The 113582-nt window shown below is 70.3% G+C and carries 97 protein-coding genes, 3 tRNA genes, 1 other RNA gene and 15 pseudogenes (1 of these 116 cut by a window edge); 68 read left to right on the forward strand and 48 right to left on the reverse strand.

Going from position 1 to position 113582, the window contains the following annotated elements; translation table 11 throughout:
- Positions 1 to 155 precede the first annotated feature (155 nt).
- On the reverse strand, positions 156 to 671 hold the full coding sequence (locus ACRRRO_RS09925; RefSeq protein ID WP_424795242.1) for a DUF6328 family protein: 516 nt from the start codon (positions 669 to 671) through the stop codon (positions 156 to 158).
- 146 nt (positions 672 to 817) lie between these two features.
- On the opposite strand from ACRRRO_RS09925, the gene ACRRRO_RS09930 reads away from it, so the two are divergent.
- Positions 818 to 2188 carry a uracil-xanthine permease family protein gene (locus ACRRRO_RS09930; RefSeq protein WP_424795241.1) on the forward strand — a complete coding sequence of 457 codons (1371 nt, stop codon included), beginning with the start codon at positions 818 to 820 and terminating at the stop codon, positions 2186 to 2188.
- A 456-nt stretch (positions 2189 to 2644) separates the two neighbouring features.
- On the opposite strand, the gene ACRRRO_RS09935 is transcribed toward ACRRRO_RS09930, so the two are convergent.
- Positions 2645 to 2732: transfer RNA gene (locus ACRRRO_RS09935), tRNA-Ser, on the reverse strand.
- Positions 2733 to 2890: 158 nt separating this feature from the next.
- On the opposite strand from ACRRRO_RS09935, the gene ffs reads away from it, so the two are divergent.
- The 6 genes and pseudogenes from ffs (at position 2891) to ACRRRO_RS09965 (ending at position 7653) form a co-directional block, all read left to right on the forward strand.
- Positions 2891 to 2987: signal recognition particle sRNA small type (gene ffs / locus ACRRRO_RS09940), an RNA gene on the forward strand.
- A 61-nt stretch (positions 2988 to 3048) separates the two neighbouring features.
- Positions 3049 to 5745 carry a DNA polymerase III subunit gamma and tau gene (locus ACRRRO_RS09945; protein ID WP_434081464.1) on the forward strand — a complete coding sequence of 899 codons (2697 nt, stop codon included), beginning with the start codon at positions 3049 to 3051 and terminating at the stop codon, positions 5743 to 5745.
- A pseudogene (gene recR / locus ACRRRO_RS09950) lies at positions 5745 to 6349 on the forward strand (recombination mediator RecR). The gene ACRRRO_RS09945 and the pseudogene recR overlap by 1 nt, the downstream one beginning before the upstream one ends.
- The gene (locus tag ACRRRO_RS09955; protein WP_434081465.1) at positions 6346 to 6684 is read left to right on the forward strand and encodes a phosphotransferase-like protein; all 339 of its coding nucleotides are present in this window, start codon (positions 6346 to 6348) and stop codon (positions 6682 to 6684) included. The pseudogene recR and the gene ACRRRO_RS09955 overlap by 4 nt, the downstream one beginning before the upstream one ends.
- Positions 6675 to 6908 (forward strand): hypothetical protein, encoded by a 234-nt coding sequence (locus ACRRRO_RS09960; RefSeq protein WP_434081466.1) that lies wholly within the window; start codon positions 6675 to 6677, stop codon positions 6906 to 6908. The genes ACRRRO_RS09955 and ACRRRO_RS09960 overlap by 10 nt, the downstream gene beginning before the upstream one ends.
- Before the next feature lie 118 nt (positions 6909 to 7026).
- Positions 7027 to 7653 (forward strand): DUF5063 domain-containing protein, encoded by a 627-nt coding sequence (locus tag ACRRRO_RS09965; RefSeq protein WP_424795238.1) that lies wholly within the window; start codon positions 7027 to 7029, stop codon positions 7651 to 7653.
- A 99-nt stretch (positions 7654 to 7752) separates the two neighbouring features.
- On the opposite strand, the gene ACRRRO_RS09970 is transcribed toward ACRRRO_RS09965, so the two are convergent.
- From ACRRRO_RS09970 to ectB, 5 genes are all read right to left on the reverse strand, one after another.
- Positions 7753 to 8895: an ABC transporter permease gene (locus ACRRRO_RS09970; protein ID WP_424786778.1), complete on the reverse strand. Its 1143-nt coding sequence runs from the start codon at positions 8893 to 8895 to the stop codon at positions 7753 to 7755.
- Positions 8892 to 9029, reverse strand: coding sequence for a hypothetical protein (locus ACRRRO_RS09975; RefSeq protein ID WP_434081467.1), 138 nt, complete (start codon positions 9027 to 9029; stop codon positions 8892 to 8894). Before ACRRRO_RS09975 ends, ACRRRO_RS09970 begins: the two co-directional genes overlap by 4 nt.
- Before the next feature lie 41 nt (positions 9030 to 9070).
- Positions 9071 to 9865, reverse strand: a complete 795-nt coding sequence (locus ACRRRO_RS09980) for an ABC transporter ATP-binding protein (RefSeq protein ID WP_434081468.1) — start codon at positions 9863 to 9865, stop codon at positions 9071 to 9073.
- A gap of 134 nt (positions 9866 to 9999) precedes the next feature.
- On the reverse strand, positions 10000 to 10404 hold the full coding sequence (locus ACRRRO_RS09985) for an ectoine synthase (protein WP_424786776.1): 405 nt from the start codon (positions 10402 to 10404) through the stop codon (positions 10000 to 10002).
- Positions 10401 to 12212: a diaminobutyrate--2-oxoglutarate transaminase gene (gene ectB / locus ACRRRO_RS09990; protein WP_434081469.1), complete on the reverse strand. Its 1812-nt coding sequence runs from the start codon at positions 12210 to 12212 to the stop codon at positions 10401 to 10403. Before ectB ends, ACRRRO_RS09985 begins: the two co-directional genes overlap by 4 nt.
- A gap of 617 nt (positions 12213 to 12829) precedes the next feature.
- Here ectB and ACRRRO_RS09995 point away from each other — a divergent pair.
- The gene (locus tag ACRRRO_RS09995; RefSeq protein WP_424786775.1) at positions 12830 to 14104 is read left to right on the forward strand and encodes an aspartate kinase; all 1275 of its coding nucleotides are present in this window, start codon (positions 12830 to 12832) and stop codon (positions 14102 to 14104) included.
- Positions 14104 to 15138 (forward strand): aspartate-semialdehyde dehydrogenase, encoded by a 1035-nt coding sequence (locus tag ACRRRO_RS10000; protein WP_424795237.1) that lies wholly within the window; start codon positions 14104 to 14106, stop codon positions 15136 to 15138. Before ACRRRO_RS09995 ends, ACRRRO_RS10000 begins: the two co-directional genes overlap by 1 nt.
- Before the next feature lie 36 nt (positions 15139 to 15174).
- Here the strand turns inward: ACRRRO_RS10000 and ACRRRO_RS10005 are convergent, their stop codons facing one another.
- The 5 genes from ACRRRO_RS10005 to ACRRRO_RS10025 all read right to left on the reverse strand — a co-directional run bounded on the left by ACRRRO_RS10005 (position 15175) and on the right by ACRRRO_RS10025 (position 19711).
- Positions 15175 to 17094, reverse strand: coding sequence for a prolyl oligopeptidase family serine peptidase (locus ACRRRO_RS10005; protein WP_434081470.1), 1920 nt, complete (start codon positions 17092 to 17094; stop codon positions 15175 to 15177).
- Complete coding sequence (locus ACRRRO_RS10010; RefSeq protein ID WP_424795235.1) at positions 17015 to 17788, reverse strand: copper resistance CopC family protein; 774 nt, start codon at positions 17786 to 17788, stop codon at positions 17015 to 17017. Before ACRRRO_RS10010 ends, ACRRRO_RS10005 begins: the two co-directional genes overlap by 80 nt.
- Positions 17789 to 17907: 119 nt before the next feature.
- A complete protein-coding gene (locus ACRRRO_RS10015) occupies positions 17908 to 18702 on the reverse strand; it encodes an ABC transporter permease (RefSeq protein WP_424795234.1) in 795 nt (264 codons plus the stop codon).
- On the reverse strand, positions 18699 to 19097 hold the full coding sequence (locus ACRRRO_RS10020; protein WP_434081471.1) for a hypothetical protein: 399 nt from the start codon (positions 19095 to 19097) through the stop codon (positions 18699 to 18701). The genes ACRRRO_RS10015 and ACRRRO_RS10020 overlap by 4 nt, the downstream gene beginning before the upstream one ends.
- A complete protein-coding gene (locus tag ACRRRO_RS10025) occupies positions 19028 to 19711 on the reverse strand; it encodes an ABC transporter ATP-binding protein (RefSeq protein ID WP_434081472.1) in 684 nt (227 codons plus the stop codon). The genes ACRRRO_RS10020 and ACRRRO_RS10025 overlap by 70 nt, the downstream gene beginning before the upstream one ends.
- A 128-nt stretch (positions 19712 to 19839) precedes the next feature.
- On the opposite strand from ACRRRO_RS10025, the gene ACRRRO_RS10030 reads away from it, so the two are divergent.
- The gene (locus ACRRRO_RS10030; protein WP_424795232.1) at positions 19840 to 20598 is read left to right on the forward strand and encodes a TetR/AcrR family transcriptional regulator; all 759 of its coding nucleotides are present in this window, start codon (positions 19840 to 19842) and stop codon (positions 20596 to 20598) included.
- Between the two features lie 259 nt (positions 20599 to 20857).
- Positions 20858 to 21914, forward strand: a pseudogene (locus tag ACRRRO_RS10035) (3-deoxy-7-phosphoheptulonate synthase).
- A 45-nt stretch (positions 21915 to 21959) separates the two neighbouring features.
- Here ACRRRO_RS10035 and ACRRRO_RS10040 read toward each other — a convergent pair.
- Complete coding sequence (locus ACRRRO_RS10040) at positions 21960 to 22445, reverse strand: NUDIX hydrolase (RefSeq protein WP_424795230.1); 486 nt, start codon at positions 22443 to 22445, stop codon at positions 21960 to 21962.
- A gap of 276 nt (positions 22446 to 22721) precedes the next feature.
- A pseudogene (locus tag ACRRRO_RS10045) lies at positions 22722 to 23811 on the reverse strand (ROK family protein).
- Here ACRRRO_RS10045 and ACRRRO_RS10050 point away from each other — a divergent pair.
- On the forward strand, positions 23693 to 23938 hold the full coding sequence (locus ACRRRO_RS10050; RefSeq protein WP_434081635.1) for a hypothetical protein: 246 nt from the start codon (positions 23693 to 23695) through the stop codon (positions 23936 to 23938). The pseudogene ACRRRO_RS10045 and the gene ACRRRO_RS10050 overlap by 119 nt on opposite strands.
- Before the next feature lie 33 nt (positions 23939 to 23971).
- Here ACRRRO_RS10050 and ACRRRO_RS10055 read toward each other — a convergent pair.
- From ACRRRO_RS10055 to ACRRRO_RS10070, 4 genes are all read right to left on the reverse strand, one after another.
- Positions 23972 to 24045, reverse strand: a tRNA-Pro gene (locus ACRRRO_RS10055).
- Positions 24046 to 24052: 7 nt separating this feature from the next.
- Positions 24053 to 25120, reverse strand: a complete 1068-nt coding sequence (locus ACRRRO_RS10060) for a metallophosphoesterase (protein WP_434081473.1) — start codon at positions 25118 to 25120, stop codon at positions 24053 to 24055.
- 17 nt (positions 25121 to 25137) lie between these two features.
- Positions 25138 to 26688 carry a penicillin-binding transpeptidase domain-containing protein gene (locus tag ACRRRO_RS10065; protein WP_434081474.1) on the reverse strand — a complete coding sequence of 517 codons (1551 nt, stop codon included), beginning with the start codon at positions 26686 to 26688 and terminating at the stop codon, positions 25138 to 25140.
- Positions 26613 to 27680 (reverse strand): transglycosylase domain-containing protein, encoded by a 1068-nt coding sequence (locus ACRRRO_RS10070; RefSeq protein WP_434081475.1) that lies wholly within the window; start codon positions 27678 to 27680, stop codon positions 26613 to 26615. The genes ACRRRO_RS10065 and ACRRRO_RS10070 overlap by 76 nt, the downstream gene beginning before the upstream one ends.
- A 329-nt stretch (positions 27681 to 28009) precedes the next feature.
- Between ACRRRO_RS10070 and ACRRRO_RS10075 the strand changes: the two genes are divergently transcribed.
- The 3 genes from ACRRRO_RS10075 (at position 28010) to ACRRRO_RS10085 (ending at position 29051) form a co-directional block, all read left to right on the forward strand.
- Positions 28010 to 28360, forward strand: coding sequence for a WhiB family transcriptional regulator (locus ACRRRO_RS10075; RefSeq protein ID WP_424786762.1), 351 nt, complete (start codon positions 28010 to 28012; stop codon positions 28358 to 28360).
- A 74-nt stretch (positions 28361 to 28434) separates the two neighbouring features.
- Positions 28435 to 28596, forward strand: coding sequence for a DUF4177 domain-containing protein (locus tag ACRRRO_RS10080; protein ID WP_424786761.1), 162 nt, complete (start codon positions 28435 to 28437; stop codon positions 28594 to 28596).
- Positions 28593 to 29051 carry a RidA family protein gene (locus ACRRRO_RS10085; protein ID WP_424786760.1) on the forward strand — a complete coding sequence of 153 codons (459 nt, stop codon included), beginning with the start codon at positions 28593 to 28595 and terminating at the stop codon, positions 29049 to 29051. The genes ACRRRO_RS10080 and ACRRRO_RS10085 overlap by 4 nt, the downstream gene beginning before the upstream one ends.
- 30 nt (positions 29052 to 29081) lie before the next feature.
- On the opposite strand, the pseudogene ACRRRO_RS10090 reads toward ACRRRO_RS10085, so the two are convergent.
- From ACRRRO_RS10090 to ACRRRO_RS10105, 4 genes and pseudogenes are all read right to left on the reverse strand, one after another.
- A pseudogene (locus ACRRRO_RS10090) lies at positions 29082 to 29761 on the reverse strand (Crp/Fnr family transcriptional regulator).
- Between the two features lie 95 nt (positions 29762 to 29856).
- A complete protein-coding gene (locus tag ACRRRO_RS10095; protein ID WP_424795226.1) occupies positions 29857 to 30771 on the reverse strand; it encodes an alpha/beta fold hydrolase in 915 nt (304 codons plus the stop codon).
- 70 nt (positions 30772 to 30841) lie between these two features.
- The gene (gene acs / locus ACRRRO_RS10100) at positions 30842 to 32839 is read right to left on the reverse strand and encodes an acetate--CoA ligase (protein WP_424795225.1); all 1998 of its coding nucleotides are present in this window, start codon (positions 32837 to 32839) and stop codon (positions 30842 to 30844) included.
- A 111-nt stretch (positions 32840 to 32950) separates the two neighbouring features.
- Positions 32951 to 34039, reverse strand: coding sequence for a hypothetical protein (locus ACRRRO_RS10105; protein WP_434081476.1), 1089 nt, complete (start codon positions 34037 to 34039; stop codon positions 32951 to 32953).
- Between the two features lie 909 nt (positions 34040 to 34948).
- Between ACRRRO_RS10105 and ACRRRO_RS10110 the strand changes: the two genes are divergently transcribed.
- The 12 genes and pseudogenes from ACRRRO_RS10110 (at position 34949) to ACRRRO_RS10165 (ending at position 42735) form a co-directional block, all read left to right on the forward strand.
- Positions 34949 to 35635, forward strand: coding sequence for a P-loop NTPase (locus ACRRRO_RS10110; RefSeq protein ID WP_434081477.1), 687 nt, complete (start codon positions 34949 to 34951; stop codon positions 35633 to 35635).
- 210 nt (positions 35636 to 35845) lie between these two features.
- Positions 35846 to 36100, forward strand: a pseudogene (locus ACRRRO_RS10115) (TadA family conjugal transfer-associated ATPase); the annotation flags it as partial.
- Positions 36101 to 36204: 104 nt separating this feature from the next.
- Complete coding sequence (locus ACRRRO_RS10120; RefSeq protein WP_434081577.1) at positions 36205 to 36702, forward strand: ATPase, T2SS/T4P/T4SS family; 498 nt, start codon at positions 36205 to 36207, stop codon at positions 36700 to 36702.
- Positions 36703 to 36823: 121 nt separating this feature from the next.
- Positions 36824 to 37687, forward strand: coding sequence for a hypothetical protein (locus ACRRRO_RS10125; RefSeq protein WP_424786753.1), 864 nt, complete (start codon positions 36824 to 36826; stop codon positions 37685 to 37687).
- Positions 37687 to 38241: a type II secretion system F family protein gene (locus tag ACRRRO_RS10130; protein ID WP_424786752.1), complete on the forward strand. Its 555-nt coding sequence runs from the start codon at positions 37687 to 37689 to the stop codon at positions 38239 to 38241. Before ACRRRO_RS10125 ends, ACRRRO_RS10130 begins: the two co-directional genes overlap by 1 nt.
- A 164-nt stretch (positions 38242 to 38405) precedes the next feature.
- A complete protein-coding gene (locus ACRRRO_RS10135) occupies positions 38406 to 38615 on the forward strand; it encodes a DUF4244 domain-containing protein (RefSeq protein ID WP_424786751.1) in 210 nt (69 codons plus the stop codon).
- A gap of 39 nt (positions 38616 to 38654) precedes the next feature.
- The gene (locus ACRRRO_RS10140) at positions 38655 to 38978 is read left to right on the forward strand and encodes a TadE family type IV pilus minor pilin (RefSeq protein WP_424786750.1); all 324 of its coding nucleotides are present in this window, start codon (positions 38655 to 38657) and stop codon (positions 38976 to 38978) included.
- Positions 38975 to 39298, forward strand: a complete 324-nt coding sequence (locus ACRRRO_RS10145) for a hypothetical protein (RefSeq protein WP_434081636.1) — start codon at positions 38975 to 38977, stop codon at positions 39296 to 39298. The genes ACRRRO_RS10140 and ACRRRO_RS10145 overlap by 4 nt, the downstream gene beginning before the upstream one ends.
- Positions 39211 to 39510: a flp pilus-assembly TadE/G-like family protein gene (locus ACRRRO_RS10150; RefSeq protein WP_434081578.1), complete on the forward strand. Its 300-nt coding sequence runs from the start codon at positions 39211 to 39213 to the stop codon at positions 39508 to 39510. The genes ACRRRO_RS10145 and ACRRRO_RS10150 overlap by 88 nt, the downstream gene beginning before the upstream one ends.
- A 24-nt stretch (positions 39511 to 39534) precedes the next feature.
- Positions 39535 to 40380: a phosphatase PAP2 family protein gene (locus ACRRRO_RS10155; RefSeq protein WP_434081478.1), complete on the forward strand. Its 846-nt coding sequence runs from the start codon at positions 39535 to 39537 to the stop codon at positions 40378 to 40380.
- Positions 40377 to 42242, forward strand: coding sequence for a DEAD/DEAH box helicase (locus ACRRRO_RS10160; protein ID WP_434081479.1), 1866 nt, complete (start codon positions 40377 to 40379; stop codon positions 42240 to 42242). The genes ACRRRO_RS10155 and ACRRRO_RS10160 overlap by 4 nt, the downstream gene beginning before the upstream one ends.
- Complete coding sequence (locus tag ACRRRO_RS10165; protein WP_434081480.1) at positions 42157 to 42735, forward strand: Zn-binding domain-containing protein; 579 nt, start codon at positions 42157 to 42159, stop codon at positions 42733 to 42735. The genes ACRRRO_RS10160 and ACRRRO_RS10165 overlap by 86 nt, the downstream gene beginning before the upstream one ends.
- 30 nt (positions 42736 to 42765) lie before the next feature.
- Here the strand turns inward: ACRRRO_RS10165 and ACRRRO_RS10170 are convergent, their stop codons facing one another.
- Positions 42766 to 43353 (reverse strand): hypothetical protein, encoded by a 588-nt coding sequence (locus ACRRRO_RS10170; protein ID WP_424786746.1) that lies wholly within the window; start codon positions 43351 to 43353, stop codon positions 42766 to 42768.
- 196 nt (positions 43354 to 43549) lie between these two features.
- Here ACRRRO_RS10170 and ACRRRO_RS10175 point away from each other — a divergent pair, with 196 nt between their 5' ends.
- Positions 43550 to 45856 (forward strand): sodium-translocating pyrophosphatase, encoded by a 2307-nt coding sequence (locus ACRRRO_RS10175; protein ID WP_424795219.1) that lies wholly within the window; start codon positions 43550 to 43552, stop codon positions 45854 to 45856.
- Between the two features lie 97 nt (positions 45857 to 45953).
- On the opposite strand, the gene ACRRRO_RS10180 is transcribed toward ACRRRO_RS10175, so the two are convergent.
- From ACRRRO_RS10180 to ACRRRO_RS10190, 3 genes are read right to left on the reverse strand one after another with little or no spacing between them, the layout of a single operon-like run.
- On the reverse strand, positions 45954 to 46607 hold the full coding sequence (locus tag ACRRRO_RS10180; protein WP_434081481.1) for an MFS transporter: 654 nt from the start codon (positions 46605 to 46607) through the stop codon (positions 45954 to 45956).
- Positions 46499 to 47149, reverse strand: coding sequence for an MFS transporter (locus ACRRRO_RS10185; RefSeq protein ID WP_434081482.1), 651 nt, complete (start codon positions 47147 to 47149; stop codon positions 46499 to 46501). Before ACRRRO_RS10185 ends, ACRRRO_RS10180 begins: the two co-directional genes overlap by 109 nt.
- Complete coding sequence (locus ACRRRO_RS10190) at positions 47083 to 47457, reverse strand: hypothetical protein (RefSeq protein WP_434081483.1); 375 nt, start codon at positions 47455 to 47457, stop codon at positions 47083 to 47085. The genes ACRRRO_RS10185 and ACRRRO_RS10190 overlap by 67 nt, the downstream gene beginning before the upstream one ends.
- Before the next feature lie 55 nt (positions 47458 to 47512).
- On the opposite strand from ACRRRO_RS10190, the gene ACRRRO_RS10195 reads away from it, so the two are divergent.
- Complete coding sequence (locus ACRRRO_RS10195; protein ID WP_434081484.1) at positions 47513 to 48250, forward strand: DUF7059 domain-containing protein; 738 nt, start codon at positions 47513 to 47515, stop codon at positions 48248 to 48250.
- Positions 48187 to 49149, forward strand: a complete 963-nt coding sequence (locus tag ACRRRO_RS10200) for a hypothetical protein (RefSeq protein ID WP_434081485.1) — start codon at positions 48187 to 48189, stop codon at positions 49147 to 49149. Before ACRRRO_RS10195 ends, ACRRRO_RS10200 begins: the two co-directional genes overlap by 64 nt.
- Before the next feature lie 73 nt (positions 49150 to 49222).
- On the opposite strand, the gene ACRRRO_RS10205 is transcribed toward ACRRRO_RS10200, so the two are convergent.
- Positions 49223 to 49954, reverse strand: coding sequence for a TetR/AcrR family transcriptional regulator (locus ACRRRO_RS10205; RefSeq protein ID WP_424786742.1), 732 nt, complete (start codon positions 49952 to 49954; stop codon positions 49223 to 49225).
- Between the two features lie 149 nt (positions 49955 to 50103).
- Between ACRRRO_RS10205 and ACRRRO_RS10210 the strand changes: the two genes are divergently transcribed.
- The 12 genes and pseudogenes from ACRRRO_RS10210 (at position 50104) to ACRRRO_RS10265 (ending at position 61539) form a co-directional block, all read left to right on the forward strand.
- The gene (locus ACRRRO_RS10210; protein ID WP_424795217.1) at positions 50104 to 51075 is read left to right on the forward strand and encodes an ATP-binding cassette domain-containing protein; all 972 of its coding nucleotides are present in this window, start codon (positions 50104 to 50106) and stop codon (positions 51073 to 51075) included.
- 94 nt (positions 51076 to 51169) lie between these two features.
- Complete coding sequence (locus tag ACRRRO_RS10215) at positions 51170 to 51937, forward strand: ABC transporter permease (RefSeq protein WP_434081486.1); 768 nt, start codon at positions 51170 to 51172, stop codon at positions 51935 to 51937.
- A gap of 428 nt (positions 51938 to 52365) precedes the next feature.
- Positions 52366 to 52638: pseudogene (locus tag ACRRRO_RS10220) on the forward strand (phosphatase PAP2 family protein); the annotation flags it as partial.
- 40 nt (positions 52639 to 52678) lie between these two features.
- A complete protein-coding gene (locus ACRRRO_RS10225; protein ID WP_434081637.1) occupies positions 52679 to 52939 on the forward strand; it encodes a hypothetical protein in 261 nt (86 codons plus the stop codon).
- 23 nt (positions 52940 to 52962) lie between these two features.
- Positions 52963 to 53718 carry a glycerophosphodiester phosphodiesterase gene (locus ACRRRO_RS10230; RefSeq protein ID WP_424786738.1) on the forward strand — a complete coding sequence of 252 codons (756 nt, stop codon included), beginning with the start codon at positions 52963 to 52965 and terminating at the stop codon, positions 53716 to 53718.
- Positions 53719 to 53965: 247 nt separating this feature from the next.
- Positions 53966 to 56773, forward strand: a pseudogene (gene topA / locus ACRRRO_RS10235) (type I DNA topoisomerase).
- 15 nt (positions 56774 to 56788) lie between these two features.
- The gene (locus ACRRRO_RS10240; protein WP_424795213.1) at positions 56789 to 57805 is read left to right on the forward strand and encodes a Gfo/Idh/MocA family protein; all 1017 of its coding nucleotides are present in this window, start codon (positions 56789 to 56791) and stop codon (positions 57803 to 57805) included.
- A gap of 102 nt (positions 57806 to 57907) precedes the next feature.
- Positions 57908 to 58569 (forward strand): annotated as a pseudogene (tmk, locus tag ACRRRO_RS10245) (dTMP kinase).
- The gene (locus tag ACRRRO_RS10250) at positions 58566 to 59717 is read left to right on the forward strand and encodes a DNA polymerase III subunit delta' (protein ID WP_424786735.1); all 1152 of its coding nucleotides are present in this window, start codon (positions 58566 to 58568) and stop codon (positions 59715 to 59717) included. Before tmk ends, ACRRRO_RS10250 begins: the two are co-directional and overlap by 4 nt.
- 81 nt (positions 59718 to 59798) lie before the next feature.
- Complete coding sequence (locus tag ACRRRO_RS10255) at positions 59799 to 60773, forward strand: alpha/beta fold hydrolase (RefSeq protein WP_434081487.1); 975 nt, start codon at positions 59799 to 59801, stop codon at positions 60771 to 60773.
- Positions 60728 to 61333 carry an alpha/beta hydrolase gene (locus ACRRRO_RS10260; protein ID WP_434081488.1) on the forward strand — a complete coding sequence of 202 codons (606 nt, stop codon included), beginning with the start codon at positions 60728 to 60730 and terminating at the stop codon, positions 61331 to 61333. Before ACRRRO_RS10255 ends, ACRRRO_RS10260 begins: the two co-directional genes overlap by 46 nt.
- Positions 61334 to 61466: 133 nt before the next feature.
- Positions 61467 to 61539 (forward strand) — tRNA-Thr (locus ACRRRO_RS10265).
- 164 nt (positions 61540 to 61703) lie between these two features.
- Here the strand turns inward: ACRRRO_RS10265 and istB are convergent.
- Both istB and istA read right to left on the reverse strand, forming a co-directional pair.
- A complete protein-coding gene (gene istB / locus ACRRRO_RS10270) occupies positions 61704 to 62495 on the reverse strand; it encodes an IS21-like element helper ATPase IstB (protein WP_424795211.1) in 792 nt (263 codons plus the stop codon).
- Positions 62492 to 64040: pseudogene (gene istA, locus ACRRRO_RS10275) on the reverse strand (IS21 family transposase). The gene istB and the pseudogene istA overlap by 4 nt, the downstream one beginning before the upstream one ends.
- Positions 64041 to 64270: 230 nt before the next feature.
- Between istA and ACRRRO_RS10280 the strand changes: the two are divergent.
- Positions 64271 to 65374 carry an IS110 family transposase gene (locus ACRRRO_RS10280; protein WP_434081489.1) on the forward strand — a complete coding sequence of 368 codons (1104 nt, stop codon included), beginning with the start codon at positions 64271 to 64273 and terminating at the stop codon, positions 65372 to 65374.
- 374 nt (positions 65375 to 65748) lie between these two features.
- Here ACRRRO_RS10280 and ACRRRO_RS10285 read toward each other — a convergent pair whose 3' ends face one another.
- From ACRRRO_RS10285 to ACRRRO_RS10295, 3 genes are all read right to left on the reverse strand, one after another.
- Positions 65749 to 66468 carry a hypothetical protein gene (locus ACRRRO_RS10285; RefSeq protein ID WP_424795208.1) on the reverse strand — a complete coding sequence of 240 codons (720 nt, stop codon included), beginning with the start codon at positions 66466 to 66468 and terminating at the stop codon, positions 65749 to 65751.
- A gap of 311 nt (positions 66469 to 66779) precedes the next feature.
- Positions 66780 to 67682, reverse strand: a complete 903-nt coding sequence (locus ACRRRO_RS10290) for an S-4TM family putative pore-forming effector (protein WP_424795207.1) — start codon at positions 67680 to 67682, stop codon at positions 66780 to 66782.
- 11 nt (positions 67683 to 67693) lie between these two features.
- Complete coding sequence (locus tag ACRRRO_RS10295; protein WP_424795206.1) at positions 67694 to 68563, reverse strand: SMODS domain-containing nucleotidyltransferase; 870 nt, start codon at positions 68561 to 68563, stop codon at positions 67694 to 67696.
- 162 nt (positions 68564 to 68725) lie between these two features.
- On the opposite strand from ACRRRO_RS10295, the gene ACRRRO_RS10300 reads away from it, so the two are divergent.
- On the forward strand, positions 68726 to 69361 hold the full coding sequence (locus tag ACRRRO_RS10300) for a helix-turn-helix domain-containing protein (protein WP_424795205.1): 636 nt from the start codon (positions 68726 to 68728) through the stop codon (positions 69359 to 69361).
- A 9-nt stretch (positions 69362 to 69370) separates the two neighbouring features.
- Here the strand turns inward: ACRRRO_RS10300 and ACRRRO_RS10305 are convergent, their stop codons facing one another.
- Positions 69371 to 70258, reverse strand: a complete 888-nt coding sequence (locus tag ACRRRO_RS10305; RefSeq protein ID WP_424795204.1) for a hypothetical protein — start codon at positions 70256 to 70258, stop codon at positions 69371 to 69373.
- Positions 70251 to 71324 (reverse strand): hypothetical protein, encoded by a 1074-nt coding sequence (locus ACRRRO_RS10310; protein ID WP_434081490.1) that lies wholly within the window; start codon positions 71322 to 71324, stop codon positions 70251 to 70253. The genes ACRRRO_RS10305 and ACRRRO_RS10310 overlap by 8 nt, the downstream gene beginning before the upstream one ends.
- A gap of 899 nt (positions 71325 to 72223) precedes the next feature.
- Here ACRRRO_RS10310 and ACRRRO_RS10315 point away from each other — a divergent pair.
- The 3 genes from ACRRRO_RS10315 to ACRRRO_RS10325 all read left to right on the forward strand — a co-directional run bounded on the left by ACRRRO_RS10315 (position 72224) and on the right by ACRRRO_RS10325 (position 74757).
- A complete protein-coding gene (locus tag ACRRRO_RS10315) occupies positions 72224 to 72445 on the forward strand; it encodes a helix-turn-helix transcriptional regulator (RefSeq protein WP_424795202.1) in 222 nt (73 codons plus the stop codon).
- A 750-nt stretch (positions 72446 to 73195) separates the two neighbouring features.
- A complete protein-coding gene (locus ACRRRO_RS10320; protein WP_434081491.1) occupies positions 73196 to 73747 on the forward strand; it encodes a site-specific integrase in 552 nt (183 codons plus the stop codon).
- Between the two features lie 260 nt (positions 73748 to 74007).
- A complete protein-coding gene (locus ACRRRO_RS10325; protein WP_434081492.1) occupies positions 74008 to 74757 on the forward strand; it encodes a hypothetical protein in 750 nt (249 codons plus the stop codon).
- 16 nt (positions 74758 to 74773) lie between these two features.
- On the opposite strand, the gene ACRRRO_RS10330 is transcribed toward ACRRRO_RS10325, so the two are convergent.
- Complete coding sequence (locus ACRRRO_RS10330) at positions 74774 to 75766, reverse strand: helix-turn-helix transcriptional regulator (protein WP_424786732.1); 993 nt, start codon at positions 75764 to 75766, stop codon at positions 74774 to 74776.
- Positions 75767 to 75852: 86 nt separating this feature from the next.
- On the opposite strand from ACRRRO_RS10330, the gene ACRRRO_RS10335 reads away from it, so the two are divergent.
- Positions 75853 to 76809: an SDR family oxidoreductase gene (locus tag ACRRRO_RS10335; protein ID WP_424786731.1), complete on the forward strand. Its 957-nt coding sequence runs from the start codon at positions 75853 to 75855 to the stop codon at positions 76807 to 76809.
- 100 nt (positions 76810 to 76909) lie between these two features.
- A complete protein-coding gene (locus tag ACRRRO_RS10340; protein WP_424786730.1) occupies positions 76910 to 77092 on the forward strand; it encodes a CsbD family protein in 183 nt (60 codons plus the stop codon).
- Between the two features lie 46 nt (positions 77093 to 77138).
- Here ACRRRO_RS10340 and ACRRRO_RS10345 read toward each other — a convergent pair whose 3' ends face one another.
- From ACRRRO_RS10345 to ACRRRO_RS10355, 3 genes are read right to left on the reverse strand one after another with little or no spacing between them, the layout of a single operon-like run.
- Entirely contained in the window at positions 77139 to 78980 is a 1842-nt protein-coding gene (locus ACRRRO_RS10345; protein WP_434081579.1) for a DEAD/DEAH box helicase, read from the reverse strand.
- Complete coding sequence (locus ACRRRO_RS10350; protein ID WP_434081493.1) at positions 78908 to 79579, reverse strand: ribonuclease H-like domain-containing protein; 672 nt, start codon at positions 79577 to 79579, stop codon at positions 78908 to 78910. Before ACRRRO_RS10350 ends, ACRRRO_RS10345 begins: the two co-directional genes overlap by 73 nt.
- On the reverse strand, positions 79579 to 80742 hold the full coding sequence (locus ACRRRO_RS10355) for a hypothetical protein (RefSeq protein WP_434081494.1): 1164 nt from the start codon (positions 80740 to 80742) through the stop codon (positions 79579 to 79581). Before ACRRRO_RS10355 ends, ACRRRO_RS10350 begins: the two co-directional genes overlap by 1 nt.
- A 688-nt stretch (positions 80743 to 81430) precedes the next feature.
- On the opposite strand from ACRRRO_RS10355, the gene ACRRRO_RS10360 reads away from it, so the two are divergent.
- The 6 genes from ACRRRO_RS10360 to ACRRRO_RS10385 all read left to right on the forward strand — a co-directional run bounded on the left by ACRRRO_RS10360 (position 81431) and on the right by ACRRRO_RS10385 (position 90158).
- The gene (locus tag ACRRRO_RS10360; protein ID WP_424786728.1) at positions 81431 to 81937 is read left to right on the forward strand and encodes an RNA polymerase sigma factor; all 507 of its coding nucleotides are present in this window, start codon (positions 81431 to 81433) and stop codon (positions 81935 to 81937) included.
- A gap of 63 nt (positions 81938 to 82000) precedes the next feature.
- Complete coding sequence (locus ACRRRO_RS10365) at positions 82001 to 83533, forward strand: hypothetical protein (protein ID WP_424786727.1); 1533 nt, start codon at positions 82001 to 82003, stop codon at positions 83531 to 83533.
- Positions 83534 to 83623: 90 nt separating this feature from the next.
- Positions 83624 to 86500 carry an FAD-binding and (Fe-S)-binding domain-containing protein gene (locus ACRRRO_RS10370; RefSeq protein ID WP_434081495.1) on the forward strand — a complete coding sequence of 959 codons (2877 nt, stop codon included), beginning with the start codon at positions 83624 to 83626 and terminating at the stop codon, positions 86498 to 86500.
- A gap of 201 nt (positions 86501 to 86701) precedes the next feature.
- Entirely contained in the window at positions 86702 to 88009 is a 1308-nt protein-coding gene (locus ACRRRO_RS10375) for a hypothetical protein (protein ID WP_424795200.1), read from the forward strand.
- 152 nt (positions 88010 to 88161) lie between these two features.
- A complete protein-coding gene (locus ACRRRO_RS10380) occupies positions 88162 to 89085 on the forward strand; it encodes a Gfo/Idh/MocA family protein (RefSeq protein ID WP_434081496.1) in 924 nt (307 codons plus the stop codon).
- Positions 89082 to 90158: a Gfo/Idh/MocA family protein gene (locus ACRRRO_RS10385; protein ID WP_424786723.1), complete on the forward strand. Its 1077-nt coding sequence runs from the start codon at positions 89082 to 89084 to the stop codon at positions 90156 to 90158. Before ACRRRO_RS10380 ends, ACRRRO_RS10385 begins: the two co-directional genes overlap by 4 nt.
- 69 nt (positions 90159 to 90227) lie before the next feature.
- Here ACRRRO_RS10385 and ACRRRO_RS10390 read toward each other — a convergent pair whose 3' ends face one another.
- From ACRRRO_RS10390 to ACRRRO_RS10410, 5 genes and pseudogenes are all read right to left on the reverse strand, one after another.
- Positions 90228 to 90968, reverse strand: coding sequence for a maleylpyruvate isomerase family mycothiol-dependent enzyme (locus tag ACRRRO_RS10390; RefSeq protein ID WP_434081497.1), 741 nt, complete (start codon positions 90966 to 90968; stop codon positions 90228 to 90230).
- A gap of 51 nt (positions 90969 to 91019) precedes the next feature.
- Entirely contained in the window at positions 91020 to 92249 is a 1230-nt protein-coding gene (metX, locus tag ACRRRO_RS10395; protein WP_424795198.1) for a homoserine O-acetyltransferase MetX, read from the reverse strand.
- A pseudogene (locus ACRRRO_RS10400) lies at positions 92246 to 93606 on the reverse strand (bifunctional o-acetylhomoserine/o-acetylserine sulfhydrylase). Before ACRRRO_RS10400 ends, metX begins: the two are co-directional and overlap by 4 nt.
- Positions 93607 to 93865: 259 nt before the next feature.
- The gene (locus tag ACRRRO_RS10405) at positions 93866 to 94495 is read right to left on the reverse strand and encodes an MBL fold metallo-hydrolase (protein WP_424786719.1); all 630 of its coding nucleotides are present in this window, start codon (positions 94493 to 94495) and stop codon (positions 93866 to 93868) included.
- Positions 94492 to 95576: pseudogene (locus ACRRRO_RS10410) on the reverse strand (S-(hydroxymethyl)mycothiol dehydrogenase). The gene ACRRRO_RS10405 and the pseudogene ACRRRO_RS10410 overlap by 4 nt, the downstream one beginning before the upstream one ends.
- Positions 95577 to 95853: 277 nt before the next feature.
- Between ACRRRO_RS10410 and ACRRRO_RS10415 the strand changes: the two are divergent.
- Positions 95854 to 97341 carry an NlpC/P60 family protein gene (locus tag ACRRRO_RS10415; protein WP_424795195.1) on the forward strand — a complete coding sequence of 496 codons (1488 nt, stop codon included), beginning with the start codon at positions 95854 to 95856 and terminating at the stop codon, positions 97339 to 97341.
- Between the two features lie 125 nt (positions 97342 to 97466).
- Here the strand turns inward: ACRRRO_RS10415 and ACRRRO_RS10420 are convergent, their stop codons facing one another.
- Positions 97467 to 97979 carry an inorganic diphosphatase gene (locus ACRRRO_RS10420; RefSeq protein WP_424786716.1) on the reverse strand — a complete coding sequence of 171 codons (513 nt, stop codon included), beginning with the start codon at positions 97977 to 97979 and terminating at the stop codon, positions 97467 to 97469.
- Between the two features lie 434 nt (positions 97980 to 98413).
- On the opposite strand from ACRRRO_RS10420, the gene dacB reads away from it, so the two are divergent.
- The 7 genes and pseudogenes from dacB (at position 98414) to ftsH (ending at position 104944) form a co-directional block, all read left to right on the forward strand.
- A complete protein-coding gene (gene dacB, locus ACRRRO_RS10425) occupies positions 98414 to 99766 on the forward strand; it encodes a D-alanyl-D-alanine carboxypeptidase/D-alanyl-D-alanine endopeptidase (RefSeq protein WP_434081498.1) in 1353 nt (450 codons plus the stop codon).
- Positions 99767 to 99864: 98 nt separating this feature from the next.
- Positions 99865 to 100116: pseudogene (locus tag ACRRRO_RS10430) on the forward strand (zinc-dependent metalloprotease); the annotation flags it as partial.
- 46 nt (positions 100117 to 100162) lie between these two features.
- Positions 100163 to 100963 carry a zinc-dependent metalloprotease gene (locus tag ACRRRO_RS10435; RefSeq protein WP_434081499.1) on the forward strand — a complete coding sequence of 267 codons (801 nt, stop codon included), beginning with the start codon at positions 100163 to 100165 and terminating at the stop codon, positions 100961 to 100963.
- An 11-nt stretch (positions 100964 to 100974) separates the two neighbouring features.
- On the forward strand, positions 100975 to 101169 hold the full coding sequence (locus tag ACRRRO_RS10440; protein WP_434081500.1) for a hypothetical protein: 195 nt from the start codon (positions 100975 to 100977) through the stop codon (positions 101167 to 101169).
- Positions 101166 to 102182, forward strand: a complete 1017-nt coding sequence (locus ACRRRO_RS10445) for a tRNA lysidine(34) synthetase (protein ID WP_434081501.1) — start codon at positions 101166 to 101168, stop codon at positions 102180 to 102182. Before ACRRRO_RS10440 ends, ACRRRO_RS10445 begins: the two co-directional genes overlap by 4 nt.
- Complete coding sequence (gene hpt / locus ACRRRO_RS10450) at positions 102175 to 102714, forward strand: hypoxanthine phosphoribosyltransferase (RefSeq protein WP_424795774.1); 540 nt, start codon at positions 102175 to 102177, stop codon at positions 102712 to 102714. Before ACRRRO_RS10445 ends, hpt begins: the two co-directional genes overlap by 8 nt.
- A gap of 190 nt (positions 102715 to 102904) precedes the next feature.
- Entirely contained in the window at positions 102905 to 104944 is a 2040-nt protein-coding gene (ftsH, locus tag ACRRRO_RS10455; protein ID WP_424786712.1) for an ATP-dependent zinc metalloprotease FtsH, read from the forward strand.
- 41 nt (positions 104945 to 104985) lie between these two features.
- On the opposite strand, the pseudogene ACRRRO_RS10460 reads toward ftsH, so the two are convergent.
- The 4 genes and pseudogenes from ACRRRO_RS10460 to ACRRRO_RS10475 form a co-directional block, all read right to left on the reverse strand.
- Positions 104986 to 105989: pseudogene (locus tag ACRRRO_RS10460) on the reverse strand (sugar phosphate isomerase/epimerase family protein).
- 43 nt (positions 105990 to 106032) lie between these two features.
- Complete coding sequence (locus ACRRRO_RS10465) at positions 106033 to 107232, reverse strand: Gfo/Idh/MocA family protein (protein ID WP_424786710.1); 1200 nt, start codon at positions 107230 to 107232, stop codon at positions 106033 to 106035.
- Positions 107229 to 108352: pseudogene (locus ACRRRO_RS10470) on the reverse strand (Gfo/Idh/MocA family protein). Before ACRRRO_RS10470 ends, ACRRRO_RS10465 begins: the two are co-directional and overlap by 4 nt.
- A gap of 32 nt (positions 108353 to 108384) precedes the next feature.
- A complete protein-coding gene (locus ACRRRO_RS10475; protein ID WP_424795191.1) occupies positions 108385 to 109116 on the reverse strand; it encodes a sugar phosphate isomerase/epimerase family protein in 732 nt (243 codons plus the stop codon).
- A 242-nt stretch (positions 109117 to 109358) separates the two neighbouring features.
- Between ACRRRO_RS10475 and folE the strand changes: the two genes are divergently transcribed.
- The 5 genes and pseudogenes from folE to ACRRRO_RS10500 all read left to right on the forward strand — a co-directional run.
- Positions 109359 to 110060, forward strand: coding sequence for a GTP cyclohydrolase I FolE (gene folE / locus ACRRRO_RS10480; protein WP_424795190.1), 702 nt, complete (start codon positions 109359 to 109361; stop codon positions 110058 to 110060).
- A gap of 156 nt (positions 110061 to 110216) precedes the next feature.
- Positions 110217 to 111061: pseudogene (folP, locus tag ACRRRO_RS10485) on the forward strand (dihydropteroate synthase).
- 29 nt (positions 111062 to 111090) lie between these two features.
- Entirely contained in the window at positions 111091 to 112287 is a 1197-nt protein-coding gene (folK, locus tag ACRRRO_RS10490) for a 2-amino-4-hydroxy-6-hydroxymethyldihydropteridine diphosphokinase (RefSeq protein WP_434081502.1), read from the forward strand.
- A gap of 16 nt (positions 112288 to 112303) precedes the next feature.
- A complete protein-coding gene (locus ACRRRO_RS10495; RefSeq protein ID WP_434081503.1) occupies positions 112304 to 113182 on the forward strand; it encodes a hypothetical protein in 879 nt (292 codons plus the stop codon).
- Positions 113183 to 113190: 8 nt separating this feature from the next.
- On the forward strand, positions 113191 to 113582 hold the 5' portion of the coding sequence (locus tag ACRRRO_RS10500; RefSeq protein WP_424786704.1) for a DUF3180 domain-containing protein. It continues 94 nt past the right edge of the window; only the first 392 of its 486 coding nucleotides appear in the window; the start codon lies at positions 113191 to 113193; its stop codon lies off the right edge, out of view.

Consider the following 113582-nt stretch of genomic DNA (forward strand, 5'->3'; position numbering starts at 1 on the left):
GTGACGGATGCCGGCGCCGCTTCGCTCGCCCGGCGGGGCCGGTGTGAGTGTGTCCGGTGCTCCGGGCGCGGCTTGGGGAAAGTGCCGCCTGATGCTCGTGCGCCGGTGGGCGTGTGCAGATCGGGGGCCGGGCGGGGATCATGGCCGCGCTGACTCTAGGAATCTCGCGGGGAGAGGGGCCGTCGACCCATGCGCCACGGCAGCGCGAGCCAGAGGCCGACCAGCAGTACCGCCGCCGCGCCGGCCGCGATCCAGGTGGCGGGGGCGCCCAGCACCATCTCGAACACGAACGCGGCCGTCCCGGTGACCACCAGACCGAACGTGAGCAGGCCGATCTGGGCCAGTGTGTTCGCGGTCTCGACCAGTTGCGGTTTGCGGCGGCGCCGGAACAGCCGACGGTGCAGGCTCACCGGAGCCACCAGGAGCGCGGTGGTGGTGACAGCCAGTGCCACTAGCACCAGGTACAGGGTCCGCTGGAAGTCGTCGAGTTCGGTGAACCGCGGTTGGAAGGGCAGGGTGAGGAGGAACGCGGTGAGGATCTGGATCCCGGTCTGGGTGACGCGCAGTTCCTGCATGAGTTCATCCCAGTTGCGGTCCGAGCGCTCGGTCTCGGTCTCGGCGCGCTCGGCGCGGGGTGCCTTCCGGCTCGGCGCCTCCTGGTCAGAACTCACCTTCGTCATTGTGCCCGGTAGCGGTGGGCGCGGCAGGTCGAGCCCTGAGGGTGGTTGTGCCTGGGTGCCGGCCCGGAGCCGGGCGGGTTCTGGGTGAGTGGACCGGCTCGTGGGAACGCCCACGACGTGCAATCCGTACCGATACGATGCCGGGCGAGCCACGCCGAGGTGGACGACAGGATCAGGGCCGAATAGGAACGCAGAGGTGCGCTGTGGCGATATGGACGTTGTACCGAGACGGTAAGTCAGTAGCTCCCGGGGAGGCGGTGGGTCCCAAGCAGCGCCTGACGTGGCCCCGCACCATCGGTCTGGGCAGTCAGCACGTCGTGGCCATGTTCGGCGCCACATTCCTGGTGCCGCTGCTCACCGGGTTCCCGCCGGCCACCACGCTGTTCTTCTCCGCGATCGGGACCATCCTCTTCCTGGTCATCACCCGCAACAGGGTGCCCAGCTACCTCGGATCGAGTTTCGCCTTCATCGCCCCGATCGGTGCGGTCACGGCCTCCCAGGGCATGTCCACCGCAGTCGGCGGAATCCTCATCACCGGGGTCCTGCTCGCCCTGGTGGGGCTCGTGGTCCACTTCGCGGGTGCGAAGTGGATCGATATCGTCATGCCACCGGCGGTGACCGGCACCATCGTGGCTCTGATCGGCTTCAACCTCGCCCCGGCCGCCTGGGGCAACGTGCAGGAATCACCGGTGACGGCGATCGTCACCCTGGCCGGGATCGTGCTGATCACGGTGTTGTTCCGGGGGATCCTCGGGCGCCTGGCGATCCTGGTGGGCGTGCTCGCCGGCTACGCGGTCGCGGTGATCCGCGGCGAGGTGGACTTCACCAGCGTCGCCGAGGCCGCCTGGGTGGGCCTGCCCCAGTTCACCGCCCCCACGTTCGACATCGCCGTCGTCGGCCTTTTCGTGCCCGTGGTGCTGGTGCTGGTTGCCGAGAACGTCGGCCACGTGAAATCGGTGGCGACGATGACCGGGGAGAACCTGGACGATGCGATGGGCCGGGCGCTCTTCGCCGACGGCGTGGCCACCACCCTGGCCGGGACCGGTGGCGGTTCGGGCACCACGACCTACGCCGAGAACATCGGCGTGATGGCAGCCACGCGGGTGTACTCCACCGCCGCCTACGCGGTGGCCGGGGTGGCGGCGTTGCTGCTGAGCCTGTCGCCGAAGTTCGGTGAACTGATCGCCACGGTGCCGGCCGGTGTGCTCGGGGGTGCCGCCACCGTGCTGTACGGGATGATCGGGGTGCTCGGTGCGCGAATCTGGGTGCAGAACAAGGTCGACTTCTCCGACCCGGTGAACCTGACCACCGCCGGCATCGCGCTGGTGATCGGCATCGCGAACTACACCTGGGTGGTGGGCGAACTGCGGTTCGAGGGCATCGCGCTGGGGACCGCTGCGGCGCTGGGGGTCTACCACCTGATGCGCAGCGTCTCCCGCTGGCGCGGGACCTCGGCCGAGCCCGCCTCCCCGGCGTCGGTGCCGCACAACCCCACTCCTTCGGACTGACCGCCCGGGGCGCACCTCGCGGCTGCCGCCGCCCCGGCCGCCGGGCGCCCCCCGGCCGCCGGGCGCCCTGAGCGGCGGAGCACCTCACGTCGCCGGAACCATCCAATTGAGCGCTCCCGGCGCCGTTCGGCACGCCTGGGGCGCCGCAACTCTCCAATTGGATGGTTCTGGCGGTTCATCCGTCCGGGTGGGGCGCGGACCCGTCCGGGTGGGTGCGGATTCGGCTGGGGGTGGGGCCGGAACAGGGGATGGGGCCCGGATCGCGGGGGGCTCGGACGCGGGGTGCTCGGACGCGGGGTGCTCGGACGCGGGGGGCCCGGACGCGGGGGGCCCGGATCGCGGGGGGCTCGGACGCGGGGTGCCCGGACGCGGGGGGCCCGGACGCGGGGGGCCCGGACGCGGGGTGCCCGGATCCAGGTGTGGTCCGGTCCGTGGGTGATGTGCGGTGACATCACATGGCGGAGGATGGGGGATTCGAACCCCCGAGGGCGTTAACCCAACACGCTTTCCAAGCGTGCGCACTAGGCCACTATGCGAATCCTCCTGGAACTGCCCCATGAGGATACCGGAACTGCGCGCACGGGCCGAATCCGCATGCTGTGAGATCGCCGACCCTCGTTGCTCGTCACCGGCTGGGAGTGGCCCGACCCCGAGTCGCTCCTCGACCTCGTCGACCCACCGCCGACTCCCGGTTACACTGGAGGCGACCCCTCGCGTGGCGTCATCTTGCTGAACTCCCCCAGGGCCGGAAGGCAGCAAGGGCAGGTGAGCTCTGGCGGGTGCGCGGGGGGTCCTTCGCTGCCCGGATACATCCACAGCGAGCTCGCCCGATGTCAGCCCACTCACCTAGAGTGAGGCGCGTGAGTACCGCCCTGTACCGCCGCTACCGGCCCGAGACGTTCACCGACGTGATCGGGCAGGAGCACGTCACCGAGCCGTTGATGGCCGCGCTGGCCGCGGACCGGGTCACCCACGCCTACCTCTTCTCCGGTCCGCGAGGCTGCGGGAAGACGACGTCGGCGCGGATCCTGGCACGTTGCCTCAACTGCGCCCAGGGCCCCACCGCCCAGCCCTGCGGGCAGTGCGACAGTTGCGTGGAACTGGCCCGGGGCGGGTCGGGAAGCCTGGACGTGGTGGAGATCGACGCCGCCAGCCACAACGGCGTGGACGACGCGCGGGAACTGCGCGAGCGGGCCGCGTTCGCCCCCGCCCGGGACCGGTACAAGATCTTCATCCTCGATGAGGCGCACATGGTCACCACGCAGGGATTCAACGCCCTGCTCAAACTCGTCGAGGAACCCCCGCCGCACATCAAGTTCGTGTTCGCCACCACCGAACCGGACAAGGTGATCGGCACCATTCGTTCCCGCACCCACCACTACCCGTTCCGTCTGGTGGCCCCGGAGAAACTCACCGACTACCTGCAGTCCCTGGCCCAAGCCGAAGGGATCAGCGTGGCCGGCGGCGTGCTCCCGCTTGTGGTGCGGGCCGGCGGTGGGTCGGTGCGCGACTCCCTGTCGGTGCTGGACCAGCTCATCGCCGGGGCCAAGGATGCCGAACTCACCTATGAGCGGGCGGTGGCGCTGCTCGGGTTCACCCACGCCGCCCTCCTGGACGATGCCGTGGAGGCCCTGGCCGCGCGTGACGGGCTGAGCGTGTTCCGGGTGGTGGACCGGGTGATCGAGTCCGGGCACGCCCCTCGACGGTTCGTGGAGGACCTGCTCGAGCGGCTGCGGGACCTGATCGTGGTCCGCGCCGCCGGCGAGGAGGCGGCCTCGGTGCTGCGCAGCGTCCCTGCCGACCAACTCGAGCGCATGCGCTCCCAGGCCCAGCACATGGGCGCCGGAGCCCTGTCCCGCGCCGCGGACCTGGTCAACGATGGCCTGACCGAGATGACCGGCGCCACGTCCCCGCGCCTGCAGCTGGAGTTGCTGTGCGCACGCCTGCTGCTTCCCGCTGCCGATGACGGCGTGGACGGCTTCGCCGCACGATTGGACCGGTTGGAAGCAGCGATCGCAGGTGCGCCGGCGCCGAGCAGCCCGACAACTGCCCGCCCGACGACGGAGCCGGCCCCCCAGCCGCAGGCCCGGGAAGTGCCCGCGAACGGAGGAACGACCGAGCGGCCCGCTGCGGCTCCGGTACGAGCCCAGGAGGCGGCCCGGGCGGCCCAGCCCGAACCGGCCGGCCGGCCGGCCGAGCCCGCACCCGAACCGGACTCCGGACCGGCGCCGGACGTGGGACCTCACCGGCCGGGAACGAGTCGGGAGGCACCGGCGGCGCCAGAGGAACCGGCAGCACCCGCAGCCGCGCAGACCCCGCCAGACGAGAAAACCCAGGCAGGCGAGCAGGCCGGAGGCGCGATGACGACGGATCAGGTTCGTCGTCGTTGGCCCGAGGTGCTGGACACCCTGGCCCGGCTCAAGCGGACCTCGTGGGCGCTGGTCTCCCAGGATGCCCAGGTGATGGATCTATCCCCGACCACGTTGTCGCTGGGCTTTTCCACCTCGGGCCTGGCCACCGCGTTCCGGTCCGGCCCGCACGGCGACATGGTGGCGCAGGCGCTACGGGAGACCCTGGGGGTGGAGGTTCGGATCGAGCCGGTCCTGAACGACGGTTCCGCGGGCGGTGGTGGCGCCGCTGCGCACCGGCCGGCGCCGACGCAATCCGGTCCCGGGACCCCGGCCGCCGATCCCACCGCGTCCGCCCCGAGTGCCCCGCACGAGCAGACCTCCCGGCCGGCATCGGGTCGTCAGTCGGCAGCCGGGCCAGCGGCCCAGACCGCGGGACCGGGGCAGACCGCGGGACCGGGGCAGGCCCCGCAGCCGGAGCGACCCGCGCAGCCGGAACAGGCGGCGCGAGCCGAGCAGCCCGCGCCTCGCAGTCTCGGTGCGGTCAGTGGCGGTGCGGAGCCTGCGGGCCCGGAAGCCGGTGACGGCCACTCATCGGACCGGCCGCCGCACGGTGCCGGCCGGACCGGACCGAGTGCCACGGGCGCGGCCCGGTCGGCGGGCACGACCTCCGCTGAGGTCAAGGGTCCGCGCGAGGCTCCGGCGAGCGATGCCACGCCGGGAATCGACGGCGATGGCTGGGCCGATGTCCCGGTACGGAGGCCACCGCAGAACTGGTCCGCAGCGGCGAGCGACCCCACCGGCTCCGGCAGCGAATCCGGCACTACGGGTGCGCCGGACCATGACGTGCCGCCCCGCGCGGGCGCGATCCCGGATGAGACGGCCGGTCCGGTCGCGCCGGCCTCACCTGGTTCCGATGCCACACCCGACCACTCGCACCCCTCCTCGGCCCCGGACGCACCGGACCACGGCACCTCCGGCTACCGGGCGATCGCCACCCAGGCGCAGGAAGCCGCCCTGGTAGCCGAGCCACCGCGCAACCCAGATGCGCCCGCACCCGTGCAGCGCCTCGGGGACGAAGCCGATGAGCACTCCGATGACGATCCGGCCCTGGAGACCACCGAGGTGGTGGGCGCGCCGTTGGTGGCGCGTCTGTTGGGCGGAACCGTGATCGATGAGGAGATCGACGATCCCGGGCAGGTGCGGTGATGGTGGCCTATGACGGCGCCGTCCAGGACCTGATCGATGAACTGGGCCGACTGCCCGGGGTGGGGCCCAAGAGCGCCCAGCGGATCGCCTTCTACGTTCTCGGCGCCGATCCCGAGGACGTCCAGCGCCTGGCCACCGCCCTGACCGAGGTCAAGGCGCGGGTCCGGTTCTGTGAGGTGTGCGGCAACGTGGCCGAGGAGGAGCAGTGCCGCATCTGCCGTGACCCACGTCGCGACGGCGCGTTGCTGTGTGTGGTCGAGGAGGCCAAGGACGTCGTGGCGATCGAACGGACCCGGGAGTTCCGCGGGCGCTACCACGTGCTCGGTGGGGCCATCAACCCGATCGACGGGGTGGGTCCGGACGATCTGCGCATCCGCGAACTGCTGACCCGCTGGGCGATGATGAGATCACCGAGATCATCATCGCCACCGACCCCAACGTGGAGGGGGAGGCCACCGCGACCTACCTGGTGCGGATGCTGCGACCGATGGGCCTGACCATCTCCCGGCTCGCCTCCGGCCTGCCGGTGGGCGGGGACCTGGAGTACGCCGACGAGGTCACCCTGGGCCGGGCGTTCGAGGGCCGCCGGGCCGTCGACGCATGAGCCGCCGCCCCAAGGTGGTCCTGATCACCGGGGTCCAGGCCGCCGGCAAGTCCACCCTCGCGCCGTTGCTGGCCGACCACCTCGGCCCGCCGTCGATGGCGCTGGATGGTGATGTCTTCTACTCCGCGGTTCGAGCCGGGCACGCCCGGATGGGCCCCGACCCCGACCCGGAGGCCGTGCGCCAACTACGGCTGCGGTACGAGGCTTCGGCCCTGGTCGCCAACCACTATGCCGCGTCCGGATTCCACGTCGTCATCGCCGACGTGGTCCTCGGGGAGGATGTGACGCCTGGATGGAGCGGATCGCCTCCGCTGAACGACACCTGGTGGTGCTGAACCCCGGCCCGGAGGTTGTGCTGGCGCGCGAGCGGGGGAGGGGCGGGGACTCCTACCGGGACTGGGACCACGGCAGCGGGTCGCCAGCAGAGGGGGTGCGCACGCTGCAGGAGTTCCTGGAGCAGGGCCCGCGGCGCGGGCTGTGGCTGGACACCAGCGCCCTCGACCCCTCGCAGAGCGTTGAGGCGATCCTCGCCGACGGGATGGCCGGTTCGCGGTACTGAACGTGCCGGCCCCGCGGGAAGCCGGGCCGATCGGCGTGCCGCAGCCGGGAAGATAGCCGCAACCCACGTCGATTGCCTACGGTGGGGGCACACCAACGAGACCGGAGGTGGGTAACCGATGGAAGCGAGCCTCGATGCGGACCTGCGCGTGCTGGGTACGGCGACCGCAGCGGTCGCCGAGCAGTTCCTCAGCACCACCAAGGAGGTGGCCTCCGGGTCCAGCCCGGACGTGGCGATCCCGCTGCTGCTGCTCGCGGTCTCGGATCTGGTCACCGCCGGCGCGCGGCTGGGCGCCATCACCGACGTCGTCCCGGCCCACCGGTTCGAGCCCGACGACGGCCCCGAGGTCGACAGTGAGCCGCTGCGGGTCTCCCTGGCGAACGTGCTCGACGGGTTGGATGCCTACTCCGAGGTGATCGACCCGCTCATCAGCGCCGACACCGGTACCGCCCGGCTCAGCGACGACCTGGCCGACATCGCCACCGCGCTGTCCACCGGGCTGCAGCACCACCGTGCCGGACACCCCGACGAGGCGCTGTGGTGGTGGCAGTTCTCCTACCTCTCGGTCTGGGGTGAACGAGCCACCAGCGCCACCCGGGTCCTGATCAGCCTGATCGCGCACCTGCGCCTGGACGTTGACGACGAGGTTGCCGCCGACGCCGAGTTCCACGCCCTGCACGCCACGCCCGGCGAGGTGCCCGCGGACGGCCGGCCGTCCCGGGGCACCCCCGCATCGGGTGACTGACCCGGCGCCTGCCCGCCCACGCTGCGACCCGCGCCGGCACCGAACCCGTCGCGCGAAGCCCGCGTGCGCCGTCGTCGGCCACGCCATGGGACCGTGCGGTCAGGCGACTCGCGCTCCCCGGGACAGGGTCCGGTAGGGCACCGCGAGCCGGCGGATGGCGAGGGTCAGGCCACCGGCCCCCAGCAGCAGGTGCAGACCCAGCCCCCAGGGCCAGTGGGGCGTCTGGGACAGCGCCGGTGGTTCGGGTGCGTCCGGACCGTAGTTGCCGCTCCAGCACTGATCCACCTGCGCGCTCGGCCCCTCGCGGGCCAGTTGCACCGCGCCCCGGATCGCACCCAGGGGCCCCTCGGAGGAGTGCCTGTCGGCGGGGTCGATCGACGGCGCGGCTGAGTCAGCGAGGATCACGAACGGGTTCACCGCCAGCAGCCACCAGGTGCGGTCGGTGTCGGAGACTGATTGCAGGTGGGTCTCCCAGCGGCACCGGGCATCCTCGGCCTGGGCGAAGGGCACGGTGTACACCTGCACCTCCCGCTCCTGGGTGATCAACGGGAACGTCAGCCCGAACAGCACCAGACAGAGGATGCTCAGGGTGCCCACCGTCAGATAGGACAACACCGTGGACCCGGCCGGACGGTTCGTCAGTGCGGAGAACCCCAGACTGACCGCGCACACCACCACCAGCAGCAACGCCAGCACCACCAGGGCCAGGGCCAGGCGTCCGATACCGGTGCGGGACAGGACCCAGGACCAGATCAGGAACGGCATCGAGACCGCCAGGAAGGACAGCGCGGCGAACCACCCGGCCAGTAGCTTCCCCAGCGCCAGATCGACCGGGCTCAGTTTGGTGATCTGCATGATCGCCAACGTGCCGGCCTGACGGTCCCCGTTGATGGCGGTGGAGGACAAGGTCGGCGTGACCAGCAGCCCCAGGCCGAGCACGAACATCAGGATCAACTCGTAGACGAAACGGCTCCCGGGCGCCCCGCCCACGGTGGTCAGGGCCTGGTGCAACAGGATGGAGACCACCCCCACCAGGACGAAGAAGGCCACCAGGGCCACCTTCCACCGGGTCGAGCGCACTCGCTGGCGCAACTCCAGCACCAGGACGGTGCGGACACCCTGCCAGCTCACCGCGCGCGCCCGCTGCTCGGCAGGTTCGACCGGGGCGGGACCGAACGGGTGCTCCGGGCCACCCGGGTCGGCGCCGCCCGGGTGCTGGGAGGTGGGGATCCCGGTGGTCATCGCCGGTCCGCGTCCAACGTGAGGTAGGCCTGCTCCAGCAACCCGCCCACCGGCGTCAGCGTGCTGATCGGCACTCCTGCGCCCACCGCGTCGGCGAGCAACCGTGCCGCAGCCCGTTCATCGGGCAGTTCCACCAGGACGGTGGCGGCCCCTGCAGGTGCGTCGGTGTCCGGGATCAGCCTGACCTGGGCACGGTCGGCCCAGACGGTGAGTGCGGTCGCATCCAGACTGTGCAGCCGCCAGCGCGCCGTCGTGCGTTGGTAGCGGCGAGCAACCCGGCCGAGGAGACCGTGGCACCGCGCGCCAGGAACACCGCGTCGTCGACCATCTCGTCCAGTTCGGCCAACACGTGGGAGGAGATCAGCACGGTGGTGCCCGCCTGCGCCAGGGAGCGCAGCAGCGTCCGCATGTCGATCCGTGAGCGCGGGTCCAGACCCGAGGCCGGTTCGTCCAGCAACAGCACCTGCGGCCGGTTCACCAGCGCCCGGGCCATCCCCAGGCGCTGTTTCTGCCCCCTGGAGAGCACCTGGGCAGGCGCATCGGCGAACTCACTCAGGTGCACGGTCGCCAGCAACTCGGCGGCACGACGGCGGCTCAGGGCAGGGTTGAGCCGGTAGGCAGCACCCATCGTGGTGAGGATCTCGGTGGCGCTCAGGGATTCCCAGGTGCCGAAGGCATCGGGCATCCACCCGATCCGTGACCGGGCCTGCGCCGAGCGCGTCGGGTCCGCGCCGGCCACCAGCACCTCACCGGTGTCCGGGGCGAGCAGCCCGGCGAGCATGAGCAGCAACGTGGTCTTGCCCGACCCGTTCGGGCCGATCAGCGCGGTGACGCTGCCCCGCCGCACATCCAGGTCCACGCCGTCCACGGCTCGCACGTCACCGAAGGCCCGGGACAGGCCCCGGGCCCAGATCGCCGGTGGGGTCGCCGACGGCGTGACGGGCGGCACGGCATCGGCGGTTGTTGCCATGAGCACAATCTAGGCCCGTGCGGCCCCGCTTCGCAGTAGCCGGTGGCGCCGGATGAGTGAAGGTTTCGTGCGCAGGAACGACAGTGGCACAACCCCCGCCTCGCGGGGATCGTGCCACTGGATGTGCAGAGCGCTCAGGCCGGCTGCAGCGGGTCTTCCTTGATCAGCGGGTAGACGCCGTTCTCGTCGTGCACTTCCCGGCCGGTCACCGGCGGATTGAACACGCACACGGTGCGCATCTGGGTGCGCGGGCGCAGGACGTGCTTGTCGTGCTGGTCGAGCAGGTACATCGACCCGGGCCGCAGTTCATGCACCTCGCCGGTGGCGACGTCGGTGATGGCGCCCTCGCCCTCGGTGATGAAGACCGCCTCGATGTGGTTGGCGTACCAGAACTCGTTCACCGTTCCGGGCTTCAGGACGGTCTCGTGGAGGGAGAACCCGACGTGGTCCTTGGCCAGCACGATCCGGCGCGAGCGCCAGTTCTCGGTCGTGATGTCGGCGTCGGTGTCGGAGATGTCATCCAGGTGGCGGACGATCATGATGTGGCGAGCTCCTCAATCTTGTCGGCCGGGTTGGCGGCGAGGACGTCGTCGATGGACTCCTCGAGGATGGTCATGCCGCGCTCGAACTCATCCTTGGTCATGGTCAGCGGCGGCAGCAACTTCAGCACCTCACCCTCCGGGCCGGAGGTCTCGGCGAGCAGGCCACGCTCGAATGCTGTCGTGGTGACCTGGTCGGCGAGCTCACCGTTGGCGAACTGCAGTCCCCGGGCCATGCCGCGGCCCTTGGCCACCAACTGGTGCTCCTCGTACTGAGCCACGATGCGGTTGAACCGGGACTCGACCTGCAGGCCGCGGGCGACGGTCTGCTGCTTCAACGACTCATCCCGCCAGAAGTGACGAATGGACTCAGCAGCGGTAGCGAAGGCCGGGCCGATGCCACGGAAGGTGCCGTTGTGCTCACCCGGTGACCAGATGTCCAGGTCCGGACGGATCAGGGTGACGGCCATCGGCAGGCCGTACCCGGAGAGGGACTTGGACAGTGTGACGATGTCCGGGACGATGCCGGCCTCTTCGAAGCTGAAGAACGAGCCGGTGCGTCCCACCCCCATCTGGATGTCATCGACGATGAGCAGCACGCCGTGCTTCTTGCACAACTCGGACAAGTTGCGCAGCCACTCGGCGCGGGCCGTGTTGAGCCCACCCTCACCCTGGACGGTCTCCACGATCACCGCGGCGGGCTCGTTCAGGCCCCCGCCACCATCGCCGAGCAACTTCTCGAGGTAGATGAAGTCCGGGACGTCCCCGTTGAAGTAGTCGTCGTAGGGCATCGGGGTGGCATGTACCAGGGGCAGGCCCGCTCCGCCACGCTTCATCGCGTTTCCGGTCACCGACAGTGCCCCGAGCGTCATGCCGTGGAAGGCGTTGGTGAAGTTCACCACCGACTCCCGGCCGGTGACCTTGCGCGCCAACTTCAGTGCGGCCTCGACGGCGTTGGAACCGCCCGGTCCGGGGAACACCATCTTGTAGTCGAGATCGCGGGGCTTGAGGATCTCGTTGTGGAAGGTGGCCAGGAAGTCGTCCCGTGCCGGGGTGAACATGTCCAGGGAGTGCACCACCCGGTCGCTGGTGAAGTAGTCCAGCAGCGTTTCCTTCAGGTGCGGGTGGTTGTGGCCGTAGTTCAGGGCCCCGGCGCCGGCGAAGAAGTCAAGATAGGCCCGGCCGTCGACGTCGTGGATCGTCGCGCCGGAGGCGCGATCGAACGAGGTGGGCCAGGACCGGGAGTAACTGCGAACCTGGGATTCCAGTTCGACAGTGCTCATAGGACGGGTCTCCGTTTCATTGGCGTTCGTGCGCATCGGGCCGATGCGCACCAACCCCTCGGCCTCGTGGCCGTCGGGGAAGTCTTCGGTGGTGAACATCTCGCGGCGGTTCAGCTCGGAGCCGCGGGAGCGGGCGAAACTGGTGAACAACCGCTGTGAGGCGGTGTTGTCCGCAGTGATGGTCGCCTCGACGTAGGTGGCCTCGGTCGCCACGTCGTCAAGCAGACGCAGACCCAGTTGGCGACCGCGGTGCTCGGCGGCAACGGCGATCTGCCATACGAACAGGGTCCCGGGCTCGGACTGACGGCGGTACCCGAGTACGAAGCCGGCAGGTTCACCGTCAACCTCGACGATGCGACAGGTCTGCGCGAAGTCCCTGGCGAACAACAGGTAGGCGTAGGAGGTGTTCAGATCGAGGGATCCGGAATCGCGCGCCAGGCGCCACATGGTGGCGCCGTCCTCAACGGCTGGGTTTCGAAAAGTAATCTGGGCAGTAGTGGGCGAGGTCGTTGTGGAAGTAGTCATACCGCCATTCACCGTAGCGAGGTTGCGCCCGGATCTAAACCGGTGCCCGGGGCTGATCCGGGCCCAGGTTGGGCGGATCGCCGCCGAGCGGATTCGGGGTAATCGTTGATAGCGCAACCGAAGCTCGGGGTGGATCAATGGCGGGTCAATCAATCGAAATCTCGTCCGAATAGTGAGACGAATCACGTCGGCCCCAGGGTCCCCCGGTGAGATCGTTAGACACGTCACAAGGTCTCCGACCCGGGACCTCGGTGGTGCGGCGCAACTGAACCTGCGCCGGAAGGACTGAGAATCCGCGGCTTCGTCGCGCTTCCCGCCCGGATGCCGGTGTGTGCCGGCGGAACCGGCGAGTGTACGGCGGGAGTATTATCAAGTGGTAGCTCCGGACTGAAAGTGTGATTGGGTATCTGGTGCGCTTGTGATGCGAGCATGGTCGGGCACGTCGGTCGAGGGCGGGTTGTCCCGGCCGGGGGCCCGGACGGGTACGTGGCGCGTGCGTCCATCCCCGCCGGCCGGTTCCGAGCAGCACACGCTCGCGATGCCCTTCAGTTGATACGCACCCGGTACGCATCACCAGTAGCGCTGTTCACCAAACATTGATCCCCAGCGGAGTTCCTGTGACCCTCATCGTCCAGAAGTTCGGCGGATCGTCGGTGTCCGACGCCGCCAGTATCGCCCGTGTCGCCAAACGGGTCGTCGACACCAAACGTGCTGGTCACGAGGTGGTCGTCGTCGTCTCCGCGATGGGTGACACGACCGATGAACTGCTGGACCTGGCCAGGCAGATCAGTCCCAACCCCCCGGCCCGGGAGATGGACATCCTGCTGACCGCCGGGGAACGCATCTCGATGGCGCTGCTGGCGATGGCGATCTCCGAACTGGGCGTCAATGCCCAGGCCTTCACCGGACAACAGGCCGGGGTCATCACCGACACCGCGCACGGCAACGCCCGGATCGCCGAGGTCACCCCGAAACGGATCCAGGCCAGCGTCGACGGCGGCTCGGTCGCGATCGTGGCCGGGTTCCAGGGCGTCACCCAGACCACCAACGACGTCACCACGCTGGGCCGGGGCGGTTCGGACACCACCGCGGTGGCACTGGCAGCCGCGCTGCAGGCCGAGGTGTGCGAGATCTACACCGACGTCGACGGCATGTTCACTGCCGATCCCCGGATCGTGCCCACGGCCCGGCGGATCGAACGCATCTCCACCGAGGAAACACTGGAGATGGCAGCCCACGGCGCCAAGATCCTGCACCTGCGAGCCGTCGAGTACGCTCGCCGCTACGGCGTCACCCTGCACGTCCGCAGTTCGTTCTCGGAGAACTCCGGCACCCTGGTCACCGATGAAGAACCCGAAGAAGGAAGCATGGAAGACCCCCTGATCTCCGGCGTCGCACACGACAGGTCCCAGGCGAAGGTGACCGTCATCGACGTACCCGACATCCCCGGTTCGGCCGCCCGAGTGTTCGAGGTGGTCGCCGCGGCCGGCATCAACCTGGACATGATCGTGCAGAACGTCCCCACCACCAAGGGCAGCGGCGTCACCGACATCTCCTTCACCCTCACCACCGAGCACGCCGAATCCGCCGCGAACGCGTTGCGCGCCTGCCGGGACGAGATCGGCTACCACGACGTGGTCTTCGACAACGGCGTGGGCAAACTCTCACTCGTCGGCGCCGGGATGCGATCCCACCCCGGGGTGGCCGCGAAGTTGTTCGGTGCCATCCGCGATGCCGGCATCAACATCGAGATGATCTCCACCTCGGAGATCCGGATCTCGGTGGTGACCCGGCGGCGGGACCTGGACAAGGCGGTCCGCGCTGTGCACGAGGCGTTCGACCTGGACGCCGATGAGGTCGAGGCCGTGGTCTACGGAGGGACGGGACGCTGATGGGTGTCAACCTGGCAATCGTGGGAGCCACCGGGCAGGTCGGTGAAGTCATGCGCACCCTGCTGGCGGAGCGCAACTTCCCGGCTGATCGGGTCCGCTTCCTGGCCTCTCCGCGTTCGGCCGGCACCACCCTGCCGTGGGGCGATGAGCAGATCGTGGTGGAGGACAGCACCACAGCCGACGTCGAGGGCGTGGACATCGCGCTGTTCTCGGCCGGTTCGGGTACCTCCAGGACCCTGGCTCCCCGGTTCGCCGAGGCCGGCGCGGTCGTGGTGGACAACTCCTCGGCCTTCCGGTCCGACCCCGACGTCCCCCTGGTGGTCTCCGAGGTCAACCCCGAGGCCCTGCGCCACATCCCCAAGGGCATCGTGGCCAACCCCAACTGCACCACCATGGCCGCGATGCCGGTGCTCAAGGTGCTGCACTCCGAGGCAGGGCTGCAACGGCTGATCGTCTCGACCTACCAGGCGGTCTCCGGATCCGGGCTCGCGGGCGTGGACGAACTGCAGACCCAGGCGCGGGCCGCGGCGGAGCAGGATCTGGCCGCCCTGACCCATGACGGGCACGCGTTGAACCTGCCGGAGCCGGCCACCTACACCGCGCCGATCGCGTTCAACGTGCTGCCCCTGGCCGGTTCCCTGGTCGATGACGGCTCCGGTGAGACCGATGAGGACCAGAAACTGCGCAACGAGTCCCGCAAGATCCTGGGCCTTCCGGATCTGCTGGTGTCCGGAACCTGCGTGCGGGTGCCGGTATTCACCGGGCACTCGTTGTCCATCAACGCCGAGTTCGAGCGCCCGATCAGCCCGGAGCGGGCCCGTCAGGTGCTCTCCGGCGCCCCGGGCGTACGGCTGCAGGAGGTACCCACCCCGCTGGATGCGGCTGGGATCGATGACAGCCTCGTCGGGCGCATCCGCACCGACCCGGGCGTTCCGGACGGTCGCGGGCTCGCGCTGTTCGTGGCGGGTGACAACCTGCGCAAGGGCGCGGCCCTGAACACCATCCAGATCGCCGAGTTGCTCGCCCAGCGCTGAGCCCCGGGACCCGCCGCCGCGCTGGGCCTGCAGAGGCTAGCCGGTGGGCGCCACGTGTTCGTGCACGAACACCAATTGAGCGCGCATCTGCGCGATCCGGTCGGTGTCCACATGGGTGCCGTGCCCCAGGTTGTCCACGCTGGTCGAGACGTGACCGCCCGCGGTGCGCAGCGCCTGGACGTATCCCTCGATCTGGCCGATCGGCCCGCGGGTGTCGTTGCGGGAGGCCACGATCAGCACCGGCGCGCGCACCTGGTCCACGTACGTGATCGGGGAGGCCTTGCGGTAGGCCTGCGGCACTTGCTCCGGCGTCCCGCCGAACATGGACCGGTCCCACGCCTGGCGCGCCGCGGACTCGCTGCGGTAAGCCTCGACGGTGTCGGCCACCGGCGCCACGGCGACGGCGGCCGCCCATCGCTCGGGCTGGGTGCCCAGACCCAGCAGGGTCAGGTACCCGCCCCAGCCCTTGCCGGACAGTACCGACCTTCCCGGGTCCAGCACGCCGTCATCGATCAGTGTCTGGTGCACGGCAGCCACGTCGGCGAGCTCAGCGAACCCGGCGTCGGCGCCCAGCCCCTCGCGCCAGGTGTTGCCGTATCCGGTGGAGCCGCGGAAGTTCACGTTGAGCACGGCCAGGCCGTGATCGACCCACGCCGCGGCCTCCGCGTCGAAGGCGTCGGTGTCGTGAGCGTGCGGGCCCCCGTGCAGGCGCACGACCACCGGGTGGGGTTCGCTGACCCCGGGCGGGCGGCGCAGCAGCGCGTGCACGGCCCCGCCCGGCCCCTCCGCCCAGACGTCGGTCACCGGGACCGACGACGGCGCCCGGGTGCCCACGTGGAGGAGTTCGGCGCCGGTGCTGGTCGCCGTGACCGAGGGGGGCTCGGCCGCTGAGGACCAGTGTGCCCAGGCATCCTCGTCCGGGCGCGGCGTGGCCGCGGTGACCGTGCCCGACCTGGGCCCGACGGCGTGGGTGCGGCCGTCGGAGAGCCGGTAGCGGAACAGCAGGGTGCGGGCACGGTGGTCCACACTCACCAGGAGCGACCGGCCGTCGGGGGCCCACGAGGCGCCCGCCACGTCGCCCGGCAGGCTCAGGTCCACCGGTCGCTGCAGCGAGTTGGCCACATCCCAGATGAGCAACGCCGGGCTACCGGTGCGTTCGTGGCGGACCAGGAGCCGGTTGTCCCCGGCGACCGGCGCGAACGATTGCGCCCACAGGCCCAGTCCGGCACCGTCGTCGAGATCCGCCACCACGGTGCCGGTGTCCCCGCGCACCACCCTGATCGCCGGGTGCAGGGCGTCCCCTCGTTCGGAGTGGCTGATCGCCACCAGGTTCCCGTCCCGGCTCAGTGCGGCCACCCGGGCGTCCTGGGGGTGGGCGTACAGCGGCACCGGCGCCGTGGCCCCGTAACCGGCTGCGCCCACCAGCACCTGGTGGATCTGGGTGCCGTAACGCGGATCGGAGCGTCCCACGATCGCGGTGCCGTCGGCGCCCAGCACGAGCCCGGCGTCGTCGTAGGCCGGAGCGAGGTCGAGGGCGCTCTCGTGGCGATGCAGGGTGGAGCCGAAGGAGTAGCGCGGCGGGGTGGAGCCGAAGGGTTGGCGCCGCCATGTGCCGAACTCGTTGCCGTCGGTGTCGTCGAACCACCAGATCCACTGCCCGGTGGGGTCGATCGTGGCGCGGGTGGTGCCGCCGGGACGGTCGGTGGCCCGGACCAGCCGCCCGGTGTCGGACTCGAAGGAGTGCACCTGCAATGCGCCCCCGGAACTGGCGATCAGTACCGCCCGCTCCGGGGCCAGGGAGGCCCACTCGGGCAGGAAGACGCGCCCGGCCCGGAAGCGCTGCTCCCAGCGCGGGGGCGGGTACAGGCCGGCGGGATCAGGTGTGCGGATCGGAATCCTCCGGATCGATCGCCCGGGGTCCGGCTTCCTCGCGGTCCCGGAGCTGGCGGCGCGCACGCACCACCAGGGCCAGCACCATGCCGATACCAGCCAGGGCGAAGATCAACCCCCAGGGGAGCAGCGGCTGGGCTTCGGTCTCGGCGACCTCGTCTGCGGGGTTCTGGGCATCCGCGCCGGCAGCATCGGCGCCGGCAGCCTCATCCCCGGTGTCGGTGTCACCCGCGCCCTCGCTGGTTCGGGCCTCGTCGTCCTCGGTGGCATCCTGCGCCGCGTCGCCGGCATCGGGCTCGCTCCCGGCTTCGGGGCCGGTGGCCTCGGCAGCGGTGAAGGTGAACGCCCCGGAGACCGGGTGCCCATCGGCGGAGACCACCCGCCACTGCGCGGTGTACTCCCCGGCCGGCCGGTCCTCGGTGAGGTCGTGGGTCAGCGTCGGGCCGCTGATCCGGGGGTCACCGTCCTGGACCTCGCTTCCGTCGGCGTCGGTGATGAGCACCTCGGCTCCGATCTGCTCGAGGGGCTCGTTGAAGGTCAGCACGATCTCATCGGGCGCCTCGTTCAGTTCGGCGCCGTCGGCAGGGTCTGACCCGATCAGTTCGGCATGGGCGTGGGCCGGGCTCGACCAGACCAGGGCGGCGGCCAGGACGAGGGCTCCGACGACCGCGATGCCGAGGCCGCGGACCAGGCGCACCCACCCGTGTGCAGAGACAGGGTGCGGTGGATGGGCGGGCGCGAGGAGGAAGGCACTACTCATGCCGCCCAGCCTAGTTCGGCCCGGGCGGCCCTGCCCCGGTCCCGCGCGGTGGGCAGGCCCCGCCGCCGGGGCGCTGCCGGGGCGCTGCCGGGGCGCTGCGGGGGCGTGGCGGGGGCGCCTCAGCGCGCGACTCGGCGCGGGAAGAACCAGGCGGTCAGTGCGACCGCCACCGCGATGATGCCCACGCTCCAGGCCAGGGCCACGAGCGCCTCAGAGCCCACCGAGCCGCCGGCCAGCGCCGTGCGGATGGTCTCGATGACCGGGGTCACCGGTTGGTGGGTGGCGAAGGGCTGCATCCAGGCCGGCATCGTCTCGATCGGCGCGAAGGCGCTGGAGGCGTAGGGCAGGAACAGCAGGATGAACCCGTACCCGCTCGCCGCCTGGGGGGATTCGGCAATCAGGCCGAGCATGGCGAACAGCGCGGTGATAGCCAGGATCCAGAGCGCCACGCTGCCGGTGGCGACGACCCAGCCGAGGATGCCCGCTCCGGGGCGGAAGCCCACCGCCACCGCGACGACGACCACGAGCGCGGTGCTGACGAGGTTCCGTGCCAGTGAGGCCAGGGTGTGGCCGGCCAGCACGGTGGCGCTGGGGATCGGCATGGTACGCAGCCGGTTCATGGTGCCGGTGGTCATGTCCTGGCTCACCGAGACCCCGGTTCCGGCGGCGCCGAACCCCGCGCAGGTCAGGATGATGCCGGGCACCACGTAGGTGAGGTAATCGGTGCGTGCTCCTGCGCCGACGTCCATCGCACCGCCGAAGACGAAGGTGAACAGCAGCAGCATCATCACCGGCAGGATCACCGCCATCAGCAGGGACTCCACGTCCCGCATGCTGTGGCGCATGCTGCGCCCCACGAAGATGCTGGAGGCGCGCAGGACGCCGGAGCCGGTGGTCAGGGGAAACGTGGTCATCGCTGTGCTCCTTGGAGTCGGGTGGGGGTATCGCCCGCCGCGTGGGGGCCTGCCGGGACCGGATCGACTGGCGTCGGGTCGGAGGCGTCGGGGTCGGCCGGGTCCGTATCGACACCCGGTGCGGGTGCCGGCCGGGTGCCGGTCAGGTGCAGGAACGCCTCGTCCATCGTGGGGCGGCGTAGGGACACCCTGGCCTCGGGCTGGTTCCTGGCCAGATCGGCCAGGACGTGGGCGACGTGGCCGGCCGAGCCGTCGGTGGGGAACTCGCTGGTCAGGTGCCCCTCGTCGTCGCGCAGTTGCAGAACGGTGCCTCCCACTCCGGACTTCAGTTCCTCCGGGGTTCCCTGGGCCACGATCGTGCCCCGGTCGAGCACCGAGATCCGCTCGGCGAGCACGTCGGCCTCCTCCAGGTACTGCGTGGTGAGGAACACGGTGGTCCCGCCTCGGCGAGGGCGCGGATCTGATCCCACAGACCCTGCCGGCTGCGCGTGTCCAGGCCGGTGGTGGGTTCGTCCAGGAACAGCACCGCCGGGGCGCAGATCATGCTGATGGCCAGGTCGAGACGACGCCGCATCCCTCCGGAGTAGGTGCTCACCGGCTTACTCGCCGCCTCGGTCAGGTCGAACTGGCGCAGCAGATCGGCTCCGCGGGCGCGTGCGTCTGCGCGGGGCAGGCCCATGAGCCTGCCCATCATCACCATGTTCTCGGTGCCGGAGAGGAGTTCGTCCACGGCGGCGAACTGACCGGTCAGGCTGATCATGCGCTGCACCGTCCGCCGGTCCCGGGGCAGGACCCGGCCCAGGATGCGGACGTCGCCGGCGTCGGGTGGGACGAGGGTGGACAGGATGTTGATCAACGTGGTCTTGCCGGCACCGTTGGGGCCGAGCAGGGCGTGGATGCGCTCATCGACCCGCAGGTCCAGACCGTCCAGGACGGTGTGGGTGCCGTAGGCCTTGCGCAGTCCGGTGACATCGATGGCCGGTGCGGATGACGTTACTTGCGTCTGCATTGCGTGTGACATAGACAGAGTATGACATACGCAGTGGATGTCGTACACAGTCAGTTTCGGAGCCGGGCTCACGGGCACCGCCGGCACGTGCCACCATTGGGCGATCGGACCCAGCGCAGTGAGGTGGCATGAAGGACACGACCGAGCACGGCATCCCGCGAGTGGTGGCCATCGCCTGGGGGATGCTCGAGGCGCCCCAGCGCGGGCCGAGTCGCGCGCTGAGCCATGAGCGGATTGTGAGCGCGGCGATCGAGATCGCCGATACCGACGGACTGGCTGCGGTGACGATGCAGCGGGTGGCGCAGTCGCTGGGGTTCACCACGATGTCGCTGTACCGGTACGTCTCCAGCAAGGACGAACTGCTGACGCTCATGCAGGATGCCGCCGTGCAACTGCCCAAGTCCGGCACCTGGCCGCCCCCGGAGGGCTGGCAGGAGGGCCTGCGGCAGTGGGCCGCACACCTGCGCGACATCTACCGGGCCCGGCCCTGGCTGCTGGAGATCCCGCGTAACGCGATCGCGTTGCTGATGCCCAACTCGATGGAGGTCGCCGACCGGGCGCTCGCGGTGCTGTCGACGGTGCGGATCACGATGGAGCAGAAGATCGCCGTGGTGCTGAACCTCAGCCTGATGGTGGCTGGGTTCGTCCGGCTGGAGCAGGAACTGACCTCGGCAGAAGATCTCACCCTGGATGCCGAGGGCCTGGCCCTGCTCAGCGAAGTCATCACCGATGAGCGCCTGCCCACCCTGGGCCCGATGACCCGGGCAGGGGAGTACGTCGCCAGACCCGACTCGGGGGAGTCGCAGGACGTCGACGTGGAGTACTCCATGGGCCTGGACTGGATGATCGCCGGCATCGAGCGCTTGGACGCCGCCGCCTCCGAGTAGGCCCCGGCCCGCACCGCCCCATCGGTACGGGTGTAGGCTGGGCACATGCGTTGTGCGACCCAGTATTGGTTTAGCGTGTCGGCCCCGGCCGGCGCGTTGACGAACTGACGCGCAACCGGAGCCGACACAAGGCGTGGACCCCCAGGGTCCGCGCCTTTCGCCATTCATGAGGCGGTCGCTCCGGTCAGGGCGGTCCGCCCGAACCGAGAGGACCCCCATGCTCACTGCTGAACGCACCAACGACCTGCGGGTGCGCAGTATGCAGGCACTGCCCACACCGGCGCAGGTGCTCACCGAGTTGCCGCTGCCCGCCGCGGGCGCCGACCTGGTCGCCCGCTCGCGCAGAGCAGCCCAGCGCATCCTGGACGGTTCCGATGACCGCTTGCTCGTCGTCGTCGGTCCCTGCTCGGTGCACGACCCCGCCGCCGCACTGGACTACGCGCGGCGGTTGGCGGTGCTGACCGAGGAGTTCGATGAGGACCTGCACGTGGTGATGCGGGTGTACTTCGAAAAGCCCCGGACCACCACGGGGTGGAAGGGCTGATCAACGATCCCGGGATGGACGGCAGTTACGACATCCCGCGCGGGTTGCGGCTGGCCCGACAGGTGCTGCTGGACGTGCTGGCCACCGGTGTGGGCGTGGCGTGTGAGTTCCTGGAGACCACCTCACCGCAGTACATCGCCGATACGGTCAGTTACGGCGCGATCGGGGCCCGCACCGTGGAGTCCCAGTTGCACCGCCAACTCGCCTCGGGGCTGTCGATGCCGATCGGCTTCAAGAACTCCTCCGACGGCGACGTGCAGGTGGCCATCGACGGCGCCGTGGCCGCGGGTGCCGAGCAGACCTTCCTGGGCGTGGACGCCGGCGGGCGCAGCGCCGTGGTGCGCACCATCGGCAACGCCGACGCGCACGTGATCCTGCGGGGTGGGCGCCGCGGCCCCAACTACGCCCCGCCGGCCCTGACCGATGCCCTGGACCTGCTGGAGCGGGGTGGGCGCCGTCGGCGGCTGGTGGTGGACGCCTCGCACGGCAACTCGGCAAGGACCACGTGCGCCAGGCCCAGGTGGCCGGGGAGATCGCCGCACAGGTGGCCACGGGCCAGGACGGCATCGCCGGGGTGATGCTGGAGAGCTTCCTGGTGGCGGGGCGCCAGCAGCCGGCGCCGGCCGGGTTGGTGTACGGACAGTCCGTCACCGATGCGTGCATGTCCTGGGAGACCACCGAGCAGGTGCTGGAGCAGTTGGCCGCGGCCGTCCGGGCCCGCCGGGCGGGTGCGCCCGCGACGGCGCCGGGTGAGGCACTGGTCGCCGGCTGACGGCCTCGCCGGCCGGCCCCCTCACCGCCCGGGTCCGCGCGGGCCTCAGCGGGCCAGCAGCGGTCCGCCGTCGGGGTGGTCGAGGAACGCGCGGGCGTCGGCGAGCCGCTCGATGGTGGACTCGGCCAGCGGCTCGGGCAGGTCCTGGGGTCGGAACCAGCCCACGGCCTCGGACTCGTCGTCGCCCACGCGGGCGGTGCCGGAGATGTAGTCGGCCACGAAGTTCAGGTTCAGGTACTGGGCGATGTCGCCGTTGCCGTGGGTGATCACCGGGGTAGCGCGGATCGAGGCCAGGGCACGCACCCGGGCGACCACGCCGGTCTCCTCGGTGATCTCCCGTTCGAGGGCCGGCACTGGTTCCTCCCCGGGCTCGGGGATGCCGGAGATGACCGCCCACAACCCGTTGTCGGAGCGTTTGCCGAGCAGGATCGACCCGTCCTCGCGCAGGACGACCGCGCTGAGTCCGGGCAGCCACAGCAGGTCGTGACCGATCCGGGTGCGCAGGGTGCGGATGAACTCCGGGATGGGCATGCTGGTGAGCCTGCCATGATGGCCGGCGGCTGCGGCGCAGGATCGCCGCCAAGGGCCCCGATGGCGGAGCCTGGCGGTCAAGTGTCCCGATGGCGAGCCTGGCCGTCGAGGGCGAGCCTGCTGGCACTCGCCCTCGGCTGTCACGCTCGCCCTCGGCTCTCGGCTCTCGGCTCTCGGCTCTCGGCCCTCGGCTCCCGGCCCGGCCCTCGGCTCCCGGTGGCCGGGCCGACGCGAAGGCGTTGCAGGGTGATGAACCAGCCCACAGCCGTGGGCGGCTCAGGCGATGAGGGCGTCGATCTCGGCGGGGGAGAGGACGTGGTCGATCGCCATCGCGCTGGCTCCGAGCACGCCGGCGTTCTCCCGCCCCTTGGAGAGCACGATCTGCAGGTCCTGGGTGGCCAGCGGCAGTGAGCGCCGGTAGACCACCTCGCGGATCCCGGCGACCAGCTGCTCGCCGGCCTCGGCGAGGTTCCCCCCGATCACCACGATCGAGGGGTTCAGCAGGCTCACCGCGGCGGCCAGTACGGAGCCGATCTCCCGACCCGCCTGATACACCGCCCGGGCGGCGGCGGGGTCGCCGGAGCGCACCAGGGCGACCACGTCGGAACTGCTGCGGGCAGCCATGCCCTCCCGCGCCAGTGTCTCGGCGATGGCAGCACCCCCGGCGATCGCCTCCAGGCAGCCGAGGTTCCCCGCACCGGCACGGCACCTGCGCGCCGCTGGGCACCGCCACGTGCCCGATGTCCCCGGCCGAGCCCTGGGCCCCGCGGTGCAGCACTCCCTCGGAGATGATGCCCGCCCCGATCCCGGTGCCGAGCTTGACGAAGAGCATGTCCGCAACGTCGGGCCACCAGGTGCGGTGCTCACCCAGGGCCATGATGTTCACGTCGTTGTCCACCAGCACCGTGGTGCCCAGTCCGGCGGCCAGGATCCCCGGGACGTCGCTGTCGTCCCAGCCCGGCATGATCGGCGGGTTGATCGGGCGTCCGGTGGAGTGCTCCACCGGGCCGGGTAGGCCCACCCCGACCGCCGCCAGGTCGGTCAGGGTGCGACCGGCGGCGGCGGCCAGGTCCCGCCCGGCCGTCATCACGTGGGCCAGGACCGGCTCGGGTCCGTCGGCGATCGGTCGGGTGGCGTAGGTCTGGGCGAGCACGTTGGCGGCGAGGTCGGTCAGGGCGAGGCGGGCGTGGGTGGCGCCGAGGTCCACCGCAAGGACCACGCGGACATCCGGCTGGAAGGCGAAGGTGGTGGGCGGACGGCCGCCGGTCGAACTGGCCTCACCGGCGGGGGCGATCAGGCCCGCGGCGAGGAGGGAGTCGATCCTGGCGGCGATGGTGGAGCGGGACTGGCCGGTGATGCTGACCAACTCCGCGCGGGTGCGGGCGGACCCGTTGCGGAACAACTGGAACAACTCACCCGCACCCGTGGTCCGGGTGGCCAGTCGCACCGGTTGGCTCATGGTCTCAGTGAATCACGAAGCACGAGGGCCCTGACCTGCACATGGTGCAGATCAGGGCCCTCCATCGTCGGGGTGGCGGGATTTGAACCCACGACCTCCTCGTCCCGAACGAGGCGCGCTACCAAGCTGCGCCACACCCCGAGCCCGGTCAGGATAGCCGAGGTGAGCACCCGAGGTGAAATTGTGTCTGGGTGGGACTGATCACTCCGCCGGGGACGGTGATCAGCCTCGCGGGACAAGGGGTCAGCAGGGTGGCCTCAGGACGGCACGCCAGCCGCACCGGCGTGTAGGGGGAGGTGCCCAGACCGGCGCTGACGTGCAGCCAGATGGAACGGGCGTCCTGGCCCGGCTTGGCGCCCGGCCAGCGGTGCAGACCCTTGGCCATGGCCGGCGGCAGGTCGCAATTGGTCACCAGCGCCCCGTACCCGGGCACGCACACCTGCCCGCCATGGGTGTGTCCGGCCAGGACAATGTCCGCCCCGTCGGCACGCATCGCTCCCAGCACCCGGGCGTAGGGGGCGTGGGTGACGCCCAAGCGCAGCACCGCGCGGTCGTGCTCGCGGGAGGCGGCCGACGGCGGGTGCTCGGCCCGGGTGGAAGCGGACGACGGCGGGTGGTCCGGTGGCGGCAGTTCGTCTCGGTGCAGGTGTGGGTCGTCCACACCGACCAGGGCCACATCCAGGTCCCCGAGCCTGAGCCGGTCGCGCCTGTTGGTCAGATCCGACCAGCCGTGTGCCCGCAGCGCGGCGCCGAGTTCCTCCCCAGGCAGGCGCGGGGCAGAGGGGGGCGTGCCCGAGCGACGGGGCCGCAGGTAACGCAGCGGGTTCTTCGGCACCGGGGCGTAGTAGTCGTTGGAGCCCATCACGAAGGCGCCGGGGGTGCCCAGGAGCGGTTCGAGGGCCTCCAGCACCACCGGCAGCGCGCGGGCGTGGGCCATGTTGTCCCCGGTGTTGATGACCAGGTCAGGGCGTAGATCCGCGAGCGCGCGCACCCACGCGATCCGGCGCCGGTGCTCGGGGAGCAGATGCAGGTCGGAGATGTGCAGCAGCCGCACCGGGTCCGCGCCGGCAGGCAGCACCGGTACCTCCACCCGGCGCAGCGCGTACCAGTGCGCCTCGAGAAGCGACCATGCCAGCACGCCGGCACCGGCGCTCATCAGTGCCGCGGCGGCGGTGCCCAGGCGCCGGCCCGGGCGGGCAGTTCGCACCGGCGCCATCGCAGCCCCGGTGGTGCTCAGCCTCCACCCCTGCCGCCACCGCGGTTGCCGCGTTCACCCGGGCGGGAGTCCTCGCCGTCGTCGCGCCAGGACGGGCCCCGGTTGTGACCACGGTCCGCGCCGCCATGGCCCCGGGCGGACGCGTCGGCGTTTCCGCCACCGCGGGAGCGGGCGTCGGTGTCACCGTCACCGGAGTCCTCATCGCCGGAGTCGCCGTCGTCGTCCTCGTTCGAGGCACTCTGGCTCGGTCGCAGAGTGATCGTCGACCCGGGTTGTACCCGGGACCCCGACACAGGCTCGGTCGCGCCGACGTCGCCGTCGTCGGCCCAACTGTTGTCCACCGGATCGCCCACATTCACCTCGAAGCCCTCGGACTCCAGGTACGTTGTGGCGCCATCGATACCCCAGCCGACCACGTTGGGCACCGGCACCCGGTCACCGTAGATCTGACGCTCGGTCGCCTCGGGGAAACTCTCCGCGGGCAGTCCGTCCACGGCCTGTGCCATGTACCGCTGCCAGATCGGTACCGGTAGCACGCTGGAGTACACCCGGGGGTAGTAGCGGCCGTTGATGGTGGTCCCGATCATCGGTACGCCACCCTCGGAGTGGCCCACCCACACCGCGGTGGCCAGTTGCGGCACGTAACCGACGAACCAGGCGGCGGTGTTGTCGTTGGAGGTCCCGGTCTTGCCGGCCGCGGCCCGTCCGGGCAGCGCCGCGCCGGAAGCGGTGCCCTGGGACTGACCGACCACCTGCTGCAGGGAGTGGTTCAAGCCGTTGACCACGTCGGCGTCCAGGCGTTGTTCGCAGCCGGCCTCGGGCACAGGCAACTCCTCGCCGTCTGCGTCGGTGATGCTGGTGATCGCGATCGGCTGGCAGTAGGTTCCGCCGGAGGCGAAGGTCGCGAAGGAGGAGGCCATGGTCAGGGGTGCGATGTAGTTCGCACCGAGCACCATCGAAGGCGTCAACTCCAAGGGCCGCCCATCCGGGGCGGTACCGTTGCCCACATGCAGGCCGGTGGAGCGGCGATCGATCTCATCGACGCCGCACACGTCCATCTGGTTGGCCATGTCGACGAACGCGGTGTTCACCGACCGGGTGGTGGCCTCCTGCACGCTCATCATTCCGGTGCCGATGCCCTCGATGTTGCGGGGGTCGTAATCGGCCGCCACATCCGGCGCGCAACTGAAGTTCCAGGAACTACGCGGGAAGTGCTGGCCCTGGGAGCCATCCACCCGGTCGGCCAGGGAGTTGCCTTGACGCAGCCACTCAGCTAGTACATACACCTTGAAGGTCGAACCGGTCTGGAACCCGTCACCCCCGCCGTAGGCGCGATCGACGTTGAAGTTCACCTCGGTGTTGCGGGTGGCATCCTCTTCCGGCCTGCCGTAGTCGGTGTTCTGGGCCATCGCCTTGATCTCACCGGTCCCGGGCTCCACGGTGGAGATCGCCGTCGACACCCCGGAGGGATCATCGGCGGGAATGGCATCCATCACGGTCTGGTGCGCCTGCTCCTGCATGCCCAGGTCGATCGTGGTGTGGATCTCCAGGCCGCCGCGCAGGAGCAACTGGCGCCGTTCGGTTTCGGTATCCCCGAACGCGGGATCATTGGTGATGATGCGGGTGACGAAGTCGCAGAAGTAGGCCGCATGCTCCGCGGCGCCACACCCGGTGGGGGGGGGGTGATGTCGAGCATGTCCTCCACGTTGGTGGCGACGGCCTCGTCGTACTCGTCCTGGGTGATGAAGTCTTCCTCGAACATGCGGCTGAGCACACGGTCCCGGCGCACCTGGGCGTTCTCCGGGTGGGCCTGCGGGTTCCACCGGGCGGGGGACTGGGTGACGCCGGCCAGCAGCGCGGACTCGACGATGTTCAGGTCCGCAGCGCCCTTGTTGAAGAAGTACCGGGCGGCGACCTCCACCCCGTACTGGGACGGGCCGAACTGGGCGATATTGAGGTAGCCCTCGAGGATCTCGTCCTTCGTGCGCACCCGCTCCAGGGCGATGGCGAGTTTGGCCTCCCGCAACTTGCGTCCCAGGGTGGCCGCCCGGGCGGCTTCGACGGCCTCGGCATCATTGGCGATCTGCCCGGCTTCGATCAGCACGTTCTTGACGTACTGCTGGGTCAGGGTGGAGCCACCCTGGACGGTGTTGCTGGTCAGGTTCGTCACGGCCGCGCGCATCAGACCCTCGGGGTCCACGCCCCCGTGCTCATAGAAGCGGTGGTCCTCGATGGCGATCACCGCGTCCGCCATGTGCGGGGAGATCTCCTCCAGCGGCACCACGATGCGGTTCTGGGCGTAGTAGGTGGTCAGGAGCGTGCCGTCCGCGGAGTACATCCGGGACTGCTCGGAGACCCGTTCGCTGCCCAGGTCCTCGGGGAGTTCGTCGAAGAGTTCGGTGGAGGCGTTGGCGGTGGCCCCGACAGCGGCGACCATCGGCATCACCAGCCCTGCAGTGAGCACTCCACCGGTTGCTGCCACCAGCACGAATGCCAGGAACAACGACAGCAACTGAGCGGGATTCACCGCCCGCGAACTACGGGATCGAGGCGTGGCCATCCCACTAGCCTACGATGCGCACGCGCATGTGAGCCGTCGGCGGGGCCGGATCGCCCATTGCGTGCCACACATCCGGATAAGGTTCACGATTCCTTCACGGCGCTCCTCCATGGCGGGAGGTGGTTCGGTGCGCTCGCCCGGGCACCTTCCCGTGGGGCCACGACCGCACCGGAGAGGCATATTGCCGGCCCGTCAATGACCGACCCGGGCGAGGGCGGCGGAAGGTCGGGTTTGGCAAACCATGCCGCGGTACCTTATGTTCTCAAGAACAGGTAAAGTGCGAAGCGGTATAGGGGCCGCTTTCACCCCTCAACGTGGAGGTTCTTGCGATGAGTGTGGACATCGATCAGAGTTGGACGGCCCGTGCGGCCTGCGCCAAGGAAGCACCGGACGATTTGTTCGTCCAGGGTGCTGCGCAGCGGTCGGCACGAGAGATCTGTTTTTCATGCACGGTCCGCACCGAGTGTCTGGCGGATGCGCTGGACAATCGAATCCAGTTCGGGGTCTGGGGCGGGATGACCGAGCGGGAACGCCGCGCACTGCTGCGCCGCAGTCCCGAGGTGGGGTCTTGGTCGGAGTTGCTGGAGGGGCTCGATGGCAACGACCTCGACGTGCTGCTCGGACAGCGCTGGGGACTTGGCCGGAACCGGCGCAACGTAGCGCGGGCCGCCGGCAGTTAGTGCGCCTGACCGTTCGTCGGTGGGCGGGGCGGGTCCGAGCGAGCCCGGTGCGCGCGCTGCCGTAGGATCGGCCCATGGCTACTTGGGAGTACGCAACGATTCCGTTGATCATCCACAACACCAAGGCGATCCTGGACCAGTGGGGTGCCGACGGCTGGGAACTCGTACAGGTCGTGCCCGGTCCGGAAGGGACCAACAACCTGGTTGCCTACCTGAAGCGGGAGAAGAGCGAATGAGCGTGTCGGCGCGCCTGGCTGAACTGGGCATCGAACTGCCGGAGGTGGTCGCGCCGCTGGCCGCCTACACTCCGGCGATCCGCCATGGCGACCTGGTGTTCACCTCCGGGCAGCTCCCCGTTGTCGGTGGCGAACTGCAGGCCGCCGGCAAGGTAGGGGGGGAGATCAGCCCCGAGTACGGCTATGACCTCGCCCGGCTGTGCGCCCTGAACGGGGTCGCGGCGGCCGCCCACATCGCCGGTGACGTGGATCAGCTCAGTGGCGTGGTCAAGGTGGTCGGATTCGTCAACTCAGCCCCGGACTTCAGCGGCCAGCCCGGCGTCATCAACGGTGCCTCGGAGGCGTTGCAGGAGATCTTCGGCGACGCCGGTGTGCACGCCCGCTCCGCCGTCGGTGTGGCGGCGTTGCCGCTGGGAGCCCCGGTCGAGGTGGAGTTCGTCTTCTCCCTCTCCTGAGCGTCCCTCGCCAGAGCGTCCGGGTGCTGGTTAGCGGGCGCGGCGGCGGAGCCGCTCGATGTCGATGAGGGTGACGCTGCGTCCGTGTAGTTGCAACCAGCCGCGGGAGGAGAACTCCGCCAGCGCCTTGTTCACCGTCTCCCGGGTGGCGCCGACCAGTTGGGCCAGTTCCTCCTGGGTCAGGTCGTGGGTCACGCGCACCCCGTGATCGGTCTGCTGGCCGAACCGGCGGCCCAGGTCCAGCAACGCCCGGGCCACCCGGCCGGGAACGTCGGAGAAGATCAGCGAGGAGACCGTGTTGTTCGTGCGCCGCAACCGCTGGGCCAGGGAACGCAGCAGGTGCTGGGAGATCTCGGGGCGTTCATCGAGCACACGCAGCAACTCGGTGTGGCTCAGTTCGGCCAGCTCGGTGGTGGCCAGCGCCGTGGCGGTCGCGGTGCGCGCGCCCGGATCGTAGAGCGAGACCTCACCCAGGATCTCCCCGGGACCAAGGATGGCCAGCAGGTGCTCACGGCCATCCGGCGCGGTGTGCCCGAGTTTGACCTTGCCCGAGGCCACGATGAACAGCCGGTCGCCCGGGGAGCCCTCGTGGAAGATCTCTCCTCCCCGCGCCGGAAGGTCAGGTCGGTCATCTTGGCCCGCACCGCGGCGAAGCTTTCGTCGTTCAGCTCGGCGAAGAGCGGCGCTGCGCGCACCACGGCCTCGTTCATCGAAGGATCCCTTTCATCGTGTGCACCGTCTGTGAGGTATTCCACAGTGTGTCATGAGATGGCGCTCGCGCAGGTCAGGACGGCGCGCCGCGTCCTCAGTCGTCCCGGTGAACACGATCCAGCCAAGCGGTGAGCGCCGCCGTGGTCCGCTCCGGTGCTTCCTCGGGCAGGAAGTGTCCGGCGTCGGCGATCACCACTCGCCGGTAACCGGAAGCGGCCAGGTCCCGGTCCCGGTCCGCGGCCTCCACCGGCAGGAATCGGTCCGCTCCGCCGTGGATGGCCAGCACCGGCACCCGGACCGCGGCGGAGACCGCGCGCCGGAAGGCGCGTCCGTCGCTGCGGGGAGTGGAGCGCACCAGCCACCGCACCTGCTCCATCGCGGAATGGGCGGAGAAGGACAGCCGCATCGAGTCGGCGTAGATCCGCGCCTGCCCGCAGCGCCACCCCGGGGCCGACCAGTCCTCGAGAACCCGATAGGCCATGGTTCCGTGGGTCAGGGCGCGTTCGGGGAACCACGGCGCCTGCACGCGCGCCAGCCACCGGATCGTGCGCAACGGAGCCGTCCGGGCGGTGACCGCAGCCAGTCGCGCCGGGTGCGGCGCCGCCAGCGGCGCGACCGCGCGCACCACCCCGGGTGTCAGCGACGGCATGGACCAGGCGACCTGCCCGCCCAGGCCATGACCGACGACGACGGCGCGGGCCGCGCCGAGGGAGCGGATCGCCGCGGCCACGTCGGCGGCCAGGACCGGCAGGTCGTACCGGCCCGGAGGCTTGTCCGAGGCGCCGTACCCGCGCAGGTCCAGGGCGGCCACCCGGTAACCCCGCTCACCTAGGGCGACGAGCTGGTGGCGCCAGGCGAACCAGTTCTGCGGAAAGCCGTGCAGCAGCACCACCAGCGGGGTGGTGCCATCATCCGGCCCGGTCAGGGCGGCGTGGATGCGGGTGCCGTTGGCCGGGATCATCCGGTGCTGCCACGGCCCTTCGCGCAGAACCAGATTGGGGTCGTTCACGCTGATCAGGCTAGTGCCGGCGGTCGGGACCGGTGGCACCGCCCGCCGGCGCGCGCAGAACGCGCCGCGGTCAACTCGAGGCTGTCGGTGCGTTCATCCCCTGGGTGATCAGGTCCATCACCGAGGAGTCAGCCAGGGTGGTGACGTCCCCGACCGGGCGCTTCTCGGCCACGTCGCGCAGCAGCCGGCGCATGATCTTGCCCGATCGGGTCTTGGGGAGCTCGGCCACCACCAGGATCGAACGGGGCTTGGCGATCGCACCGATCTCCCGGGCGACGTGGTTGCGCAGGACCGAGACGACATCGTCGCCCTCACCCACCTCATCGGCTCGTTCGACGGCCTCACCGCGCAGGATCACGAACGCCACCACCGCTTGCCCGGTGGTGTCGTCCGAGGCCCCCACCACGGCCGCCTCGGCGACCCACTCGTGGGAGACCAGGGCGGACTCGATCTCGGTGGTGGACAGGCGGTGCCCGGATACGTTCATCACGTCGTCCACGCGTCCGAGCACCCAGATGTCGCCGTCGTCGTCGTACTTGGCGCCGTCCCCGGCGAAGTAGGTGCCCTCGAAGCGGGACCAGTAGGTGTCGCGGAAGCGCTGCTCGTCACCCCAGATGCCGCGCAGCATCGCCGGCCACGGCTCGGTGATGACCAGGTAGCCACCACCGCCTGGGGCCACGTGTGTGCCGGCGTCGTCCCAGACCTGGGCCTGCACGCCGGGGATGGCGACCTGGGCCGAGCCGGGGGTGAGGGTGGTGACACCGGGCAGGGGGGAGATCATGATCGCCCCGGTCTCGGTCTGCCACCAGGTGTCCACCACCGGGGTGCGGTCGCCACCGATCACGCGCCGGTACCACATCCACGCCTCGGGGTTGATCGGCTCACCCACGCTGCCCAGGATGCGCAGGGAGGACAGGTCGTACTCGGCCGGGATGGACTCGCCCCACTTCATGAAGGTGCGGATCGCGGTGGGTGCGGTGTAGAGGATCGACACCTTGTACTTGGCCACGATCTCCCACCAGCGGCCCCGGTGCGGGGTGTCCGGGGTGCCTTCGTACAGCACCTGCGTGGCGCCGTTGACCAGCGGGCCGTAGGTGACGTAGGAGTGACCGGTGACCCAGCCGACGTCGGCGGTGCACCAGTACACGTCCGTCTGCGGCTTGAGGTCGAACACGTGGTGGTGGGTGAAGGCGGTCTGGGTCAGGTACCCACCGGTGGTGTGCAGGATCCCCTTGGGCTTACCGGTGGTTCCGGAGGTGTACAGGATGAACAGCGGGTGCTCGGCGTCCACCGGCACCGGTGCGTGCTCGGTGGAGGCCCGGGCGACCTGCTCGTGCCACCAGAGGTCCCGGCCGTCGGTCCAGTCCACGTCCTGCTCGGTGCGGCGCACCACCAGCACGTTGGTGACGGAGGATCCCCCGGAGACCAGCGCTTCGTCCACAGCGGGTTTGAGGGCGGAGGGCTTGCCCCGGCGGAAGCCGCCGTCGGCGGTGATGACCACCTTGGCCTCGGCGTCCTCGATCCGGGTGCGCAGGGCATCGGCGCTGAACCCCCCGAAGACCACCGAGTGGGGCGCCCCGATCCGCGCACAGGCCAGCATCGCGATGACGGCCTCGGGGATCATCGGCAGGTAGATCACCACCCGGTCCCCGGTTCGCACCCCCAGGTCTCCCAGCACGTTCGCCACGCGGGAGACCTCATCCTTGAGCTGGGCGTAGGTCAGCGTGGCGGAGTCCCCGGGTTCACCCTCGAAGTAGATCGCCACCCGGTCACCCAGGCCGTTCTCCACGTGCCGGTCCACCGCGTTGTACGTGGCGTTCAGGCGCCCGTCGGCGAACCAGCGTGCCGTCGGTGCATCGGAGAAGTCCAGATCCTGGGTGAACGGGGTGTCCCAGGTCAGCAGCGAGCGCGCCTGCTCCGCCCAGAACCCGGGCATGTCGGCGTTCGCCTGCTCGTAGAGCTCCGGTGAGGAGTTGGAACTGGCGGCCAGTGCCTCATCGGGTGGGAACGCGCGCTTCTCCTGCAGCAGGTTCTCCAGTGCGGGTGACGCGTTGGTTGAGTCGTTCATCAATCCTCCAGGCAGCCTCAATGGTGCAGATCCATCCATACCCTAAGACGATCGGACGGCTCCGCGGTACCTGGGACCCTGGATCGGCGGCGACGGAAGCGATCCGGTGGCTCAGAGTGCCTCGACAGCCGCGCGGCGACGTTCCTCGCGCCTGCCCTGTCGGCGCGCGCCGTGGGAGATCACCCCGGCGAGGATCAGCACGACGCCGTAGGCCAGGATCCGCCCGGTGTTGCCGTCGGTGAGCAGGTGGTCGTAGACGTTCTGCCCGAACTGGCCCAGCCGGGTGAAGATGTCGGAGTACTCGGCCAGGAAGTCCTCCTCGACCATCTGGGGGATCGCCAGGAACGCACCGCCGATCAGGGTCGCGATGCTGCCCATGATGATCGGGCCCACCGAGGACCACCGGGCCCCGATCAGCACCACCGCCAGCAGGAGGAGCCCACCGGCGATCTCCACCAGGGCGCCGAAGTGGATGGCATCGGGCGCCACCTCGCGTGCGTTGGTCCAGCGCTCCCCACCGTCGGCGATCAGGTACCAGGCCGGCGGTGTGAACACCAGCGTGATCAGCACGACCCACCAGTGCGCCTGGGCGCGCGAGCGCGGCGGGTCGTCCCAGTCCTGGAACGGGTCCTCCTCGTTGATCTCGGTCCGGGAGTGGCGCGCGTCGTCGGTGGCCGCGGGGGCCCGGCCGGTCCGCGCGGGCGCGGTGGCGCCCGGGGCGGGAAGGGCGGTGGTGCGCACCTCGCCCTCGGCCGGTTCCTTGTCGGCGTCACGGGAGCGCCCGAAGCGACCGAACCGGCGCTCGCGCTCTTCGCGCAGGGCGGCGTCGTCGTCGCGGGTCGGGGACGCGGCCGGTACGGCCATCGTGGCCTCGTCCTCGGTTGAGCGGCCGGTGTAGTCGCCGTTCCCGCTTCCTGCGTCACCGGTCGAGTGGGCACCCGGGTCGGCCTCGGCGTCGGTGGCGGACCGATCGACGTCAGGACGCTCGGACGAGGAACTCATGGCCGTCGTGGGTTCGGCGTCGCCCGGTTCGCTCCAGGAGTTCCCGGTGCTGCCGGTGCCCTCGGCAGGGGCGGGGCCGGGCAGCGGCCCGGGGGAGACTTCCTCGCCCGCCGCGGCGCCGGGTGCCTCATCGGAGGTGACGGGCTCGGCGTCATCACCTTGGTCGCGTGCCTCGTCATGGCGCGGGTCAGTGCTCACAATGCCTCCAGGTTGATCCGGATGCGTTCACCGTAGCGATCCGATGCCGGCCGCGCCCCCGGGCGCGCCGGAGGTGTCCAATCCGCCCTACGCACAACGACGACGCCCGGGGGGGGCGCCGTCGTCGCCTTCATCGTGCCGGTGAGGTATCAAGCGTGCTCATCTCGTATGGGTCGCTACGGGACTTGCCCGTTCGCCCGGTCCTATGCGTGGACTGATCGCGCGTGGGTTCTCACTGCCCGATGGAGTTGTCCTTCCTTTGTACCCCGTTATCGGCCCGAGCGCGAGTGGTTCGGCGGATCTATCCGCGTGCTGGTCTCATCTTGTGGGCACTGCGCTGGACACCGCCGGCGAACTGCGCGTGCGCGAGAGCGGTGCTCCGATGCGGTGCTTGTCCACAGCGACTGTGCTTCGGGGGCGGCGTCCACAGCGTGCCCCGGCGGCCGTGCTGCGGGAGGGCGTGGTCGGCACGCTGAGAGGGCCCGAAGGGCGTTGGCCGAGCAGGGAGGCGGAGCGGGATGGATCGGGACCACGACCGGCAGGAGAGCGAGCCCGACGCACCGCCGGTGGCGCTGCGGTCGGCTGATCCGGCGCTGATCGAACAGGTCCGGGCGATCGGGGAGTTGCTGCAGGTGGCGATCCTCATCTGTCCGCCCGGTGCGCCCGCGCCCCGTGCCCGGCTGCTGTTGGAGGACGCCACACAAGCGGTTCCGTCCCACCCGTCCTGGGGTGCCTCCGTGCTCCCGGTGATGGCCGGGGATGGGGAGGCCCCCGATCGTGGTGGCCGGTCCGGGGGTGGGCCCGACGGCGGGAGTCGGCACGGGATCCTGCGGCTGCCCCGGCAGGGGGAGGAGCTGCTGCGGCGGATCCGTGCCGCTGCCCGGATTCGGCAGGCCGTGGTGGTGGGGGGTGGTGGGTGCGCGGGGTGGTGTGGGTGCCTCCAGCCTGGCTGCGGTACTGGCTCGGGCCGCAGCCGCCGACCGGGCCCGCACCGCCCTGGTCGACCTGGATGCCGTGGGCGCCGGAGTGGACCTGCTGCTCGGTATCGAGGATGAGCCGGGCGTGCGCTGGGCGGACCTGACCGCCCCGGAGGGGGACTATGACAGCCAGCAGTTGACCGCCGCCCTGCCGACCTGGCACTCGGCCCGGGTGTTGTCGGCGGACTGGCGCGGGGGAGTGCCGGCCCCCACCGGCGATGCGGTGCTGCAGGCCCTGTGGGGGGACCTGGATGTGATGGTGCTGGACATCGCCCGCCACGACGGCTGGCACCGCTGGTCCCGGATGTGCGATGCCGTGGTGCTGCTGGCCGGTTGCGACGTGATCTCGGCGGCCGGGGTGCAAAGCACCCGGAGGGCGCTGGGGGCCGGTGCGGTGCACCTGGTGGTGCGCGGGCCCTCCCCGGGCGGCCTGACCGCTGCCGAGATCGCGCAAGCCTGCGATGTGCCCCTGGCGGCACAGATGCGCCCGGAACGGGCACTTGCCGCCGGCCTGGAACGAGGAGTCGCGCCGGGTGATCACGGCAACGGGCCGCTGATGCGGACCGGACGTGCGCTGGCCGTCGCCCTCGACCTGACCGGCCGGAGACGCGCCGCATGACTGCGGGGGCGCTGCCCGCCGGTGCCCGTGGGGCACGCGGACGACTCGGAAGCCCGGTCCTCGCTGGCGCGAATCCGCACGCACCTGGCTGCCGCCGGAACCGGCGCACAGTCGGTGACCACGGCCGTGCGATCGGTGCCGGGGTTGCGCTCGGACCACCAGCGCTGGCACCTGGCCAGATCGGCTCACCAGGACGTGGCCGGCGCAGGGGTGTTGCAGCCGCTCCTGGATGATCCGGAGGTAACCGACGTCCTGGTCAACGGTCCCGGTCAGGTCTGGCTGGACCGGGGTGCCGGACTGCGGCCGGTGGACGTGCCGGGGCTGGGACCGGTGCGCGCGCTGGCCACCCGGCTGGCGGGTGCGGCGGGGCAGCGCCTCGATGACGCCGCACCGGTGGCCGAGGGCAGGTTGCCGGACGGCACCCGGCTCCACGCGGTGCTGGCGCCGCTGGCCACCGTCGATGCGGTGATCTCGCTGCGCAGCATGCGGCGCCGGGCCCTGTCCCTGGCCGAACTACACGCGAGCAGGGGTTCGTCGATGGCATCGGCGCGCAGATCCTGGACCAGTTGGTGCAGGTGCGGGCCAACGTCATGGTCTCCGGGGCCACCGGCGCCGGCAAGACCACCCTGCTGGCGGCGATGCTGTCCCTGGTGCCGGCCACCGAGCGGATCCTGTGCATCGAGGAGGCTGCCGAACTTATGCCCGATCATCCGCACGTGGTGCACCTGCAGGTGCGACGCTCGAACGTGCAGGGCGCCGGCGGGGTGGGACTGGACCAGTTGGTCCGTACCGCGATGCGGATGCGGCCGGACCGGCTGGTGCTGGGGGAGTGCCGGGGTGCGGAGGTCCGGGAGGTGCTCGGCGCGTTGAATACCGGCCACGACGGCGGCTGGGCGACCGTGCACGCCAACGCCGCCGGTGACGTGCCGGCCCGGCTGGTGGCGCTGGGTTCCCTGGCCGGTCTGGATCCGGCAGCGGTAGCGGTGCAGGCGGCCAGCGCCCTGGATGCGATCGTGCACCTGCGCGCCGTGACGGCAGGCGCCGTTACCTCGACCAGATCGCGGTGATGACCCTGGACTCCGCGGGCGCCATGACCTGTCCGGTGGCGATGTCGGCCGGCTCCGACGGGGCGTTCAGCCCGGGCCCCGCCTGGCCCGCGCTCGCCGCGCGCTTGGATGCCGGACCGCGATGAGCCCGGTCTGGGCGACGCTGACCGCCGGCGCGCTACCCCTGCTGCTGGTGGTGGCGGCGGCGGCCTGGACCCTGCCGGGGCGGCCGGTGGGCCGCACCGTCCGCGCCGCAGGCATGTGCGCGCGGGGTGGCCGGAGCGCCCTGGAGGGTGAGGGTCTGGACCCCGATCGCGATGGCGATCACACCCGCGGCACCGGCCGAACGCGCGGGATTGCCCGATCTGGCGGTGCCGGCCGAGCGCAGGGGTGGCGGCAGCGACTGGCGCACCGGCGCCGGCGGCCACCACCGGTGGATCTGGGTGCAGTGCTGACCGAGGTCGCTGCCCGCATCAGTGCCGGGGCCGCGCCCGGGCGGGCCTGGCAACTGGCGCTACCGGGCCGCGTGACGATGGGGCGAGCGGGCATGGCCGACGACGGCGTGCCGGCGGCGCTGGGGGCGTTGCGGCCGGTTCCGGCGCACCCGGGCCGGCCCATCGTGTTCGGGCGGCGCCGGGCCGGCAAGGACCACGTGGCACTGATCCATCAGATCGCCGGGGCGGAGGTGGCGTGCCGGATGGCGCACACGGTGGGGGCTCCGCTGGCCCGGGTGCTCCAGGCCAGCGCGGACGGTGTGGTCGAGGCGGGCCGTGCCCGGGCAGCACGACGCACGGCGCTCGCGGCCCCGCGTGCTACCGCCCGGCTGCTGGGTTGGTTGCCCCTGGCCGGGCTGGTGCTGGGCAGCGCGTGGGGTGCCTCTCCGGCCCAGGTCCTCTTCGACGGCGGTTGGGGCAGCGCCTGCCTGGTACTGGGAGTCCTGCTGATGGCGGCGGGTCACCTCTGGTCGGCCCGACTGGTGCGTGCTGCGGAACGGGTCGGGTCGTGATGAGCCCGTGGTGGGTTCCGGTGCTGCTGGTGCTGGCGGCAGCGCCGTGGGCGCTGCGACGGCCGGCACCGGCGCCCTCCACCGGCAGTGCGGGAGGTGCGGACGGACGCCCGACGGCGGAGGACGCCCGGGTGGACGCCGCTGTTCTGGCGGACATCCTGGGCGCGGCGATCCAGGCCGGTGCCTCGATCCCGGCTTCCCTGGCGGCGCTGGGCCGGGCGGTGCCGGGCGAGCAGGGGCAGGAACTGCAGCAGGTGGCCGCGACCCTTCGCCTGGGTGGGGACTGGCCGGCGGCGTGGGCGCGGGCAGGCCAGGACCTGCAGACATTGAACCGGGCACTGCAGCCGTCCTGGACCGACGGCGTGGCGCCCGGCGGCCTGTTGCGGCACGCCGCGGCGCAGATCCGAAGGCGCCGGGCGGAGGAGGCGCGGGAGGCCGCGGCCCGCCTGGGTGTGCGTCTGGTCCTGCCGATGGGCCTGTGCTGGCTGCCTGCGTTCGTGCTCCTGGGGTTGGCCCCGGTGCTGTTGTCCACCGGTGGTTCGCTCTGGCCCTGAGCCCGGTGGTTCGCCCGGACCCTGGATGGCCGCCGGTCCACAGAGCGCAGCCGCCGCGACCGGTGTCCACAACCACTCGGGCGGCCCCGGCACGGGGTGGGCACGGCATCCCACAGTGGGTGCACCGCACCCGCCGACCGTGTGGGTGCAGGAGGGAGAGAACCATGGCCGAAACCCACGTCGGGGCCGAGCTCCGGCGCCGGTGGTCGGCGGTGCGACGCACCACCGATGCCGGGATGGCCACCGCTGAGTACGCCATCGCCACCCTGGCGGCGGCTGCGTTCGCCGGGGTGCTGCTACTGATCCTGCGTTCCGATGAGGTGCGCGGATTCCTGATGGGCATCATCCGGCAAGCGCTCTCGGTGGCGGGCTGACCCATGGCCCACCACCGACGAGCAGCGCAGCGGGGTTCGGTGACCGCCGAGCTCGCGTTGTGCCTGCCGGCAGTGCTCCTGGTGCTGTTGTTGGTGGTGACCCTGGGGGCGGCGTCCGTGGCGCAGTTGCGTTGCACGGACGCCGCTCGCGCCGGGGCCCGGGCGGCAGCCCTCGGGCACAGCCAGGCCGAGGTGCACCGGATCGTGGCAGACCGGGCAGGTGACGGCGCCGCGGTGCGGATCGATGCCGGCCCGGAGTGGGTTCGGGTGCAGGTCAGCCGGCCCCTGGTGAGCCAGTGGTGGGGAACCTGGCGCATCAGTGCGGAGTTCTCCGCCGTCCCCGAACCCAGCGCCGAACCGTGACCGCCGCGCAGGGCCGGCAGGGATCAGCGGCGCACCCCGGACCGGAGGGGGCCCGCCTGGTCCGGGCGGAACGTGCTCGGGCAGGGCCGGGCCGAGGCGACCGGGGCTCGGTGACCGTGCTGATGCTCGGGGTGATCTCCGTGGCCCTGGTCCTGGCCCTCGGCCTCGGCGCCCTGTGCCCCGGTCCACCAACGCCCAGGCCCGGGCGCAGGGCGCTGCCGATCTGGCCGCGCTGGCCGCCGCGCACGAGTACGCCCGCAGTGGCGTGCCCGGGTGCCCGGTGGCTGCCCGTGTGGCGGCTCGGCACCAGGTGCAACTGACCGAGTGCCGGGCCGTGGGACCCCTCGTACAGGTCCATGTGGTGGTGTCCCTCCAGCCGCTGCCGGGATGGCGAACCAGTGCTCACGCCGGGGCGCGGGCGGGACCGGTCGGCATCGACCCGGGCGGCGCACGCGCCACCTCCCGCCTCCCGCGCGGTTCACCCCACCTCCCGGCGCCTGCGAGCCTTCTGCGACAGGTCCGCCCTTTGTGACAGGCCCTCGCCGGCTCCTGCAGAATGGATGGTTTCGACCACGGCGGGAGGCCAGCCATCGACCAGGAAGGCAACAGGAAGATCCGGCATGGCGATCTGGGTGAGGTCCGTCTGACCGGCGCACGTTCGCGCCTGAGCGCTGCTGCCGGCCTGACCGTGGGCGCGGTTCTGCTGGTCCTCGCGACAACAACGGTCGGGCTCGTGTTCGTTCCCGGCCCGGGCGTCGGTCTCGACCTCACCTTGCTGTCGCGGTGGTCCTCGTCCGGTCCCGGCACGATCACCGCCGCCGGCATGCTCTCAGGCCTGGCGGACCGGTGGGTCTCGGTGGCGCTGACCGTGGTCGTGGTGGGCGTGTTGTGGTGGCGGACCCGGCGACCCGACCTGCCTGCGGTCGCGCTGCTGGCGCTCGCAGGCGGGGCGGTGCTGATGGCGGTGACCAAACTCCTGGTCGACCGGCAACGGCCGGGGGAGGCGGCAGAGACCGCCACGTTCTCCGCTTTCCCTTCCGGTCACGCAACCCGGGCGATGGTGCTCGGGTTGCTGCTGGCCTGGTTGCTGGTGCGGTGGCGGCGTAGTTGGCGGCGGTTCCTCCTCGCCGCGGGAGTCCTGGCCCTGGCGGTGGGGGTCGGACTCACTCGAGTGGTCTGGCGATGCACTGGCCCACCGATGTGGTCGGAGGCTGGATGCTCGGGGCGGCCTGGTTCGCGGTGGTGCTCCTCGTGCTACGACCGGCCTGCACGGGCCCGCCCCGGGCCGGCCGGCACCCAGCCGCAGCCGGCTGAGGCTGCCTGCTCCGGCGCTGCGGACCAGTGGATTGCGAGGCGCTCGCCACCCACCGCCGTCGGGTCCCTGAGACAATCACTCAGGTGACGTCCGCAGCAGCCGAGGTGGTGTTGGCCGGCCGGGCCGACCGGTTGGTCCACCTGCACCAGATCCCGGCCCGGCCGGCCCGGCACGGCACCTGGCCCACCTGGTCCGACCCCCAGATGGTCGCCGCCTATGCGGCTCGTGGCGTGCACGACCCCTGGACCCACCAGGTGGAGGCGGCCCAGGCTGCCTGGGAGGGCAAGCACGTGGTGCTGGCCACCACGACCGGTTCGGGCAAGTCCCTGGCCGCCTGGCTCCCGGCGGTCTCGGCGATCCGCGCACCCGTCGGCACCGGGCGGATCTCGCAGCTGCGCCGCCGGCCCACGGCGCTGTACCTGAGCCCCACCAAGGCCCTGGCAGCCGACCAGTTGCACGCCCTGAGCGGGCTGCTCACCGACGGGGGTATCACCGATGTCCGGGCGGCCACCTGCGACGGGGACACCCCGCTGCCGGAGCGGGACTGGGCCCGGGACTACGCCGACATCGTGCTGACCAACCCCGACTTCCTGCACTTCGCGATGCTCGAGGCGCACCGCCGCTGGGACCGGTTGTTGCGCGGCCTGCGCTTCATCGTGGTGGATGAGTGCCACGCCTACCGCGGGGTGTTCGGGGCGCACGTGTCGCTGGTGCTGCGCCGGTTGTTGCGGATCGCCTCCCGCTACGGCGCGGAGCCGCAGGTGATCATGACCTCGGCCACCACCGGGGACCCAGCGGCCACCGCGGTGCGGATGCTGGGCGTGGATGCCGGGCGGATCCACGCCGTGGTCGACGACGGCGCGCCGAGCGGGCGGCGCACGATCGCCCTGTGGCAGCCGGCCCCGGCGCAGGTGCCGTGGAGTGAGGAGCAGGAGAAGGACGACGACGAGGGCCCCCGCCGCTCGGCCCTGGCCGAGGTGTCCGAACTGCTGGCCGATCTGGTCGGCGCGGGCCACCGCACCCTGGCATTCGTGCGCTCCCGGCTCGCCACCGAGGTCGTGGCCCAGCACACCCGGGAGCACCTGCACCTGGTCGGCGCCGACATAGGACCGGGGGCCGTGGCCGCCTACCGCGGCGGCTACCTGCCCGAGGAACGGCGCGACCTCGAACAGCGCCTGCGCACCGGTGACTTGCTGGCCCTGGCCACCACCAACGCCCTGGAACTGGGGGTCGACATCGCCGGGCTGGACGCGGTGCTGATCGCCGGCTGGCCCGGGACCCGGGTCTCGATGTGGCAGCAGGTGGGCCGGGCCGGACGAGCCGGCGCCGAGGGGCTGGCGGTGCTGGTGGCCAGCAACAACCCGCTGGACAACTACCTGGTGCACCACCCCGAGGCGATCTTCGAGGCCGATGTGGAGGTCACCACCTTCGACCCGACCAACCCCTACGTGCTCGGCCCGCACCTGTGCGCGGCCGCCGCCGAGGCGCCCCTGACCGCCGAGGACCTGCCCCGTTTCTCCCTGACCGACACGGCCGTGCTCGATGCGCTCACCGCGCGGGGCCTGCTGCGCCGCCGGGCCGGCGGGTGGTACTGGAACTACGACCGTCCCGAACGACCGGCGGACCTGACCGACCTGCGCGGCGGGGGCTCGGCCCAGGTGCAGGTGGTCGAGGCCGACACCGGCAGGGTGCTGGGGACGGTGGATGAGACCCGGGCCGATGCCAGCGTGCACACCGGGGCGATCTACATCCATCAGGGCCGCACCTTCCGGGTGGAGGTTCTCGCGGACGACGTGGCCCTGGTGGTCGAGGCGGACGTGCCCTACCGCACCCGCGCGCGCACCGACAAGGAGGTGCGGGGTGGTGAGCACCCGGACCTCACGCACCTGGGGGCCGGTCACCTGGGGGTTCGGCGACCTGGAGGTGGCCTCCCGAGTCACGGGGTATGACCGGCGGCGTCTGCCCGGTATGGAGATCGTCGGCTCCTACCCGCTGGAGATGCCCGAACGCACCCTGGCCACCACCGGATGCTGGTGGACCGTGCCCGAGGACGTGCTCACCGAGGCGGGTGTTGGTCCCGGCGAGGTGCCCGGCGCGCTGCACGCCGCCGAGCACGCCGCGATCGGGCTGCTCGGGTTGATCGCCACCTGTGACCGTTGGGACATCGGGGGGCTGTCCGCGGCTCTGCATGCCGACACGTTCGCGCCCACGGTGTTCGTCTACGACGGCCTCCCTGGTGGCGCCGGGTTCGCCCAACGCGGTTTCGAGGCCGCCCGCACCTGGATCAGCGCCACCCGGGACGTGATCGCGCACTGCCCCTGCGCCACCGGTTGTCCATCGTGCGTGCAGTCACCCAAGTGCGGAAACAACAACTCCCCCCTCGACAAGGCCGGGGCGCTGCGGGCGCTCGGCCTGCTGTGTGACGTCGCCCCCTCGTCGTGAGCCCGGCGCCGGGCCGGTGGCCGGTGAGTTCTATCCGGTCTCGGTCTCCACCCAGGCACGTACCTCGGCGGCCGTCTCGGCAGCGGACCGATCCGTGGTCTCGAACCGCCGGTGGCCCAGTCGCTGTAGCAGGGCGGTCGCCCCGGGGGCGACGCCGTCGTCGGCTGAGTCCAGGACGTGGTGCTCCAGATCGCGCACATTCTGGTCCGACCACTCCAGGTCCCGCTTGGATGGCTTGGCGTCCAGCCGGTCCTGCCCGTGGTTGCGTGCCAGCCGCACCGACAACGGCGCCAGCAACTCGGCCACCCGCACCGGCGCGCCCACGTCGCGGTACGGCTCGGTGATGTGTTCCACGTACCGCGTATCGCCAGGATCGGCGAAGTCCCAGACCACGGTGAAGATCAGGTCCAGCCCGGCCTCGGCGGCCTCTTCGATCACCCGGCGGCGGAACTCGAGGTCCAGGGTGGTGAACGGCGGGGTGCCGTAGCCGAACACCTCGAGTAACGGTTCGATCGTGTGGTGGTTGTGGAACAACCGGAAGTCGCTGGTGGCAGCGATCCGCCGGCCGATCGTCATCTTCCCCACGGCCGGGGGACCGGTCAGGAGCAGGAATCTCATGGCGCCATCGTGGCCGCTGCCGCGGTGTACGCCAACAAGATTCGGGCCCTCGACAATGGGATGGTGAACCGCCAGGGCGCGCCCCTGCCGGGAGTGGCGTACGCACCATCTCCGGGCAGATAGACTCGGCCGGATCCATGTCCGGTTGGACGTGCAGCCGGACACAGTTCGTTGCCACTCTCATAGAGGAGAATGCATGCCCACGCTCGACACCACGAGCATTGTCATCGTGTCGGTGATCGTGCTGATCGCACTCGCCGCGCTGGCGATCGCTGCGGTGCTGCGCGGCCAGGTTCTGGCTGCTCATGACGGCACCCCAGCCATGCAGTCCATCGCCCAAGCGATCCAGGAGGGTGCTCGGGCCTACCTGTATCGGCAGTTCAAGACGCTTGGCCTGTTCGCCGTGATCGTTTTCGCCCTGCTGTTCCTGTTGCCCGGGGACCTGGGGGTCAAGGTGGGCCGGGCCGTCGCCTTCCTGTTCGGAGCCGGTTTCTCGGCCGCGATCGGCTACCTGGGAATGTGGTTGGCCACCCGCGCCAATCTGCGGGTGGCCGCGGCTGCCACCCGGCCCGGTGGCAACGTCGAGGGCGCCCGGATCGGAATCCGCACAGGTGGCGTGGTGGGCATGAGCGTGGTCGGACTGGGCCTGCTGGGTGCCGGGGCGGTGGTGCTGATCTTCGGCTCCGACGCACCGTTGGTGCTCGAGGGCTTCGGCTTCGGCGCCGCGCTACTGGCGATGTTCATGCGCGTGGGCGGCGGGATCTTCACCAAGGCCGCCGACGTGGGAGCGGACCTGGTCGGCAAGGTGGAGCAGAACATTCCCGAGGACGACCCCCGCAATGCCGCCACCATCGCCGACAACGTCGGCGACAACGTCGGGGACTGCGCCGGAATGGCCGCGGACCTGTTCGAGTCCTATGCGGTGATGCTGGTGGCCGCCCTGATTCTGGGCCGGGCCACGATGGGTGAACAGGGCCTGATCTTCCCGCTGATCATCACCGCCATCGGCGCGCTGGTCGCCGTCATGGGTGTGTTCATCACCCGGGTGCGGGGCGCCGAATCGGCCCTCGCTGCCATCAACCGTGGTTTCTACCAATCCGCGTTGGCCGGTGCGGTGCTGGGCGGGGTGGCCGCGTTCATCTACCTGCCCTCGACCTTCGCGGACCTGACCCCCGGCAGCGTGGACCTCAGCACCCACCCCGGAGACCCCCGCCTGATCGCCGCGCTGGCTGTGCTGATCGGCGTGGTGCTGGCCGGTGTGATCTTGTGGGTCACCGGTTACTTCACCAACACCACGTCCAAGCCCACGGTGCACGTGGCCGAGACCTCCCGCACCGGCCCGGCCACCGTGGTGCTGGCCGGTATCGGGGTCGGGTTCGAATCGGCCGTGTACACCGCCGGCATCATCGCCGCGGCACTGTGCGGGTTGTTCCTGCTCGCCGGCGGTTCGGTGTGGCTGTCGCTGTTCCTGATCGCGCTGGCCGGTTGTGGTCTGCTCACCACCGTGGGAGTGATCGTGGCGATGGATACCTTCGGGCCCGTCTCCGACAACGCCCAGGGCATTGCGGAGATGTCCGGGGACGTCGATGAAGCCGGCGCCCAGATCCTCACCGACCTGGACGCCGCGGGCAACACCACCAAGGCCATCACCAAGGGCATCGCGATCACCACTGCGGTGCTGGCGGCCACCGCGCTGTTCGGGTCCTACGCCGACTCGGTCAGCGCCGCGATGCGTGATCTGGGCGTGGACGTCGGTGCGATGCACGACATCGTCGCCTCGATGATCTCCTACGACATCATCTCCCCGATCACCCTGGTCGGGGTGATCCTCGGCGCGAGCACCGTGTTCCTGTTCTCCGGCCTGGCCATCGACGCCGTCACCCGCGCCGCCGGGGCGATCGTCTACGAAGTGCGCCGCCAGTTCCGTGAGATGCCCGGCATCATGACCGGCCAGACCCGCCCGGAGTACGGCAAGGTCGTGGACATCTGCACCCGCGACTCCCTGCGTGAACTCATCACCCCCGGTCTGCTCGCCGCCTTCTCCCCGATCGCCGTCGGCTTCGGTCTGGGCGTGGGGCCGCTGGCCGGGTTCCTCGGAGGTGCGATCGCGGCCGGTGTGCTGATGGCGGTCTTCCTGGCCAACTCCGGTGGCGCGTGGGACAACGCCAAGAAGATCGTCGAGGACGGCGCGCACGGCGGTAAGGGTTCGCCCGCACACGAGGCGGTGGTGATCGGTGACACCGTCGGTGACCCGTTCAAGGACACCGCCGGTCCGGCGATCAACCCGCTGATCAAGGTGATGAACCTGGTGGCGCTGCTGATCGCCCCTGCCGTGGTGGCGATGAGCATGCCCGCGGATGCCAACCACACGTTGCGCATCGGGATCGCGGTTGTGGCGGCCGCGATCATCTTCGCCTCGATCATCATCAACCGGTTGCGGGCTGCCAAGTCCGATAAGGACATGGCAGCCCAGTCCGGGGAACCGGTCCACAGCCCGCGCTGAGCAGGCCCGGCCGCGCGCGTCGGCGGCTCGCCCGAGGCGCGCGGCCTGCACGTCGACCACGTCGCGGGGACAGCCCGGTCGGGTGAGCCGGAGCTACTCAGGCACGCCCGGTCGGTGGCGACTCAGTGGTCACCGGCTCCTGCGTCGTCGTCGGTTCCTGCGTCAGGGCACTGTCGGTGCGCACCCCGGTGCGCACCCGCAGCACCAGCACCAGCCCGGCCAGCAGAACGGTGGCGATGCCGAGGATCCCCCAGTGCGAGGTCTCGGTGCGCGAGGCCGCGCCGGTGAACCACACCCCCAGCAGGATCGCGCTGGAGTAGGCGGTCGGGGCCAGGAAGCTGACGGCCCGCCCGGTGGTGGCGTACAGGCCGAAGAACTCCCCCTCCTTGCCCTTGGGGATGAGCCGGGACAGGAATGTGCGCGAGGCCGACTGCACCGGGCCCACCCAGATCGCCAGCAACAACCCGAACACCCAGTAGATGATCTGGCCGCGGTCGTGGAAGATGAAGATGATGATCCCGGAGGTGATCATCATGACCAGGGAGACCACGATCAACTTCTTCGGGCCGAACCGGTCATCGAGCGGCCCGAAGGCGATGGTGAATACTCCGGCCACCACATTGGCCACGATCCCGAAGATGATCACGTCCCCCGGCGAGAAGCCGAACACCGTGGCAGCGACCACGCCACCGAAGGTGAACACCCCGGCCATGCCGTCCCGGAACACCGCCGAGGCGATGAGGAAGAACACCGTGTTGCGGTCGGTCTTCCACAGGTGGGCGATCGTGCCGAACAGCCGCGGTAGGAGTCGATGACGGCGAATCGTTCCTTCGGTGGGCGCGGCTCACCAGCGGTGCGACGCATCACCCAGAGCACCGGGAGCATGAAGACCCCGAACCACGCAGCGGCCAGCAGCATCGAGATGCGCACGTCCATCCCGTTCTCGCTGGTCACGCCGAACAGACCCACCTCGGGGTCGATGAACCCGAAGAAGATGATCAGCAGCAACACGATGCCGCCGATGTAGCCCAGTCCCCAGCCCAACCCGGAGACCCTGCCGATGTTCTTCGGCGTGGACAGGTCGTTGAGCATCGCGTAGTAGTTCACCGAGGCGAACTCGAAGGCCACATTGCCCGCGGCCAGCAACAACAGGCCCAACCACAGGTACTCCGGTGCCGGGGCCACGAAGAACAGCCCGGCGGAGGCGATCACCACCAACGTGGTGTTCAGCCCGAGCCAGAGCGTGCGCCGGCCGGTGCGGTCGGCGCGCTGGCCGCTGATCGGGGCGAACACCGCGATGAGAGCACCCCGGAGGTGGCCAGCGCGAAACCCAGGTTCGTCTCGGCGTTCTCCCCGAAGGCATCGGAGGTGATGTACACGGTGAAGACGAACGTGGTGATCACCGCGTTGAACGCCGCCGAGCCCCAGTCCCACAGCGACCAGGCAAGCACCGGCCAGGACAGGGTGCGCAGCGGCCGCCGGTCCCCGGGCGTGAACGACCGGCGCCGTGGTGAGGCGGCGATGGCGGAACTGCTGGCGTCGGTGCCGGCCCGGTGGTGCGGGCGCTCATCCTGTCCGCCCGGCCCGGAGTGGGTTGTCATATCAAGCACGGTATCGTCCGCGGCGGTCGTTGCGGTGGAAGAATGAGGTCCGGCCGTGAATTCACGAATGAACCACGGGGAGAAGGGAGCGCTGGTGGCCGATCAGCCGCATCCACCGGCGCCCACGGCAGATCCCGTTCTCATCGCCGAGCTGCGCCGCGACCTGGCCACCACCAGGTATGAGGTGGGTCATCTCGGCGAGATCGTGGGTGAGGTGGCCATCGCCGCGCTGGACCGGGAGGAGCCACTGCCGGCCCGGGACGCCGCTGCGGCGAGCACCGAACCCGCCGCGGCGCTGATGCGCCTGTTCACGCTCGGGCAGGAACTGACCAGGACCGAACTCGACCGTGCCCTGCCCGCGGTGGGGGCCGACGGCGCAGCCCGCCTCGGTCTGGTCCGCGCGGCCGGGCAGGGCGCCGGCGATCCGGTGCGCGCGCAGGTCGACCTGCGACCGGTCAGCACCGGGGAGCACTCGTGGTGGCTGGCCTCGGACCAGGGGGAGGCCGTCACCGGAGCGGTGCTGGACACCGAGCACGTGCTCGGTGTGGGTGCGGCAGGGCGGACCCTGGCCGAGATCACGGTCCCCACTCCCGTGCGCAGGGCGTTGGACCTGGGCACCGGATGCGGCATCCAGGCCCTGCACGTGGCCGGATTCTGCCCGGACGTGGTGGGCAGCGACCTGTCGGCGCGCGCGCTGGCCTCGCCTCCTTCAATGCCGGTCTCAATGGAGTGGGCCTCGACCTGCGCGCCGGGGACATGCTCGCGCCGGTGGCGGGGGAGACGTTCGACCTGATCGTGTCCAACCCGCCGTTCGTCATCACCCCCCGCACCGAAGCGGCCCCCATCACCTACCGCGACGGGGGTCGGGGCGGCGATGACCTCATCGCCCACCTGGTGCGCGCCCTGCCCGAGCACCTGGGGCCCGGGGGCACCGCGCAGTTCCTGGCCAACTGGGAGATCCCGGCCGGCGGTCGTTGGAGTGAGCGCCTCGAGGCCTGGACGCGGGACCTGGACGTGGACGTGGACGTCTGGGTGATCCAGCGGGAGCAGGTGGATCCGGCCCGGTACGCCGAGACCTGGTTGCGCGACGGCGGTCTCACCCCCGAGCGGGACCGGGAGGGCTGGGAGCACGCATACCGGACCTACCTGCGGGACTTCGCCGCGCGTGATGTCGGTGCCATCGGGTTCGGGTACGTGCTGCTGCGCCGCCGCGAGACCGGCGGGGGCATGCGTGCCGTGGAGAGCACCGCGGATGGCGGCGGTCGCGGTGGCGAGTTCGCTCCAACGGGCGGGCCGTGGCGCCGTTTCGAGGAACTCACCACCCCGCTGCCAGCAGGTGCCGGGGTAGCCATCGGCGCCACCCTGGACGCCGTGCCCGCCCTGGCCGGGGACGTCCTGGACCGGCGCTATCTCGTGGCCTCCGATGTCACCGAGGAGCGGCACTACCGGCCCGGCGAGCCGGACCCGGAGGTGATCGTGCTGCACCAGGGCGGTGGTCTGGGACGCAGCCTGCGGGTCTCGAGCCATACCGCGGCACTGGTGGGTGCCTGCGACGGGGAGCTGGCCGTCGGGCAGATCATCGGTGCCCTCGCGGTGCTCAGCGAGGAGCCGGTCGAGGCGGTACGCGCCGAGGTGGCACCGATGGTGCGCGAGTTGGTCCTGGACGGCTTCCTACGCGCGGTCTCACCCTGAGCCCGGTCCGCCGCCTGTTCCCGCCGCGCTCTGCCACCCCCTCCGGCACCCCCTATCTCACCTCAGACCGTTCTCAGTGGGGGGTCCGGCCCGCGCGGCGCCGCTGCACTTCCAGCTCGAGGCCGTCCAGCAGGGCGTGGAGGCCCAGGGCGAAGGTCTCTTCCCACCCGCCGTCGAAGGTGTCCTCGGCCATCCCGGCCATCGTGGGGTAGTGGCCCGACTCCACCGCCTGCACCAGCAGTGGCAACTGGAACTCCCAGAACTCGCCATCGCTGACCCCGGACTCCTCAGCCGCCTGCTCGTAGAGGATCTCCTGCCGCGCGGTGCCGGTAACGTACCCATCCAGCAGGGACATCACCATGACCTTCTCCTGGTCACTGAACGGCATGTCGGCCAGCCCGGACATCAACCGCTCCATGCCGGCCAGGCTGTGCGGGCCGATCGGAGTACGCGTGGAGTTGACCTGCAGCAGCCACCGGTGGTGCAGGTGCAAGGCGCGTCCCCGCCAGGCCCAGGCCTCCAGGACTTCGCGCCACCCGTCGTCGGGCGTGGTGGCGGCGTCCTCCGGGAGGACCTCGACGGCGTCGAGCATCAGGTGGAGCAGTTCCGTCTTGCCCGGAACGTAGCGGTACAGCGCCATCGGGCTCGTATTCAGTTCGGCGGCGAGTTTGCGCATCGAGAGCGCGTCGATCCCACCGGCGTCGGCGATGTCGATCGCTGCGGTGACGATCTGGTCCAGGGTGAGGCTGGGCCTGGGTCCTTTGCGGGTCTCGGGGAGCCCTTCCCACAGCAGCCGCTGGCTCACCGCGAGAGGATTCCGTGCCGCCTGCTCCTCGCTCATCATGCACCCCGTTCGCGCGCGTTGCCGTACGTGCGGCAACTCCCTTGACTTTCTGAGGACACCGTACGCTATAGTCTCCTGCGGACACCGTACGCAGAATGTGAGGCGCCCCTATGACTCATCCCGAGACCGCGGTGCGGGCCACCGGCCTGATCAAGCGGTACAAGAACACGCTCGCCCTCGACGGGGTGGACCTGGCCGTCCCCGCCGGCACCGTGCACGGGCTGCTGGGGCCCAACGGTGCCGGGAAGACCACCGCGGTACGCATCCTCACCACCCTGACACGGCTGGATGAGGGGCAGGCGGAGGTGGCAGGCCTGGATGTCCGCACCCAGGCCCGGCAGGTGCGCCAGCGCATCGGCCTGACCGGTCAGCAGACCGCCGTCGACGACCTGCTCACCGCCCGCCAGAACCTCACCATGTTCGGCAGGCTGTTCCGGCTGGACAAGAGGGCCGCCCGCCGTCGCGCCGATGAACTGTTGGAGATGTTCAGTCTCACCGAGGCAGCCGCCCGGGTGCCCAAGACCTTCTCCGGAGGGATGCGCCGGCGGCTGGACCTGGCGGCCAGCATGATCCTGGCGCCGCAGGTGCTGTTCCTGGACGAACCCACCACCGGACTGGACCCGGCCGGACGCCGGGAGGTGTGGCAGGTGGTACGCGACCTGGCGGTACGGGGCACCACCGTGCTGTTGACCACCCACTACCTGGACGAGGCAGACCAACTCTGTGACCGGATCAGCGTGATCGACCATGGCCGGAACATCATCGAGGACACCCCCGCCGGGCTGAAACGCCGGATCGGAGACGAGCACCTGGAGGTCACCGTTGCCGACCCGGCCGACCTACCCGTCCTGAGCGAGGTTGTCTCCACGCTGATCGGCGCGTCACCCGCCGTGATCGAGAGCACTGGGACGGTGAGTGTGGCGGTCTCCGACGGCGTCCAGACCCTGACCGCGGTTGCCGCCGAGGTCCGCGCGCACCACATCGAGATCGCCGACATCGCCCTGCGCCGACCCACGCTGGACGAGGCGTTCCTGCACCTGACCGGCGACTGCCCCGTACCTCAGAAGGAGGCCGTTCGATGACCACCCACACGCCCGTAACCGCCCACGCGGCGGTAGCGATCGACGATTCGCCGGCCGGACGCCTGCGCTGGGCGCTCAAGACTGCTGGACCATCGTGCTGCAGGAGTTCATGCACCTGGTGCGCCAGCCCTCGACCTTCGCCTGGCAGCTGGGCATGCCGGTGATGATGGTTCTGATGTTCGTGTACGTGTTCGGCTCGGCCATGGACGTCACCGGCCAGGGCGCGGGTGAGGGGTACATCGACTACGCCATGCCCGGGCTGTTCGCGATGACGATGGCGTTCGGGTTCATGAACACCGCCTTCGAGGTCACCCTGAAGAAGGAGAAGGGGTTCATGGACCGGTTCCGCTCGATGCCGATGTCCTCCTCGGCGGTGGTCACCGGGCGCGGGATCGCCGACATCATCCATGCCGCGATCGACCTGACCATCATCGCCGCGCTGGCGTTGATCATCGGGTGGCGCTCCGGTGGCAGCCCCGTCGCGACCCTCGCGGCCTTCGGGCTGCTGCTGTGGCTGCGGCTCGCCCTGATCTTCGTGGGCGTGTTCCTGGGCCTGCGGTTGAAGAACTCCGAAGCGGCCGGGAGCCTGTTCGCGGTGGCCTTCCCGATCGGTTTCATCTCCTCGGTGTTCGCCCCGCCGGAGATGATGCCCGGTTGGCTCGGAGCGATCGCGGCATGGAACCCGGTCTCCTCCACCGCCAACGCGATCCGGGAACTCTTCGCCACCCCCGGGGCGGGGCAGGGGGAGGCCCAGTACTGGATCGACGGCCACGCCCTGGCCGGCGCGGTCGGCTGGCCAGCCCTGCTGATGGTGATCTTCATCCCGTTGGCGATCCGGCAGTTCAAGAACCTGAGCAAATAGCCACCGCGCCCACCGCCCGGAGAAGGGATGCTCCTCGGGCGCGGCCCGCCGCGAGGTGATCGCTCCACGCCATGTCCCCATCCCCGGTCCCCGCGAGCTACCGTGGGCCCGTGTCCACCGCCACCACACCCGGGCAGGGCCGGTCCGCAGCGAGCATCGCCCGAGGCCTGTTGCCGCCGTTGCTCCTGGCCACCGTCACGGTGGTGGGGCTGTGGGCCACCTGGCGCGTCTTCGTGCTGTGGCCCACGGGCCAACTCGTCGACGACGCCGCCTGGCAGGGCAGCCAGTACGGCCGGGACCGCCTCGATGCCCTGGTCGAACCGGTGGTCCGAGTCATCTCCGAACCGTTCCTGGTGCTGGCGGCCCTGGTGGTATTCGGGGTTGCCGCCATGCAGCGGCGCTGGTCGATCGCGATCGCTGCCACCGTGATGCTCGGCGGAGCGAACGTCACCACCCGACTGCTCAAGGAGTACCTGCTCACCCGCCCGGACTTCGGCCTCACCGAACGACCGGTGAACACTCTGCCCTCGGGGCATACCACCGCCGCAGCAACGGTGGCGGCCACGGCACTGCTGATCGCTCCGGCGCGATGGCGTGGCCCCGTCGCACTGGCCGGTGCCGCCTACGCCGGGGCCACCGGGGTCGGCACCCTGGTGCTCGGCTGGCACCGTCCCTCGGACATCGTGGCCGCCTACGCGGTGGCCGCCGTCTGGTACTCCTCTCGTCGAAGCAGCCCGGGGGTTGCGGTTGCGGCCCCTGCCCCGCGGATACGGCGAAGCGCCTGCAGGCAACGCCTCGGCGTGGTTGTGGTTCATTGCCGGAGCGGGGGTACTGGTCGGGATCACCGGCGGTATCCTGACGTTCACCCAGGTCCCCGGGGTCGACTTCTCCGCCCAGGTGCTGGCCTACCTGACTGCGGGGGCCGGCATGATGGGCGTGGCTGCCCTCAGCATGGCGGCGATGTTGGGGATGCGCCCCTATCACCGCCTGGACAGCCCCTGAGCACTGGAGGAAGTGTTGGACCGTTGAGTCTTGCGATCGTTGGTCACCGCGGTGCCATGGCCCATGAGCCGGAGAACAGTCTCGCGTCGTTCGCGCTCGCCGAAGCGGTCGGGGCCGATGAGATCGAGCTGGACGTACGGCTCAGCAGCGACAGAGAACTCGTCCTGGTCCACGATGAGACGTTGGATCGCATTGCCGCCGATGGCGCCGGCCGCGGACTCGGACCGGTGTCGGCACTGACGCTCGCCCAGTTGCAGAGCGTCACACTCGATTCGGGGCGGGGCGTGGTCACGCTGGACGAGATGTACGAGGCGACTCAGGTGCGCATTCAGCTCGAGATCAAAGACCCCGCCGTCACGCCGCACCTGGCGGAGTATTACGCCTCGCGTCCGCAGCACGCGCGCAGAACGATCGTGGCGTCCTTCTGCGCCGATGTGACCCGCGCGGTCGCCGACCTCATCCCGGGTGTCGGCCGGCAGCTCATCACGGAGGCGATCGCCGGTGTCGAGCATCATGATGGTGGTCTGTGGGGCGTGCTCGAGCACGCGAGGGCCACACGTCTGGCATGCGGGTTCGGGGGCGTGACACCGCGACTGGTCGAACAGCTCGGCGCGGCGGGCATCGAGGTGCATCTGTGGCCGGTGCGGACCTTGGACGACATCCGCGAAGCGATCGGCGTCGGGGCGGACGGGGTGACGTCGGACGATCCCGCTCGAGCGATCGCGTGGCGCGAGCAGGTGCTCGCGGAGGGACGGCAGCCCCTCGATTCCCGTCGGTGACACGACGGCCGTGTGCGGTTGCAGCGCAAGGTGTGGTTAGTATGCGCCCAGACGTGGATGTACCCTGCGGGACTGATCTACGATGCTGTGTCGTCGTCGTCCCGGCCGGAGCCGCCACGATCACCAGCTTAGCGCACCGGCCGAACCAGCCGAACGAATAGGCCGAACCGGTCGGGCCTTTGAGCCCCGTCCGTCCGACACCGCCCAGGGCGAAACGCCCGCACTCGAACCCTTCAGGAGCAACCGCGTGACAACCCCCGCACGCAAACTCGTCATCGTCGAGTCCCCCGCCAAGGCTCGCACCATCGCGGGCTACCTGGGCTCGGACTTCGAGGTGGAAGCGAGCGTGGGGCACATCCGCGACCTGCCCCAGCCCTCCGAGCTGCCCGCGGAGATGAAGAAGGGCCCGTACAAGAAGTTCGCGATCAACGTCGAGACGGCTTTGACCCCTACTACGTGGTGGACGGGGACAAGAAGAAGAAGGTCACCGAACTCAAGAAGGCACTCAAGGCGGCCGACGAGCTCTACCTGGCCACCGATGAGGACCGGGAGGGCGAGGCGATCGCCTGGCACCTGCTGGAGGTCCTCAAGCCCAAGGTTCCGGTCAAGCGGATGGTGTTCCACGAGATCACCCGCGAGGCCATCCAGCGCGCCCTGGAGTCCACCAGGGAACTGGACACCCGCCTGGTCGACGCCCAGGAGACGCGCCGGATCCTGGACCGGCTGTACGGCTACGAGATCTCGCCGGTGCTGTGGCGCAAGGTCAGGCAGGGGCTGAGCGCCGGGCGCGTGCAGTCCGTCGCCACCCGGATGGTGGTCGAACGCGAGCGGGAGCGGATGGCGTTCCGCTCGGCCAACTACTGGGACGTGGTCGGGGAGTTCTCCGCCGCCCCGAGCGTGCAGGCCAAGAACGTCGACGGCGACTCCGGCGCCGTGTTCAAGGCTCGCCTGGTGGCCCTGGACGGCTCGCGCGTGGCTACCGGCAAGGACTTCGGTGACGACGGGGTACTGCGTACCGCCTCGGCGGTGCACCTGGATGCCGAGGCCGCCCACGCCCTGGTGGAGGGCCTGGCCCCGGCGAGTTTCGCCGTCCGCCGCGTCGAGGAGAAGCCCTACAAGCGCCGGCCGGCCGCGCCGTTCACCACCTCCACGCTGCAGCAGGAGGCCTCGCGCAAGTTGCGGATGAACTCCCGGGCAGCCATGCGCACCGCGCAGGCGCTGTACGAGAACGGCTACATCACCTACATGCGGACCGACTCCTCGGCGCTGTCCGGTCAGGCGATCAACGCCGCCCGGCGCCAGGCCGCCGAACTCTACGGCGCCGAGTACGTGCCGGATTCCCCACGGGTCTACGCCGGGTCCAAGGGGGCCCAGGAAGCGCACGAGGCGATCCGCCCCGCCGGGGACTCCTTCCGGACCCCCGCCCAGGTGGCCCCGGAAACTCTCCGGGGAGCAGTTCCGGCTCTACGAGTTGATCTGGAAGCGCACCGTGGCCTCCCAGATGGCCGATGCCACCGGTTCCACCGCGACGATCCGGCTCGGCGCGTCGTCGTCGACCGGTCAGGACGCCGAGTTCTCCGCATCCGGCACCGTGATCACCTTCCGCGGCTTCCTGGCCGCTTACGAGGAGGGGCGCGACGCCGCGCGCTACGACGAGTCCCGGGACTCCGGCACCGATCGCCTCCCCCAGGTCGCGAGCGGGGACGGGGTGCAGGTGCACGACCTGCTCGCCGACGGGCACGACACCAGCCCGCCACCGCGGTATACCGAGGCGAGCCTGGTCAAGGCGATGGAGGAGCGCGGCATCGGCCGTCCCTCCACCTACGCCGCCACCATCTCGGTCATCACCGACCGCGGCTACGTGCTGCGGCGCGGGCAGGCGCTGGTGCCCAGTTGGCTGGCGTTCTCGGTGGTGCGACTGTTGGAGACCCACTTCGGGCGCCTGATCGACTACGACTTCACCGCCGGGATGGAATCGGACCTGGACCGGATCGCCGCCGGGCAGGAGGACCGGGTGGACTGGCTCACCGGGTTCTACTTCGGCCGGGGTGACGTCGAGGGACTGCAGGCCCTGGTGGCCGACCTCGGCGACATCGACGCCCGGGAGATCAACTCCATCGACATCGGTGACGGGATCACGCTGCGGGTGGGCCGGTACGGGCCCTACCTGGAGTACAGCGGCACCGGCGCGAACGGTGCGGCCGGCGCCGGCGATACCTCGGTCGGTGCCGATGAGGCCAAGCCGACCCGGGCCAGCGTGCCCGACGACGTGGCTCCGGATGAACTGACCGTGGCCAAGGCCCGGGAACTGCTGGAAACCGCCTCCGACGGCGACCGGGAACTGGGTACCCACCCCGAGACGGGCCGGTCGATCGTGGCCAAATCCGGGCGCTTCGGTCCCTACGTCACCGAGGTGCTGCCCGAGGAGGAAGCGGGTAAGACCAAGGGCGGTAAGAAGGTCAAGCCCCGGACTGCGTCGTTGTTCAAGGACATGGACCTGTCCACGATCGACCTGGACACTGCGGTGCGGCTGCTGTCCCTACCGCGGCTGGTGGGCACCGACCCGGAGTCGGAGGAGGAGATCTGGGCGCAGAACGGCCGGTACGGGCCGTACCTGAAGAAGGGCACCGACTCCCGCTCCCTGGAGAACGAGTACCAGCTCTTCGATCTGACGTTGGACCAGGCGCTGGAGATCTACGCCCAGCCGAAGCGGCGGGGCAGGGCCGCGGCGGCACCGCTGCGGGAACTGGGGGAGGACCCGGTCTCGGGTAAGCCGGTGGTGGTCAAGGACGGCCGGTTCGGTCCGTACGTGACCGATGGCAGCACCAATGCCACGCTGCGCAAGGACGATCAGGTGGAGTCGATCACCGCCGAGCGCGGCTATGAACTCCTCGCCGAGAAGCGGGCGAAGGGCCCGGCTCGCAAGCCGGCGGCGAAGAAGCCCGCTGCCAAGAAACCGGCCGCGAAGAAGTCCGCTGCCAAGAAACCGGCCGCGAAGAAGCCCACTGCCAAGAAGCCGGCCGCGAAGAAGTCGAGCGCCGGCACCACGAAGTAATCCCAGGAGGTCAACGTGGACCATGACGTGCCCGACCCGGCGCAGGCGCCGCCATTGGCGTGGGGGATCCTCGGCGCCGGCAATATCGCGCGGCGGTTCGCCACCGAGATCCCCGCCCATACCGCCGGAACGGTGGTGGCGGTGGGCTCGCGCAGTCAGGAGCGGGCCGATGACTTCGCCGCGACCTTCGACATCCCGGGGGCCCACGGTGATTACGAGTCGCTGGTGGCCGATGAGCGTGTGCAGGCGGTCTACATCGCCTCGCCGCACTCGGAGCACCGGGACCACGCACTGCTGGCGCTGGCGGCGGGCAAACCGGTGCTGGTGGAGAAGGCGTTCACCCGCAGCGCGGCGGAGGCCCGCGAGGTGTTCGCCGCGGCGGATGCGGCCGGGTTGTTCGCGATGGAGGCGATGTGGTCCCGGTTCCTGCCGCACATGGCCGCCCTGGACCGGGTACTGCGCTCCGGTGAGATCGGGCAGGTGGTCACCCTCACCGCGCACCACGGGCAGTGGCTGGATGTGGCACCGTCGCACCGGCTGAAGAACCCCGACCTTGCCGGCGGTGCCGTGCTCGACCTTGGCGTCTACCCGATCTCCTTCGCCCATCAGGTACTCGGCAGCCCCGAGACCGTGACCGCAGTCGGTCACCTGGCCGAGACCGGGGTGGACGCCACCGAGGCCGTAGTGCTCACCTACCCCGGTGTGGTGGCGTCGCTGACTACCACGATGCTGGCCGGGACCCGCAACGACGCGGTGATCTCCGGCACCGCCGGCCGCATCGAGATCGCCCCGACGTTCTTCGGATCCAGCACGCTGACCATCCACTCCACCGACGGCGCGGTCCGCACGATCGAGCCGCCGGCGAGCGCCGGTTTCGCTTACCAGGCCGCCGAGACGGCCCGGTGCCTCGAGGCCGGACTGACCCAGTCCCCGGTACTGCCGTGGGAGGAGACGCTGGCGGTGATGCGCACGATGGACGAGGTACGCCGCCAACTCGGCGTGGTGCTGCCCGGGGAGGGTGCCGCCCCTTGAGCCACCGCACTAGGGCGCCCGGTGGTGGGCCGGCCGCGGACGCTGGTCGAGGGTTACCGAGGCCGGGCGGGCGGGTGGGCGGGGCCGGATACCCTGAGCACTGTGAGTGGACTGTTCATCTCCTTCGAAGGCGGCGACGGTGCCGGCAAGAGCACCCAGGTTCGCCTGCTGGCGCAATGGCTGCGCGAGGAGTTCGGGCGCGAGGTGGTGACCACCCGTGAACCGGGCGGCACCGAACTGGGCCGGACGCTGCGCAACGAACTGTTGCACGGCCAGGACATCGATGCCCGGACCGAGGCGCTGCTCTTCGCGGCCGACCGGGCCCATCACGCCCTCACCCTGATCCGGCGGCGCTGGCCCGTGGTGCGGTGGTGCTGACCGACCGGTACCTGGACTCCTCCGTCGCCTACCAGGCGGCCGGGCGCGAACTCGCCGCCGAGGACGTCGAACGGCTCTCCCGGTGGGGCACCAACGGCTTGATGCCGGCCCTGACGGTGTTGCTGGACCTCCCCACCGAGCAACTGGTGCAGCGGCTGGGAGAACAGGCCGCCGACCGGATGGAACGGGCGGGGATGGAGTTCCACCGCCGCACCCGCCAGGCGTTCCTGGACCGGGCCGCAGCCGAGCCGCAGCGATGGTTGGTGCTCGATGCCGCCGGGAGCAGGGAGGAGATCGCCCAGCAGGTGCGTGCAGCGGTGGAGCCACTGCTGTCCGACGACGCCGCAGGGGGCACCCATCCGAGTGCGCAGGGAGGCCGACGGTGAGCGTCTGGGAGTCCCTGGTCGGCCAGGAGCAGGCCGTCCAGGTACTGCGCGAGGCCGCCGAGCGGCCGGCGGCGATGACGCATGCGTGGCTGATCACCGGACCACCTGGCTCAGGACGGTCGGTGGCCGCGCGTGCCTTCGCCGCCGCGCTGCAGGCCGGGGCCGACGCCTCGGCGCAGGAGGACTCGGCGCGCACCGCTCTGGCCGGGACGCACCCGGACGTGACCGTGCTGGCCACCGAGAAGGTGGTCATCACCGTGGCCGAGGCACGTGGACTGGTCTCACTCGCTCAGCGGGCTCCCTCCCAGGGACGCTGGCGGGTGATTGTCGTCGAGGACGCCGACCGGATGGGCGAGCAGACCGGCAACGTGCTGCTCAAGGCGATCGAGGAACCGCCGCCCCGCACCGTCTGGGTGCTGTGTGCGCCGAGTCCGCAGGATGTGCTGGTGACGATCCGATCGCGGTGCCGTCTGGTGAACCTGCGGGTACCACCGCCCCAGGCGGTGGCCGATCTGCTGGTGCGCCGGGACGGGGTGGACCCGGACCTTGCGCTGGCCTGCGCCCACGAGGCACAGAGCCACGTCGGAGTGGCGCGCCGCCTCGCCACCCACGCCCCGGCACGGGAGTTCCGAGGCACCGTGTTGCAGATCGCCTCCGGGATCCGCGGGGTGGGTGACGCCGTGCTGGCCGCCGGCCGGCTTGTGGACTCGGCCACCGAGCAGTCCAAGGAGGCGACCACCGAGCGAGATGAACGCGAGAAGGCCGAACTGCTACGCAGCCTGGGCGCCGAGGGCGGCGGCCCCGTCCCGCCGGCGCTCCGGCCGCAACTGCGGCAGCTGGAGGAGGAGCAGAAGCGGCGCGCACGCAGAGCGTTGCTGGACGTGCTCGACCGGGCGTTGGTGGACCTGTTGTCCTTCTACCGCGATGTGCTGGTGGCGCAGGTGGGCTCCGATGTCGCCCTGGTCAATGCCTCCTCGGGTGACGCGGTGCAGCAGGTCGCCCGGGCCAGCACCCCGGAGGTGACGCTGCGCCGGATGGATGCGATCGGACTGGCCCGCACCCGCATCAGCGCCAACGCCGCGCCCCTGCTGGCCATCGAGGCGATGGCCGTGGCGCTGCGTCCACAAGCCGAGGCGCACGCGCACTGAGCCCTGTGCGTGTCCAGGTGCGCGGCGCCGGAGCGGGCGTGGTGGTGCGCCGGGACCGCAGGAGCTTTGTAGGCTCGGTTGGTGCTGTCGTCCCCTTCCCGTCGCATCGGCCTGATCTCGCTGTTGGCGGGGGCGCTGCTCCTGGCCGCGTGCGCTCCGGCACCGATGCTGCAACCGCCGGACGCCGCCACGCCCGAGGCTCCCCCGGAAGGCGGTGCGAATGGCCTGCAGGAGTACTACGACCAGGACCTGGACTGGACCGACTGCGGGGACCGGCACCGGTGCACCCGCGTGCAGGTACCGATGGACTACGACGACCCGGACGGGGACACCATCGAGTTGGCCGTGAAGGTCGCTGAGGCGCTGGGCACCAGTGAGGGCGCACTCTTCGTCAACCCGGGCGGGCCGGGCAGTTCGGGCCTGGAGTTCCTGGACAGCGTCGACGCGATGTTCTCCGGGCCCATCCTGCAGCGGTTCGACGTCGTCGGGTTCGATCCCCGGGGGGTGGGGGAGTCCGATGCGGTCCGTTGCCTGGATTCCGAGGGGCTCGATTCGTACTACGGCTCGTTCTTCGAGGTGACCACCGACGCCGGTTGGGAGGACTTCGTCGCCACCGAGACCGACTACGGGCAGGAGTGCCTGGAGAACACCGGGGACCTGCTCGGGTTCGTCGACACCGTCAGCGCCGCGCAGGATCTGGACGTGCTTCGCGCCGTGATGGGGGAGGACTCCATGACCTACCTGGGGTATTCCTACGGCACCTTCCTCGGTGCCACCTATGCCGAGCACTTCCCCGACCGGGTGCACCGGTTGGTGCTCGACGGGGCGATGAACCCGGCGTTGGACTACGCCGAGATCGCGGGCGGGCAGGTGCTGGGATTCGACCGCGCCTACCGATCCTTCGTCACCGACTGTCAGGCGGGCCCGGACTGCCCCTGCCCCTCGAGGGCCGCGTGGACGAGGCGATCGCCGAGACAGTGGATCTGCTCACCACGTTGCGTGATGATCCGATGCCCGCCACAGACCCGGACCGCCCGGTCACCGACGCCGACCTGATCAACACCATCGTGCTGGCGCTGTACAACGTGGACTCCTGGCCGGTGCTCAGTGAGGCATTGACGATGCTGATCTACCAGGACGACGCCAGCCAGGTCCGGTTCATCTCCGACCTCGCCCTGGAGCGGGAGGACGACGGGACCTACCCCGAGGACCAGGGGGCGTTCCGGGCGATCAACTGCCTGGACTTCCCGGTGGAACTGGACCGGGACGAGATCACCGCCGACGCCGAGGCGTTGGAGGAGGTCTCCGAGGTGTTCGGCCCCTACTTCGGCTACGGCGAGGTCGGGTGTTCCACGATGCCGTTCGAGGCCACCGGCACCCGCGCTCCGATCGCGGCGGCCGGTGCCCCGCCGATCCTGGTGATCGGGACCACCCGCGATCCGGCGACACCGCATGAGTGGTCCGAGGCGCTCGCCGAGCAGCTGGAATCGGGGGTACTGCTGAGTTATGACGGCGATGGTCACGGCGCCTACGGCGGGCACAACTCCTGTGTGCACGAGGCCGTGGATGCCTACCTGCTCGAGGGGCAGGTGCCCGAGGACGGGACGCAGTGCTGAGTTGCTCGGCGCGTCTGCGCCGAGCAAGCACGAGAGCCGACGACGGCGTACCCGGCTGCCGTTTTGAACGGTGCCAGTCACGCCAGGTACAGTAGGCGGGCTGCCCCGGCGCCCACGTGGCCCCGGTGTGCTGGCCGCCTTAGCTCAGTCGGCAGAGCGATTCACTCGTAATGAATAGGTCGTGGGTTCGATTCCCACAGGCGGCTCCGAACGGCCCTCTGACCAGGTAGAACGCCTGGTTGGAGGGCTTTTTCGTGGTCCGGGGGAGGTGTCAAGGGACAGCGGGACCTCCTCGTGGGCGGACAGGAGACCTCCCTGTGGGCGGACAGTTCATCTCCCTGTCCGCGGACAGCTGATCTCCCTGTGGGGGTCAGTTCAAGGGGACCACCCCGCGTCCGGCGGTGGCCTCGGCGAGGCGTAGTGAGGTGCCCTCGGTGATGATGACGTGGGCGTGGTGCAGGAGCCGGTCGACGGCGGCGGTGGCCAGGGTCTTGGGCATGATGGTGTCGAAGCCGGCGGGGTGGATGTTGCTCGTGACGGCCAGGCTGCGGCGTTCGTAGGTGGCGTCGACGAGGCGGTAGAAGGCCTCGGCGGCGGCCTGCCCACTAGGGAGCATGCCGATGTCGTCGACGACGATGAGCTCGGCGCGGGTGATGCGGCTGATGATCTTGGCGACCGAGCCGTCGACGGCTGCCCTGCCGATCGCGGCGGTGAGGGACTCCAGGGTGAACCACGAGACGCGCATGCCGGCATCGATCACCTTGTGGGCCAGTGCCTCAACGAAGTGCGTCTTGCCCGTCCCAGACGGTCCGGAGATGGCGAGGTTCTCGGCGCGGTGGACCCACTCCAGAGTCGCTAGCGCCGACTGCGTCGGGACCGGGATGGAGGAGTCGTCCTCGCGCCAAGACTCGAACCTCTTCCCGGCGGGGAGCCCGGCGGCCTTGCGTCGCATGGCCCGGGTGGCCTCGTCACGGCCGCGGGCCTCCTCGGCGAGCAGGACGCGCAGTACCTCGGTGGGGTCCCAGCGCTGGGCTTTGGCCGTCGCGAGGACCTCGGGGGCGGCGGCGCGCAGGTAGGGCATGCGCATGCGCTTGAGGACGGCGGTGAGGTCCTCGGGCAGCGGCGGCACCGCCGGCATTGTCGTTGTCGTGGTGGTGGTCATCGGGTGGTCTCCTTGCTGCTCGTGAAGCCGGCCCAGGTGGCGGTGCCGGGCTGGGCGGAGTGCGTTTCGTCGGCCATGACGAGGTCACCGGTGGCGGCAGCGGTTGCCTGATGGGCGACGATGGCTGTGAGGTCCTCCTCACCGAAGCGCCCCGCGGCCGCAGCTGCCGTCAGGGCCGCCGCGACAGCCGGGGTGCCGACCAGAGCGGCGAGCTCGACCGCGGCGGCCATCTTGGCCCGGATGCGTGTCGCTCCGGCGGCCGAGGCCGCGATCAGCCAGTCGCGGGCCCCGTCGCCCAGGGCGAGGAAGTCGCGCTCGGCGGCGCTGCGGGCCCGCGGCTGGGGCGGGCGCGGGGCACCGGTGGGGTCCTGGGGATGGTCGGGGTAGTGGGCCAGGTCGATCCGCGGATTGCCCGGAGTCGAGAGCCGGTGGCGGGCCACCTCGATCAGGCCGCGCCGCTCACCGGCCCACTCGGGACGGCGGGGCAGGGCGTCGAGGTCGGCGACCAGGACGAGCTCAGTGCCGGCGACGCGGACCCAGACCTCGGCGCCGACCAGGCCCGGCGGGGTGGAGTAGCGCACCGAGCCGTAGCGCACCGTCTGATCAGTGTTCACCGTCCTGGTCTCGCCCAGCACCAGCGTGTGCGGGGCGGCCGGCAGCGCATGAAAGCCGCCGGCGCTCCTCGACCAGCGCCTCGGCCGGGATCCGCGCGGACTCGCGGTGGACGCGGCCGTTGACCTTGGCGCAGAACTCCTCACACGCGCTCTCCAGCTCGGCGAACGAGCCGTACTCGGGGCGCAGGTTGGCCTCGGTGGGCACCACGTCGGCCTTCGCCAGCCGCACGGTGGACTCCGTGCCGCCCTTACTCTCAGGGTCGAAGGGGACACAGGTGTGGACCTGGGTGCCGTAGTGCCGCCCCGCCGCAACGATCTGCGGGTGACGCACCGCCACGCCGGCGACGTGGTCGATGCTCACCGTCCTGGCGTTATCGGTCAGCACATAGGTCGGCACCCCGCCGATCCGTCGCAGCGTGGCGTCCAGGCAGGCGATCAGCGTGGGCAGGGTCTGGTCCCATACCGGGATCACCACGCGGAAGCGTGACCAGGCCAGCCACGCGCAGAACAGCAACGTGCGCCGCAGCGTCCCGTCCGGACCCGGGACCCGCGGTCCTTCGCCCCAATCGAACTGCAACCACAGGCCCGGCTCGGTGATCCACGGCCGATAGGTGCGCCGGTTCCCCACCCGCCACGCCGCCTTCGCCTCCGCGACGGCCCGGCGCGTGGTGCGCTCGGTGCCGGTGAACCCCATCGCCACGAGGCGGCCGTGGACGACGTCGGCGCGGACCTTGCCCGCACTGCGCTCGACCCACTCCTCGATCTTCGGCAGGTGCTCGTCGATCATCCGTGGGCGCCGTGAGGGCCCAGTCACCGGGCGGCCAGCGTCGCGGGCAGCGACATAGCGCCGCACAGTCTTGGCATCCACCCCGGCCAACTGCGCGGCCGAGTGCGCACTCTCTGTGGCATCGAACGCTTCGAGAATCTCCATGAACGCCTCTGGCCGCGCGGCGGCCGCCCCGGAGGATGAAAATCGTCCTGCGGCCCGTCCGGGTGACGTCGTAGGAGATTGGTGCCTTTGAGCCTGCGCATGAACGGGACGCTGGGGCCACAACAGGGATCCCGGATTGTTGCTTCGAGCACGCGACTGATCGTCTTCGCAGCCTGTGGCCCTCCCGGACGGCGCTTGCAGTGCCGTAGGAACCGGAGGAGAGGTTAGTCATGGACACGTTGGTCGAGCGGTGCGCAGGCATCGACATCGGTAAGGCGGATGTGAAGGTGTGCATCCGGGTGCCTGGCAAGCGAGCCGGCACTCATAGGAAGGAAGTCCGAACCTTTGCGACCATGACAGGGTCGCTGCTCGAACTGCGCCAGTGGCTCATTGACGAGCGCATCAGCCTCGTCGGGATGGAATCCACCGGGGACTATTGGCGTCCGGTGTACTACCTACTGGAAGAGGTCGTGGAGTGCTGGCTGGTCAACCCTCAGCACATCAAGGCCGTCCCCGGCCGCAAGAGCGACGTATCCGACGCTGCCTGGATCGCCCAGCTCGTTGAGTACGGCCTGGTTCGCCCTAGCTTTGTGCCGCCGCCACCGATCCGCCAACTGCGCGATCTGACGCGCTATCGCGCTTCACTGATTCACGACCGCACTCGGCAGGTACAACGGCTCCACAACGTGCTGGAGGACGCCGGCATCAAGCTCTCGCTGGTCGCCACCGACATCCTGGGCGTCTCGGGTCGAGCGATGATCGGCGCACTGATCGATGGAGAGCGCGACCCTCATCGCCTCGCCGACATGGCGTTGGGGAAGCTGCGCAAGAAGAACGCTGCCTTGATCGAAGCTCTGACGGGCCGGTTCGGGGACCATCACGCCACCTTGTGCCAGATGATGCTGGAACAGATCGAGCACATCGACACCGCCATCAGACGCCTCGATACCGCGATTGATACGGCGATCGAGCCGTATCGTCAGATTCAGCAGCGCTTGATCACCATTCCCGGAGTTGCCAAGCGAGCCTCTGAAGTCATCATCGCCGAAACCGGCGGAGACATGAGTAGGTTCGCCACACCGGGGCATCTTTCATCTTGGGCGGGTCTGTGCCCGGGGAACACAACGAGTCCGCCGGGAAGCACCGCTCAGGACGAACCCGCAGCGGTAACGCCTGGCTGTGTGGCATGCTCGGGGACTGCGCGACCGCGGCCGCTCGCAGCAAGAACACTTACCTCGCCGAGCGTCACCGCCGAATCCAACGTCGCCGTGGCCGTAAGCGCGCCAAGGTCGCGATCTCACGCAGCATCCTGGAGTCCTGCTGGTGGGTCGTGAAGCACGACGTCGACTACCAAGACCTCGGCCCCGAGCATTTCATCACCCGAACACCAAACCCGGCCAGGCGAGCGCACCGCATCATCACTGAGCTCAGAGTCCTCGGCTACGACGTTCAGGTGGGCCCGATGGTTGCTGCCAGAGCCGCGCAACCCGCGTAGCCCACCCACCTATTTTCGACTGATCTCCCTGTCACACTTCTTCATGCGTCCCTCCGGTGGAACCTGCTCAAGGTGTCGAGAACCTCGAGCAAACCCCGGAGGGACGCCTTCATCGGGACCGACACGGGCCGATCCCACGGGCCACAGACAGGGAGATCAGCTGTCCGTCAGCAGGGAAGTTCGTGTCCGCCAACAGGGAGGTTGGCATGTCCGCTAGCAATCCCGCCGCGTTGCCGCTGAGACCACCAGATGCCTGCGGGTGATCCGGCGCGCGAAAGGCTCTGCGTAGGGCAACACCACCACTGTCTCCAAGCCTCCTGCCGCAGCCTGCGTCACCGGCTCTGCGCTGATGTGCTCAGGATGCTCGTGCGGGGCAGCCGAGAAGTCCGGTAGCAGAGCCGAGAGCCACAATGAATACCTCTCCATGTCCACGCCGTCGCGGCCGTGCTCATGGGCCCACTGCGGAGGCAGCGACGGGCTCAGCGGCTGTCCGGGCCTGGCAATCTCTGCGACAGTGCGCTCGTCCGGAGGACTACCGGCTCTGTCCTCGACCCTGTACCAATCCCAGGCACGCTGCCATGCGCGCGACCACCTGGACGACCATTCCTGCTGGCTGGCGGTCTCGGGCATCTGGGAGTGCCCGGGCTCCGGGGCTGGCTCCAGCTCAGGCACGGACTCGTCGACGGCGATGCCCCAGGCATGCCGCACATAGAGCAGCATCAGGAAATGCTGCGGACGCTCGTCGACCTTGAGCGTCGTCTCCGCCGGCCACTGCGTCACCGTCCGGCGGGCGTTGGCGTAGCCGCCGCCGTGCTCGCGCTGATACATGCGCGCCCGTTGCTTGATCTCGCGGTCTCTGGTCATGGCAATCCCTCCGTTCGCACCCGCGCTGCGAGGTAGAGAGGCGATCAGATCATCTTTCGTGCGATTCATCGAACCTTGCCTCGTGCACCCGGTGCGCGGGCCAGGTGGGGGAGGACAGGCCAGCACGGCGGCCTGATCCGACCCTATGCCAACTGACGACGAGGTCAATGACGGTGCTGGGGCTAGCGGCGCACGCCAGGAACCGACTGGCGGACCGGGCAGAACACCGCCATCACCCCTCACCAGTCGGTGCACCGATCGCTCAGTTCCGAGGTCTTCATGTGCCATCCTTTCACCGCGTGACTCCTCGACAACCGGTGCACCGCCATTGCCGACGCCGGCAGGCTGGTGCCGGTCTGCAAAATGTCGAAGAACGCAACTCATCGGGTCTTGCCGTGTCGTTGTGCTTCCTCGATCAGGTGCGTCGCGCTCTGCTGCATTGCGATTTCGCTGCGGTTCCGTCGCAGGCCGTCGAGCCAGTCGGGGACATGAGCGTTGGTCTGCCGGATGACCAGGATCTGGTCCTGTACCGCGCGGCAGTCGGCGATGGTGATCGGGTCGTCGCGTCGGAGGGTCTGTTCCCAGAGGCCGTGGACCTTCGTCTCGACGTTGGACTTGGAGTCGCTGCTTTCGCGGTTGCTGCGGATCATCTCGATGAGTTCGCGGGCAGGTCCGAGCAGCGGCATGGCGAGTGCAACTAAAGCGTCGGCGGCGGTGAGATTCCCAACGAGGGCGACCGTCACCCCGACGAGGACGAGAGCGACGAGGAGGCCGGTGATGGTGGCGGCGTAGAGGCGATGGATCGACGCTCCCCAGCCCAAGTTGCTGCGTTGACAGATGAGGATGTCAAGAGGTCGAGCAACTGTGCTTGCGTCTGGATACCAGTCCTTGGTTCGACCGCCTCGGTATCGACTGGCGGCCTCGGCGATGAGCGTGGGAGACGGATGCTCGGCCGCCAACGCATTCCAGGGCATGTCGAACACGAAGGTGTCGAACTCCTCCTGTACGAAGGCCGCCTGTTTTCGGCACCTCTTCTCGCGCGCGCCGCCGAGTACGGACCAGAGGAAGGTGACCGTGCCGCCGACGGCTCCGACGACGACTCTGCCCTGCGGGACGGCAAGCGCCACGACAACAGTGACCAGGGCCAGCGCGGCGACGGTGAGGACGCGCGTGTCATGAACTCGCTTGGCGTCGGTGTAGAGCCGTGACTGTGCGGCGAGGAGGCGCTGCGCGTGCTCGGTGTTCTGCAGTGCGGAGATCGTGCGCTGGGTGCTGTCGTTCATCGCGCCGGACCCTACGTGTCGCAGTACGGGAAGTCGCTGCCCCAGATGGCCTGCAACGCCTGGTTCATGTCGTAGCGGTCGTTGGCGAGCCAGGCAGAGTGCGCATTGTCGATGTCCTTCTTGAACTTCCGTAGGTGGGTCATCGCTGATGTGCGGGACGACTCGCTGGAGCAGGCGCTGATCCGCGAGACAAGCCGTGCCGGGTCGTTCATGGCGGGCAGTCCTTGGTTGACCAGGGTCGTGACGATGGACCGGATCGCGGTAAAGGGAAAGACACGGTCGTTATTCTTGCCGAACTCGGCGGCCCGCATCTCCAGGTAGAACGAGGAGACCGAGACGCCGTGGTTGTACTTCCATGCCTTCAGGAGGCGGGCAGTGACGCGGATGTCGCCAGTGTGCTTGCGGTCGAGGTCGGCGACGATCTTATTGTGCGCCTTTGGGGCCGCTTCCCGCCAGCCGCCACCCGGAGCCGGAATCAGGAGGACGCGATTCTCGTCGGTGCTGCCGCGCTCGTAGTAGGCAGGTGTGATCTCGTAGTAGGGGAGGAGACCGGGAAACTTGAGGGTGACGGTTGGGCGACTCACGGTCACCGTTGCTTCCCAGAGTTCACGCTTCAGCAGGTCTCGGAGGTTGTTGAGGACGGTGCTGGAGGACCCCGGTCGGTCTTCATAGTGGATGCGGGCGATGTAATCGACGTCGCTGTATGGCATCACGGCCGTGCCGTGTTGGAACGAACCGCTCTGGAAAAAGCCCATCAGCCGGTGATGTTCAGCGATCACTTCACGTACTCGCTCGCGGTAACGGCGGACCTCGGCCCTGTGCGACTCGGTCGGAGCACGCGAGGCAAGGTAGCGGTCGAAGCCTTCCCAGAAGGCTGTCACGAAATCACCGCACTTGTGTCGGACTCGGATGTTGCTGATCCACCCTATGGCCGGGTACCGACACCACGAGAGGGGTTCCCTCCTTCTCCACCCTGTGACCCTCGACAACCGTGCGCCAGCGCCGGCACCGCCGTGTCGCACCCCAGCCCTACGCTGGATCCCATGCCAGATCTTTCGCCGACCTCGATCGCCGTCGCCAGCGCCATCACCCATTACCGTGAGCTTCGTGAACTGAGTCGCGACGAGCTGTCCTCACTCCTGCGGCGCACCGGCCACGAGCTCGACGTCGACGGCGTGCGCGCTGTCGAGGACGGCATCAGCACGGCTACGGTCGACGATCTGACAGCGATCGCGCACGCACTCGGCATTACTCCCGCTGATCTGCTGTCGCACGTGCCCGTCGACCAGCCGGTGCCGGAAGGTCCGATCGCCACCGGGGTGCCCGACGACGTGCCCCTGGCCGAGTACAGGGCATGGCTGACCGGCAGCACCGCACTGGACTGCGACTCCAGGCTCCAGTGGCACCAGCAGCTCATCAGCGACCTGCGGATCCGCAGCACCCACGTCGAGGACCAATTGGGCGGTGCCCGTGAGGAACTCAGCGACCTCGGAGTGCTGGCGATCCGCGAGGCCGACATGCCCCCGGTCCAGCGGCTCAACGAGCGTGTCCGCACCGGCGAGCACGAACTCGTCGACGTGGACCTCGCGCTGGCGCTGGCCGAGCAGCGCCTGGCGGACCTGCAGAGTGCTGGTCGCTGTGTGACGTCCTACTCTGCAGACGGGGAGCCACGGCGTTAGAACCCTCACTCAGCAGGGTGCGTCGGGCTTCGGATCAGGCTCTGATGGGAACGCCTCTACCCAGATAGTCTTCCCTGGTGGCGGAGGTTTGAAGACAGCGTAGTCATCTCCCGGCGGCTTGCCTTCGTTGAGAGCGGTCGAGACGGCATGTTGGACATGCTCACTGTCCCAGCGACCCCCAGCAGCGGGTGCTGACCACATCCCGACCAGACGGCCGGAAGTGACCATGCCACTGGGGAGATCTCCGGTTTCGTAGGTCCAACTGGGCAGTCCCAGGCCGAGCTCATCATCGAAGCCTCGCACGAAGGCCACGCTCGTCCGTGCCAGCCGTATGACGTCGGCGTGGTAGGCCCAGCCGGCGATCAGGCGTTCCTTGCGCGTGGCCGTGTTCTGTCGTCCCTCGTCGGCATGGACCAGATCGCCGTAGAGCCAAGCCTCTGCTACTTGCTTGGAGGACCAACTGCGCGTGGGTTCCGACCCGTCGACCTTCGACATCGCGAGGAAGTAGGTGTGCGCCTGTTCTGATGCTGTGGCCCAGCCATCAGCCAGATCTATCACCGCGTCGCAGTACTCATCAGCCCTATCAGGATCGCTACTGCGTATGAGGCGGCGGAGGGCCTTGAGCCCGGTTCTGTAGTGGCAGCGATCCTCCAGGAAGATGGGACGAGCCCGTGCTGCCAACGCATCGAGTTCCAACTCGAGTGGGAGCATGTGCACGAACTGGGTGACGCCCTCCTCGTCGGTGGTGATGCCCATCATCTTCGACCGGCGAAGCAGCTCCTTGTTCGAGGCCGCCGGAACCGCCAAGACGCGACCACATCGGTAAGCGAACTCAGCAACGCGCTCCTCGAGGCTTGGGCCAGATGGGCGCGATGGCGAGACTGTTTCGTCAGCCATCGACGACGACCCCACTGCGGCCCTCACCGAACTTCAGAGGCACGAACACGCCATCGCTAAGGAGCATGCCTGGCGGACGGTGGATCGTGCCTTGAGGTGAGGTCGTGACCGGGAAGCGCAGGCCCACCACGTGCTTTCCCAGGATCCTCTGAGACGTAGGCCCGATCAGTATGCCCGGGTAGGGGGCCATCCCTTCCACTGTCTTCTCTCCGAAGTGACGGTAGGCAGCGGTGTGGAAGATCGCACCGTGGGTGATCGCCAGCATCCACGCTTCCGCTAACAGGACCGGTGAGTCGGCCCTGAGCAGTGTGCGTTCGTATCCGTGGGGCTCTTGGCCCTTCGGGCTGGGAGGGCGCGAGATGTACTCCAGGACGATCGTGTCGAACACGTCGAGGGAGGATGGCCCTGCCAGATGTGACAGGGGCATGCTCCCGTCCGCGTTCGGCGGTTTGGTGGCAATGGTGAGCCGCAGCTTGTCTTCCGGGCGCGCAGTGATGCCGTGCTTGATCTTGTTGTTTGCTGCGTTGAGGTCGATTTGGCCCGTCATCACTATCTCGCTGGCCCGCACGATCCAGTCCAGAGCAGTTGAAGTGCCCTCCTTCATGTCCTCGTCGAGGGTCGTTCCGGCAGGTACCGGGATCAGCAGCCCTGCGGCGATGGGGAAGAACTCCTCCGACTCGACGTGCGGGCGCAACTGCTCGACCAGGTCATGCAGTCGAGTCGGGCTTCTGATCAGGTTCATCCACAGGCTCTGCGGCGAGGCGCTGTTGCGTTGTCTCAGACGAGCGTCAATCAACCGAAGAAGCGCTTCCGCCACTTGGTGCCGGAACTGGATCGCGTCCACAGCAACCTGGATGGTGCGCTGACCGGCGGTTATGGGGCTGCGGGAGTGTGCAGCCTCACCGGCAAGCTGCTGGAAGCGTGCGCGCAGCGAACCCTCTTTTACGGTCCGTGCCTCTGCCACGTCTGCCTCGTCCAGCAGACCCTCCAACTTCGACCGGAAATAGGCCATCGGGTCACTCATCAGATACTCGTCATCGAGTTTCCGGCACTCATCAGCGTTCAACTCGGGGCCAGCCGGAGTCGGGTACAAGGTTGATCCTCTCCCATGGTGGGCTGCTCATGGCGCGAGCACACTCGATATCTACACCACTCCACTGACAGCTGGCACCTGCGCCGAGCCGGCCACTTACTCTGGCCGGGTCGGCCGAGCGTTCGGGTCTGGTACCTGGACGCCAGATCTGTGGACTCACCTCTCCCATCGCTCCGATCTACGTAGGATGCTGTCATGGCATGCACGGTGTGCGGACTTGGTGGGCATAACAGCCGCACCTGTCCGGGTGAGCATCCGATCTGCCCGAACTGCGGCAGGCCGACCGCGAACATGAACGACTACTCCGAGCGGCACGACAGCGGGTACTGCTCCCCGTTCACTTCCCCACACTGCTGGGGAGAGCCGCTGTGACGCTTGTGTGCCCGGCGTGCGAGGAGGTTGTCGACGACGAGGCTGACTGGGACGACTAGTTCCAGGTGTAGAACTCCTGCTTCGAGGGCAGCGGTAGCCCTATTTACTGCTGCGGCGTCATGTACGAAGGTGGCGAGAGCAACTGCAGGAGTTGCGGCGACCCACTCTGATCGTCGCCTCCGGGACGGCCCAACTGACAAGCCTTCTCTCCGACACGCCCTACGCACCCTTTGGCGCTGTCACGCACCGTCCATACACTCGGTCGCGAACGAGGGCACGCTCTCGTTTCCCGCGCAGCAACCGTTAGTAACGGCAGGCGTCGGGTGACAGCACCCAAGAACTAGGCCAGGTAGGTAGCGCTCCTGGCCCGTGCGCCGCGGCTTGGCAAACCAGCGCACGAACATCCGTGCAGCCGTCGGTGTAGCGCCCGGCGGAGGCCGACGGTGAAGCCCGCCCGTCGGTTGCAGAGGGCCCGACCACTGCATGCACGGAGCAACACCATGAAAGACGCTACTTCCTCCGCTGTCGGCGCGCTGCCGCCGCCACAGGCCGCCGAGTACCTCGGTGTCGCCAACGCCACCTTGAAGACCTGGCGCTGCCGGGGCTTCGGACCGGTCTACGCGAAGATCGGACGGTCCGTCGTCTACCGGGTCTCGGATCTGGACGACTATCTCGAGGACCACCTGGTCAACAAGCCCCGGACCACCCGGAGCGCAGCATGAGCCGGGCGACCAACGCGCGGCTGGAGCCGGGCCAGCACTCCATCGATCGCGTCCAGCCGCGCAAGAAGGGAAGTACCTGGTACATCACCTGGACGATCGCACTGCCCGACGGCCGCCGACTGCAGCGCACCCACCAGGGCGCGTCGAAGGGTGAGGCTCGTCGCCGTGCCCGTGCCGCGGCTGATGAGCTGCTGACCTCCGGCTACGGGTCCCCTGGAAGAGCACCGACGAGCTGGCCGCCTACATCGACAAGGTCAGCAAACCCGCCATCGACGAGGCCGAGCTGCGACCGGCCTCCCGGGACCGCTACCACCTGGCCCTGAGGCTGCTGCTGGGCCAGTGCCGCCGCGAGGATCACAAGCATCGTGACAGCCTCAAAGGCCACACCATCGCCTCCGGCACCCGCGTGCGAGCACTGGAGGACTGCCTGCGGGAGATCGCCAGGCTCCACGGTGCCGAGTCGGCTCACCAGGCCCGCAGCGTCCTGTCGAAGTACGTCCTCGATCAACTGGTCCGCGACGAGTTGATCCCCGGCTCGCCGATCGCCGGACGGCGGCTGGGGCTGCGATCCCAGAGTGACTGGCAGCAGTCCGCCGAGGCGCTGACCCACAGCCAGTGGAGCGCTGTGCTGGAGCACCTGCTGGCACTCGATCCGGCCGAGGGGATCACCGCCCCGCGTCGTGGCCGCTGGACCTTCGAGGACAGGGTCGCAGTCCGCCGCGCAACACCATCGACCTGGCGCTGCTGCAGGTGGTCACGGGCCTGCGCGTCAACGAGGCGACCTCGCTGCGCTGGTACGACCTGCAGATCATCGACGACCAGCTCTACGTCACCGTCCGCCCGCAGGTCTCCAAGACCCACCGCGGCCGTCGGGTGCCGCTGCTCGACGCCCGTGTGGCCGACCGGATCCTGCAGCGCCGGCACGATGACTCGGCCGACGAGGACTTCGTCATCGGCTCCCCGGCCGTGCCGACGAAGCAGTGGGACTCAGCACAGAGAGTCAAGGCCACAGCGACGCTCTACATCGAGCTGGCCGAGGCTCTCGGCATCGAGTTGCTGCAGACGGCTCGTTCGCACGTCTGGCGCGCTACGCTGAACTCAATGCTGCTGGGCCAGGTGCCGGAGGTTCAGCGCGCCGGGTTCTTCGGCCACACCGAGGAAGTCAACCGCGGTCACTACACCGACGTCAGCGACACCTCGGCGATGGTGGAAGCCGTCCAGAGCCTCAATGCCGACCTGAGTTCAAACCTTGGTTCAAAGTCGGCAACTTCGGGCAACCTCGAGAGCCCTGCAGAGCCCTGACAGCCGCGACGGTGCGCCCGTGACCTGCGAAAACACCCTTCTGACCTGCATCTTCGCTATTGACCGCTCTGGAATGAATAGGTCGTGGGTTCGATTCCCACAGGCGGCTCCCACATTCACCCCGGCCCGCGCAAGCGTGATCGGTCATCGCGAACATCGCGAGCCGGCGCGCCAGAGGTCCTGAACCCGCACCTTTCGCTGCGGTACTGAGGGCCCGTGGAGGGCGACCCCTTGGGGCCGATACCGGGATATCGTGAAGTGTGTCCTCCACTGAGCCTCCGCAGCGGGCGGCCGACGACCCGAAGCCTCGCCGGGCCGAGGACGTTGTCGACCGCGCACCTGAGGAAGCGAGGGAAATCGCGGCGGTGACCTTGGGCAAGGCCACCGAAGCCGAGATCGACGAAGTTCAAGGACGGTGGGAGAAGTGGCTGGGCTGGCCGGTGCTGATCGCCGCCATTGCCTCGGTGCCGGCGGTCTTTCTTACCCTGTTGGACGAGCCCTTCGAGATGATCGGCCACGTCGGGCTGTGGCTGGCCACAGTGGTCCTGGTCGTCGAAACGGTGGTGTTCTTCCTCCTCTCGCCGAAGAAGATCGCCTGGGTGCGCCGGAACTGGTGGCTGATAGGCCTGACATTTGCCGCGATCCTGGCGGTGGTCTTCAGCATCGGCCCCATGCAGTTGTTCCGGGTAGGGCGCAGCGTGGGCGCCTTGCGCGTGATGCGAGGCAAGCAGGTGGCCAAAGCCGGTGAGTCCCTGGCCAAGAAGGGACAGTCCCGGCGGCGCCAACTGCTGGGCAAGGTCCTGGCTACCGTCGTCGTGGGGGCGTTCGTCGTCCTGGCCCTCGCGGTTCCCGAGTCCGAGGCCCGGAGCACACTTGAGGATTTCGTGGGTGAGGACGGTGTTCCCGTGGCCGCCGCGGCGGCGGCCGGCGTGCTCACCATGACGGCGATGTACTTCCTGGTACGCAGCCCACGGTCGAAGGAAGAGGATGAGGGCCACGAGGCAGGGTAGGTGGGCGTCCGGTCGCTCAGTGATTGATGTCGCTGGAGTCCTGCTGGTGTCCGGGCCGCACCCGATGACGGGCCGCGAGGTCCTGGCCGAGTCGGTGCAGCCTGCTGCGTAGCTCCACCGGCTCGTGCGCCTCCACTCCTGGAACTGCCAGGAGTTGCGCGGCCGCTATCTCCAGACTCTCCATCACCAGATCGACGACGAGGCGATCCCCGGATGTGCGCGCCGACCGCAGGCTCCCCTCGGTATCCGGCCCGGGCACGGCCGCCCGCAGACTGTCGACTGCACCGACCGGGATCGAGAGGCGGACCGGCAGGGTGTTGAGTGAGGACTCGAAGGCAGTCCGGGCCCGGCCCCAGTACTCGGCGAGGGAGAAATCCGGCGGGCGCCACGCCACGTCGTCGAGCACGTGGGTGGACGTGACCCGGGAGAGCCGGTAGGTCCGCACCTGCCGTCGGTGTGCGGCGATGAGGTACCAGACGTCGGTCTTGAGCACCAGCCCGAGCGGATCGAGGAGGCGCTGCACCGCGGGACGCCCCGATCGTGCGTAGTCGATCCTGATCCGCGTTCCGTTCCAGACCGCCCGGGCCACAGCCGTGAGCGCGGCAGGTCGGTCCGGTTCGGTGAACCAGCGTTCGTGATCGAGGAGGAATCGTTCCTGCGCCGGTGCGAGCACGGCGGCCTGGGCAGAGGATGAACTGAGCATCTTCAACCGCGCTGTCTCGAAGTCGTCGCTCAGTCCGAGATCACGGGATCCGGCCACGCCGATGATGAGGGCTTGGAGTTCGCCGGCCGTCATCCCGGTGATCGGGGACCTCCAGCCATCGACCAGGCCGATGCCTCCGCCCGGTCCGGTGCGGGTCCAGATCGGTACGCCCATGCTGATCAGGGCGGCCACGTCACGCTGGATCGTGCGCTCGGACACCTCGTGGCGCCTGGCCAGGTGGTGCACCGTGGTGGTGGACAGCCGGGCCAGGTCCATCATGACCGCCAGCAGCCGCGTCGTTCGCACAGGGAAACGGTACGCAATTTGCGACACGAGTTGTCGGGAACCCGCGGCAGATTGATGCCCCCAAGAGTTCTACTGAGAGGGTCCTCGTGACTTCATCACCACCACAACACGATCTGAACGGCAGGATCGCCCTGGTCGCCGGCGGTACCCGGGGCGCGGGCCGCGCCATCGCCGTCGAACTCGGCCGGGCCGGAGCGGTGGTCTACTGCACCGGCCGCTCCACCTCCGGCAGGGCCTCGGATTACGGGCGCCCGGAGACCATCGAGGAGACGGCCGACCTCATCAACAAGGCCGGCGGCACGGCTCACCCCGTCGTCGTCGACCATCTGGACGTCGAGGCCGTCCGCGCATTGGTCGACCGGATCGACCGCGAACAGGGCCGCCTCGACATCCTCATCAACGACATCGGCGGCGAAGCCTACGTCGAATTCGGAACGCCCGTGTGGGAATACGACCTGGACGCCGGGAGGAAACTCTTCGACACCGGTTTCATCACCCACCTCAACACCAGCCACAGCGCTCTCGGGCTGTTGATCCGCCGGCCCGGCGGTCTCGTCATCGAGATCACCGATGGCACGCGCACCTACAACAACTCCCACTACCGGGACACCGTGTTCCTGGACCTGACGAAGACCGCCGTGGACCGGCTGGCCTTCGCCCAGGGACACGAACTCGCCCGGCACGGTGGCGCGGCCGTGTCGGTCACACCGGGATGGCTGCGCTCGGAGATGATGCTGGACGCCTTCGGCGTCACCGAGGAGAACTGGCGCCGGGCCGCCGAGGACAATGCCGGGGTCGCCGGCGCCGTCCCCCCGCAGGAGTTCGTCATCTCCGAGACCCCGGCCATGCTGGCCCGCGGCGTCACCGCCCTGGCCGCCGATCCGCGACGACAGGTGTGGAACACCAAGTCGGTGAGTTCCTTCGACCTCGCCACCCACTACGACCTGACGGATGTGGACGGATCACGACCTGATGCGTGGTCGTTCATCACCGCGATCGAGACCACGCCGGTCACCGATCTCAACGTCGACGAGTACCGCTGACCGCAGTCGACCTGCTCCCGCCGTTCGGCTTTCAACGAGCGGAATCACAAGCATTCCCTTACCGTGAGGAACGGAGTAACCCCGCGAGAAGGGAAGACGAATGGGTATCGGAGACAAGTTCAAGAACAAGGCCCAGGAAGCCAAGGGCAAGGTGAAGGAAGGCACTGGCGATGCCACCGACAACGAGCGCCTGGAGTCCGAGGGCAAGAGGGATCAGGCCGGCGCGAACGTCAGGCAAGCCGGTGAGAACGTCAAGGACGCCACTCGGGACGTCACCGACTGACCTGGCGTGGGGCCGGCGATGAGTACGTACTCATCGCCGGCCTTTCTCATGCGGTGACCCCGACCGTCCCCGGGTTGGCGGGGTGCAGGTCGGCGTGCCACCTGGCCGCCTGCGGTGCCGGGGCCGGTCCGCACAGCCGGATGAACGCCCCCAGGTCAGCCAACTGCTCGGGCCGGTGGGGCAGCACGTCGGTCAGATCCGGGGAGCGCACGATCACCGCCCGCCACAGCCCTCGTGAGACCGCCACGTTCACCCGGTTGCGGTTCAGGACGAACTCCATCCCGCGGGGTGCTTCCTGTACCGCCGACACCGTGGTGGACAGGATCACCACCGGGGCCTGCTGGCCCTGGAACTTATCCACCGTGCCCACCCGCACGTGCCTCAGGCCCGCGCCGTCCAAGGTGTCCCGGATCAGTTGCACCTGGGCGTTGTACGGGGCCACCACCAGGATGTCCTGCTCGCCGAGCAGGCGCGGGGCGGCATCCTGGCCGTACCGCCAGGCCAGGCCGAGGTGCACCCGAACCTGGGCGAGAACCTCCTGTGCCTCCTCCACCGAAGAGGTGGTGTTGCCCGAATGCGGGACGTACCGGCACTCCACGCCCGGGGCCGCCCCGTCCAGGTGACGCTGGGCGGTGACCGGTGCCGGTCGCAACTGTCCGGCGTAGGACAGGCCCGAGACCGCCCGGCACAGGTCCGGGTGCATCCGCCAGGTACGGGCCAAGAAGTAACCCAGGTGGGACGGCAGCACCGAGGCGTGCTGGGACAGCCAGCCGAGCGCGGAGGTGTCCACCGGCTCGGGGTGACTGCCCTGGCTCACCTGGGGCAACTGCTGGGGGTCGCCCAGCAGCAACAACCGGTTGGTGGCGCGGGTCACCGCGAGCGTGTTCGCCAGCGAGAACTGCCCGGCCTCATCGATCACGATCAGATCGAGCGCCCCGGGAGGCACGGCACGGCCCGTCATCGTCCAGGCCGTCCCACCCACCAGCATCCCCCCGGTCTCGGCCAGCGCGGCGGTGACGTGCGTGTTGGAGGTGCCACCGCGCCAGCGCACCGACCGCCGCGGCCCGCCGACGGGTTTGGCGACCCGCTCCGCGGGAACCCCGGCGTCGATGGCGGCGTTGAGCAGGTTCTCCACCACCGCGTGGGACTGGGCCACCACACCGACCTTCCACCCTTGGGCGATCAGGTGCGCGATCACGCGGGCGCCCACGTGGGTCTTGCCCGATCCGGGAGGCCCCTGCACCGCGAGATAGGAGTGGTCCAGGTCCGCCGTTGCTCGGGTGATCGCCCCGACGTAGTCCCCCTGCGCCACCGCCGGCAACGTCCCCAGGGTGGCCAGCCGCGGCGGGCGGCGTGCCAGCAGATCCAGCCCCGGGTGCGCCGGAAGGCGGGGCAGCGCGGTCGAGACCTGCGTGGCCAGGGCGGCCAGTGCCTCCTGGATGGCGGCGGTGGGGACCGGAGCCCCCGGCGTCAGGGCGACCGGCAGCGCGGTGAACTCGTTCATGCCTCGTGGTAGAGGTTCGGCGAAGGTGATCCGCGCGCTCTCGGTTCCCACGTGCACCTGCTGTACCTCGGCACCGAAGACGCCGCCGCGGCGGTTCCGCCCGTCGTCGGACATCCCCTCGGGCAATGGCCGGTCGTACATCCGGAACATCTTGTCCCCGGGCCGCACCAGTGAGCCGTCGGCGAGAGAGCCGGTCAGTTCCACCACCCGTCGGGGCTCCTGGCGGCCCTCGGCCGCCCACGGCTGCACCACCCGCCCGGACTCTGCCACCAGCACATCCCGGGTCTGGGCCCAGTCCGCCGGTGGGGTGTTCAACCGGTCGTAGTGTGCCCACCAGTACTGCTTGTCCTCGCGGCGGTGGTACCCCACCGCGGCGGAGACCATAGCCAGGGCCTGGTGCTCCTGGCTGAGCTCGGTGCCGGTGCGTAGCGACTCGGCGATGCGGGCACGGACGAAGTCGTCGATCTCCTTCTCCTGCGGCAGCGGCTCGATCTCTCGCAGTTCCTCCGGTTCGGCCTCGGGCTGCTGCCCCACGCGTACCCCGCGTTCGTCCGCCCGGGCCAGCAACAGTCGCGGAGTCTCCAGGTGGAGCGGCAGTCGTAGTGGTTGTAGTCCTCGATCGAGGCGAGGATCCGGGTGGCCTCATCGGATTGACCGGTGTCCCGGGCCATGCAGTAGTTGGCGTAGGCCACCACCGAGGCGCCACCGGCGGTGATGTCCCCGGTGCGCAGGTCGCTGCCCATGTACAGCGGTTCCAGTGCCTTGAGGCCGTAGGACTTCGAGGACAACTGCACGGACGTCTGCACCACGTCGTACAGGTCCACCAGCACACCGGCGCGCAGGAGTTCGTCGACTCCGTCCTCACCCAGGGCGTGCTGCAGGGACAACCGGCGCAGCGCAGCCTTCTCGTAATCGGCGTAGTGGTACACGTGCATGTCCGGATACCGCGCCCGGCGCTCGGCGACGTACTCGAGGAACTGCACTAGCGCCTGACCCTCCTGGGCCCGGGTGTGAGCCCAGAACGGGCGGAAGGCCGGGCGGGCGGTACCGACCGGGGCCTCCAGCACCCGAACAGGTACTCCAGCCCCCACATTCCCTGCTCGTCCTGCCACAACGGGTCCCCCTCGAAGTCGAAGAAGACGTCGCCCTCGCTGGGTTCGGGCAGTGTGGCGAGGGTGTGCTGGGCCAGGACCCGGTAGGCCAGGGTGCGTTCCCCGGCGTCGTCGGTGACCTGCACCTGCCCGTCGGTGGGCATCAGGCCGGCTTGCATGCGGGCCTGGTCCCGCAACCGGTGGGCTGCCGTGCCCGGCTCGGCGTCGGAGTGGGCCAGGTCGGTGATGGTGCGGATGCCCTCCGCGCGCAACCTGCGCCGCCGGGGGAGGTTGACCCGGTGCACCCCGAGCACGTCCTCGTGCAGGCGAACCTGCTCGACGCAGTAGTCGCACTTTCCGCAGATCAGGAGCGTGTCATCACCCCAGGCCACCGGGTCGGGCTGGGCCCGGTGGGCGGCGGTCACGGCCAGTACCCGGTGGCGGCGTTCGGCGTAGACGGGCAGCATCTCGGCCAGGTCGAACTCCGCGTGGCTGCGGTCACCGAGCACGAGCGTGGCCATCGGAGCCACCGGCACCCCGGCAGCGATCAACTGATCGGCGTAGGCCGCTAGTTGCAGCAGCGCCTCGGTCTTGGCCCGGCGGGCGAGCTTGGAGTCCCACACCGCGTACCGGCCGTCGTCGGCGCGGACCAGGAAGTCGGCGCGGCCGTGGAAGGAGCCGTCGAAGAAGGACGCCTGGAACACCACGTCGGCGCCGTCGGCCAGGACCTCCAGGGTTCTGGCCTGAGCGTCGGCGAGCGCCTGGGCGGTGTAGGGGCGCGCGACGTCCGGGATCTCGACGACGGTGGGATAGGTGTCCTTGAGTCCTGCCAACACTTGGCGTTCGTGTTCCTCACCGAGCCGGGCGGCGCGGGTGAGCATCTCATCGTCGTCGAACTGGGCCTTGGGGGTCCGGCCCAACCGTTCGTCCAGGACGCGCAGCAACTGGTACTCACAGCGGGCCGCCATCACGACGTCGCTGGCGGTGATGATCAGATGCTTGTCCTGCCGGTCGGCGTGCGGTGGCGGTGTGGCGTGCGCAGCACCCGGTGCCACATCCTGTGTACCCGGCCTAGCCGCACCGGGCGCAGCCCGCGATGCCGCACCGTGTGCGAGCCCGTGCAGCGACCGTGCATCCAGTAGGAACAAGTCCGCTCTCCCTCATCCGTGCCGCTCGAGGTCTTCTGTCTACCAGTGCCTGCCCACATCGGGTGCCGGATCCCCAACGGCGCCGGCCCGCACGTGGACCACGCACCAGCCCCGCCGGGTGCGCTCGAAGCGACCGATTGGATGGTTGCAGCGGGGTGGGTGGTGCCCGGGTGCGCTCGAAGCGACCGATTGGATGGTTGCAGCGGGGTGGGTGGTGCCCGGGTGCGCTCGAAGCGACCGATTGGATGGTTGCAGCGGGGTGGGTGGTGCCGGGTGCGCTCGAACCGACCGATTGGATGGTTGCAGCGGGGTGGGGGCCTGGGGGGCCTGGCGGCCTGGCGGCCTGGGGGCCTGGGGGCCTGGCGGCCTGGCGGCCTGGCGGCCTGGGGGCCTGGGGGCCTGGGGCGGGCGAGCGGGTTGGGGCGGCGGATCGGGGGAGTTCAGGCGTGGGGGCGCGCCTGCCGGCGCCGGGAGCGGAATACTGACGGCCACACTGTCCGGCCCAAACCCACTGCACCGACGCCCGCACCGACGCACCGAAGGACTCGGCGGACCACCCGCACCCACCACCAGATCCCCTCGACGAGAGCGCCCGATGAGCACTGAACCCACCGATGCTGCCGACCGGCAGTGGTTCGATGAGCTCTTCGCCGCGCACGCGGGTGCGGTGCAGCGCTACTTTCTGCGCCGGGCGGCCCCCGATGAGGCCGAGGATCTGGCCGCCGACGTGCTGGCCACCGCCTGGCGCCGCCGGGACGACGTGCCCAGGGGTCATGAACTGCCGTGGCTGTACCGCACCGCCGGCTACGTGCTGGCCAACCACCGCCGCAAACACCGCGCCGAACCGGTCGAGATAGCGGCGGACCGGATGGAGCACCCCGGTGCGGACCCGGCCCAGGAGGCCACCGACTCGGTGACGGTGCGCGAGGTGCTGGCCCAGTTGCGTCCGCGCGAGCGCGAGGTGCTGATGCTCAACGCGTGGGACGGGTTGAACGGGCAGGAACTGGCCGAGGCGCTCGGGATGAGTCGGGGTGGGGCGGCTGCGGCATTGAGCCGTGCGCGCGCCCGGCTGCACCAGATCTGGCAGGAACGTCAGGCCTGATGCAACATCGGCAGTCTCGGGCACATAGAAGCCTGGTAGGGAAAAGGTGAGAGGAAGAGTGCGATGAGCAGCGGCCCGGGTGCACCGGAGGAGGACGACGACGCTGTCCTCGACCGCCTCCGCCGCGCCGACCCGGCGCGCTCGGTCACACCGGATCTGACCGCCCTGCGTGCCGCCGTGGACCGCCGCATCGCCTCAGGTAACCCGCAGGAGGCGATTCCCTCCGAGCGCTCCGGTGACGACCAGCGCCCTGTCGAGGCGACTCCCGGTGGGGCGACCGCCGAGGCGACCCCGGACGCGAACCGTACCGCCGCCGTCGGCCCTGCCCTCGCAGCATCGGCCGCGTCCACCCCGGCGGGCCGTGCCGACCCGTACCGTGCCGCAGCCGCGTCCCGGGCAGAGGCCGACGACGACGACACAGCGGCCGTGCCGTCGTCGGCCCGTCGTAGCGGGTGGGTGGTGGCCGCCTCCGTGGCCACGCTGCTCGCGGTGGGCGTGGGCGGCTACGTCATCGGTAGCCAGCGCAGCGAGACCCCGATCGTGCTGACCGAGGGCGCCGATCACGCCGAGTCCGCCGCCGAGGAGCCGTTTGCCGTCCAGCGCGATGAGGCCGCCGATGCCGAGGAGGACGCCGGCGTGATGGCCGAGGAGGACGGGCTGATGCCGACCGAGGACGTCGAGCCCGAGTCCGGAGTCGGGCCCGCCCGGGTTCCCGTGCCGCTGGACTTCATCGAGGGCGGCCTGCCCACCGAGCCGGGCGAAGCAGAGGCGTGGATGCTCGATGCCGCCGCGGTGCAACCCGAAGAGACTCTTGCCGCCACCGCGCAAGCGCTGGCTCTGTCAGGCACGCCCGAGCAGGTCGACGGCGAGTGGCACCTGCGCGATGCCGACGTCGGCCTCGCGCTGCGCAGCGATGGTGCCGCCACGTTGCGCTACTGGAACGAGTCGGCCCGGGTGGCGTGCGCGATCACCCAGGGTGAGGGGCGCATCAGCGAGGACATCACCGCGGACCACGAGTGTCCCGGGACCGAGGCGGACCCGCCGCAGGACCCCGAGGGGACCGCTGCGGAGTTCCTCGACACCATCGGCGTGGACACCGGTCGCCTGGACCTGCTGGCCGAGGACCCGCGCCTGGCCATGGTCACCGTGCGGGCGGTGCCCGCGAGCATGTCCGGGGCACCGGGCGCCGCATGGTCGGTGGTGGTCTCCCAGCACGGGGTGGTCAGTGCCCAGGGCGGCCTGGCCGAACCGGTCTCGTTGGGCACCTACACCACCATCTCGGCCGCCAACGCAGTGGAGCGACTGAGTGATCTACGGTTCACCTCCCATCTGTGGCCCCGTTTCGACGAGCATGCCCGCGGGCATTGGGACCAGTCCGGAACCCCCGAACCGCCCCTCACGCCCGAACCGGGGGCGCCGCTGCAGTGGCCGATCAGCCAGACCCGAATCGTCGATGCCGATCAGGGGTTGCGGGCCTACACCCACCCGGAGGCGGGCACGCTGATCCTGCCGACGTGGAACCTGATCGATGAGACCGGGAACATCTGGCCGGTGCCGGCGGTGCAGGAGGAGTTCCTCGACATGGGCGCTCGCTGAGCGGTCTTCCACTTCCGCATCGCGCCGGCAGGTAGCCGCGGTGCGGGCGTATACGCCCACGTTCGGGGCGCGCATGCCAGACTGCCTCCTGTGGTGACACAGGTCCAGGACTTCACGGCAGAACTGCGCAACGCGCTCCGCGCGGAGGACGTGCCCCACGGCGCCGTGCCCCCCGTGGACGATTCGGCACGAGCCCGCGCGGAGTACTCCACCGACGCCTCGAACTACCGGGTGGTGCCGCAGGTGGTGGTCTTCCCCCGGCACACCGACGAGGTGCTGGCGGCGCTGCAGGTGGCGCGCACCCACCGGGTGCCGATCACCGCGCGCGGGGGCGGGACCTCGATCGCCGGGAACTCGGTGGGTCCGGGAATGGTGATCGACTTCTCCCGGCACCTGAACAAGATCCTCGACCTCGACCCCCACGCCCGCACCGCCCGGGTGCAGCCCGGGGTGATCATGACCTCGTTGCAGCAGGCCGGTGCCGCCCACGGCCTGCGGTTCGGCCCGGACCCCTCCAGCCAGGCCCGGGCCACGTTCGGGGGGATGATCGGCAACAACGCCTGCGGCCCGCACGCGCTGTCCTTCGGGCGCACCGCGGACAACACCCGCTCGCTGCTCGTGGCTGACGGGACCGGTCGCGTCTTCGAGGCCGGCGCCGGTCCCGAGGCGCTGGACCAGGTACCCGGGCTCGCGGCTCTGATGACGCAGTATATGGCGCTGATCCGCACCGAGTTCGGACGATTCTCCCGCCAGGTCTCGGGTTACTCCGCCGAGCACCTGCTGCCGGAGAACGGGCGGGACCTGGCCAAGTTCCTGGTCGGCTCCGAAGGCACCCTGGCCACGGTGCTGGAGGCCACCGTCGATCTGGTCGAGGTGCCCCGGGACCCGGTCCTGCTGGCACTCGGCTATCCGGACATGCCCTCGGCGGCCGATGCCGTCCCGGCGATGCTGGCGCACAAGCCCCTCGCGGTGGAAGGGCTGGATGCGGCGCTGGTGGACGTGGTCCGCAACCACCACGGCCCGGCCGCGGTGCCCGACCTCCCCCCGGGTGGTGGCTGGCTGATGGTGCTGGTGGGCGGGGAGGACGCCGACTCCGCGATGGCCAATGCGCGGGCCGTCGCCGCCGACGCCGGCACCGAGCACACCCAGGTGGTTCCCGCCGGTGCTGAGGCCCAGGCTCTGTGGCGGATCCGGGCCGACGGGGCGGGCCTGGCCACCCGGACCGCCGTCGGCGAACCGGCCTGGCCCGGGTGGGAGGATGCCGCGGTGCCCCCGGAGCGCCTGGGCACCTACTTGCGCGAGTTCGACGCGCTGCTGAAGGACTACGGCGCCTCCGCGCTGCCGTACGGGCACTTCGGCGACGGGTGCATCCACGCCCGCATCGACCTGCCCCTGACCGACGCGCAGGGCCCGGCGATCTTCCGTTCCTTCATGCTCGACGCCGCCGCGCTGGTGGCCTCCCACGGCGGGTCCTTCTCGGGCGAGCACGGCGACGGCCGGGCCCGCGGGGAGTTGTTGCCACTGATGTACTCGGCCGAGGCGATCGGGATGTTCGCAGGGATCAAGGCGCTGTTCGATCCCGAGGAGCACCTGAACCCCGGCATCATCGTCAAGCCCGCCGCGGTGGAGGCCGATCTGCGCGCCCCGACCGCGCGTCCGCTGCCGCTGCTGCCCGGGTCCGGCTTCTCCTTCGCCCACGACGGCGGGGACTTCACCAACGCGGTGCACCGGTGCGTCGGAGTGGCCAAGTGCCGGGCGGACCTGCCCGGGTCGTTCATGTGCCCCTCCTATCTGGCTACCCGCAACGAGAAGGACTCCACCCGGGGGCGCGCCCGGGTGCTGCAGGAGATGGCCACGGGCGAGTTGTACAGCGACTTCTCCGCGCCGCAGGTCCACGAAGCCCTGGACCTGTGTCTGTCCTGCAAGGCGTGCTCACGGGACTGCCCGGTGGGTGTGGACATGGCGCAGTACAAATCGGAGGTATTGCACCGTACATATCGAGGCAAGCGGCGCCCGATCAGCCACTACGCGCTGGGTTGGCTCCCCCGGTGGGCACGCATCATCACCGCCGTCCCGCCGCTGACGTTCCTGGTCAACACCGCGCTGAGGGTGCGGCCGCTGGCGTGGTTGGTGCAGCGCGGCGGGGGGATGGACACGCGTCGGTCGATGCCCTCCTTCACCACACAGCGCACCTCCCGCTGGTGGCGCCGTCGGTCCAACGGCGCCGGTGGATCCGGGGGGTCCGGTGCCCGGCCCGCCGTGAAGGTCTGGGTCGACTCCTTCTCCGAGCACATGGACGGCGCCGGCGCCCGAGCCACTCTGACCGTGCTGGAACAGGCCGGGTACCGGGTGGAGACGGTGGGTCCGGGAGCGTGCTGCGGACTGACCTACATCTCCACCGGACAGCTCGACGCCGCACGAGCCCGGCTGCGCCGCACCATGGACGTCCTCGGCCCGATCGTGGCCTCCGGGGTACCGGTGGTGGGCGTGGAGCCCTCCTGCACCGCGGCACTGCGCTCCGATCTGCCGGACCTGTTTGCCGACGATCCGCGTGCTCACGCGATCGCCAAAGGCGTGTACACGCTCTCGGAACTGCTCACCGCCGAGGCGCCGCTGGGCCCGGCCGACTGGGAGCCGCCGTCGTTGACGGGCCGGGAGATCATCGCCCAGCCGCACTGTCACCAGCACGCCGTGATGGGGTACGAGGCGGACCGGGCGCTGTTGACCAGGGCGGGAGCGCGCGTGCGCACCATGAACACCTGCTGCGGGCTCGCCGGCAACTTCGGGATGGAGGAGGGCCATTACGAGGTCTCGGTGAAGGTGGCCGAGCACGAGTTGCTGCCCGCGCTCGGCGAAGCCGGGCCGGACGCGGTGTTCCTTGCCGATGGCTTCTCTTGCCGCACCCAGGCGCAGGACCTGGCCGGGATCGGTGGGGTGCACCTGGCGCAGTTACTCGCGCGCCCCTGAACGCACCCGCCGTTGGCGGCAGGCGCGGTCCGGGGCGATCCGCAGGCCCCCACCACCGCATTCGTCGAGCGATCCGGACGGGTCGATGTGCACCACCACCTCAGCGCAGTCGCATCCCAAGACGCCCGGGGGTGAACCCTCCACAGCCGCCCTGGAACGTGAGACGATGAGGGCGTTCACGTTCCTCTCTCTGGCTGGTTCATGTCCACCTTCGTGCTCGACTCCGGTCGGTTGGCTCCGGCGACGCGTGCGGGCATCGTTCCCGATGGATTCAACGCCGGATGGTGCGACCTGGTGCGACAGGACGTGCTCGACCTGGTCGGCCTGGATGCGTTCGCGGTGGCGTGGGACGGGGGCACACCACCGCTGCTGACGGCGATGGACGCCACCGGAGCGGCGGCGGCGGCAGCGGTGCTGCCGCGGCTCGACCTGGTCACGCTGTCCGAACTGCTCGCCCGCGCCGGCCACGTCCACACGCAACCGTGGCACGTGACCGCAGGGCGTTACGGGGCCGGGTTGGCGGCGTTCCGACGGGACTGGAACGCGTTCCGGGAGGCACGCTCATTCCCGCCGGCCCGCTCGCCCGCTCTGGTCGTGGTGACCGGGGCGATCTCGGCCCAGGTTCGCCAGGCGCTCCCGCTGCTGACCGGGGTGCATCTGGTCCGGGCCCAGGTGCGTCAGGATGATCGCGGCCGGGACCTGCTGGATCTGGACGTCCTCACCCGCACCGGAGCAGATCGGAGTGGGCCCGGAGCCGTCGAGGTGGCCGCGGAGGGCGACGTCGCCCTGAGCGTGAACGGGGCCACGGCCACCAGCAACGGCGCCGCGGTGACCCCGGCCAACACCACTGCGACGAGCCGCACCGACGGCGCCGTGACGGCCTCGGTCGCCGGCTCAGCGGTGCACTCGACCAACGGCGCCGCGGCGCCTCCGACGAACGGCCAGGCACGCCGGAACGAGCCAGAGGCACCCACCGCGATCACCGCGATCACCGCCCCCACGCCGGACGATGCCGGCGCCCCGCCCGGACCCGTCATCGCTGAGGATGTGCGTACCACGGCCGATCTGCCCTCCGGGCTCGAGGCGCCACCCGGTCCGGAGTCACCATCGAACTCGGATGCAGCACCCAGACCGGATGCACCCTCCGGACCCGATGCACGAACGTCCGCCGAAACGGTGCAGCAGGGGTGCTCGGATCTGCAACGGCTGGCCGTCCTGGTCCGGGCTCCGGTCCAGATCGAGTTGGAGTACGGCAAGACCCGCCGCCAGGCTACGTTGCGCCCGGACGGGCGGGTGGTGCTGGCCGACGGCACGGTACACACCGACCTGGCGCGCGCCAGCATGCACCTGGCCGGCGCCGCGCCTGCCGACCCCTGGCAGGCCTGGCGGTTCGCCGACGCCAACCTCCCGCTCGCCGAGGCCCGGGCCGAAGCGCAGCGACACCACACCGCGCGCCCCGCCGCGCAATCCCCGGATGCGCCCGTACCGGGCCGCCGGGCCCGTCTCTGAGCCGGAGCCGCACCGGATCGGATCACGGCGGACGCACTCGTCCGGGTACATCAAACGATCGAACGAAGGAGCCATGTGAACGCACCAGTTACGCACCCGCCCAGAGTGGGACTGATCGGGGCCGGAGCGATCGCCGGCGTACACATCCAGGGATGCTGGCACTGGGTGCCGACGTCCTCGTCTTCTCCAACTCCGGGGCCGAGGAGTTGACGGCGCGGTACGGCGGCAGGGTCGTGGCCGACCTCGAAGATCTGTGGCCCCAGGTGGACATGGTCGACATCGTCACCCCCACCTACACCCATGCCGAGATCGCCCTGGCCGCGATCGCCGCGGGTAAGCACGTGGTCTGTGAGAAGCCGCTCGCCCTGGACTCCGGCACCGCCGCGGAGATCGTGCGCGCCGCCGACGACGCCGGGGTGCACCTGTTCCCGGCGCATGTGGTGCGCTACTTCCCGCAGTACGCCACCGCGTATGCGGCGGTGTCCGCCGGTGCGGTCGGTGAGGTGGCGGTGAGCCGGTTCCGCCGGATGAGCGCCGCCCCGCTCGCCCCATGGTTCTTCGACGAGGCGGCCTCGGGCGGGCTCGTGCTGGACCAGATGATCCATGACCTGGACCAGGCCAGGCTGATCGGCGGCCCGGTGGCCTCGGTGTTCGCCCGGTCCGCCAGTCGCACCGGCGAGCAGGGCACCACCGCCAGCGCGACCGTGACCCTGACCCACACCAGCGGGGCGATCAGTTACTGCTACGGCGTCTGGGGACACCCCGGCCTACCGTTCACCTACTCCTTCGACATCGCCGGCGACGCGGGCAACCTCAGTTACGACTACGCCCGTGACGACACCACCCGGGTCAGCATCTCCGGTCCCGCCGGACCCGGCGGGTACGTCCCGGCGGCTGACCCGGCCGAGAGCCCCTACACCACCCAGCTGGCCGACTTCCTCGCCGCGATCCGGGGCGATGGCACCCCCACGGTGACCGGCGCCGACGGTGTGGAGGCGGTCGCGCTGGCCGAAGCGGCGATCGCCTCCATCGCCAGTGGACAACCCGAACCGATCGCCGAACGGAGCCATTCATGAGCGCCGCCCCGAACGACGCCTCCGCGAACCCCGCGCCGACCCCTACGGCGCCGGCACCGGCACCACTGCGGGTCGGGCTGCTGTCCTTCGCCCATACCCATGCACTGGCCTATGTCCGGGCGTTGCGCGATGACGCCAGTGTGGACCTGGTGACCACCGACACCGGTACCTACGACCAGGGCACACGCCGCGGCGCGGACTTCGCCCGCGATCAGGGCGTGCGGTACCTGGACAGCGTCGCCGAGGTGCTGGACTGGGGTCCCGACGCGGTGGTGATCGCTTCGGAGAACGCCGAGCACCACGAACTCACCCTGGCCGCGATCCAGGCCGGGGCGCACGTGCTCTGCGAGAAGCCGCTGGCCCTCAACGACGCGCAAGCCCGTGAGATGGTGCAGGCCGCTCGGGACGCCGGCGTGTGGCTGATGACGGCCTACCCGGTGCGGTTCCACAGCGCCTTCGCCGCACTGTTGGCCCGGGTCCGCGCCGGTGAACTCGGGCAGATCATCTCCATCCACGGCACCAACAACGGCAAGATGCCGCTGGCCCAGCGCACCTGGTTCACCGATCCGGAACGCTCCGGTGGTGGTGCGCTGATGGACCACGTGGTGCACGTGTCGGACCTGATCGACGAACTGCTCGGGGAAGCCGCCGAGGAGGTCTACGCGGTCACCAACCGGATCCTACGCAGTGAGGCCGGCCGCGATGTGGAGACCGGGGGAGTGGTCTCGGTGCGATACCCCTCCGGGGTGATCGCCACCATCGACTGCTCCTGGTCGGTGCCCGACCACGCTCCCAACTGGGGCGGGCTGACCCTGGAGGTCCACGGCACCGCCGGGTCGATGCGGATCGACCCCTTCGCCGGCCACCTCACTGGCTACACCGAGCACGGCCCGGCGCACACCGCCTTCGGTGCGGACCTGGACGCCCGGATGATCGCCGAGTTCCTCGACGCGGTGCGCTCGAGCCGGCCGCCCCGCCCCGACGGCGACGTGGGTCTGCGCACCCTCGCGGTGGTCACCGCCGCACAGCGTTCGGCCGCGTCGGGCCTGCCGCAGCCGGTACACACCGGGTAGGCCCCGCCGTCGTCGGTGCTCGTGCGGCACGTCCCTCGGCCCCCTGCCGCGGCACGACGGCCGCCTCCCTCAGAACAGCGGCAGCGCCTGCGTCAGGTCCGGGGTGCCATCGGCCAGGTGCTCCGGGCGCAGCGCGCCGGCGTCGATCGCCTGCGCCCAGGTGATCCGGCCCGCAGCGGCGCGGATCCAGGCGGCCTCATCGGCCACGGCCAGGTCGTACCCGGTGCGGTGCTCCAGGATCTCCAGCAGCGCCTGTGCCACGATCCTCCGGGCGGCCCCGGTCACCGGCACCGGTGGCCCCAGGAACCGCGCCAGGTCATAGCCGTGCACCACCAGTTCCACCAGCCGGGTCAGCACCAGGTCACGCAGCCGCAGCGGCCCGCGCCGGCCCTGCACCACGGCGGCACCACCGCCGGTGCTGAGCCGCTCCAAGCCGGTGAAGGCCTCCTGCGCCGCGCGGTCCAGGCCGCCCAAGGGGTCCTCGGCGTTCCGCTCGGCCAGTTCGATCGACCGGTCCCGGATGGTCGGGGCCGCGGGCGCGTAGCCCTGCACGTACTCACTCAGCGATAGCGGCTCGGCTTCGGGAACCGTCTCGGCTGCGGCCAGGGCACCCATCGCCAGCCCCAGGTGGGCGACCAGGTCGGCTACGCTCCAGCCGGGTAGCCCGGAGGGGTCGGCATAACGGTCCGGGGGCAACTCCTCCAGCCGGGTCCGCAACAGGTCCCACTGGTCGCGCAGTTCGGTGCTCAGGCGCTGCAGGGTCAGATCCATCGTGCTCCTCCGGCCGTGGTCCGCGGTGGTGGTAGTCAACCACGCACCCTCGCTGCCGCACAGGCGCCGGACCGGGCGGGGACGTTCCCCTCAGTGCGCCAGGAACTCACCCACGACCGCGCCGAGCTGGTCGGTCTCCACCAGGAAACCGTCGTGGCCGTAGTCCGAGCGCAGCAACCGGAAGGTGCCATCGCGCACCCCGTTGGCGATCCGGAGCCCCTGCTCGGGCAGGAACAACCGGTCGGAGTCCACCGAGACCGACAGCGTCGGGGCGGTGATCTCCGCCAGCGCCGAGTCGACTCCGCCCCGGTCCCGACCCAGATCATGGGTGAGCATCGCGTCGGTCAGTACCACGTAGGAGTTGGCGTCGAAGCGTCGCGCGAGCTTGCCGGCGTGGTGGTCCAGGTAGGACTGCACGGCGAACCGTCCGCCCCCGCCCAGGGGCTCCTCGGCGCCCTGGGGGATGCGACCGAACCGCTGGTCCAGTTCCTTGGCGCTGCGATAGGTGGTGTGCGCGATCTGGCGGGCCACGCCCAGGCCGTGGTGCGGCCCGTCGTCGTCGGCGGCCTGGTAGTAGTCCCCGCCGCGGTAGCGCGGGTCGGAGCGGATCGCACCTAACTGGGCGTGCGCCCAGGCGATCTGGTCCCCGGATGTCTGGGCGCAGGTGGCGATCGCCACCACCTTGCCCACCCGGCCCGGCGTGCTCACCGCCCACTCCAGGACGCGGTGACCACCCATCGACCCGCCCACTACCGCGGCCCAGGTGCCGATCCCGAGCCGGTCGGCCAACTCGATCTCCGCCGCTACCTGGTCCCGGGCGGTCAGGTACGGGAACCGGCTACCCCACGGGGTACCGTCCGGGGCGCTGCTGGAAGGTCCGGTGCTGCCCTGACACCCACCGAGCACGTTCGGGGCCACCACGAAGTAGCGAGTGGTGTCGATCGCCTTGCCCGGACCCACCAGCCCCGACCACCAGCCGGCTGTGGGGTGGCCGGGTTCGGCATCGCCGGTCACGTGGGAGTCCCCGGTCAGGGCGTGCAGGATCAGGATCGCGTTGTCCCCGCGCGCATTCAGCGTGCCCCAGGTCTGGTAGGCCAACGTCACCTGGGGTAGCCGGCCACCGGCCTCCAGGTGCAACGGCCCCAGGTCGGCGAAGTGCCGCCGGCCGACCGGGTCACCCTGGCGCCAGGCCGCCGACGCCGGTACCGGCCCGGTCAACGGCCGACGGCGGGGGCGGGCCACCGTGGGGGGCTCACCGCCGGCCGGGGCCGGCCGCCGGTAGGACCCCGGTGTGATCTCATCCGGTGGTGTCGGCCTCATGCTGTCTCGGGGGTGGTGGACCGGGTCCCGGCGGTGCCGCTCACGGCCGCGGCGGCCGCGAACCCCTTGTCCAGGTCGGCCAGGATGTCATCGATGTGCTCCAGGCCCACCGCCAGGCGCACCAGGCCCGGGCTGACCGCACTGGCGGCCTGCTCCTCCGGGGTGAGCTGGGAGTGGGTGGTGGAGGCCGGGTGGATCACCAGCGAGCGCACGTCGCCGATGTTGGCGACCAGGGAGTGCAACTCCAGTGCGTCCACGAACGCCTTGCCTGCCTGCAGCCCGCCGGCGATGTCGAAGGAGATCACGGCACCGGCACCCTGGGGGGTGTACTTGGTTGCCAGCTCGTAATAGGGGCTGTCCGGCAGCGAGGCCCAGTAGATCTTCTCGACCTGGTCCTGGCCCTGCAGGTACGTCGCTACCTTGTGCGTGTTGGCCACGTGCCGCTCCATCCGCAGCGACAGCGTCTCCACGCCCTGGGAGATCAGGAAGGCGTTGAACGGGGAGGCCGCCGGTCCCAGGTCGCGCAGCAGCTGCACGCGGGCCTTGAGGATGAAGGACAGGTTCGCCCCGAACGGGGAGTCCACGCCGAGGTCACGGGCGTAGACCAGGCCGTGGTAGCTGGGGTCGGGGGTGTTGAAGTTGGGGTACTTCTCCGGGTACTTCGCGTAGTCGAAGGTGCCGCCGTCCACGATCGCCCCGGCGATGGTGGTGCCGTGCCCGCCCAGATACTTGGTGGCCGAGTGCACCACCACGTCCGCGCCCCACTCCAGCGGGCGCAGCAGGTACGGGGTCGCCACGGTGTTGTCCACCACCAGCGGCACGCCGAGGTCATGGGCGACGCCGGCGATCGCCTCGACATCGAGCACATCGCCCTTGGGGTTGGGGATGGACTCGCCGAAGAACAGCTTGGTGTTCTCTCCTGTGCGGCCTCGCGCCAGGCCTGCGGGTCGGCCGGGTCCGCCACGAAGGTGACGGTGATGCCGAACTTGGGCAGGGTGTGGTGCAGCAGGTTGTAGGTGCCCCCGTACAGGCTGGAACTGGCCACCAGGTGGTCACCGGCCTCGGCGATGTTCAGGATCGCCAGCGTCTCCGCGGCCTGGCCGGATGCGACCAGCAACCCGCCCACGCCGCCTTCGAGGGAGGCGATCCGGTCTTCGACCGCGGCCTGGGTCGGGTTGGTGATCCGGGTGTAGATCGGGCCCAGGTCGGACAGGGCGAACCGGTTGGCGGCCTCATCGGTGTCCTTGAAGACGAAGGACGTGGTCTGGTAGATCGGCAGTGCGCGGGCGCCCGTGGCGGAGTCCGCCGTCTGGCCGGCGTGAATCTGACGGGTCTCGAAGTTCCAGTTGTCGCTCATCGGGCTCTCTCTCGCTGAAGGTGGAGGGATGAGCGGCCCGGCGGCGGCGCTACCGAACCAATCATCCCTGGATCGGGGGCGCATCGGGCAGGCAGCGGGCGCGCGGATCTGCGCGACTCCGCATCAGCCGATTTTCGGGCAGGCCGGATGCGCGAGTGGGCTGCACATTCGACCGAACATGATCCTCACCCTAAGCGTCACCTTCGCCCGCGGACACCCTGTCTCATATGGCGGACGCGGTGGCCGCGCCGAACCCGGCTCAGTGGCCGCGGTCGATCCACTCCTGCCGATGGGGGGCCTCGGCCGCAATGGTGGTGGACGGCCCGTGCCCGGTGTGTACGGTCGTCTGCCCTGGCAGCGTGAGGAGTTGGTCGGTGATCGAGTCGATGATGGTGTCGAAGCTGCTGAACGAGCGTCCGGTGGCGCCCGGCCCTCCGGCGAACATGGTGTCCCCGGTGAACACCACGTCCAACTCGGGCACGTGGAAGCAGCACGCGCCGGGGGAGTGGCCCGGGGTGTGCAGCACGTGGATCTCGACCCCGGCCACCGTGATCACCTGGCCATCGGCCAGCTCGCGGTCCGGGCCCACCTCGTACACGCGGTCCCACAGCATCCGGTCCCGGGGGTGCAGGTAGGACGGCGCACCGGTGGCGTCGTAGAGGTCGCCGACGGCGGTGATGTGGTCATCGTGGGCATGCGTGCACAGCACCGCCACCAGGCGGCGGGAGCCGATCAGTTCCAGGATCGGTCCGGCCTCGTGCGGGGCGTCGATCACCACGCACTCGGCGTCGTTGCCGAGCACCCAGACGTTGTTGTCCACCTCCCAGGTGCCCCCGTCCAGGGAGAAGGTGCCGGATGTGGTGGTGTGGGAGATCCGTGCGGTGCTCACAGGATCACCACCGAACGCAATACCTCGCCGCGGGCCATCTTCTCGAACGCTCCTTCCACTTCGTCCAGGCCGATCGTCTCGGTGACGAACGCATCGAGATCGAAGCGGCCCTGCCGGTACAGGTCGATCAGCATAGGAAAGTCCCGGCTTGGTAGGCAGTCGCCGTACCACTGGACTTCAGCGCACCGCCGCGGCCGAAGATCTCCAGGAGTGGCAACTCGACGGTCATCTCCGGCGTGGGCACACCCACCAGCACGACGGTGCCGGCCAGGTCACGGGCGTAGCAGGCCTGCTCGTAGGTCTCGGGCCGGCCGACCGCCTCGATCACCACATCGGCGCCGAATCCACCGGTCAGTTCCCGGACAGCCTCGACCGGGTCCGTGGCCGAGGAGTTGACGGTGTGCGTGGCCCCGAAGGTGCGGGCCAGTTCCAGCTTCCGATCGCTGATATCCACGGCAACGATCGTGGTGGCCCCGGCCAGGTGTGCCCCGGCGATCGCGGCATTGCCTACGCCGCCGCAGCCGATCACGGCCACCGAGTCCCCCCGGGTGACGCCGCCGGTGTTGACCGCGGCGCCGAAGCCGGCCATCACGCCACAACCGAGCAGGCCGGCTGCCGCGGCGGCGGCGTGGCGGTCCACCTTGGTGCACTGGCCGGCGGCGACCAGGGTTCTGGTGGCGAATGCCCCGATGCCGAGGGCTGGGCTCAGCGGCGTGCCATCGGTCAGGGTCATCGGACGGTTGGCGTTGTGGGTGTCGAAGCAGTACCAGGGCCGGCCCCGGGAGCAGGCACGGCACTGCCCGCAGACCGCACGCCAGTTCAGGATCACGAAGTCTCCCGGCGCCACGTCCAAGACGCCTTCGCCGACCGCTTCGACCGTTCCGGCGGCTTCGTGGCCGAGCAGGAAGGGGAAGTCGTCGTTGATGCCGCCCTCGCGGTAGTGCAGATCGGTGTGACACACCCCGCACGCCTCGACGGTCACCACCGCATCCCCGGGCCCGGGTTCGGGCACCACGATCTCGACGAGTTCGACCGGTGCGTTCCTGCTCCGGGCGATGACACCTCTGGCTGTGCCGGTCATGGGCTCCCCTGCTCCTCGACGACCGCGACTGGTGGCCTCCGGCCAATCTAGGCGCAATCAGCTCCGGCGTCATGATCTTCCTCACACCAAGGAGCAAGGTGGGCGATCCCGGCACGGGAAATGTGTTGATCGCGTTCAATGGGAACAGTGTGACAGTTGTGAATATCGGTGCTGGTGTTCACAAGTGGGCGCTTGTGCACTACGGTGTGGGAGGCGGCTGGTCAACGCGACACGCCGGTAGCAGTAGGTGAGTAAGCCGTCGGGGATGGAGTAGGTCATGGGTTCTGCACGACATTCACGTCGTGGCGTCGCTTTCCTCTCCGCTTTCCTCTTGGCCGGTTCGGCCGGGATCGCGGCGGCCTCAGCCTCACCGCAGATCCCCAGTCAGGACGACATCGAGGAGTCCTGGGCCCAGGTTGACGACACCGCCGGGCAGGTCGCCCGGCTCGAAGTGCAACTGGTCACCAACGCGGCCAGCCTCGAGGTCGCCGAGCAGGAAGCCGCGATCGCCACCGACCTGTACAACCAGGCAGCGATCGATCTCGAGACGGCCGAGGCCGAGGAACTCTCGGCCGCCGATGATGCCGCCCGAGCCGACGCCGAACTGCTCGAGGCCAGCGAGGACGTCGCACGCCTGGCCACCGCCGCCTACCGCAACAACGGTGGGCTGGGGCACCTTGAGGTGTTCCTCAGCGCCAGCGGGGTCCAGGACGCGATGCACCGGGCCACCACGTTCGACCGGCTCGGGGGCGGTGCCGACGAGGCATTCCAGCGCCTGGATGCGGCCGAGATCGTGGCCGCTCTCATGCACGACCGGGCCGAGCGGGCGGTGGCGGAGAAGGCTGACGCCGCCGCTGAGTTGGAGCTGCGCCACCAGGAGGCCGAGGCCGCCTACCAGGAGGCCTTGCAGATCCAGCAGAGCACCGCGGCCCAGCGCACCGATCTGATCGGCCAGCTGGCCACGCTGCGTCAGACCAGTTACGAACTGGAGGAGCAGCGCCAGAACGGCCTCGAGGAGCAGCGCCGCGAGCGCGAGAACCGTGCAGCGGCGGCGGCACTGAACGTGGAGCCGGCTCAGCCGGAGTCCGACACCGGCTCCGCGTCCCAGTCCGAGCCTGGCTCCGGCTCGGGATCCTCGGGGAACTCCTCGCCGGAACCGTCGACCCCGGCCCCCTCGCCGTCGGACCCGGATCCGGCCCCCTCGCCGTCGAACCCGACGCCGACGCCGACCCCAACCCCGACGCCGACCCCAACCCCGACACCCACGCCGACGCCGACCCCAACCCCGACGCCGACGCCCACGCCGACCCCAACCCCGACGCCCACGCCGACGCCCACGCCGACGCCGACCCCGACCCCAACTCCCACCCCACCGCCCAGCAACGGTGGCGGCTCCTCAGCCTCGGTGGGCCAGGCCGCCCTGAACTGGGCATCGACCCAGATCGGTAAGCCCTACGTCTTCGGCGCGGCCGGACCGAACTCCTATGACTGCTCCGGTCTGACGCAGCGGGCCTTCCAGAACGCCGGCAGGTCCCTGCCTCGCACCACCAGGGACCAGTACGCCGCGGTGGCGAAGGTTCCGGTCAACAGCATGCGCCCGGGCGACCTGATCTTCTACTCCAGCAATGGTCAGGCCTCCGGCATCTACCACGTGGCCATCTACGCCGGGAACGGCATGCGGGTACACGCCCCCGCGCCCGGCAAGACCGTGGAGCGGGTACCGGTCTGGTGGACCAACGTGCTGCCGATGGTCGGGCGTCCCTGACCCTGCACGAGCCACTGGTTCCCGGCGGGGGCGTGCGCGCACTGCGCTGAGCCCCTGAGCGCGAACCCGGGCGGGCCGGTCACGGGGCGCGCGCAGGCCACGATCGTGCGCCCGGTAGCGTCTGCTCAGGTCTGCCAGGGCGTGGGGTGGGTGTAGCCCTCGTCCTTGGCGCGCTGGAAGGAGCGGGTGATCTCGGCCTCGGCCTCCTCGCGGCCCACCCAGTGCGCGCCCTCGACCGACTTGCCCGGCTCGAGGTCCTTGTACACCTCGAAGAAGTGCTGGATCTCCAGGCGGTGGAACTCCGAGACGTCGTCGATGTCGCTGCGCCAACTGGCCCGCTGGTCCGCCTTGGGCACGCACAGCACCTTGTCGTCCCCACCGGCCTCATCGCGCATCCGGAACATCCCCAGCGCCCGGCAGCGGATCAGGCAGCCCGGGAACGTCGGCTCCTCCAGCAGTACCAGGGCGTCCAGCGGATCGCCGTCCTCCCCGAGCGTGCCGTCGATGTAGCCGTAGTCGTCGGGGTACCGGGTGGAGGTGAACAGCATCCGGTCCAGGCGGATGCGGCCGGTCTCGTGGTCCACCTCGTACTTGTTGCGGTGCCCCTTGGGGATCTCAATCGTGACGTCGAATTCCACTGCCGGCTCTCCTGAATCGTTGACGTGATCTGAGCCTAGTGTGGCCTAGCCTTCTGGTGGGTGCCTAACGTCGGCACCGCCGAACACGGTCAGGAGCGGAGAAGCGGGTGGTAGATCGCCAGTCTGGGGCCAACCGGTCCGCGTGCACCCCGGGGCGCGGTGGTGGCGGACCGGCCCGTAAACGCCCCGGCACATCCACGGGAAGGCCGACGGCGCAGCCCGGGCGCCGTAGCCCGGCTGCTGCGGGCGCGGGCTCCTCCGGGCAGCACCGGCCCGGGTCCCGCCCGCCAGCCGGCCACGACGGTCGCGCCGGTGCGCGCCCGAGCGGCTCAGGTGCGTCGCGGGGTGGTTCGGGGCGGGGACGCAAGCCCTCCCCGGCCGCACGTGCCCGCGCGCGCCAACGCCGTCGTCGTCGGCTCTTCCCGCTGCTGGTGGTGCTGGTGCTGCTGGGCGGCTACGTCTACCTGGACATCCGCGACATCGTCCCGGGACTGCTCACCACCGACGAACCCTGGCCGGATGCCGAACCCTTCCCGACCGCCCAGGTGCCGGCTGCGGCGGACCTGGGCGCGGTGGCCCCGGGCCCGGACGATGCCGCTCCTGTTCCGAGCACGGAGTCGTTGGCGTCGCTGACTGCGGCCCTGCTCGATGACGAGCGCGCCGGCCCGGACCCCTCGGTGATGGTGACCGACCTGCTCACCGGGGAGGTGCTGCTCGATGAGAACGCCGGGCAACTGCGCGCGCCGGCCTCGGCGCTGAAGTTGCTCGCCGCCGTGGCGGCCCTGGAGACCATGGGCCCCGAGCACACCTTCCCCACCCGGGTGGTCGATGGCGGAGTGGGCCAGATCGTGCTGGTGGGTGGTGGGGACATCACGTTGGCCGCCGACGAGGGGGCGGCGAGCGGGCCGCTGCGCCGCGGCGGGCTGGGCGACCTGGCCGGGCAGGTGGCCGAGAGCCTGCTGGCCGACGGCACCACGCAGGTGACCCTGAGCCTGGACGACACCCTGTTCACCGGACCGCTGATGGGGCCGAACTGGACCGACGGGGACCGCACCGGCGGCTGGGCGATGCCGATCCGGCCGATCGCGGTGGACCTGGGCCGCCAGCAGGGCACCAACGCCCGCCAGCAGGACCCGGCGATGGCCGCTGCGGAGATGTTCGCCGAGCGGCTGGACGAGCGCGGCGTGGAGGTCACCGAGATCGAACGCGGCTCCTCCCTGGGTGAGACGGTGCTGGGGGAGGTCACCTCGGCGCCCCTGGCGGACCTGGTGGCCTACACCCTGCAGGCCTCGGACAACCCGCTCGCCGAGGTGCTCGGGCGGATGACGGCACACGCGATCGAGGGGGAGACCAGTTTCAGCGGCTCCGGGGCGGCGGTGCTGGAGGTCCTGGAGGGGCTAGGGGTGGACGTCGAGGGCGTCAGCCTGGCGGACACCTCGGGCCTGAGCTCCGATAGCCGGGTGAACGCCCGGGTCCTCACCGAGGCGGTGCAACTGGCCGCGTCCCCGGAGCACCCGCACCTGGCCGACGCGATCCGCGGGATGCCGGTGGGGGCGCTGGAGGGCACGCTACGGGACCGCCTGGGCGGAACGGCTGCGGCCGGGGCGCTCGCGGCCAAGACCGGCACGCTGCCGCAGGTGGTGTCCCTGACCGGGATGGTGCACACCGCCGACGGACGGGTGCTCGCCTTCACCGTGCTGACCGGTGACTTCGAACGCGGCGCGGCCTACCTGGCGCGCCTGACCGTGGACGACTGGGCCTCCCGCATCGCCGACTGCGGGTGTTGAGTGCGCGTTCGTCCCCGTCGCCCACCGGGGCAGGGCACAGTTCTCGTTGCCGGTGGTCCCGAGCGTACCGGGGCATCCGGCGAGCGTAGGCTGGGGTTATGACCGCGCCTGCATCGACCGCCCAGCCCGAGACCGTCTCGTCCGTGGACTGGTCGGCCGCCACCCGCCGGGCCCGGGCCCTGGTGCGCCCCGGCCCCCGCACCGAGCGCGGCGAGGCCTCACTGCTGGTGGAGTCGCTCCGCTCGGCCGGCGCGCGCGCACCCGAACTCGTCGGTGAGGTCACCGGCCTGACCGAGCCGGCGTCCCGGATCGCCGCGGAACCGGTGTACGTGGTGGACCGGGGGCGTTGGATCGGGGCGAATATCGCCACGTTCGCCCACCTCACCGACGGGCTGTTTGCCCGAGGCGCCCAACCGTGCCTCGGCGCGCCTGGCCGGAGAGGAACTGGGTGTGGTGCTCCCGCTGCTGGCGAGCCGGGTGCTGGGCCAGTACGACCCGTTCGCCGGCGCCGCCGGTGGCGCTCATGGCGGACGCGGATCGGGGTCCGGCGGGCGGCTGATGCTGGTGGCTCCGAACGTGCTGCACGTGCAGCGGGAGCTGCGACTGGATCCGGGCGACTTCCACCTGTGGGTGGCCCTGCACGAGCAGACCCACGCCCTGCAGTTCGCCGCCGCCCCCTGGCTGCCCGAGCACCTGGCCGGCCTGATGCGTGAGTTGATGGGCTCGATGCTGGCTCAGGAGAGTGCCGCCGACCGGCTGCGCGACTTCATCTCGGCATTGCCGCGGGCGATCGGTTCCGACAGCACCGAACCGGCCGGGGCGCTGCTGGGTTCGGTGATGACCGAGTCCGAGCACGAGATGATGGGCCGCACGGTGGCGGTGATGTCGCTGCTGGAGGGCCATGCCGACGTGGTGATGGACGCCGTGGGCCCCCAGGTGGTGCCCACGGTCAGCCGGATCCGGGCCGCCTTCGACAAGCGCCGCAACTCCCCGGGGTGGGCCGAGGCGATCCTGCGCCGGTTGATGGGGATGGACGCCAAACTCGCCCAGTACCGCAACGGTGCCGCGTTCGTGCGGGCCGTGGTGGACACGGTTGGCCACGAGGGGTTGAACGCGGTGTGGACCGACGCGGCGAACCTGCCGGCCTCCGAGGAGATCTCCGACCCGGACGCCTGGCTGGCCCGGGTGCACGGCTGAGACCACCGGCGATGCCCACCATGCCGCCGGGCACCGCCGCGGTCCGCGGTGCGGTGCGCACACTGCTGCGCCGGCGGCTGGAGGAATCGGCGCTGGTGCCCAGGGACCTGGTCATGGTGGCCTGCTCCGGTGGCGCGGACTCCCTCGCGCTGGCCGCAGCGACCGCCTTCGTGGCCCCGCGCCTCGGTCTGCGCGCGGGGCGGTGAGCGTGGACCACGGCATGCAGCCCGGCTCGGCACAGGTCAGTGCCACCGCGATCGAGGCGTGCGCCGGCCTGGGCCTGGAACCGGCGCTGGTCTACCGCGCCCGGCCCGACGTCCCGGGCGGGCTGGGTCCGGAGGCCACCGCCCGCGCGCTGCGCTATGAGGCACTGGAACGCGCCGCCCGGGACACCGGCGCCGCGGCGATCTTGCTGGGCCACACCCTGGATGACCAGGCCGAGACGGTGCTGCTGGCCCTGGCCCGCGGCTCGGGCACCCGCTCCCTGGCCGGGATGGACCCGGTGCGCGGGCCGTACCTGCGAGCCCTGCTCGGGGTGCGCCGGGCCCAGACCGAGGCCGCCTGTGCCGAGGCGGGCCTGACGCCGTGGCACGATCCGGCCAACACCGCCGAGGGACCCTGGCGCACCGCCGACGACGCCCCGCTGCCACGCGCGGCGCTGCGGGAGCAGGTGCTGCCGGCCCTGAGCCGGGTGCTCGGGCCGGAGGTCATCGGTGCCCTGGGCCGCACCGCCGACCTGGCCCGGGCCGATGCCGACCTGCTCGATGAACTCGCGCGGGAACTCGGTGCCCGGGCCGAGCAGGCACCGGGCGAGGTGAGCACGACGTCCGCGCCCCGCTCGGCGGCCCGGTCGGGCGGGGTGAGCCCCACGCAGGCCGGGCACTGTCCGGACCGGGCGGGCGTCGTCGTCCTCGCCGTCGCCGTGCTGGCGCAGGGCCCGACGGCGTTGCGCACCCGGGTGCTGCGCGCGGCCGCGGTGCGAGCCGGCAGCCCCGCCGGATCGCTGAACGCCGCGCATGTGCAAGCCGTGGATGCGTTGCTGACGCACTGGCGCGGCCAGGGCCCGATCCACCTACCCGGTGGCGTCCGTGCGGTTCGCCGGTGTGGGAACCTAGAGTTGGGCCCAGCAGGACCGCTGCGGACCGATGGGCATGAGCGGTCCCGGCCGGACCGAGCCGACGAATCAGGAGGACCGCGTGGACGCCAGCACGATGGGTGAGGATCTGGAGAAGATCCTGCTCACCGAGGAGCAGTTGCACACCCGTCTGGATGAGATGGCGGCCGAGATCGATCGCGACTACGCCGGCCGCGAGGTGTTGCTGGTCGGGGTGCTCAAGGGCGCCGTGATGGTGATGGCCGACCTGTCCCGGCGCCTGAACGCCGACGCCCGGATGGACTGGATGGCCATCTCCTCCTACGGCTCGGGCACCAAGTCCTCCGGGGTGGTGCGGATCCTGAAGGACCTGGACACCGATCTGCACGGTAAGCACGTGCTGGTGGTCGAGGACATCGTCGACTCCGGGCTCACGCTGTCCTGGATGCTGGCGAACCTGCGCTCCCGTGGGCCGGCCTCGGTGGAGGTGGCGGCGATGCTGCGCAAGCCGGCCGCGTCCAAGGTCGATGTGGACGTGCGGTACGTGGGCTTCGACGTGCCCGATGAGTTCGTGGTCGGGTACGGCCTGGATTACGCCGAGAGGTACCGGCACCTGCCCTTCGTGGGAACCCTGGCCCCGCACGTCTACGACACGTGAGCCGCGCCACCGGTCGCTGGCGTCCGGACCACCGAGCGGAGCACCCGGTTCCGACCGCGGTGTGGTCTCGGACACAATCGGGGCCCCGCTGTGACGCCATGGGCGAACACGCGCCGCTTCGCCCCGGTGCGTCGGATAGCGTCATGCTGCGAACACTGCGAGCAGGAGGGACGGGGCGCACCCCCCGGAGATGAACGTCAAGAAACTCTTCCGAGGTCCATTCATCTGGATCCTCATCGCCCTGTCCATGCTCTGGCTCAGTATCCGCATCTTCTCCGCTCCGGGCGTGGAGGAGATCGACACCTCCACCGGCCTGGAGCTGCTCGCCGGCGACACCGTGGAACAGGTGCAGATCACCGACGGGCAACAGCGGGTGAACCTGGTCCTGTCCGAGGACTACGAGGTGGACGGGGAGAGCAAGGGCACCGACCTGGAGTTCTACTACACCGAGCCCCAGGGCGAGGCCGTGATCGAGGCGATCGTGGCCGCCGAGCCCGAGGGCGGGTACAACTCGGTGGTGCCGCAGACCCCGTGGTGGACCACGTTCCTCATGACGTTCCTGACCATCGCGCTGCTGATCGGGGTGTTCTGGTTCATCCTCTCCCGCATGCAGGGCGGCGGGTCGCGGATGATGAACTTCGGCAAGTCCAAGGCCAAGCAGGTCACCAAGGAGACCCCGAAGGTGCGGTTCTCCGACGTGGCCGGAGCCGATGAGGCCGTGGAGGAGATGGAGGAGATCAAGGACTTCCTCGCCGACCCGGCCAAGTTCCAGGCGGTGGGCGCCAAGATCCCCAAGGGCGTGCTGCTGTACGGGCCGCCCGGGACGGGTAAGACACTGTTGGCCCGGGCGGTGGCCGGTGAGGCCGAAGTGCCCTTCTACACCATCTCCGGCTCGGACTTCGTGGAGATGTTCGTGGGCGTGGGAGCCTCGCGGGTGCGGGACCTGTTCGAGCAGGCCAAGGCGAACGCTCCGGCGATCATCTTCGTGGACGAGATCGACGCCGTGGGTCGCCAGCGCGGCGCCGGCCTTGGTGGCGGGCACGACGAGCGCGAGCAGACCCTGAACCAGATGCTGGTGGAGATGGACGGCTTCGACGCCAACGCCAACGTCATCATGATCGCCGCGACCAACCGGCCCGACATCCTGGACCCGGCCCTGCTGCGCCCGGGCCGGTTCGACCGGCAGATCACCGTGGAAGCACCGGACCTCAAGGGTCGCGAGGCGATCCTGGCGGTGCATTCCCAGGGCAAGCCGATGGCCCCGGACGTGGACCTGCACATGGTGGCCAAGCGCACCCCCGGATTCACCGGCGCCGACCTGGCGAACGTGTTGAACGAGGCCGCGTTGCTGACCGCCCGCACCCACGGCACCACGATCACCAACAAGGCCCTGGACGAGGCCATCGACCGGGTGATCGCCGGCCCGCAGAAGCACAGCCGGGTGATGAACGAGCAGGAGCGCAAACTCACCGCCTACCACGAGGGCGGACACGCGCTGGTGGCAGCGGCGCTGCGTTACACCGACCCGGTCACCAAGGTGACCATCCTGCCGCGCGGGCGGGCCCTGGGGTACACGATGGTGATGCCCGCCGAGGACAAGTACTCCACCACCCGCAACGAACTGCTCGACCAACTCGCCTACGCCATGGGTGGGAGGGTGGCCGAGGAGATCGTCTTCCACGACCCCACCACCGGCGCCTCCAACGACATCGAGAAGGCCACCGCCACCGCACGGCGGATGGTCAAGGAGTTCGGGATGAGCGAACGGGTCGGGGCGATCAAACTGGGCTCGGCCTCCGGCGAGGTGTTCCTCGGCCGGGACATGGGCCACGAGCGGGAGTACTCCGAGGACGTGGCCGGCCGGGTCGACGCCGAGGTGCGCCGGCTGATCGAGTCTGCCCATGACGAGGCCTGGGAGATCCTGACCGGGTACCGCCACGTGCTCGACGAACTCGCGCTGGAACTGCTGGAGCGGGAGACCCTGAACCAGCAGGAACTCGCGGAGATCTTCGCCGCCGTGACCAAGCGCGACCCGCGCCCGGTGTGGCTGTCCAGTCAGCAGCGCACCATCAGCGACAAACCGCCGGTGCGCTCCTCCCGGGAGATCGCCGGAGGCGAGGGCCAGGAACTGCCCCAGGACCAGGCCGCCGCCGCCGGGGGCGAGACGGCGAACCCGCCCACCGGCACCGCGCCCGCACCGGACCCGGAGCCACCGGCCCCCGGGCAGTAGCCCCGCTGTCGGGGTGGCGCGTGGCGGGTGGCGCGGCCCGGTCAGTCCTGGCTGAAGGCGGCGTCGAAGGACTGGGTGGACGGTTCGAAGTCGAACTTCTTCAGCGCTGCCAGTGACTCCGGGGCACCCACCAGCCGGTCCATCCCCGCGTCCTCCCACTCCACCGAGATCGGCCCGTCGTATCCGATCGCGGTCAGCGCCCGGAACGCCTGCTCCCCACGGGCACGTCTCCCCGCCCGGCGGAGACGAAGTCCCAGCCGCGCCGCCCATCGCCCCAGGGCAGGTGCGAGGACAGGATCCCGGCCCGGCCGTTGCCCATCCGCATCTTGGTGTCCTTGCAGTCCACGTGGTAGATGCGATCAGCGAAGTCGTAGATGAAGTCGACGACGTCGATGCCCTGCCACATCATGTGCGAGGGGTCCCAGTTCAGCCCGAACGCCTCCCGGTGCCCGATCGCCTCCAGGGTCTTCACCGTGGAGTGGTAGTCATAGGCGATCTCGCTGGGGTGCACCTCGTGGGCGAACCGCACGCCCTCGGAGTCGAAGACGTCCAGGATCGGGTTCCATCGCTCGGCGAAGTCGGCGTAGCCCGCCTCGATCTTCTCGGCCGGTACCGGGGGGAACATCGCCACGTACTGCCAGATCGAGGATCCGGTGAAGCCCACCACGGTGTCCACTCCCAGCCGCCGAGCCAGGCGGGCGGTGTGCTTCATCTCCTCGGCCGCGCGCTGGCGCACCCCCTCGGGGTCCCCATCGCCCCACACCCTGGCACCCACGATGGCCTGGTGCCGGAAGTCGATCGGGTCATCACACACCGCCTGACCCTTGAGGTGGTTCGAGATCGTCCACAGTCTCAGCCCGTGCCGCTCCAGGATGCCCAACCGATCGGCGATGTAGTCGTCGTCGTCCCAGCGCCAGGCATCCAGGTGCTCCCCGGACACCGCGATCTCCAGGCCGTCATAGCCCCACCCGGCGGCGAGTTCGGCCACCTCCTCCAGGGTCAGGTCGGCCCACTGGCCGGTGAACAGGGTGAACGGGCGTGCCATGGTGACTCCTTCGTGGGTGGTGGGACAGGTCAGGATCGACGGGTCAGGCCGACCCCAGTGTGATGGTGGCCGAGGCGTTCCGGGCGGACTCCTGGGCGGCGGCCAACACCCGTTGGGTGGCCAGGCCGTCGGCGAACGACGGCGTGGGCGGGGTCCCCGAGTCCAGTGCGGAGAGGAAGTCGCGCACCTGGTGCACGAAGGTGTGCTGCCACCCGATCACGTGCCCCGGTGGCCACCACGCGGACAGGTAGGGGTGGTCCTCCTCGGTGATCAGGACGCGGGCGAACCCGTGCGAGGCGGCGTCGGTGCCGCGCAGCACCTGCAATTCGTTCAACCGCTCCAGGTCGAAACAGATCGCACCCTCGGTGCCGTAGATCTCCAGGGTGAGGGCGTTCTTGCGGCCCAGCGCCACCCGGGAGACCTCCACGCCGGCTACCGCCCGCTCGGCCACGGCCCCACCGGACAGGCCCAGGGTCAGCCAGGCGCCGTCGTCGACCGTCACGTCCTCGGGCCCGGCGGGCCCCGGGCGCTGCGGTACGAACGTCTGCAGCCGGGCCGACACGTCGGTGGCGGTGGAACCGGTCAGGAAGCCGACCAGGTCCACGGTGTGGCTGGCGATGTCGCCGAGGGCGCCCGATCCGGCGGTCTCGGCCCGCAGTCGCCAGGTCATCGGTGCCTGAGCGTCGGCCAGCCAGTCCTGCAGGTAGGCCCCGCGGATCTGGCGGACCTGTCCGATGACGCCCTGCGCGATCAGGTTCCGGGCATGCGCCAGCGCCGGCACCCGGCGGTAGTTGAACCCGACCATGGAGAACGCCCCGCGCCCGGTGGCCTCGGTCGCGGCCGCGGCCATCGCCTCGGCCTCGGTGAGGGTGTTGGCCAGGGGCTTTTCCACCATGACGTGCTTGCCCGCGGCCAGGGCGGCCAGGGCGATCTCGGCGTGCGTCTCCCCCGGTGTGCAGATGTCGACGATGTCGATGTCATCCCGGGCGATCACGTCACGCCAGTCGGTGGCGGACTCGGCCCACCCGTAGGTGGCGGCGGCCTCGGCCACCTGGCCGGCATCGCGTCCCACCAGCACCTGGCGCGAGGTCGCCGGGACGTCGAAGTGGGCGCTCACCTCTCGCCAGGCGGCCGAGTGGGCCTTGCCCATGAACGCGTAGCCGATGCAGGCCACGCCCAGGGGCCCGGTGCCTGGGCTGCCGGTGCTGCCTGGGCTGCCGGTGCCCGTGGCTGCGTCGCTCATGCTGCCCCCAGGGTCGGTCGGGCCGGATCGAAGCCGTCGTCCAGGACCGGCACGTCCGGTGCCCGGGAGCCTATCGAGACGAACGAGGTGGTGCGGGCCGAGGAGGTGATCGACGCCATCACCTCCAGCACGTGCAGGGCCAGATCGCCGCTGGCCCGATGGCCGGTGCCGCTGCGGATCGCCCGGGCCATCTCCAGCACGCCCAGGCCCCGTCCGTGCGCGGGGCCGGTGGAGTCGATGGCCTCCCACTCATCGGAGCCGGTGCGCCACAGCCGGATCTGCCCGTCGAACTGGTTCGGGTCCGGTAGCGCGATGGTGGCCTCGCTGCCGGCGATCTCGACGAACCCGGTGCGCGGGGCCGGGGAGTCGAAACTGAACACCGCCTGGGCGCTGGCGCCGGAGGCGAATCCGATGAGCGCGCCGGTATGGGTGTGTCGGCGGTGACCTCGAAGGTCTGCCCGGCATTGGGGCCGGACCCGATGACGCGCTCGGTGCGCGCGGTGGAGGCCAGTGCCGCCACGGTGGCCACCGAGCCGAAGATCTGGATCAGGGTGGTCAGATAGTAGGGCCCGATGTCGAACAAGGGGCCGGCGCCCTCCCCGAACAGGAACGCCGGGTTGGGGTGCCACAGGTCCGGGCCGGGGTTCTGCATCAACGCCAGCGCCGTGAGCGGGGTGCCGATGTCGCCACGCTCGATGATCCGGCGCGCGGTCTGCAGGCCGGTGCCCAGGACGGTGTCGGGTGCGCAGCCCACCCGGAGTCCGGCCGCGGCGGCCTGGTCCAGCAGTGACTTCCCGGCGTCCACGTCCAGGGCGAGCGGCTTCTCGTTCCACACGTGCTTGCCGGCGGCGATTGCGGCCTGGCCCACCGCCACGTGCGCAGCCGGGGTGGTCAGGTTCACCACGATCTCCACCTCGGGGTGGTTCAGGACCGCCTCGACGTCGCCGTGGGTGGGGATCGCGTACTCCTCGGCCCTGTCCGCAGCGGCTCGGGCGTTCTGGTCGGCGATCGCGTGCACCTGCAGGTCGGGGAAGGAGGTCATGGTCCGCAGGTAGGCGCCGGAGATCACCCCGGCCCCGATCACCCCGACCCCCACCGGTCCCGAACCCTGCGCGGACAGTGCCGCCCCGGCTGCTCCGGCTGTCGCAGCGCTCACTTGGCGATCCCTTCCAGGTAGCGCAGGGACTGCTCCACGGCGGTGAACATGTCGCCGCGGTGGTCATCGAGTTCCACCACGCCCAGTTTCAGGTGCTCGGCCGCCGCCAGAATGTCCGGTACCGGCATCGAGCCCTCGCCCAGCGCCATCTGATCGGCGGCGTCACTGGTGATCGGGCCGTCCTTCAGGTGCAGGTACTGCACCCGCGGTCCCAGGGTGCCGATCAGGGCTACCGGGTCCACCCCGGCAACTGCGGCCCAGTAGGTGTCGATCTCCAGGACCACCTCCGGGTCGAGTCGGTCGGCGAAGTACTCGATCGCGGTGCGGCCATCGATCTGCGCGAACTCCCACCAGTGGTTGTGGTAGCCGATCTTCAGACCGTGCTCGGCGGCGGCACTCGCGGCCTGGTTCAGGGCGGCGGCGATCGCCTCCACGCCTGCGGCGCTGGTCCACTCCGACTCCGGAGTGGCCGGCAGAATCACGGTGCCGATGCCCAGTTGTGTGGCGGCGGCGAAGATCCCGGCCTGGTTCTCCCCGAGCAGCGGCGCGTGCGTGGTGGGGGCGCTGAGCCCGTGCGTACGCAGCGCTGCTCCCAGTGCCTCGGTCTCGGGCACGATCCGGTACGGCTCCACCTGGGTGTACCCGAACTCGGCCACCCGCTTCAGGGTGCCGTCCAGGTCTTCGTCGAGGTGGTTGCGCAGGGTGTAGAGCTGGAGGGAGTGGGACACGGGGAGTGCTCCTAGGTCGATGCGGAGGGTCGCAACCACCCTATGGGCACTTATGTATGTCTACCAACAAGCAAAAGTAGGCACGCGATGGTGCATCCGGCCGGTTCGGATCGCGCACTGCGCCCGGTGGCGGCAAGCGCGCCGTAAGGTGGCGGCCGGCGCGCACTAAGGTGGCGGTGCCGCCGCAATAGGCTGGCGCGAGGACTCCCTCACCGCCGGTTCCCGCACAGGAGGTGCCTGCCATGGCAGACCACGACGCCGCGCCCGCGCAGGACCCTGCGCCCGGGCGGAGCCCCCACCCGGGCAGGGCCGACGGCGACGGCGACCGCCCGCGGGGCGCGGAAGCCGGGCGGGTGGTCGGGGACCGCCGGAGAGTGCGGCCCTACGACGCCGCCGGGGTGGCTCGGGCCGTGCGGGACCTGCTCCTCGCCGTCGGGGAGGACCCCGACCGCGAGGGCCTGCGGGAGACGCCCGAGCGGGTGGCCCGTTCCCTGGCCGAGTCCTTCTCGGGTCTGCACCAGGACCCTGCCGAGGTGGTGCAGACCTTCTTCGACATCGAGCACCAGGAGATGGTGCTGGTGCGCGACATCGAGGTGTACTCCATGTGCGAGCACCACCTGCTGCCCTTCCACGGGGTGGCGCACGTGGGCTACATCCCGGACGCCCACGGCCGGGTCACGGGGTTGAGCAAACTGGCCCGTCTGGTCGATGTCTATGCCAAACGCCCCCAGGTGCAGGAGCGACTGACCACCGAGGTCGCCGACGCGTTGGTGCACCTGCTGGGTGCCCGCGGGGTGATCGTGGTGGTCGAGGCCGAGCACCTGTGCATGTCGATGCGTGGAGTGCGCAAGCCCGGTTCGCGGACCGTCACCTCCGCGGTGCGGGGCATGATGCGCCAGGGTCCCACCCGGGCCGAGGCGATGAGCCTGATCAACCGGCACTGAGCCTGATCAACCCGCACTGCGCCTGACGAACCGGGACCGGGTCTGGTCCACAGGCCGAGCCGGCGACTGTTCCCGTCGAAGATCCCGCCGCACCATCCTGCGCCGACAGTGCGCCCGGCGTCATACCCTGGAGTCGTGAGCACACGCACGCAGGTGATGGGCATCGTCAACGTCACCCCTGACTCCTTCAGTGACGGAGGCCAGTGGTTCGAACGTGACGTGGCGATCGCCCATGGTCGCCACCTGCTGGCCCAGGGCGCCGACATCCTGGACATCGGTGGGGAGTCCACCCGCCCGGGAGCCTCCCGGGTGGGTGTGCAAGAGGAACTGGACCGGGTGCTCCCGGTGATCGAGGGACTGCTCGGGCACGCTCCGGTGCTCAGTGTGGACACGATGCGCGCACAGGTTGCCAGCGTCGCCGTGCAGGCGGGCGCCGGCATCATCAATGACGTCTCCGGGGGCCGCGCCGATCCGGACATGGCCGCGGTCGCCGCTGAGAGCGACGCCCGGTTCATCCTGTCCCACTGGCGCGGACACTCCGACGTGATGGCCTCCTTGACGAAGTACGACGACGTGGTCGAGGACGTGCGGGCGGAACTGTCCGCCCAGTCCAGGCGGTGGTCGATGCCGGGGTGTCCGAGGAGCGGATCATCATCGACCCCGGCTTGGGTTTTGCCAAGGACGCCGAGGCGAACTGGATCCTGCTGGCGAACCTGCACCGCTTGCAGGACCTCGGATTCCCGGTGCTGGTGGGGGCTTCGCGCAAACGCTTCATCGGGGAGTTGCTGGCCCGGCACGGCGCCGAGTCCCTGCCCACCTTCCGGGACCGTGCCAGCGCGGCGATATCTGCCCTGGTGGCCCGGTCCGGCGCCTGGGCGGTCCGGGTGCACGACGTGCCGATCTCGGTCGATGCGGTCCGCGTGGCACAGGAGTTCCGGACCGCGACCCGGGGTCTGGACCAGCAGGCCCTGGCGCTGACACCGGATGTCGCGCAGGGATAATCGGAACAGGACGGGCCACAATGGCGGCTATGACAGCGAACGCGCACCGACCCGAGGCGGATGTGATCCGGCTGGTCGGACTAGGTGGAGTGGGCCGGCACGGGGTCCTGCCGGAGGAGCGCCGGGACGGCCAGACCTTCCTGGTGGACCTGGACATCCACGTCGATACCTCAGACGCTGCGGCAGGTGACGACCTCGGTGCGACCGTGGACTACGCCGCGGTGGCAACCGAGGTGGTCGCTCTCATCGAGGGCGAACCGGTGAACCTGCTGGAGACCCTGGCCGCCCGGATCGCCGATGCGGTGCTGGCGCACGCGCGGGTGCTGGCGGTGGACGTCACCGTGCACAAGCCCGATGCGCCCCTGGGCCTGTTGTTCTCCGATGTGCAGGTGCGGATCAGCCGCGCGGCGGACCGTGCCGGCGGTTCGGCACCGAGCCGTGCCGAATCCGCGGCCGCGAGCGGGGCCGCGGCGGTGCCGGGTCCGGTGCTCGAGGCGTCTCCGTACACGCCCAACGAGGGAGTGCCGGCTCCCTCCCCGGCCGAGGCGGAGGAGGACGGCAGCGACGCGCTGGACCGCGAACCCGATGATGAGGTCGCGGTGGTCCTGGGCCTGGGCGGCAACGTCGGCGATGTACGGTCGACGCTGCGGGGGGTGGTCGACGATCTGCGCGGCGCACCCGGCCTGACGGTGCAGGAGGTCTCTCCGCTGGCACGTACTGCCGCGGTGACCGCCGCCGATGCGGTCGCCCAGCCGGACTACCTCAACGCCGTCGTGCTGGCCACGACCACCATGTCACCGAACCGGCTGCTGGAACTGGCTCAGTCGCTGGAGGACAGTTACGGTCGCGTCCGCACCCACCGTTGGGGTCAGCGCACCGTGGATATCGACATTATCGATTATCAGGGTGTGTCCTCCACCGCCGAACACCTGCAATTGCCGCACCCGCGTGCGAACGAGCGGGCCTTCGTGCTGGTGCCCTGGGCGCAGGCCGATGCCGATGCGTTCCTTCCCGGCCTCGGTGGCGGGCCGGTGGCGATGCTGGCCGAAACCGCTCCGGACCGCGGTGGGGTGCGATGGCTCGCGCTGGACTGGCTCGAACGTACCGGGCGGCACCGATTCGGCCAGCTTCGTGATCTCGGAGAGTGCCGCCCCCGCACCGGTGGGCCGCGAGGTGGGTGGCTCGGAGCAGGGTGGCTCGGAGCAGGGTGTCCCCGCGCGGGGTGAGGAGGCACCGCCGAGTGTGCCTCCACAACAGGACGACGACGCGCCGGCGCCGCAGGAGTCCGAACCCGGGCAGCAGGCCGAGCAGGCAGCGCCCTCGGTGGTGCCCCCGGAGGCGCCCGGGGTGTGGCAGGCTCCCGCTGCCGCCGAGTCCGGTGCGCTCCCGGTGGCTCCCGATGGCTCCGAGGTCTCCGTGGCCGGGCAACCGGACGAGGCGCCTGACGGGGCCGACGACCTCGACCCGGCGCCGACGGCCGATCCGGCCCCGGCTGATCCCGCGCAGCCCGATGCCGGCCAGCCAGCCGGTGTCGCGTCGGTCGCGGAGTCCGGCGGCGCCCGGCCCGGGGGTGAGGTTTCGCCGGCACGTGAGTCCGGCGTCGAGGGGGAGCCCGCAGGAGTGCCGGACCCCGAGCCCCAGGTTTGGGCGCAGGCTTCCGGCGAGCAGTCCTCGTCGCCCAATGTCGGCCAGGAGGAGGTCGAGCCGGCCTCGGTCCCGACGCCGGATCGCGTCCCGTCCGAATCAGCCGAGCCGGGGCCGGCCGAACCCGAGCCAGAGCCCGAGCCGGCTGAGCCCGAGTCCGAGCCCGAGGCGACCGATCCCGCGCAAGAGCCTGCGGCGACCGCACCGGAGCCGGAGCCCGAGCCGGCTGAGCCCGAGCCCGAGCCGGCCGAGCCAGAGCCCGAGCCGGCCGAGCCAGAGCCCGAGCCGGCTGAGCCCGAGCCCGCGCAGGCCGAGACGCAACCTGCTGAGCCAGATCCCGCCGAGCCCGCACCGGCGGCTGCGGACACACCTGCACCGTGGCCCCCGCGCGGCACCGAGACGCCCTCCCCCGAGCAGACCCCCAAGCCGTTCGCGCCGCGCTGGCAGCCCGTCCAGCGCCGTGACGAGGAGTCCTGACCACATCGATGCAGCGCCTTCGATGGCAGACCCTGGTCACCGTCTTCGTGGTGGCGGCGGCCCTGAGCATGATGGTTCTGCGGTGGTGGACCTCGCGCGGGAACAATCCCGTCCCGGTCGTGCTGCTGCAGGTGCTCCTGGTGCTGGTGCTGGCGGCCGTGGTGCTCCTGCTCGGCCTGCGGATCCGCCGGCACGTCCGTGCGGGCGAGCCGCTGGACCCGACCGACGCGGTCCGTACATTGGTGTTGGGCCAGGCCGCGGCGATCACCGGAGCCGCCCACCTGGGCTACTTCACCGGCCAACTGGTTCTGGCGCTACCGCGGCTGCAGGCCCCGGAGCCGCGCGCGCAGGCCTTGCTGGCGGGAAGCGCGATGATCGCCTCGGGCGTCATGATCGCGGC

The sequence above is a fragment of the Sanguibacter sp. Z1732 genome (genome assembly GCF_051020515.1).
GTDB lineage: Bacteria > Actinomycetota > Actinomycetes > Actinomycetales > Beutenbergiaceae > CALKWS01.

What these genes read in the sequence shown, in the direction of transcription:
- ACRRRO_RS09930 (WP_424795241.1), top strand. Translation starts at nt 818, where the DNA reads ATGCCGGGCGAGCCACGCCGAGGTGGACGACAGGATCAGGGCCGAATA.
- ACRRRO_RS09955 (WP_434081465.1), top strand. Translation starts at nt 6,346, where the DNA reads ATGAGCCGCCGCCCCAAGGTGGTCCTGATCACCGGGGTCCAGGCCGCC.
- ACRRRO_RS09965 (WP_424795238.1), top strand. Translation starts at nt 7,027, where the DNA reads ATGGAAGCGAGCCTCGATGCGGACCTGCGCGTGCTGGGTACGGCGACC.
- ACRRRO_RS09970 (WP_424786778.1), bottom strand. Translation starts at nt 8,895, where the DNA reads ATGACCACCGGGATCCCCACCTCCCAGCACCCGGGCGGCGCCGACCCG.
- ACRRRO_RS09980 (WP_434081468.1), bottom strand. Translation starts at nt 9,865, where the DNA reads ATGGCAACAACCGCCGATGCCGTGCCGCCCGTCACGCCGTCGGCGACC.
- ACRRRO_RS09985 (WP_424786776.1), bottom strand. Translation starts at nt 10,404, where the DNA reads ATGATCGTCCGCCACCTGGATGACATCTCCGACACCGACGCCGACATC.
- ectB (WP_434081469.1), bottom strand. Translation starts at nt 12,212, where the DNA reads ATGACTACTTCCACAACGACCTCGCCCACTACTGCCCAGATTACTTTT.
- ACRRRO_RS10000 (WP_424795237.1), top strand. Translation starts at nt 14,104, where the DNA reads ATGGGTGTCAACCTGGCAATCGTGGGAGCCACCGGGCAGGTCGGTGAA.
- ACRRRO_RS10010 (WP_424795235.1), bottom strand. Translation starts at nt 17,788, where the DNA reads ATGAGTAGTGCCTTCCTCCTCGCGCCCGCCCATCCACCGCACCCTGTC.
- ACRRRO_RS10015 (WP_424795234.1), bottom strand. Translation starts at nt 18,702, where the DNA reads ATGACCACGTTTCCCCTGACCACCGGCTCCGGCGTCCTGCGCGCCTCC.
- ACRRRO_RS10025 (WP_434081472.1), bottom strand. Translation starts at nt 19,711, where the DNA reads ATGCAGACGCAAGTAACGTCATCCGCACCGGCCATCGATGTCACCGGA.
- ACRRRO_RS10030 (WP_424795232.1), top strand. Translation starts at nt 19,840, where the DNA reads ATGAAGGACACGACCGAGCACGGCATCCCGCGAGTGGTGGCCATCGCC.
- ACRRRO_RS10040 (WP_424795230.1), bottom strand. Translation starts at nt 22,445, where the DNA reads ATGCCCATCCCGGAGTTCATCCGCACCCTGCGCACCCGGATCGGTCAC.
- ACRRRO_RS10060 (WP_434081473.1), bottom strand. Translation starts at nt 25,120, where the DNA reads ATGGCGCCGGTGCGAACTGCCCGCCCGGGCCGGCGCCTGGGCACCGCC.
- ACRRRO_RS10070 (WP_434081475.1), bottom strand. Translation starts at nt 27,680, where the DNA reads ATGGCCACGCCTCGATCCCGTAGTTCGCGGGCGGTGAATCCCGCTCAG.
- ACRRRO_RS10075 (WP_424786762.1), top strand. Translation starts at nt 28,010, where the DNA reads ATGAGTGTGGACATCGATCAGAGTTGGACGGCCCGTGCGGCCTGCGCC.
- ACRRRO_RS10080 (WP_424786761.1), top strand. Translation starts at nt 28,435, where the DNA reads ATGGCTACTTGGGAGTACGCAACGATTCCGTTGATCATCCACAACACC.
- ACRRRO_RS10085 (WP_424786760.1), top strand. Translation starts at nt 28,593, where the DNA reads ATGAGCGTGTCGGCGCGCCTGGCTGAACTGGGCATCGAACTGCCGGAG.
- acs (WP_424795225.1), bottom strand. Translation starts at nt 32,839, where the DNA reads ATGAACGACTCAACCAACGCGTCACCCGCACTGGAGAACCTGCTGCAG.
- ACRRRO_RS10125 (WP_424786753.1), top strand. Translation starts at nt 36,824, where the DNA reads ATGAGCCCGGTCTGGGCGACGCTGACCGCCGGCGCGCTACCCCTGCTG.
- ACRRRO_RS10130 (WP_424786752.1), top strand. Translation starts at nt 37,687, where the DNA reads ATGAGCCCGTGGTGGGTTCCGGTGCTGCTGGTGCTGGCGGCAGCGCCG.
- ACRRRO_RS10135 (WP_424786751.1), top strand. Translation starts at nt 38,406, where the DNA reads ATGGCCGAAACCCACGTCGGGGCCGAGCTCCGGCGCCGGTGGTCGGCG.
- ACRRRO_RS10155 (WP_434081478.1), top strand. Translation starts at nt 39,535, where the DNA reads ATGGATGGTTTCGACCACGGCGGGAGGCCAGCCATCGACCAGGAAGGC.
- ACRRRO_RS10170 (WP_424786746.1), bottom strand. Translation starts at nt 43,353, where the DNA reads ATGAGATTCCTGCTCCTGACCGGTCCCCCGGCCGTGGGGAAGATGACG.
- ACRRRO_RS10175 (WP_424795219.1), top strand. Translation starts at nt 43,550, where the DNA reads ATGCCCACGCTCGACACCACGAGCATTGTCATCGTGTCGGTGATCGTG.
- ACRRRO_RS10190 (WP_434081483.1), bottom strand. Translation starts at nt 47,457, where the DNA reads ATGACAACCCACTCCGGGCCGGGCGGACAGGATGAGCGCCCGCACCAC.
- ACRRRO_RS10210 (WP_424795217.1), top strand. Translation starts at nt 50,104, where the DNA reads ATGACTCATCCCGAGACCGCGGTGCGGGCCACCGGCCTGATCAAGCGG.
- ACRRRO_RS10260 (WP_434081488.1), top strand. Translation starts at nt 60,728, where the DNA reads ATGCCCGCCACAGACCCGGACCGCCCGGTCACCGACGCCGACCTGATC.
- istB (WP_424795211.1), bottom strand. Translation starts at nt 62,495, where the DNA reads ATGACCACCACCACGACAACGACAATGCCGGCGGTGCCGCCGCTGCCC.
- ACRRRO_RS10280 (WP_434081489.1), top strand. Translation starts at nt 64,271, where the DNA reads ATGGACACGTTGGTCGAGCGGTGCGCAGGCATCGACATCGGTAAGGCG.
- ACRRRO_RS10285 (WP_424795208.1), bottom strand. Translation starts at nt 66,468, where the DNA reads ATGAATCGCACGAAAGATGATCTGATCGCCTCTCTACCTCGCAGCGCG.
- ACRRRO_RS10290 (WP_424795207.1), bottom strand. Translation starts at nt 67,682, where the DNA reads ATGAACGACAGCACCCAGCGCACGATCTCCGCACTGCAGAACACCGAG.
- ACRRRO_RS10300 (WP_424795205.1), top strand. Translation starts at nt 68,726, where the DNA reads ATGCCAGATCTTTCGCCGACCTCGATCGCCGTCGCCAGCGCCATCACC.
- ACRRRO_RS10305 (WP_424795204.1), bottom strand. Translation starts at nt 70,258, where the DNA reads ATGGCTGACGAAACAGTCTCGCCATCGCGCCCATCTGGCCCAAGCCTC.
- ACRRRO_RS10315 (WP_424795202.1), top strand. Translation starts at nt 72,224, where the DNA reads ATGAAAGACGCTACTTCCTCCGCTGTCGGCGCGCTGCCGCCGCCACAG.
- ACRRRO_RS10340 (WP_424786730.1), top strand. Translation starts at nt 76,910, where the DNA reads ATGGGTATCGGAGACAAGTTCAAGAACAAGGCCCAGGAAGCCAAGGGC.
- ACRRRO_RS10345 (WP_434081579.1), bottom strand. Translation starts at nt 78,980, where the DNA reads ATGGTCTCCGCCGCGGTGGGGTACCACCGCCGCGAGGACAAGCAGTAC.
- ACRRRO_RS10360 (WP_424786728.1), top strand. Translation starts at nt 81,431, where the DNA reads ATGAGCACTGAACCCACCGATGCTGCCGACCGGCAGTGGTTCGATGAG.
- ACRRRO_RS10365 (WP_424786727.1), top strand. Translation starts at nt 82,001, where the DNA reads ATGAGCAGCGGCCCGGGTGCACCGGAGGAGGACGACGACGCTGTCCTC.
- ACRRRO_RS10375 (WP_424795200.1), top strand. Translation starts at nt 86,702, where the DNA reads ATGTCCACCTTCGTGCTCGACTCCGGTCGGTTGGCTCCGGCGACGCGT.
- ACRRRO_RS10380 (WP_434081496.1), top strand. Translation starts at nt 88,162, where the DNA reads ATGCTGGCACTGGGTGCCGACGTCCTCGTCTTCTCCAACTCCGGGGCC.
- ACRRRO_RS10385 (WP_424786723.1), top strand. Translation starts at nt 89,082, where the DNA reads ATGAGCGCCGCCCCGAACGACGCCTCCGCGAACCCCGCGCCGACCCCT.
- metX (WP_424795198.1), bottom strand. Translation starts at nt 92,249, where the DNA reads ATGAGGCCGACACCACCGGATGAGATCACACCGGGGTCCTACCGGCGG.
- ACRRRO_RS10415 (WP_424795195.1), top strand. Translation starts at nt 95,854, where the DNA reads ATGGGTTCTGCACGACATTCACGTCGTGGCGTCGCTTTCCTCTCCGCT.
- ACRRRO_RS10440 (WP_434081500.1), top strand. Translation starts at nt 100,975, where the DNA reads ATGCCCACCATGCCGCCGGGCACCGCCGCGGTCCGCGGTGCGGTGCGC.
- hpt (WP_424795774.1), top strand. Translation starts at nt 102,175, where the DNA reads ATGGGTGAGGATCTGGAGAAGATCCTGCTCACCGAGGAGCAGTTGCAC.
- ftsH (WP_424786712.1), top strand. Translation starts at nt 102,905, where the DNA reads ATGAACGTCAAGAAACTCTTCCGAGGTCCATTCATCTGGATCCTCATC.
- ACRRRO_RS10465 (WP_424786710.1), bottom strand. Translation starts at nt 107,232, where the DNA reads ATGAGCGACGCAGCCACGGGCACCGGCAGCCCAGGCAGCACCGGCAGC.
- folE (WP_424795190.1), top strand. Translation starts at nt 109,359, where the DNA reads ATGGCAGACCACGACGCCGCGCCCGCGCAGGACCCTGCGCCCGGGCGG.
- folK (WP_434081502.1), top strand. Translation starts at nt 111,091, where the DNA reads ATGACAGCGAACGCGCACCGACCCGAGGCGGATGTGATCCGGCTGGTC.